This window comes from Deinococcus metalli (genome assembly GCF_014201805.1).
Lineage (GTDB): Bacteria > Deinococcota > Deinococci > Deinococcales > Deinococcaceae > Deinococcus > Deinococcus metalli.
This window is the reverse complement of record NZ_JACHFK010000008.1, coordinates 1-112,978: the sequence shown is the minus strand read 5'-3', so window position 1 is coordinate 112,978 and position 112,978 is coordinate 1. Positions and strand designations below refer to the sequence as shown.

107 protein-coding genes and 1 rRNA gene (1 of these 108 cut by a window edge) are annotated in these 112,978 nt (G+C 71.4%); 46 read left to right on the top strand and 62 right to left on the bottom strand.

Going from position 1 to position 112,978, the window contains the following annotated elements; genetic code table 11:
• From HNQ07_RS15715 to HNQ07_RS15705, 3 genes are all read left to right on the top strand, one after another.
• Positions 1 to 128, top strand: partial view of an RNA-binding S4 domain-containing protein gene (locus HNQ07_RS15715; protein WP_184113487.1) — the 3' portion only. 76 nt of this gene lie to the left of the window's left edge; only the last 128 of its 204 coding nucleotides appear in the window; the start codon falls outside the window, past its left edge; it ends in the stop codon at positions 126 to 128.
• Positions 122 to 667, top strand: coding sequence for a DUF1684 domain-containing protein (locus HNQ07_RS15710; RefSeq protein WP_184113656.1), 546 nt, complete (start codon positions 122 to 124; stop codon positions 665 to 667). Before HNQ07_RS15715 ends, HNQ07_RS15710 begins: the two co-directional genes overlap by 7 nt.
• Before the next feature lie 173 nt (positions 668 to 840).
• The gene (locus HNQ07_RS15705; protein WP_184113486.1) at positions 841 to 1,920 is read left to right on the top strand and encodes a PP2C family protein-serine/threonine phosphatase; all 1,080 of its coding nucleotides are present in this window, start codon (positions 841 to 843) and stop codon (positions 1,918 to 1,920) included.
• Between the two features lie 12 nt (positions 1,921 to 1,932).
• On the opposite strand, the gene HNQ07_RS15700 is transcribed toward HNQ07_RS15705, so the two are convergent.
• From HNQ07_RS15700 to HNQ07_RS15660, 9 genes are all read right to left on the bottom strand, one after another.
• Positions 1,933 to 3,246: an ammonium transporter gene (locus HNQ07_RS15700; RefSeq protein ID WP_184113485.1), complete on the bottom strand. Its 1,314-nt coding sequence runs from the start codon at positions 3,244 to 3,246 to the stop codon at positions 1,933 to 1,935.
• Positions 3,243 to 3,620: a P-II family nitrogen regulator gene (locus tag HNQ07_RS15695; protein ID WP_184113484.1), complete on the bottom strand. Its 378-nt coding sequence runs from the start codon at positions 3,618 to 3,620 to the stop codon at positions 3,243 to 3,245. Before HNQ07_RS15695 ends, HNQ07_RS15700 begins: the two co-directional genes overlap by 4 nt.
• Before the next feature lie 228 nt (positions 3,621 to 3,848).
• The gene (locus HNQ07_RS15690) at positions 3,849 to 5,168 is read right to left on the bottom strand and encodes an ammonium transporter (RefSeq protein ID WP_184113655.1); all 1,320 of its coding nucleotides are present in this window, start codon (positions 5,166 to 5,168) and stop codon (positions 3,849 to 3,851) included.
• Between the two features lie 26 nt (positions 5,169 to 5,194).
• Entirely contained in the window at positions 5,195 to 5,566 is a 372-nt protein-coding gene (locus HNQ07_RS15685) for a P-II family nitrogen regulator (protein ID WP_184113482.1), read from the bottom strand.
• Between the two features lie 268 nt (positions 5,567 to 5,834).
• A complete protein-coding gene (locus HNQ07_RS15680; protein ID WP_184113480.1) occupies positions 5,835 to 6,395 on the bottom strand; it encodes a DUF4126 domain-containing protein in 561 nt (186 codons plus the stop codon).
• Positions 6,396 to 6,470: 75 nt separating this feature from the next.
• Complete coding sequence (locus HNQ07_RS15675; RefSeq protein ID WP_229832083.1) at positions 6,471 to 7,526, bottom strand: M42 family metallopeptidase; 1,056 nt, start codon at positions 7,524 to 7,526, stop codon at positions 6,471 to 6,473.
• A gap of 5 nt (positions 7,527 to 7,531) precedes the next feature.
• Positions 7,532 to 8,185 (bottom strand): aminoacyl-tRNA hydrolase, encoded by a 654-nt coding sequence (gene pth, locus HNQ07_RS15670; protein ID WP_184113478.1) that lies wholly within the window; start codon positions 8,183 to 8,185, stop codon positions 7,532 to 7,534.
• A complete protein-coding gene (locus HNQ07_RS15665; RefSeq protein ID WP_184113476.1) occupies positions 8,186 to 8,593 on the bottom strand; it encodes a hypothetical protein in 408 nt (135 codons plus the stop codon).
• Between the two features lie 54 nt (positions 8,594 to 8,647).
• A complete protein-coding gene (locus tag HNQ07_RS15660) occupies positions 8,648 to 9,151 on the bottom strand; it encodes a DUF427 domain-containing protein (RefSeq protein WP_184113474.1) in 504 nt (167 codons plus the stop codon).
• Positions 9,152 to 9,278: 127 nt separating this feature from the next.
• Between HNQ07_RS15660 and HNQ07_RS15655 the strand changes: the two genes are divergently transcribed.
• Together HNQ07_RS15655 and HNQ07_RS15650 are read left to right on the top strand one after the other, a co-directional pair.
• A complete protein-coding gene (locus HNQ07_RS15655; RefSeq protein WP_184113472.1) occupies positions 9,279 to 9,512 on the top strand; it encodes a ferredoxin family protein in 234 nt (77 codons plus the stop codon).
• Between the two features lie 35 nt (positions 9,513 to 9,547).
• Positions 9,548 to 10,219, top strand: coding sequence for a Crp/Fnr family transcriptional regulator (locus HNQ07_RS15650; protein ID WP_184113470.1), 672 nt, complete (start codon positions 9,548 to 9,550; stop codon positions 10,217 to 10,219).
• Here the strand turns inward: HNQ07_RS15650 and HNQ07_RS15645 are convergent.
• Positions 10,206 to 10,571 (bottom strand): VOC family protein, encoded by a 366-nt coding sequence (locus HNQ07_RS15645; RefSeq protein ID WP_184113468.1) that lies wholly within the window; start codon positions 10,569 to 10,571, stop codon positions 10,206 to 10,208. The two genes, HNQ07_RS15650 and HNQ07_RS15645, sit on opposite strands and share 14 nt — an antisense overlap.
• A gap of 9 nt (positions 10,572 to 10,580) precedes the next feature.
• Positions 10,581 to 11,483 (bottom strand): aminoglycoside phosphotransferase family protein, encoded by a 903-nt coding sequence (locus HNQ07_RS15640; protein ID WP_221275113.1) that lies wholly within the window; start codon positions 11,481 to 11,483, stop codon positions 10,581 to 10,583.
• Between the two features lie 88 nt (positions 11,484 to 11,571).
• On the opposite strand from HNQ07_RS15640, the gene HNQ07_RS15635 reads away from it, so the two are divergent.
• On the top strand, positions 11,572 to 12,045 hold the full coding sequence (locus HNQ07_RS15635; protein WP_184113466.1) for a GNAT family N-acetyltransferase: 474 nt from the start codon (positions 11,572 to 11,574) through the stop codon (positions 12,043 to 12,045).
• Here HNQ07_RS15635 and HNQ07_RS15630 read toward each other — a convergent pair.
• From HNQ07_RS15630 to carA, 5 genes are all read right to left on the bottom strand, one after another.
• Positions 12,023 to 12,547, bottom strand: a complete 525-nt coding sequence (locus HNQ07_RS15630) for a hypothetical protein (protein ID WP_184113464.1) — start codon at positions 12,545 to 12,547, stop codon at positions 12,023 to 12,025. The two genes, HNQ07_RS15635 and HNQ07_RS15630, sit on opposite strands and share 23 nt — an antisense overlap.
• Before the next feature lie 28 nt (positions 12,548 to 12,575).
• A complete protein-coding gene (locus HNQ07_RS15625) occupies positions 12,576 to 13,613 on the bottom strand; it encodes a DNA topoisomerase IB (protein ID WP_184113462.1) in 1,038 nt (345 codons plus the stop codon).
• Positions 13,610 to 15,883, bottom strand: a complete 2,274-nt coding sequence (gene ung, locus HNQ07_RS15620) for a uracil-DNA glycosylase (protein ID WP_229832073.1) — start codon at positions 15,881 to 15,883, stop codon at positions 13,610 to 13,612. The genes HNQ07_RS15625 and ung overlap by 4 nt, the downstream gene beginning before the upstream one ends.
• A 73-nt stretch (positions 15,884 to 15,956) precedes the next feature.
• Positions 15,957 to 16,493, bottom strand: coding sequence for a hypothetical protein (locus HNQ07_RS15615; protein WP_184113460.1), 537 nt, complete (start codon positions 16,491 to 16,493; stop codon positions 15,957 to 15,959).
• 76 nt (positions 16,494 to 16,569) lie between these two features.
• Entirely contained in the window at positions 16,570 to 17,754 is a 1,185-nt protein-coding gene (gene carA / locus HNQ07_RS15610; RefSeq protein ID WP_184113458.1) for a glutamine-hydrolyzing carbamoyl-phosphate synthase small subunit, read from the bottom strand.
• 458 nt (positions 17,755 to 18,212) lie between these two features.
• On the opposite strand from carA, the gene HNQ07_RS15605 reads away from it, so the two are divergent.
• Positions 18,213 to 19,148 (top strand): homocysteine S-methyltransferase family protein, encoded by a 936-nt coding sequence (locus HNQ07_RS15605; RefSeq protein WP_184113456.1) that lies wholly within the window; start codon positions 18,213 to 18,215, stop codon positions 19,146 to 19,148.
• Positions 19,149 to 19,296: 148 nt separating this feature from the next.
• Here the strand turns inward: HNQ07_RS15605 and HNQ07_RS15600 are convergent, their stop codons facing one another.
• Positions 19,297 to 21,066: a hypothetical protein gene (locus HNQ07_RS15600; protein WP_229832071.1), complete on the bottom strand. Its 1,770-nt coding sequence runs from the start codon at positions 21,064 to 21,066 to the stop codon at positions 19,297 to 19,299.
• A gap of 23 nt (positions 21,067 to 21,089) precedes the next feature.
• Positions 21,090 to 21,731: a nucleotidyltransferase family protein gene (locus HNQ07_RS15595; protein ID WP_229832069.1), complete on the bottom strand. Its 642-nt coding sequence runs from the start codon at positions 21,729 to 21,731 to the stop codon at positions 21,090 to 21,092.
• A gap of 119 nt (positions 21,732 to 21,850) precedes the next feature.
• Here HNQ07_RS15595 and HNQ07_RS15590 point away from each other — a divergent pair, with 119 nt between their 5' ends.
• The gene (locus HNQ07_RS15590) at positions 21,851 to 22,315 is read left to right on the top strand and encodes an SRPBCC family protein (RefSeq protein WP_184113454.1); all 465 of its coding nucleotides are present in this window, start codon (positions 21,851 to 21,853) and stop codon (positions 22,313 to 22,315) included.
• Between the two features lie 26 nt (positions 22,316 to 22,341).
• Here HNQ07_RS15590 and HNQ07_RS15585 read toward each other — a convergent pair whose 3' ends face one another.
• Positions 22,342 to 22,956, bottom strand: coding sequence for a hypothetical protein (locus HNQ07_RS15585; protein ID WP_184113452.1), 615 nt, complete (start codon positions 22,954 to 22,956; stop codon positions 22,342 to 22,344).
• Positions 22,957 to 23,084: 128 nt separating this feature from the next.
• Positions 23,085 to 23,402: a hypothetical protein gene (locus HNQ07_RS15580; protein ID WP_184113450.1), complete on the bottom strand. Its 318-nt coding sequence runs from the start codon at positions 23,400 to 23,402 to the stop codon at positions 23,085 to 23,087.
• Positions 23,403 to 23,627: 225 nt separating this feature from the next.
• Between HNQ07_RS15580 and HNQ07_RS15575 the strand changes: the two genes are divergently transcribed.
• The 3 genes from HNQ07_RS15575 to HNQ07_RS15565 all read left to right on the top strand — a co-directional run bounded on the left by HNQ07_RS15575 (position 23,628) and on the right by HNQ07_RS15565 (position 26,531).
• Complete coding sequence (locus HNQ07_RS15575) at positions 23,628 to 24,533, top strand: AAA family ATPase (RefSeq protein ID WP_229832067.1); 906 nt, start codon at positions 23,628 to 23,630, stop codon at positions 24,531 to 24,533.
• Positions 24,530 to 25,792 (top strand): vWA domain-containing protein, encoded by a 1,263-nt coding sequence (locus HNQ07_RS15570; protein ID WP_184113448.1) that lies wholly within the window; start codon positions 24,530 to 24,532, stop codon positions 25,790 to 25,792. The genes HNQ07_RS15575 and HNQ07_RS15570 overlap by 4 nt, the downstream gene beginning before the upstream one ends.
• Positions 25,793 to 26,132: 340 nt before the next feature.
• The gene (locus HNQ07_RS15565; protein WP_184113446.1) at positions 26,133 to 26,531 is read left to right on the top strand and encodes a DUF4260 domain-containing protein; all 399 of its coding nucleotides are present in this window, start codon (positions 26,133 to 26,135) and stop codon (positions 26,529 to 26,531) included.
• A gap of 36 nt (positions 26,532 to 26,567) precedes the next feature.
• Here the strand turns inward: HNQ07_RS15565 and HNQ07_RS15560 are convergent, their stop codons facing one another.
• The 11 genes from HNQ07_RS15560 to HNQ07_RS15510 all read right to left on the bottom strand — a co-directional run bounded on the left by HNQ07_RS15560 (position 26,568) and on the right by HNQ07_RS15510 (position 35,556).
• The gene (locus HNQ07_RS15560) at positions 26,568 to 27,440 is read right to left on the bottom strand and encodes an ABC transporter permease subunit (protein WP_184113444.1); all 873 of its coding nucleotides are present in this window, start codon (positions 27,438 to 27,440) and stop codon (positions 26,568 to 26,570) included.
• The gene (locus HNQ07_RS15555; protein ID WP_184113442.1) at positions 27,433 to 28,407 is read right to left on the bottom strand and encodes an ABC transporter ATP-binding protein; all 975 of its coding nucleotides are present in this window, start codon (positions 28,405 to 28,407) and stop codon (positions 27,433 to 27,435) included. Before HNQ07_RS15555 ends, HNQ07_RS15560 begins: the two co-directional genes overlap by 8 nt.
• A 120-nt stretch (positions 28,408 to 28,527) precedes the next feature.
• Positions 28,528 to 29,475, bottom strand: a complete 948-nt coding sequence (locus HNQ07_RS15550; RefSeq protein ID WP_184113440.1) for an aldo/keto reductase family protein — start codon at positions 29,473 to 29,475, stop codon at positions 28,528 to 28,530.
• A gap of 53 nt (positions 29,476 to 29,528) precedes the next feature.
• Positions 29,529 to 30,311 (bottom strand): DUF429 domain-containing protein, encoded by a 783-nt coding sequence (locus tag HNQ07_RS15545; RefSeq protein WP_184113438.1) that lies wholly within the window; start codon positions 30,309 to 30,311, stop codon positions 29,529 to 29,531.
• A gap of 3 nt (positions 30,312 to 30,314) precedes the next feature.
• Positions 30,315 to 30,737, bottom strand: a complete 423-nt coding sequence (locus tag HNQ07_RS15540; protein WP_184113436.1) for a cupin domain-containing protein — start codon at positions 30,735 to 30,737, stop codon at positions 30,315 to 30,317.
• Positions 30,734 to 31,330 (bottom strand): YdeI/OmpD-associated family protein, encoded by a 597-nt coding sequence (locus tag HNQ07_RS15535; RefSeq protein WP_184113434.1) that lies wholly within the window; start codon positions 31,328 to 31,330, stop codon positions 30,734 to 30,736. The genes HNQ07_RS15540 and HNQ07_RS15535 overlap by 4 nt, the downstream gene beginning before the upstream one ends.
• 19 nt (positions 31,331 to 31,349) lie before the next feature.
• Positions 31,350 to 31,904, bottom strand: a complete 555-nt coding sequence (locus tag HNQ07_RS15530) for a dihydrofolate reductase family protein (RefSeq protein ID WP_184113432.1) — start codon at positions 31,902 to 31,904, stop codon at positions 31,350 to 31,352.
• A 108-nt stretch (positions 31,905 to 32,012) separates the two neighbouring features.
• Positions 32,013 to 33,080 carry an FtsW/RodA/SpoVE family cell cycle protein gene (locus HNQ07_RS15525; RefSeq protein ID WP_184113430.1) on the bottom strand — a complete coding sequence of 356 codons (1,068 nt, stop codon included), beginning with the start codon at positions 33,078 to 33,080 and terminating at the stop codon, positions 32,013 to 32,015.
• 76 nt (positions 33,081 to 33,156) lie between these two features.
• The gene (minE, locus tag HNQ07_RS15520; RefSeq protein ID WP_184113428.1) at positions 33,157 to 33,408 is read right to left on the bottom strand and encodes a cell division topological specificity factor MinE; all 252 of its coding nucleotides are present in this window, start codon (positions 33,406 to 33,408) and stop codon (positions 33,157 to 33,159) included.
• Position 33,409: 1 nt separating this feature from the next.
• Positions 33,410 to 34,210, bottom strand: a complete 801-nt coding sequence (gene minD / locus HNQ07_RS15515; RefSeq protein WP_184113427.1) for a septum site-determining protein MinD — start codon at positions 34,208 to 34,210, stop codon at positions 33,410 to 33,412.
• 47 nt (positions 34,211 to 34,257) lie between these two features.
• Entirely contained in the window at positions 34,258 to 35,556 is a 1,299-nt protein-coding gene (locus HNQ07_RS15510; protein WP_184113426.1) for a hemolysin family protein, read from the bottom strand.
• 78 nt (positions 35,557 to 35,634) lie between these two features.
• On the opposite strand from HNQ07_RS15510, the gene HNQ07_RS15505 reads away from it, so the two are divergent.
• The 3 genes from HNQ07_RS15505 (at position 35,635) to HNQ07_RS15495 (ending at position 39,038) form a co-directional block, all read left to right on the top strand.
• The gene (locus HNQ07_RS15505) at positions 35,635 to 35,856 is read left to right on the top strand and encodes a hypothetical protein (protein WP_184113425.1); all 222 of its coding nucleotides are present in this window, start codon (positions 35,635 to 35,637) and stop codon (positions 35,854 to 35,856) included.
• A 99-nt stretch (positions 35,857 to 35,955) separates the two neighbouring features.
• Positions 35,956 to 37,437 carry a 30S ribosomal protein S12 methylthiotransferase RimO gene (rimO, locus tag HNQ07_RS15500; RefSeq protein ID WP_184113424.1) on the top strand — a complete coding sequence of 494 codons (1,482 nt, stop codon included), beginning with the start codon at positions 35,956 to 35,958 and terminating at the stop codon, positions 37,435 to 37,437.
• A gap of 446 nt (positions 37,438 to 37,883) precedes the next feature.
• The gene (locus HNQ07_RS15495; protein ID WP_184113423.1) at positions 37,884 to 39,038 is read left to right on the top strand and encodes a prepilin peptidase; all 1,155 of its coding nucleotides are present in this window, start codon (positions 37,884 to 37,886) and stop codon (positions 39,036 to 39,038) included.
• A 63-nt stretch (positions 39,039 to 39,101) separates the two neighbouring features.
• On the opposite strand, the gene HNQ07_RS15490 is transcribed toward HNQ07_RS15495, so the two are convergent.
• On the bottom strand, positions 39,102 to 39,551 hold the full coding sequence (locus HNQ07_RS15490) for a superoxide dismutase (RefSeq protein ID WP_184113422.1): 450 nt from the start codon (positions 39,549 to 39,551) through the stop codon (positions 39,102 to 39,104).
• Positions 39,552 to 39,791: 240 nt separating this feature from the next.
• On the opposite strand from HNQ07_RS15490, the gene mobA reads away from it, so the two are divergent.
• Complete coding sequence (mobA, locus tag HNQ07_RS15485; protein ID WP_184113420.1) at positions 39,792 to 40,364, top strand: molybdenum cofactor guanylyltransferase; 573 nt, start codon at positions 39,792 to 39,794, stop codon at positions 40,362 to 40,364.
• 48 nt (positions 40,365 to 40,412) lie between these two features.
• Positions 40,413 to 40,835 carry a hypothetical protein gene (locus tag HNQ07_RS15480; RefSeq protein ID WP_184113418.1) on the top strand — a complete coding sequence of 141 codons (423 nt, stop codon included), beginning with the start codon at positions 40,413 to 40,415 and terminating at the stop codon, positions 40,833 to 40,835.
• A 13-nt stretch (positions 40,836 to 40,848) separates the two neighbouring features.
• Here the strand turns inward: HNQ07_RS15480 and HNQ07_RS15475 are convergent, their stop codons facing one another.
• Positions 40,849 to 42,687, bottom strand: coding sequence for a menaquinone biosynthesis decarboxylase (locus HNQ07_RS15475; protein WP_184113417.1), 1,839 nt, complete (start codon positions 42,685 to 42,687; stop codon positions 40,849 to 40,851).
• Positions 42,688 to 42,902: 215 nt separating this feature from the next.
• Here HNQ07_RS15475 and HNQ07_RS15470 point away from each other — a divergent pair, with 215 nt between their 5' ends.
• The 3 genes from HNQ07_RS15470 (at position 42,903) to HNQ07_RS15460 (ending at position 45,792) form a co-directional block, all read left to right on the top strand.
• Positions 42,903 to 44,177 (top strand): cation:proton antiporter, encoded by a 1,275-nt coding sequence (locus HNQ07_RS15470; RefSeq protein ID WP_184113416.1) that lies wholly within the window; start codon positions 42,903 to 42,905, stop codon positions 44,175 to 44,177.
• Positions 44,178 to 44,281: 104 nt separating this feature from the next.
• Complete coding sequence (locus HNQ07_RS15465; protein ID WP_184113415.1) at positions 44,282 to 45,043, top strand: transporter substrate-binding domain-containing protein; 762 nt, start codon at positions 44,282 to 44,284, stop codon at positions 45,041 to 45,043.
• A 77-nt stretch (positions 45,044 to 45,120) separates the two neighbouring features.
• Entirely contained in the window at positions 45,121 to 45,792 is a 672-nt protein-coding gene (locus HNQ07_RS15460) for an amino acid ABC transporter permease (RefSeq protein ID WP_184113414.1), read from the top strand.
• Positions 45,793 to 45,854: 62 nt separating this feature from the next.
• Here the strand turns inward: HNQ07_RS15460 and HNQ07_RS15455 are convergent, their stop codons facing one another.
• Entirely contained in the window at positions 45,855 to 47,684 is a 1,830-nt protein-coding gene (locus HNQ07_RS15455; RefSeq protein WP_184113413.1) for an asparagine synthase-related protein, read from the bottom strand.
• A 271-nt stretch (positions 47,685 to 47,955) separates the two neighbouring features.
• Here HNQ07_RS15455 and HNQ07_RS15450 point away from each other — a divergent pair, with 271 nt between their 5' ends.
• From HNQ07_RS15450 to HNQ07_RS15440, 3 genes are all read left to right on the top strand, one after another.
• Positions 47,956 to 49,206: a M24 family metallopeptidase gene (locus HNQ07_RS15450; RefSeq protein ID WP_184113412.1), complete on the top strand. Its 1,251-nt coding sequence runs from the start codon at positions 47,956 to 47,958 to the stop codon at positions 49,204 to 49,206.
• A gap of 26 nt (positions 49,207 to 49,232) precedes the next feature.
• Positions 49,233 to 49,916, top strand: a complete 684-nt coding sequence (locus HNQ07_RS15445; protein ID WP_184113410.1) for an SDR family oxidoreductase — start codon at positions 49,233 to 49,235, stop codon at positions 49,914 to 49,916.
• A gap of 73 nt (positions 49,917 to 49,989) precedes the next feature.
• Positions 49,990 to 50,619 (top strand): LysE family translocator, encoded by a 630-nt coding sequence (locus HNQ07_RS15440; RefSeq protein WP_184113408.1) that lies wholly within the window; start codon positions 49,990 to 49,992, stop codon positions 50,617 to 50,619.
• 3 nt (positions 50,620 to 50,622) lie between these two features.
• On the opposite strand, the gene ttcA is transcribed toward HNQ07_RS15440, so the two are convergent.
• From ttcA to HNQ07_RS15425, 3 genes are all read right to left on the bottom strand, one after another.
• Complete coding sequence (gene ttcA / locus HNQ07_RS15435) at positions 50,623 to 51,483, bottom strand: tRNA 2-thiocytidine(32) synthetase TtcA (RefSeq protein WP_184113406.1); 861 nt, start codon at positions 51,481 to 51,483, stop codon at positions 50,623 to 50,625.
• A 126-nt stretch (positions 51,484 to 51,609) separates the two neighbouring features.
• The gene (locus tag HNQ07_RS15430; RefSeq protein ID WP_184113404.1) at positions 51,610 to 53,745 is read right to left on the bottom strand and encodes an MDR family MFS transporter; all 2,136 of its coding nucleotides are present in this window, start codon (positions 53,743 to 53,745) and stop codon (positions 51,610 to 51,612) included.
• The gene (locus tag HNQ07_RS15425; protein WP_184113402.1) at positions 53,742 to 54,272 is read right to left on the bottom strand and encodes a MarR family winged helix-turn-helix transcriptional regulator; all 531 of its coding nucleotides are present in this window, start codon (positions 54,270 to 54,272) and stop codon (positions 53,742 to 53,744) included. The genes HNQ07_RS15430 and HNQ07_RS15425 overlap by 4 nt, the downstream gene beginning before the upstream one ends.
• Before the next feature lie 203 nt (positions 54,273 to 54,475).
• Between HNQ07_RS15425 and HNQ07_RS15420 the strand changes: the two genes are divergently transcribed.
• The 6 genes from HNQ07_RS15420 (at position 54,476) to HNQ07_RS15395 (ending at position 74,378) form a co-directional block, all read left to right on the top strand.
• The gene (locus tag HNQ07_RS15420) at positions 54,476 to 56,968 is read left to right on the top strand and encodes a transglycosylase domain-containing protein (protein ID WP_184113400.1); all 2,493 of its coding nucleotides are present in this window, start codon (positions 54,476 to 54,478) and stop codon (positions 56,966 to 56,968) included.
• A 316-nt stretch (positions 56,969 to 57,284) separates the two neighbouring features.
• The gene (locus tag HNQ07_RS15415; protein WP_184113398.1) at positions 57,285 to 57,782 is read left to right on the top strand and encodes a hypothetical protein; all 498 of its coding nucleotides are present in this window, start codon (positions 57,285 to 57,287) and stop codon (positions 57,780 to 57,782) included.
• Positions 57,783 to 57,854: 72 nt separating this feature from the next.
• Positions 57,855 to 60,191: a hypothetical protein gene (locus HNQ07_RS15410; protein WP_221275111.1), complete on the top strand. Its 2,337-nt coding sequence runs from the start codon at positions 57,855 to 57,857 to the stop codon at positions 60,189 to 60,191.
• Between the two features lie 144 nt (positions 60,192 to 60,335).
• Positions 60,336 to 63,125, top strand: coding sequence for a DUF11 domain-containing protein (locus HNQ07_RS15405; protein WP_308430882.1), 2,790 nt, complete (start codon positions 60,336 to 60,338; stop codon positions 63,123 to 63,125).
• Between the two features lies 1 nt (position 63,126).
• Positions 63,127 to 67,902 (top strand): DUF11 domain-containing protein, encoded by a 4,776-nt coding sequence (locus HNQ07_RS15400; RefSeq protein WP_229832064.1) that lies wholly within the window; start codon positions 63,127 to 63,129, stop codon positions 67,900 to 67,902.
• The gene (locus HNQ07_RS15395) at positions 67,899 to 74,378 is read left to right on the top strand and encodes an Ig-like domain-containing protein (RefSeq protein ID WP_184113396.1); all 6,480 of its coding nucleotides are present in this window, start codon (positions 67,899 to 67,901) and stop codon (positions 74,376 to 74,378) included. Before HNQ07_RS15400 ends, HNQ07_RS15395 begins: the two co-directional genes overlap by 4 nt.
• A gap of 60 nt (positions 74,379 to 74,438) precedes the next feature.
• On the opposite strand, the gene pnp is transcribed toward HNQ07_RS15395, so the two are convergent.
• A complete protein-coding gene (gene pnp, locus HNQ07_RS15390; protein ID WP_184113394.1) occupies positions 74,439 to 76,604 on the bottom strand; it encodes a polyribonucleotide nucleotidyltransferase in 2,166 nt (721 codons plus the stop codon).
• A gap of 143 nt (positions 76,605 to 76,747) precedes the next feature.
• Between pnp and dkgB the strand changes: the two genes are divergently transcribed.
• The 4 genes from dkgB (at position 76,748) to HNQ07_RS15370 (ending at position 80,030) form a co-directional block, all read left to right on the top strand.
• The gene (gene dkgB / locus HNQ07_RS15385; RefSeq protein WP_184113392.1) at positions 76,748 to 77,557 is read left to right on the top strand and encodes a 2,5-didehydrogluconate reductase DkgB; all 810 of its coding nucleotides are present in this window, start codon (positions 76,748 to 76,750) and stop codon (positions 77,555 to 77,557) included.
• 127 nt (positions 77,558 to 77,684) lie between these two features.
• Positions 77,685 to 77,966, top strand: coding sequence for a DUF1905 domain-containing protein (locus tag HNQ07_RS15380; RefSeq protein WP_184113390.1), 282 nt, complete (start codon positions 77,685 to 77,687; stop codon positions 77,964 to 77,966).
• Positions 77,967 to 78,117: 151 nt separating this feature from the next.
• Complete coding sequence (locus HNQ07_RS15375; RefSeq protein ID WP_184113388.1) at positions 78,118 to 79,182, top strand: M36 family metallopeptidase; 1,065 nt, start codon at positions 78,118 to 78,120, stop codon at positions 79,180 to 79,182.
• Positions 79,183 to 79,319: 137 nt separating this feature from the next.
• On the top strand, positions 79,320 to 80,030 hold the full coding sequence (locus HNQ07_RS15370) for a phosphotransferase family protein (RefSeq protein ID WP_184113386.1): 711 nt from the start codon (positions 79,320 to 79,322) through the stop codon (positions 80,028 to 80,030).
• A 43-nt stretch (positions 80,031 to 80,073) separates the two neighbouring features.
• On the opposite strand, the gene HNQ07_RS15365 is transcribed toward HNQ07_RS15370, so the two are convergent.
• On the bottom strand, positions 80,074 to 80,673 hold the full coding sequence (locus tag HNQ07_RS15365) for a GrpB family protein (RefSeq protein ID WP_184113384.1): 600 nt from the start codon (positions 80,671 to 80,673) through the stop codon (positions 80,074 to 80,076).
• A gap of 82 nt (positions 80,674 to 80,755) precedes the next feature.
• On the bottom strand, positions 80,756 to 81,622 hold the full coding sequence (locus HNQ07_RS15360; protein WP_184113382.1) for a peptidase associated/transthyretin-like domain-containing protein: 867 nt from the start codon (positions 81,620 to 81,622) through the stop codon (positions 80,756 to 80,758).
• 216 nt (positions 81,623 to 81,838) lie between these two features.
• Between HNQ07_RS15360 and HNQ07_RS15355 the strand changes: the two genes are divergently transcribed.
• From HNQ07_RS15355 to HNQ07_RS15340, 5 genes are all read left to right on the top strand, one after another.
• Positions 81,839 to 83,209, top strand: a complete 1,371-nt coding sequence (locus HNQ07_RS15355; RefSeq protein WP_229832062.1) for a DUF4403 family protein — start codon at positions 81,839 to 81,841, stop codon at positions 83,207 to 83,209.
• A gap of 9 nt (positions 83,210 to 83,218) precedes the next feature.
• The gene (locus tag HNQ07_RS15350) at positions 83,219 to 83,833 is read left to right on the top strand and encodes an NUDIX domain-containing protein (RefSeq protein ID WP_184113380.1); all 615 of its coding nucleotides are present in this window, start codon (positions 83,219 to 83,221) and stop codon (positions 83,831 to 83,833) included.
• A 22-nt stretch (positions 83,834 to 83,855) separates the two neighbouring features.
• Positions 83,856 to 84,161: a YigZ family protein gene (locus tag HNQ07_RS24410; protein ID WP_308430881.1), complete on the top strand. Its 306-nt coding sequence runs from the start codon at positions 83,856 to 83,858 to the stop codon at positions 84,159 to 84,161.
• 6 nt (positions 84,162 to 84,167) lie between these two features.
• On the top strand, positions 84,168 to 84,476 hold the full coding sequence (locus HNQ07_RS24405) for an IMPACT family protein (protein WP_308430880.1): 309 nt from the start codon (positions 84,168 to 84,170) through the stop codon (positions 84,474 to 84,476).
• Between the two features lie 67 nt (positions 84,477 to 84,543).
• On the top strand, positions 84,544 to 87,360 hold the full coding sequence (locus tag HNQ07_RS15340; protein ID WP_184113378.1) for an ATP-binding protein: 2,817 nt from the start codon (positions 84,544 to 84,546) through the stop codon (positions 87,358 to 87,360).
• A gap of 3 nt (positions 87,361 to 87,363) precedes the next feature.
• Here the strand turns inward: HNQ07_RS15340 and HNQ07_RS15335 are convergent, their stop codons facing one another.
• The 3 genes from HNQ07_RS15335 to HNQ07_RS24400 are packed head-to-tail and all read right to left on the bottom strand — an operon-like array spanning position 87,364 to position 89,216.
• Positions 87,364 to 87,876, bottom strand: a complete 513-nt coding sequence (locus tag HNQ07_RS15335; protein ID WP_184113376.1) for a hypothetical protein — start codon at positions 87,874 to 87,876, stop codon at positions 87,364 to 87,366.
• A gap of 45 nt (positions 87,877 to 87,921) precedes the next feature.
• A complete protein-coding gene (locus HNQ07_RS15330; RefSeq protein ID WP_184113374.1) occupies positions 87,922 to 88,362 on the bottom strand; it encodes a COG4315 family predicted lipoprotein in 441 nt (146 codons plus the stop codon).
• Positions 88,363 to 88,421: 59 nt separating this feature from the next.
• On the bottom strand, positions 88,422 to 89,216 hold the full coding sequence (locus HNQ07_RS24400) for a GGDEF domain-containing protein (protein WP_184113371.1): 795 nt from the start codon (positions 89,214 to 89,216) through the stop codon (positions 88,422 to 88,424).
• 131 nt (positions 89,217 to 89,347) lie between these two features.
• Between HNQ07_RS24400 and ispF the strand changes: the two genes are divergently transcribed.
• The 3 genes from ispF to HNQ07_RS15310 are packed head-to-tail and all read left to right on the top strand — an operon-like array spanning position 89,348 to position 91,019.
• Positions 89,348 to 89,842 carry a 2-C-methyl-D-erythritol 2,4-cyclodiphosphate synthase gene (gene ispF, locus HNQ07_RS15320; protein ID WP_184113363.1) on the top strand — a complete coding sequence of 165 codons (495 nt, stop codon included), beginning with the start codon at positions 89,348 to 89,350 and terminating at the stop codon, positions 89,840 to 89,842.
• Entirely contained in the window at positions 89,839 to 90,561 is a 723-nt protein-coding gene (locus HNQ07_RS15315; RefSeq protein WP_184113361.1) for a metallophosphoesterase, read from the top strand. Before ispF ends, HNQ07_RS15315 begins: the two co-directional genes overlap by 4 nt.
• Positions 90,558 to 91,019 carry a tRNA (cytidine(34)-2'-O)-methyltransferase gene (locus HNQ07_RS15310; RefSeq protein WP_184113359.1) on the top strand — a complete coding sequence of 154 codons (462 nt, stop codon included), beginning with the start codon at positions 90,558 to 90,560 and terminating at the stop codon, positions 91,017 to 91,019. Before HNQ07_RS15315 ends, HNQ07_RS15310 begins: the two co-directional genes overlap by 4 nt.
• Positions 91,020 to 91,035: 16 nt before the next feature.
• Here HNQ07_RS15310 and HNQ07_RS15305 read toward each other — a convergent pair whose 3' ends face one another.
• The 6 genes from HNQ07_RS15305 to HNQ07_RS15280 form a co-directional block, all read right to left on the bottom strand.
• The gene (locus HNQ07_RS15305; RefSeq protein ID WP_184113357.1) at positions 91,036 to 91,590 is read right to left on the bottom strand and encodes a VUT family protein; all 555 of its coding nucleotides are present in this window, start codon (positions 91,588 to 91,590) and stop codon (positions 91,036 to 91,038) included.
• 91 nt (positions 91,591 to 91,681) lie between these two features.
• On the bottom strand, positions 91,682 to 92,197 hold the full coding sequence (locus tag HNQ07_RS15300; protein WP_229832060.1) for a hypothetical protein: 516 nt from the start codon (positions 92,195 to 92,197) through the stop codon (positions 91,682 to 91,684).
• A gap of 33 nt (positions 92,198 to 92,230) precedes the next feature.
• Positions 92,231 to 92,950 (bottom strand): arginase, encoded by a 720-nt coding sequence (locus HNQ07_RS15295; protein ID WP_184113355.1) that lies wholly within the window; start codon positions 92,948 to 92,950, stop codon positions 92,231 to 92,233.
• Position 92,951: 1 nt separating this feature from the next.
• Positions 92,952 to 93,908, bottom strand: a complete 957-nt coding sequence (locus HNQ07_RS15290) for a GNAT family N-acetyltransferase (protein WP_184113353.1) — start codon at positions 93,906 to 93,908, stop codon at positions 92,952 to 92,954.
• Complete coding sequence (locus HNQ07_RS15285) at positions 93,905 to 94,873, bottom strand: GNAT family N-acetyltransferase (protein ID WP_229832059.1); 969 nt, start codon at positions 94,871 to 94,873, stop codon at positions 93,905 to 93,907. Before HNQ07_RS15285 ends, HNQ07_RS15290 begins: the two co-directional genes overlap by 4 nt.
• Positions 94,870 to 95,880 (bottom strand): GNAT family N-acetyltransferase, encoded by a 1,011-nt coding sequence (locus tag HNQ07_RS15280; protein WP_184113351.1) that lies wholly within the window; start codon positions 95,878 to 95,880, stop codon positions 94,870 to 94,872. The genes HNQ07_RS15285 and HNQ07_RS15280 overlap by 4 nt, the downstream gene beginning before the upstream one ends.
• A gap of 92 nt (positions 95,881 to 95,972) precedes the next feature.
• On the opposite strand from HNQ07_RS15280, the gene HNQ07_RS15275 reads away from it, so the two are divergent.
• A complete protein-coding gene (locus HNQ07_RS15275) occupies positions 95,973 to 96,659 on the top strand; it encodes a PIG-L deacetylase family protein (RefSeq protein WP_184113349.1) in 687 nt (228 codons plus the stop codon).
• A 20-nt stretch (positions 96,660 to 96,679) separates the two neighbouring features.
• Here HNQ07_RS15275 and HNQ07_RS15270 read toward each other — a convergent pair whose 3' ends face one another.
• The 3 genes from HNQ07_RS15270 to HNQ07_RS15260 form a co-directional block, all read right to left on the bottom strand.
• A complete protein-coding gene (locus HNQ07_RS15270; RefSeq protein WP_184113348.1) occupies positions 96,680 to 96,979 on the bottom strand; it encodes a hypothetical protein in 300 nt (99 codons plus the stop codon).
• A gap of 156 nt (positions 96,980 to 97,135) precedes the next feature.
• On the bottom strand, positions 97,136 to 98,152 hold the full coding sequence (locus HNQ07_RS15265) for an aldo/keto reductase (protein WP_184113347.1): 1,017 nt from the start codon (positions 98,150 to 98,152) through the stop codon (positions 97,136 to 97,138).
• A 94-nt stretch (positions 98,153 to 98,246) separates the two neighbouring features.
• Positions 98,247 to 98,909: an HAD family hydrolase gene (locus HNQ07_RS15260; protein WP_184113346.1), complete on the bottom strand. Its 663-nt coding sequence runs from the start codon at positions 98,907 to 98,909 to the stop codon at positions 98,247 to 98,249.
• 90 nt (positions 98,910 to 98,999) lie between these two features.
• Here HNQ07_RS15260 and HNQ07_RS15255 point away from each other — a divergent pair, with 90 nt between their 5' ends.
• Entirely contained in the window at positions 99,000 to 99,617 is a 618-nt protein-coding gene (locus HNQ07_RS15255) for a DedA family protein (RefSeq protein WP_184113345.1), read from the top strand.
• Between the two features lie 10 nt (positions 99,618 to 99,627).
• Here HNQ07_RS15255 and HNQ07_RS15250 read toward each other — a convergent pair whose 3' ends face one another.
• Positions 99,628 to 101,970, bottom strand: a complete 2,343-nt coding sequence (locus HNQ07_RS15250) for an MMPL family transporter (RefSeq protein WP_184113344.1) — start codon at positions 101,968 to 101,970, stop codon at positions 99,628 to 99,630.
• 144 nt (positions 101,971 to 102,114) lie between these two features.
• Positions 102,115 to 102,894, bottom strand: a complete 780-nt coding sequence (locus HNQ07_RS15245; RefSeq protein WP_229832057.1) for an APH(3') family aminoglycoside O-phosphotransferase — start codon at positions 102,892 to 102,894, stop codon at positions 102,115 to 102,117.
• Between the two features lie 70 nt (positions 102,895 to 102,964).
• On the opposite strand from HNQ07_RS15245, the gene HNQ07_RS15240 reads away from it, so the two are divergent.
• From HNQ07_RS15240 to HNQ07_RS15225, 4 genes are read left to right on the top strand one after another with little or no spacing between them, the layout of a single operon-like run.
• Positions 102,965 to 103,639, top strand: a complete 675-nt coding sequence (locus HNQ07_RS15240) for a YqhA family protein (RefSeq protein ID WP_184113342.1) — start codon at positions 102,965 to 102,967, stop codon at positions 103,637 to 103,639.
• 37 nt (positions 103,640 to 103,676) lie between these two features.
• Positions 103,677 to 104,558, top strand: a complete 882-nt coding sequence (locus HNQ07_RS15235; RefSeq protein ID WP_184113341.1) for a hypothetical protein — start codon at positions 103,677 to 103,679, stop codon at positions 104,556 to 104,558.
• Positions 104,555 to 104,917, top strand: coding sequence for a hypothetical protein (locus tag HNQ07_RS15230; RefSeq protein WP_184113339.1), 363 nt, complete (start codon positions 104,555 to 104,557; stop codon positions 104,915 to 104,917). Before HNQ07_RS15235 ends, HNQ07_RS15230 begins: the two co-directional genes overlap by 4 nt.
• Before the next feature lie 59 nt (positions 104,918 to 104,976).
• A complete protein-coding gene (locus tag HNQ07_RS15225; protein ID WP_229832055.1) occupies positions 104,977 to 105,735 on the top strand; it encodes a CDP-alcohol phosphatidyltransferase family protein in 759 nt (252 codons plus the stop codon).
• On the opposite strand, the gene HNQ07_RS15220 is transcribed toward HNQ07_RS15225, so the two are convergent.
• From HNQ07_RS15220 to HNQ07_RS23855, 8 genes are all read right to left on the bottom strand, one after another.
• Complete coding sequence (locus HNQ07_RS15220; RefSeq protein ID WP_184113337.1) at positions 105,714 to 106,388, bottom strand: DUF2270 domain-containing protein; 675 nt, start codon at positions 106,386 to 106,388, stop codon at positions 105,714 to 105,716. The two genes, HNQ07_RS15225 and HNQ07_RS15220, sit on opposite strands and share 22 nt — an antisense overlap.
• Before the next feature lie 86 nt (positions 106,389 to 106,474).
• Complete coding sequence (locus HNQ07_RS15215) at positions 106,475 to 107,119, bottom strand: MBL fold metallo-hydrolase (RefSeq protein WP_184113335.1); 645 nt, start codon at positions 107,117 to 107,119, stop codon at positions 106,475 to 106,477.
• Between the two features lie 34 nt (positions 107,120 to 107,153).
• Positions 107,154 to 107,474, bottom strand: a complete 321-nt coding sequence (locus tag HNQ07_RS15210; protein ID WP_184113333.1) for a YegP family protein — start codon at positions 107,472 to 107,474, stop codon at positions 107,154 to 107,156.
• 54 nt (positions 107,475 to 107,528) lie between these two features.
• A complete protein-coding gene (locus HNQ07_RS15205; RefSeq protein WP_184113331.1) occupies positions 107,529 to 108,347 on the bottom strand; it encodes a shikimate 5-dehydrogenase in 819 nt (272 codons plus the stop codon).
• Positions 108,344 to 109,267, bottom strand: a complete 924-nt coding sequence (gene argC, locus HNQ07_RS15200; protein ID WP_184113321.1) for an N-acetyl-gamma-glutamyl-phosphate reductase — start codon at positions 109,265 to 109,267, stop codon at positions 108,344 to 108,346. Before argC ends, HNQ07_RS15205 begins: the two co-directional genes overlap by 4 nt.
• Before the next feature lie 110 nt (positions 109,268 to 109,377).
• Complete coding sequence (locus HNQ07_RS15195; protein WP_184113319.1) at positions 109,378 to 111,363, bottom strand: hypothetical protein; 1,986 nt, start codon at positions 111,361 to 111,363, stop codon at positions 109,378 to 109,380.
• A 200-nt stretch (positions 111,364 to 111,563) separates the two neighbouring features.
• Positions 111,564 to 112,601, bottom strand: coding sequence for an ornithine carbamoyltransferase (gene argF / locus HNQ07_RS15190; protein WP_229832052.1), 1,038 nt, complete (start codon positions 112,599 to 112,601; stop codon positions 111,564 to 111,566).
• Positions 112,602 to 112,889: 288 nt separating this feature from the next.
• Positions 112,890 to 112,978, bottom strand: a 16S ribosomal RNA gene (locus HNQ07_RS23855); the annotation flags it as partial.

The following is a 112,978-nucleotide window of genomic DNA, read 5'->3' as shown; positions in this document are numbered from 1 at the left end:
AGGCGAAGTTCCGCGTGCAGGGCGGCGAGGTGCGGCTGAACGGCGAGGTCGAGACGCGGCGGCGGCGCAAGCTGCACCGGGGCGACATCGTGGAGTACGCGGGGCAGCGCGTCACGGTGGACTGGTGAGTGCCGCATACGACGAGGCCGTGCTGGACTTCCGGCGGCGCAAGGACGAGCACTTCGCGGCGGGGCGCGGCCCGGTGCGGCCCGAGACCTTCACCGGCCTGACCTACTACCCGCCGGACGAGGCGTGGGCGTTCCGGGTCCCGCTGCACCCGGCGCCGGACGGCGGCGCGCCGTTCACGCTGGACACAAACACCGGCCAGCCGCGCACCATGAGCGCCCTCGGCACGGTCACGCTGCCCCTGCCCGGCGGCGAGCGCACGCTGACGGTGTACGCCCCACTGGGCGAGGAGCGCCCGCAGCGGGTGTTCATCCCGTTCCGGGACGCGACCAGCGGCGAGGAGACCTACGGCGCCGGCCGCTACCTGGACGCCCCCCTGGCGGACGACGGCGAGCTGTGGGTGGACGTGGATTTCAACATGGCGTACCACCCGTACTGCGCGTACGGGGACGGGTGGACGTGCCCGCTGCCGCCGGCGTCCAATCGCCTGCCCGACGCCGTGCGGGCCGGCGAGCGTCTGGCCCCGCCCAGCGCGCCCTGACACGCCGGCCCACAGCTCGCGCTGGCGCCGCGGCGCCGTGATGACCGGTCACCCAGCAGCGCTCTCCTGACGACCATTGATCCTCCCCGGCGTGCGGCGCGGTGAAAACCCTCTGCCGCAGGGCGCGCAGGGAGTGTGGGGAGCTGTAAGAATGCGTGACTTATATTGGCTTCATGCGCGCTTCCGCGACGCCATCCATGTCGTCAGGTCTCCTGACGGACGTGGGTCGTCAGCGGCAGGGCGGGGTGAACCAGGACGCCGCCCTGGCCCTCGACCTGCCGCGTGGCGGGCTGTACGCCGTGGCGGACGGCATGGGCGGGCACGCGGCGGGTGAACTCGCGGCGAACCTCGCGCTGGACGCGCTGAGCCAGCACTACCTCGAGACCCGCAGTTCCCCGCCGATCCGGCTGGCCGAGGCCGTGCAGGCCGCCAACCTGGCGGTGCTGCGCCACGCGGTCGGGGAATACGTGGGTATGGGCACCACGCTGCTGGCGGCGCTGGTGGACCGCGGAGCCGTCACGGTCGCGCATGTCGGGGATTCCCGTGCGTACCTGCTGCGCGGCGGGGAACTGTACCGTCTGACGGAGGATCACTCGTGGGTGGCGGAGCAGGTGCGGCTGGGCCACATGACCGAGCAGGAGGCCCGCGACCACCAGTGGCGTTCGGTGGTGAGCAACGCCCTGGGCGGCGAGGAGCGCGTGCGCCTGGAACTGTTCGCGTTCCCCGTGCAGCCCGGCGACCGGCTGCTGCTGTGCAGCGACGGCCTGAGCGGCGTGGTGCTCGACCGTCAGCTGCTGGAACTGCTGGCGCGGCCGCTGGAGCCCGAGGACACCGCCCGGACGCTGGTGAACGCCGCCAACGACGCGGGCGGTCCGGACAACATCACGGCCGTGGTGGTCGACGTGCACCGCAACCAGCGCCTGCCGGCCTATCCGCTGCCGCAGCGCATGGAGGACGGCCCCACCTACGTGGACGTGCTGCTCAGCGCGCAGCGCGGCAACAGCCTGATCACGTACCTGCTGCTGATGATCGCGTACTTCACGCTGCTGGGCGTGATGCTGGTCCCGGAACACCGCGTGCTGCTGGGCCTGACCGGCACGACCCTGCTGGTGATCGTCCTGATCGGGCAGCGCATCTGGACGGCGAAACGGACCGGGACGGTGCTGAACCGCCCCACCGCGTCGCTGAAACGCCCGGACGTTCCGGCCGTCGCGGCCGGGCCAGGCCACCGCACGCCGGACTCCAGAACCTGAGCGGCGCCGGGCTCAGTCGCCGCCGACGAACACCGGCGCCGCCAGCGGGCTCTCGGCTTCCTGGTAGCCCTCTTCCTGGTGGGCGGTCAGGTCGATGCCCTGGCTTTCCTGGCGCTCGGTCATGCGCAGCGGCGTGATCAGCGCGGTGACTTTGAGCAGGACGAAGGTGCCGCCCCCGGCGAGCGCCGCGGCCGCCAGCACGCCCACCAGCTGAATGCCCACCTGGGCGGCGTGGCCGGCGAGCAGGCCGGCGCCGGCCGGGTTCACGACCGGGCTGGCGAGGACGCCGGTGAGCAGTGTGCCCACGATCCCGGCGGTGCCGTGGCACGCGAAGACGTCCAGCGCGTCGTCGGGCAGCAGCCGGTGCTTGTGGGCGACCACCACGTAGCTGACGCTGCTGGCGACCGCGCCGATCAGCAGGGCACCCAGCGGCGTGACAAAGCCGCACGCGGGCGTGATGGCGACCAGCCCGACCACGGCGCCGGTGGCCGCGCCGACCGCGGTGGGCCGCCCCCCGCGCCGGCTGTCCCACAGCATCCACGTGAGCAGGGCGGCGGCGGCGGCGCTGTTCGTGTTCAGCAGGGCGTAGGCGGCGGTGGTGCCGGCCGCCAGCGCGGAGCCGGCGTTGAAGCCCAGCCACCCGAACCACAGCAGACCGGTGCCCAGCAGCACGAACGGCACGTTGTGCGGGATGCTCGCGAAACGCGGATAGCCCAGGCGCGGGCCGAGCATCGCGGCGGCCACCAGACCGCTGACGCCGCTGGTCACCTCGACGACCGTGCCGCCGGCGAAGTCGAGCACGCCCAGGCGCGCCAGCCAGCCGTCCGGACTCCACACCCAGTGGGCCAGGGGCGCGTACACCACGAGAATCCACAGCAGGCCGAACACCACGAAGGCGGGAAAGCGCATGCGCTCCACGACGCTGCCGCTCACGACGGCCAGGGTGATCGCCGCGAAGAGAATCTGGAAGATCGCGTAGAGCGGCGTGGGAATGGTGCCGGTCAGGGTGCCGGCCATGTGGCCGAGCCCGAGCTGCGACAGGCCGCCGATCACGGCGTTCCCGCCAGGGCCGAAGGCCAGCGTGTACCCCACGGCGACCCACGCGACCGACGCCACGCCCAGCGCCGCGAAGCTCATCATCATGGTGTTCAGGACGCTGCCGGCGCGCACCAGGCCGCCGTAGAACAGGGCGAGGCCCGGCGTCATCAGCAGCACCAGCGCGGCGCACAGCAGCACGAAGGCGGTGTCGGCGCCGTTCGGGCCGGCCGGGGCCTGGGCGAAGGCGCTGCCGCCCACAAGCGCCAGCGTGGCCCACACGCGCTTCACGGTTGGTCCGGGGTGAGTTTGGTCTCGTTGACAGGCGTCAGGGCGGCGTTGTCCTCCTCGCCCGTGCGGATACGCACCACGCGCTCGAGGCTCTGCACGAGCACCTTGCCGTCGCCGACCTCGCCGGTGCGCGCGCCGCGCATGATCGCGTCGACGGCGGCCTGCTCGAAGGGGTCGCTGACCGCGATCATGAATTCGACCTTGTCGTGGAACTCGACCATCACGTGGGTGCCGCGGTAGTGCTCGACCACGATCTGCTCGCCGCCATGCCCGCTGACGCGCGACAGGGTCATGCCGCTGATGCCCGCCTGGAACAGCGCCTGCTTCACGTGCTGAACCCGCTCGGGCCGGACGACCGCCGTGATGAGCTTCATGAAGTCAGAGTAGCGAGCCGTCGGTCATCGGGAGCACATTTGTCCAGAACCCACCGGACAAGGAGCAGGTTTTCACGGCGGAGCGCGCAGGAACGACCCTCTGGCCGGCAGGATGCACGGCCAGACACACACAACATGAACAGCCTGCCCCCGGGGATGCAGTCGGGGGCAGGTGGACGTGGAAGTTCTGGGTTACGGGTGGTGCGTGAACTCAGTTGGAGCGTGAACTCAGTCGCCGCCGACGAAGACGGGAGCGCCCAGGCCGGTTTCGCTGTCGGAGTAGCCCTGCTCGGAGTGGGCGCTGACGTCGATCCCCACGATCTCCTGGTTGGCCGGCACGCGCAGCGGCATGACCAGTCCCACCAGTTTCAGGAGGACGAAGGTGCCCACGCCGGTCCACACGACGCTGGCGAGCACGCCGGCGATCTGGATGAGCATCTGCTCGCCCCAGGGCTTGCCGCTGCCGGTCGTGAAGGCCAGCGCGCCGGTCAGGAGGGCGCCGACGATCCCGGCGACCCCGTGGCACGCGAACACGTCCAGCGCGTCGTCGGCCTTCATGGCGGCCTTGTACTGCACGGCGGCGAAGCTCGCGGCGGCGCCCAGCGCACCCACCAGCACCGAGGCCATCGGGCTGACGAAGGCGCACGCCGGGGTGATGGCGACCAGGCCGACGACCAGGCCGGTGGCGGCGCCGACGGCGGTGGGCTTGCCGGAGCGGACGCTCTCCAGGCCCAGCCACGTGAGCATCGCGGCGGCGGGAGCGATCAGGGTGGTCATGAAGGCCAGCGCGGCGGTCTGGTTGGCGGCCAGCGCGGAGCCGGCGTTAAAGCCCATCCAGCCGAACCACAGCAGGCCGGCGCCGAGCAGCACGAAGGGCACGTTGTGCGGCACGTGGGCGGTCTTGGGGAAGCCGATGCGGCTGCCGAGCACCGAGGCGGCGACCAGGCCCGACACCCCGGCGGCGATGTGAATCACGGTGCCGCCTGCGAAGTCCAGGGCGCCCAGCTTGAACAGCCAGCCGTCCGCGTTCCACACCCAGTGGGCCAGCGGCGAGTAGATCAGCAGGCTCCACAGCCCACCGAACAGCACGAAGGCCCCGAAGCGCATGCGCTCGATGACCGCGCCGCTGATCAGCGCCAGGGCGATGATCGCGAACATCGCCTGGAAGGCCGCGAACACGTACGACGGAATGGTGCCGCTCAGCTGGTCCTTCATGCCCGCGAAGCCCGCGTTCGCCAGCCCGCCGAAGAAGGCGTTGCCGCCAGCGCTGAAGGCGATCGAGTAGCCGCCCAGCATCCACAGGACGCCGACCAGCCCGATCGACACGACGCTCATCATCATGGTGTTCAGGACGCTCTGCGTGCGGCTCAGGCCGCCGTAGAAGAAGGCCAGGCCGGGCGTCATCAGGAGGACCAGGGCGGACGCGACGATCATCCACGCGGTGTCGCCGGTGTCCATCTTGGGCGCGGTGCCCTGGGCGAAGGCCACGCCGCCGAGCAGCAGGGCCAGGGGGAGGAGGGTACGGCCGGAGGGGAATCGGGGGATCATCAGGGTCACGGCTCCTTTCTCGGCCCTCACGCGGGCGTGAGACGCGTCTCGGTGACGGGGGTGAGGGCGGCATTGTCCTGCTCGCCGGTCCGGATACGCACCACGCGGTCGAGGTTCTGCACGAAGATCTTGCCGTCGCCGACCTCGCCGGTGCGCGCGCCGCGCACGATCGCGTCGATGGCGGCCTGCACGAAGGGTTCCGAGACCGCCATGCGGACCTCGACCTTGTCGTGGAACTCGACCATCACGCGGGTGCCGCGGTAATGCTCGACGACTTCCTGCTCGCCGCCGTGGCCGCTGACGCGCGACAGGGTGATGCCGCTGATGCCTGCCTGGAACAGCGCCTCTTTCACCTGTTGGACGCGTTCGGGCCTGATGACTGCCGTGATGAGTTTCATGGCGTCTCCTTTAGTTCGTTCAATTTGCAGTGGTTGCATCCCTGCATGCTCCGAGCTTAGGGACGAATGAGCGGGATGTCAAAATTCTGACAGCAATTTGGCTAGATTCTCGTGTACAGATTGCAGCGTTCACTCATCAGGGAACGGAGTGTCACGCGCAACGGCGACGCCTGTCCAGTCGGAGCCGGACGCCCTGCACGGCGGCAGCACAAAGGGGGTGGGGAGGAGTCCAGCGCCTCCTCCCCACCCCGTGGATGTCCTGAACCGTCTACAGCGCCCGTCGCCGCCCGCCCAGCCGCGACCACAGCCGGTAGCCGACCACCGCGATCACCGCCAGCAGCAGCACGGCGAGCACCGGGGCGAACACGGCCAGCACGCTCATCAGCAGGCTGGTGCCGTCCTCGACGGTGCTCACCACCGGATTGCCCAGGCCGGCGGTCGTGGCGGTCGCCACTGGCCGCACGGCCGTGCGCGCTCCGTGCACGCCGCCCGCCACGATCACGCCCAGCACCAGCGCCAGCGAGGGCGGCACGTCCGCCACGCCCGCGTGCGACGCGAACAGCACCGCCCCGGCCGCCGCGTTCACCACGCCGCCGACCACGTGCAGCGCGTGGTCCACGCCGGGAATCTTGTCGCCCACGAAGTCCAGCGCGCCCAGCACCGCCACGCCCAGCAGCACCCACGGGTTCATCAGCAGGTCGAAGGGCGCCGACAGGTGCATCACGCCCGCGCGCGACAGCAGGCCCACCAGCAGCAGCGGAATATACGCGTTCAGGCCCGCCGCGCCCGACAGGCCCAGCGAGGACAGCAGACCGGTGAGCAGTTCCATATGCTCATGAGTACGCCGCCGGCGCGCCCAGCGTTGCTCCCGCGCCTTGGGTGAACCTTTAGCGCGCCGCGCGCGTCAGCGCAGGTACGCGCACAGCAGGTCCACACCCGCGCGCAGGTCGTCCACGTGTACGGCCTCCACGACGGTATGGATGTAGCGCGTGGGCACGCTGAGGGTCACGCTGGGCACGCCGGCCCGCGAGCGCTGGATGGCCGCGCCGTCCGTGCCCCCCTGGGCGAGCACCTCCAGCTGCGCCGGAATGCCCTGCGCCTCGGCCAGATCCGCGAAGTGGTCCACCAGCCAGCGGGTCGAGATCATGCTCGAGTCGAACACCTTGATGCCGATGCCCCCGCCCACCCGCGTGACTGCCTCGTCGGGCCGCGCCCCCGGCGTGTCCACCGCCAGCGTCACGTCCAGCCCGATCCCGATGGTCGGCTGCGCGCCGTACGCCGCGACGCCCGCGCCGCGCAACCCCACCTCCTCCTGCACCGAGAACACGGCGAGGATGTCGTGGCGGGGCCGCTGCTCCGCGAACTGGCGCAGGGTTTCGAGCAGCACGAAGACCGACGCCCGGTCGTCCATGGCCTTGCCGCACACCAGCGCGCCCACCTGCCGCGCCGCCTGGTCGAGCGTGACCATGTCCCCGACCCGCACGCGGCGGCGGACCTCGGCCACGTCCAGGCCGAGGTCCACCACGAAGTCGCGCACCTCGGGAATCGCCTTGCGTTCCTCGGGCGTGGAGACGTGCACCGGTCGCCCCCCCGGCGTGAGGATGCCGGGCAGCGTACCGCCCCGCGCATGCACGGTCACGGTGCGCGCGAAGAGGTTGCGCGGATCGAAGCCGCCCAGCGCCTGCACGCGCAGATAGCCCTGCTCGTCGATGTAGCGCACCAGGAAGCCGATCTCGTCCATGTGCGCACTCACCATCACGCGCTCGACGGTCTCCCCCGCCGCGGCCTCGCGCGCCGCCCGCCGGGCGATCACGTTCCCCAGGGCGTCCACGCGCACCTCGTCCACCAGACCGTCCAGTTCCCCCAGCACGAAGTCGCGCACTGCGTCCTCCTGACCGGGCACCCCCGGCAGGTTCGAGAGGTGCATCAGGACGTCCAGGCGCAGATCGGTTGTGGGCATGCCGGTCAGGATACGGGCTTGTCCCCGCCCGCTGCTGACCCGGCATCCAGCCCGTCGGCTGGAGTGGACGTCGGTGTGGACGGCTTGGGCCGCAGGTCCGTGCCGTTGAACTGAAGCTGCGCCTCGGCCAGGCCCGACGACGCCCACACCGCCACGGCGTCCGCGCCCAGCCGCACGAGCTGCGCGAGCGTGGCCGCCTCCTCTGGCCGCCAGCGGCTGAGCACCCAGTCCGCCGGGTCCCACCCCGTCGGGGGACGCGAGATGCCGAGCTTCAGGCGCGGAAAGGCCTCGTGGCCCAGCAGCCGGATGATGTCGCGGACGCCGTTCTGACCGCCGTGCCGCCCCGAGGGCCGCAGGCGCAGCAGGCCGAAGGGACTGTCCAGGTCGTCCTGGACGGCCAGCAGGTCACGGCCTTCGAGCTTGTAGAACGACACGAAGGGCGCGACCGCCCGGCCGGAGGTGTTCATGAACGTCTGCGGCTTGACCAGCAGCACCTTCTCGCTGCCCACGCGCACCTCCGCGACCTCGGCGTCCTTGCCTTCCTTGCGCCACGTGGCCCCGGCGCGGCGGGCGACCTCGTCCACGACCAGCCAGCCCACGTTGTGCCGGGTGTGGACGTACTGCGTGCCGGGGTTGCCCAGGCCCACCACCAGCTTCATCTACGCTTCCAGGCTGCCGGACAGCACGTCGCGCCACTGCGCCTCGGTCTCGCGCACCCGGGCGTCGCCGCGCGCCCGCGCGTACCCGGCGCGGAACTCTGCGAAGCGCGTGTCGGTCTCCGCGAACAGCAGGCCCAGCGCGCCCCGCACGTCCGTCACGTTCTGCTCGCTCAGGGTCGTGCCCTTCGCGTCCAGCACCTCGTCCAGGGTCGCCATGATGCCGGACAGCGGCCGCAGCCACTGGAACGCGGGATCGTTCATCACCAGCGAGTACAGGGCGTACGGGCCCTTCACCGGGCCGTGCAGGAACTCGTATTCCTCCTTCGCGAAGTCCAGCAGCGCCGAGTGGAAGTGCCGGAGCGCCGGCACCAGGGCCGTGAGTTTCGAGCGGACCGCTGCGTCAGTCATGCGAGCAGGGTAGCAAGGGCCGCGCAGTTTCCCTGGAAGCCCGCACCCGGCGCGTCACCAGCCCAGCGTGCCCGGCTCACCCTTGAACGGCCCCACCACATCCGAGGTGATCCACCCGCCGTAGAAGCCGCCGGGCTGCGGCGTGACCACCTCACCGTCCACCCGGCATTCGTCCATGCGGCCCGCGTACACGGCCACGTGCCCGGCCAGGTCGCGGAAGGCCGGCGTGGGCCGCTCGTAGCTCCAGCCCGCCGCCTCCGCGACCCGGCCACCCGCCGAGAGTGTCCAGTACGTCGCCGGGCCCTTCCACTCGCACACGCTGCGGCCCGGCGCGGGGCTCAGCACGCCCGGCAGGAAGGCGTCTTTGGGCAGGTAGTACGTGGGCGGGTGGCTGGTCTCCAGCACGCGGAAGGCGGCGGTCGTGTCAGCGACCGTCACGCCGCCCAGCACGATCTCGATGCGCCGGGCCGTGCGCTCCAGCCGGGGCGGACGCGGATAGGCCCACACGCTCTCCTGCCCGGGGCCGGGCGTGAGGGGCTGCGGAACAGGTCTGGACATGCGCCAGTGTCCGGCCGGGGCAGGACGGGCGCCGTGCCATCGGGTACGGTCGGCGGAGGACCGCCAGCCCGGACGAGCCTTGACCGAAGTCATGGCGCGCCGCAGGCCACGCCGTCACGCTGGACGCATGGCATACGTGATCACCAGCGGCTGCGCGGGCGTGAAGGACGCCGCCTGCACCCAGGTCTGCCCCCAGGACTGCATCCACGACGCGGGCAACCAGTTCGTGATCGACCCGGACGAGTGCATCGACTGCGGCGCGTGCGTGCCCGCGTGCCCAGTGGGCGCGGTCTATCCCGAGGAGGACGTGCCCCACGATCAGCGCGCGTCCATCGCCCGGAACCGCGACTTCTTCCTCTGAGCACCGCACCGGTGGGGGCGTGGCAGCATGACGCCGTGTCCTTCCCCGACGCCGTGGCCCTGCTGGCCCTGACCCCGCTGTTCCAGGGAGCGGGACGGGAGCAGTTGACCGCGCTGGCGGGGCGGGCGCGCTTCCGAAGGTATGACACACACGACGCCGTGTTCCGCGCAGGCGACGCCGCCGACACGCTGTCCGTCGTCGCACGGGGCAGCGTCCGCGTGTACCGCGCTGGGCCGGGCGGGCGGGAATTCACGCTGGGCATCGAAGGCCCCCGGCAGATGCTGGACCTTGCCGCCGTTCTGGACAGTGCGGGCCGCCACACGGCCCATGCCCACGCGCTTGGCGAACCCACGCAACTGCTGTCCGTGCCCGCCGACCTCGCGCGGCACATCATCCTGCACACGCCCGCTCTGGCCGGCGCGGTGATCACTCACCTCGCGCGGCGTGAGGCAGACGGTCAGCGCCGCCTGGACGCGCTGGTCTTCAGTGGCGTGGGCGCACGCCTCGCCGCGTACCTACTCGACCACGCCGGCGCCCCCCACGCGCTGCCGAGGAACAGCGAGCTGGCCGCGCTGCTCGGCACGGTGCCGGAGATCGTCAGCCGCAAGCTGGGCGAGTTCTACCGCTTGGGCTGGATCGACCTCGCGCGCCGCACCGTGACGGTCATGAACCCGGCGGAACTCCAGCGGGTGGTCACGGGCGACTGACGCCGTCCGCGCCCTTGTCGATCACGCAGAAGCGGTTGCCGTCCGGATCGGCCAGCACCACGTAATCGGCGTCCGGCGGGTAGCGCCACTCGACGCGGGTGGCCCCCAGCGCGAGCAGCCGCTCGACCTCGGCCACCTGATCCTGCGCGTACAGGTCGAGGTGGTGGCGCCGCGCCCGCTCGGAGCCCACGCGGGCCAGTGCGATCTGTACGCCGCTGCCGTCATTGGGCACCAGCACGGCCCACGTCTCGTCGGGCTCCTCGCGCGGGCGGTAGTTCAGGGCGGCTGTCCAGAACCGCACCGCGCGCGCGACGTCCTGCACGCCCCACACGACCGAACCGATCCTCAGCATAGGCGCAGTTTAGCCGTCCAGCACGGCGCGGATGGTGCGTCGGGAGACGGCCGCGAGGTCCGGGTTGCTGTGCCGGTAGTACGGCCACGCGATCAGCGCGATGGACAGCGCCCACCCGCGGCCACGCGCCCACGTGGCATCGTCCACGTCCAGCGCGGCGCGGAACGCCGGCCGGGTGGCCGCGTCCAGCAGGTTCCACGCGGGCTGGAGGTCGACCGCCGGGTCGCCCAGCGTCAGGCCGCCCCAGTCGATCACGGCGCTCACGCGGCCCCGGTGCGCCAGGAGGTTGCCGGGTTTCAGGTCGGCGTGCAGCCACGCGGGTTCGCCGCTCCACGCCGGTGCCCGCAGCGCGGCCTCCCACGCGGCCAGGACCGGCGCGGGGTCGAGAAGGCCCAGCTGCGCGCTCTCCGCGATGGCCTCGCGGGTGTCCTCGTCACGGTCGACGAGCGTGCCGCCGCGCGAGCCCTGCGGCGCGTCCCCGGCCGGGCGCGGCACCCGGCGCAGCGCCGCGACGAATCCGGCGAGGTCGCGGGCGAACTCGGGCGCGTCCCGCACGGTGTCCAGCCCTGCGTCCACGCCGTCCAGCCAGGAGTACACCGCCCACGGAAACGGAAAGCCCTCGCCGGGACTGCCGACGAACAGCGGGTCGGGCACCGCCAGCGGCAGGTGCGGGGCCAGCCGGGGCAGCCACGTCGCCTCCTTGGCGATGTCGTCCACCGCCCACGAGCGGCGCGGCAGGCGCACCACGCGCGCCTCGCCCAGGGTGTACATGGCGTTGTCGGTGCCGGACGACACGACCCGGGCGATGGGCAGCCCCACCCACTGCGGGCACTGCGCCGCGACCAGCCGCGCCACGAGCGCCGCGTCGGTCGTCACCTCATCCACGTGCATCCGGACCGGAACGTCATCCATTGCCCGCCACCGTACCCGGCCTGGCCCGCCGGCGCATGGGCCGAAGGGCCTATCGCTCCGTCAACCACACCGCGCCTACACTGCCGGCATGATCGAACTGCGCCCGATGGACGCGGCCGCCTTCGAGCGCTTCGTCGCCCACGCCGCCCCGCAGTACGCCGCCGAGAAGATCCGCAGCGGCGAGTGGACGCCGGAGGAAGCCATGCAGCGCGCCGACCGCGAGTTCCGCCAGCTGCTGCCGCAGGGGCCGGACACGCCGGACAACGTGCTGTACCACCTGCACGATCCGCACGAGGGGGCCGACGTGGGCGTGCTGTGGTACGCCCTCCAGACGCGCGGCGGAACCCGCACCGCCTTCGTGTACGAGGTCGAGGTGTACGACCCCTACCGCCGGCGCGGGTACGCCTCGCAGGCCTTCGCGCTGCTGGAGCGGGACGCCGCCGCGCGCGGGGCCACGAACATCCAGCTCCACGTGTTCGGCCACAACACCAGCGCCCGCGCGCTGTACGAGGGCCTGGGCTTCCAGACGACGAACGTGATCATGCGCAAGGAGCTGGGCTGAGAAGCTGCGATGAGTCATGGACGGTCAATGTCCTGATGCCGCCGAGAACCCTAAATCTGTCCTCAAATTCCAGCGTCAGGCGTTGGCATGTTTCATCGGCATCAAAATTGAGCAGCAGCCCAGATGGCGACTGAAACACGTGCAGCCCAAGCGTTCCATCCTCGTAAGTCAGGGTACGGAACGGTCTTGCACTGCTCTGGAATAAGGCCAGAACCTCAGCATAAGGCCGTCGCCACAGCACCTCCAGCCATTGAAGTTGCAGCAGGGTATAAGCGCGGTGGGCTGCTTGGGGCCCATCAAACCGGATCACCACGCGCTCCAGCTGCTGACCATCGAAAAGCCACTCGGTGCTGTCCAGATAGGAGTAGCCGGCGATGGTTCCCTCCTCCAACTCGGGCAGGAGGCTGAGCAAGGTCGCCTTCTGGGTCTGAGGTCGCAGGATGCCGATTTTGCCGTTCTTGACCGCAGTCAGAAAGTTGGCTCTGGGATCGTTCGTGTTCACAGAATCCTCGGCACTCCCGACAAACGACTCACGCCGCCCTCTTCCCCCGCACCCTGAGCGACTTCTCGCTCTCCAGCAGGCGTTTCAGGGCCGCCTCGCTGCGGGTCAGGCCGTCCAGATCACCCTCGCCGCGGCCGGCGCGGGGTTCGTAGTCGTCGAGCACCTTGCCGTCCAGGTAGCGGTCGAAGATCACCGGGCAGATGTACGAGCTGCGCGTGACGGCGGGCGTGTTGCCCAGATCGGCGGCGACGTACTTCACGCAGTCCACCAGGGTCTGGCGGGCCCGCTTCTCGGTGTCCGCCACCCCCACCTCCGCGAGGTACTCGGCGGCCAGCAGGGTGCCGCCCCACGTGCGGAAGTCCTTGGCGCTGAAGGGGCCGATGACTTCTTTCAAGTACGCGTTGAGTTCCCCGGCGCGGACACGTCGGCGGGCGCCGTCGGCATCCGCCGTCTGGAACAGCCACGGGCCGGGCAATTCCAGCAGCCGGCCGATGTTGGCGGCGAGCGTGCGGTCCGTGGTCGCCTTGTGCTGCGTGATGCCGTGCTTGCCCTTGAAGTGGAAGGTGACGGTGGTGCCCTGCACGCGCACGTGCTTCTGCCGCAGGGTGCTCAGGCCGTAGGTCTGGTGCTGCTTCTCGTAGATATCGCTGCCCACCCGGAAGCGCGCGACGTGCAGCAGCCGGGTCATCAGGGCGGCGACCTTGCGGGGCGGCAGGCCGGGGGCGCGCAGGTCCGCGGCGGTCGTGGTCCGCAGCGTGCCGAGCACGCCGGCGAAGCGCGTCAGGCGCTGCCATTTCTTCAGCGCGCCGGCCTGCACGAAGTCCGGGTGGTAGCGGTACTGGAGGCGCCCGGCGGCGTCCCGCCCGAAGGCCTGGAGTTCCGCGTCCGGGTCCGGCGACACGTACACGTCCTCGTAGGCGGGCGGCACGGCCAGCCTGGCGATGCGGTCAACGCCGGCCCGGTCGCGGTACGGCCGGCCGTCCGGCCAGAAGTACTTGAACGCCTTGGGGTCGTGGCCCTCGCGGCGCAGGTACTCTCCGGCAAGGGCCTCGGTGCGGGTGGTCATTCCTCGGCCTTCGCGGGCAGTTGCCACTCGATGGGGCCGCGCCCAGCCTGTTCCAGCGCGGCGTTGACCTGAGAAAAGGGGCGGCTGCCGAAGAACTTCGCCTCGCTCAGGGGACTGGGATGCGCGGACTCGATGACCACGTGCTGCGGCCCGGTGATCAGCTTGCGCTTCTTGCGGGCGTACGCGCCCCACAGCACGAACACCACGCGCTCGGGCTTGCCATTCACCGCCCGGATCACAGCGTCCGTGAAGTGCTCCCAGCCCTTGTTCGCGTGGCTGTTGGCCTGCCCCTCGCGCACCGTCAGCACGGCGTTGAGCAGCAGGATGCCCTGATCGGCCCACGCTCTCAGGTACCCGTGGCGGGGCGGCACGAAGCCGGGGAGATCCGCCTGAAGTTCCTTGTAGATGTTGCGCAGGCTGGGCGGAATGGTCACGCCTGGCCGCACGCTGAAGCTCAGGCCATGCGCCTGACCGGGCCGGTGGTACGGGTCCTGGCCCAGGATCAGCACCTTCACGTCCTCCAGCGGCGTGAAGCGCAGGGCGTTGAACACGTCCGGCGCCGGCGGAAAGATGGTGTGCCCACGCCGCTCCTCCACCAGAAAGTCCTTGAGCTCGTGGAAGTACGGCGCGGCGAATTCCGGCCCCAGCGCCCGCTGCCAGCTGTCGGGCAGCCCGGCGGGCATGATCGCCTTGGGCGGTTCGGGGGTCAGGCCGAAGAGGTCGGGCTGGTCAGACATGGCTGGTCTCCTTGTTTCCGCAGTGTGGCGGGTGGGGCGCGGGCGTGGCTCCGGCAGGCCCTGAGCTTTTCTTTCGGCGCGCATGACGGCCTTCTTGCGGCTGCCGTGCCGCTCGTAGATGCGCCGGGCCTCGGCCCCGAACTGCGGGGTCGCGCGGGCGGCGGTCATCCGGGCGCGGGCGGCGCGGCCGGCGGCCAGCTCGTCCACGATGGGCGGCGGATAGGTCAGCCGGGACGCGCCGCTCCATACCCACGGCGTGTGAATGAAGTCGCCGGGCACGTCCGCGAGTTCCGGCAGCCACGCGCGGATGAACGTGCCGTCCGGGTCCTGCTCGCGGGCCTGCCGCGTGGGCGAGTAGATCCGCAGGCGGTTGATGCCGACCGTACCGCTCTGCATCTGCATCTGCGACCAGTGGATGCCGGGCTCGTTGTCCAGCCACTCGCGCGCCAGCACCAAGCCCGGCCGGCGCCAGTGCAGCCACAGGTGCTGGGTGGCGAAACTGACCAGCAGGGCGCGCATGCGGAAGTTCAGCCAGCCCGTCGCGCGCAGCGACCGCATACACGCGTCGACCATGGGATAGCCGGTCTGCCCCGCCCGCCAGCGCTCGAAGTGCTCCGCGTTCCACGCGTCTTCGCGCAGGCCGTCCAGCGCGCGGTTCAGGGACCGGAACTCCATCTGCGGCTCGCTCTCCAGGCGCTGGATGAAGTGGCAGTGCCAGTGCAGCCGCGACTCGAAGGAGCGCAGCGAGCGCACCCAGCGCGGGTCCGCGTGGAGATCGCCCCGGACCTGCGCCAGCCGCTGCCGGGTGGCCTGCACGACCTCCCTGAGCGAGACCGTGCCGAACGCCAGGGGCGCGCTCAGCCGCGAGCAGCTGTCGGCGGCGGTGATGGGGCTGCTCATCTCGCGCATGTAGTTCACGCCCCGGTGTGCGAGAAACGACGCCAGGACCGCGTGCGCCTCGGCCTCTCCGCCGGGCGGGATGATCCGGTCGTCGGCGGGCACGCCCAGGTCCGCGTGGAGGAGCACCCGGCCGGCATATGCGGCCGTGCCGTCCAGCCGCGCGGGCACGGGCACGACGGGCGCGGCCATGCGTTCCTCCCACGTAGCGGCCCAGCCGTCGCGGCTTCGCATGCGGCGGATCACGCCGTGCGGCGGCAGCTCCGTGAAGGGCAGGCCGCGGCCCCGCGCCCACGCCCGTACCCGCCGGTCCCGCTGGTAGCCCACGCCGTTGCCCGTCTCCTCGTGCGCCCATACCGCCTGCACATCGTGCTCAGCGCGCAACTCATCGAGCACGGCCACGGCCTCGCCGTGCCGGATGACCAGCGGCGCGCCCAGGTCGGCCAGCCGTTCTCTCAGTTCCGTCAGGCAGGTGTTGAGGTGCGTCAGGTGGTGCCCGGCGAATTCCGGGTGCTCCAGCTGTTCGGGCTCGTAGATGAACACGGGCAGCACGGGGCCGCGCCGCGCCGCCTCGGCCAGCGGGGCGTGGTCCCGGACACGCAGGTCTTTCTTGAACCACACCAGCTGCACGGCCACGGGGCCGAGTGTGGCCCGGTCACGCGCCCCGGACGGTGGGAAGTCACGCCCACTCAAGAAACGGTGAACGGTTTCAGTTCACGCTGACGCGGTACGTGAGTTTCAACGTCTCGCCGGCCTTCACGTCGCGGACGTTCCAGCGGACGTTCGTGACCTCGCCCATGGGCGCGGCGGATTTCTGCAGCACCGTCTTGCCGTTCTGGGTGACGCTGCTGATGTGCTGTGGGGTGGGCGTGAAGTTGCGTCCACCGTCCGTGCTGTACGCCAGCGTGATGCGCCCGCTGGCGGCCGTGGCCTGCCCGGTGAAGGACGTGCCGTTCGGCATGGGCATGGTGACGGTTACCTGTGGCAGCGTCTGGCGGCCGACGTTCTGCACCGTGACTTCCTCGACCAGCACGTCGCCGCGCACCACGGTCAGGGGGCTGGCGACCAGGGTTTCGGTGCGCTTGCCGCCGTCGGTGGTCACCTTCACGAGTTTCTGCACCGCCGTGTACTTCACGTTCTGCTTCACGGCCGAGGTGGGCGCGGTCTGGGCCGAGCCGGGCTGCGCGAGCACCATGAAGGCCAGCGGGAAGGCCAGAAGCAGGGCGGTCGGCAGGGCGCGCGTCATGGCAGGAACGTAGCGCAGGGCGGCCCGGCGGGGCAAATCCCCACCTCTACCGTGGGGGCCGCCCGGCACCCGCGGGTCAGATGCCCAGGCGGCCGGTCACGGCCTTCTGCACCGGGGAGCCGGTGCCGCCATCGAAGGCGTCGATCTCCTCGATGAAGCGGTCGAAGAGGTAGCGGCTGTCGTGGGGGCCGGGGCTCGCTTCCGGGTGGTACTGCACGGAGAACACCGGGTAGCGGCTGTGCGCCATGCCCTCCAGGGTGCCGTCGTTCAGGTTGACGTGCGTGGCGACAAAAGAGCCGTTGGGAATCGAGTCGAGGTCCACCGCGTAGCCGTGGTTCTGCGCCGTGATCTCCACGTTGCCGGTGAGCAGGTTCTTGACCGGCTGGTTGCCGCCGCGGTGCCCGAACTTCATCTTGAAGGTCGAGCCGCCCGCCGCCAGGCCCAGGATCTGGTGGCCCAGGCAGATGCCGAAGGTGGGCAGCAGGCCCATCATCTCCCACGCGGTCTTGTGCGCGTACTCCAGCGGGGCGGGGTCGCCGGGGCCGTTACTCAGGAACAGGCCGTGCGGTTGCAGGGCCATGATCTGCGCCGGGGTGGTCTGGGCCGGCACCACGATGGGCTCAATCCCGACCTCCGCGAGGCGCTCGATGATGGTGTGCTTGATCCCGAAGTCCATCAGGACCACGCGCTTGCCGTGGCGCAGGGTCGGGAAGGCGTAGGGCAGCGGGGTGGTGACCTCGCGGGTCATGTCGTGCCCGTCGATGTCCTGGTGGTCACGGGCGCGCTGCACGTACACCTGCTCCTCGGCGGGCGTGAACTCGCCGTACGCGTCGCTCGGGTGGGTGTACGAGCGGTGCGCGATCACGCCCTTGACGACGCCGCCCTCGCGCAGGCGCCGCACCAGCGCGCGGGTATCGATGCCCTGGATGGACACCACACCGTACTGCTGCATGAACGCCTCGAGCGACTGCTGGGCGCGGTGGTTGGAGTATTCGCCGCTGAACTCGCGCGAGATGAAACCGCGCACGTACGGCTTGTTGGATTCCATGTCGTAGATCGCCACGCCGTAGTTGCCGACGTGCGGATACGTGATGGTCACGATCTGCCCGTTGTAGCTGGGGTCCGTCATGATCTCCTGGTAGCCGGTCATGGACGTGTTGAACACGACCTCCCCGACCGTCTCGCCGCGCTGCCCGAAGGCGTAGCCGCGGTACACCGTGCCGTCTTCCAGCGCCAGGATCGCGCGTTCCTTGCGAATCATGCAAACCTCCGCCGAGTCGAAGACGAGGCCGAGCGAAGCGAGTACGAGTAACTTGCCGGACTGGAACGATGGAAATCTATGCCGATCTTTCCACGGCATAGAGTGGAATCGTTGTGGTTCGGGAACATATTCAACCTCCCGCCATGCGCGCCTCACGGGACGCCCTTGATGGCCTGCCGGCCGCCCGCGTGCGGCGGACGCCTGGAGCCCACCATAGCGGACCCGGAGGCCCGGCACGGTGAGGTCGTCCGCGCAGGTGGTCCGGGCGGCCCGGGACTGCATGATTATGCGTGGCAATGAATAGCTATACGGCTGCCCGCCTCTGCTTTGGTCAGGTCGGCACTGGCCGCCTGGGCCCGGCGCCGGGCCTCCCCGACGGGTCCGGCCCTGGCTGCGGATGGTACGCTGAGCGGCGCACATCGTCGCGTTGCTCGGCCCACGTCCCCCGGGAGGCCCACATGACAGGACAGACGTCTCAGTTCACGCGCTTCATGCTGACCGACGGCGGGCTGGAGACCGATCTGCTCTACAACCGGGGCATCGACCTGCCGTGTTTCGCGTCGGTCGTGCTGCTGCGCACTCCGGCGGGTCGGGCGGCCCTCGAGGCGTATTACCGCCCCTATCTGGACCTGGCGCGGGAACTCGGCGCGGGTTTCATCCTGGAGAGCGCCACGTGGCGCGCCAGCCCCGACTGGGCAGCGCCGCTCGGACTCGATCTGGCGGAACTTGACCGGCTGAATGTCGCGGCCATCGACGTGATACGCCGCCTGCGCGCCGAGTATGCGGACGACGTGCCCGAAATCGTGCTCAGCGGCTGTATCGGGCCTCGCGGCGACGGCTACGTTCCGGGCGAACTCATGGACGTCGCGGAGGCGACCGCGTACCACGCCCACCAGGCGCGGGTGCTCGCCTCGGCGGGCGTCGACATGATCTCGGCCCTGACCATGACGAACGTGAACGAGGCGATCGGCATCGCACGGGCCGCGCAGGCGGTCGGGGTGCCGGTGGTGATCTCCTTCACCGTGGAGACGGACGGACGGCTGCCGACGGGGGACACGCTGATGGACGCCGTGCTGGCGGTGGACGCCGCGACCGAAGCCTCCGTGTCGTACTTCATGATCAACTGCGCCCACCCCGACCACTTCGCCGCGCTGCTGGGCCAGCAGGCCCCGTGGACCCAGCGCATCCTCGGGATCCGCGCCAACGCCTCGCGCTGCAGCCACGAGGAACTGAACGCCATGACCGAACTCGACGACGGCGACCCCACCGAACTCGGACAGCTCTACCGCGCGCTCCTTGAAACCCAGCCGCAGATCACGGTGCTCGGCGGCTGCTGCGGCACCGATCTGCGCCACGTGACCGCCGTCGCGCGGGCCTGTCTGTCACCGGCGTGACCGGCCCCGGCCTCCGTGGTCAGGGGTATTCACCGCTGAACTCCAGATAGATCTTCCCTGTGATCAGCGGAGCGGACACGGCCGGTGAGGACGCCATGGCCGTTCCATGCCGCGGGCGACGCACGGTCTCCGGCGTCCGGAACGGTGCCTATTCCCAGCGGTACCTGACGCTGGCCTTGCCCAGGATGACGTTGCCCTGCACGCGGCTCTGGGCACTCATACCGTCGTAGCGGTTGATCACGTCCGTCATCGGGTCGGCCACGCTGCCCAGCAGATCGGCCCCCGCGGACAGGCCCGGACCGGACCGTGCTCCCAGCTTGTCGATGGCGGCCTGCATGGCGGCCTCCTCCTCGGTCAGGTCGTCCTGGGCGTCCTCCATGTCGTCGGTGGCCGGGCCGCCGGCGCGCTTCACGGCGTCCTCCATCGCGGCGCGCAGGTCGTCGGCAGCCAGCTCCGGCTGGTCCGGCTGGTACGACCATGCGGCGCCGCTCATGGGCAGCGCGGCCGCCTGGAAGGCCGCGTCCTGCGCCAGCGGCGTGGCCGACCCGTCCAGCGCGGTCTTCAGGGCGGCGTCACTCCACGCGGTGATCAGGTAGTCGCCGCGGAAGGCGTACACCAGTTTCAGGCCGCCCAGCAGCGTCCGCACCTGCTTGGCGCTGCCCTCCAGTGCGGCCCCGCCCATCCCGGCCGCGCTGCCCAGTCCGCCCGGCAGGGCCTTCGAGAAGGGCGCAGTCCCGCGCTCCAGCAGCGGGAGCAGGGCGTCCGCCGCGCCGGCGATGGCGGCGTTCACGCTCGCGGCGTACTCGGGCATGTGGGCGCGGGCGGCGTCCAGGTCGCGGATGCGCCGGTACGACACGCTGTACGGCAGGCTGGCCAGGGGATCGCTCACGTCCAGCGCGGACTTCATCCCGCCCGCGAGCATCACCTGCGCGCACTCGTCGCCCACGTACCCGCCGGCGCGTTCCAGGTGGCTGGCGAGCTGCGAGTCGGTCAGGAAGCCCAGCGGATCGAGCAGGTCCACACGGGTCAGCCAGCGGCCCAGGTACGCGCCGTCCTCGGGTGCGCACGCGCGGGCCGACACGCGCTCGGCGTCGGCGGGAATGATGTCCTGCACGTGAAAGTCGGTGGTGTGCGTGAGCAGCCGGTACAGCGGCCGGTCCTTGCCCTGCGCGTTCGCCACGTGCGCCGACGCGGCTGTCAGGCCCTGCGACGTGGTCGTGAGACCCGACGAGTACTGCCCGAGCGTGTCGATGGCGTCCACCACCGGCGCGAGCACGCGGGGCAGCGCCACGGTGCCCAGGTACCCGCGCACCACCTTCGCCGCCGCCGAGAAGTTCACGTACAGCGCGAGTTCCTGCGCGCCCACCGGCCGCCGCGCCGCCGTGTACGCGCCGGACCCCAGCAGCGTCGGGGCGGCCTTGCCGCTCAGGCGGCCCAGGTAGCCCATCAGCAGGGCCTTGTCGCTGGAGACATACACCAGTCCGCCCGCCATGCCCGCGTACACGGTGCCCTGGCGCGCGAAGGTGTACACGCCCACCCGAGCGCCAGCCTTCTTCTTCAGCAGGCTGCCGAAGAACTCCCTGGACAGGTCGTCCACGCGCGACACGGCCAGCACCTCCGGCGAGTACGTCCCGCCGGGGCGGCCGACCGTGAACACGCCCACCGCCGCTTCCCGGCCGACCGAGCCCTTCAGCAGTTCCTGCATGCCGTTCATGGACTGCGTCATGCCGTCGTCCGCGCCGGCCACCGTGTCCATGACATTCCCCAGCAGGCCCGACACCCGGCCGATCACGCCGGACGCGTCGCGCGTTTCCAGGGTCATGAGCGCCCCGGCGGGCAACAGGTCGGTCAGCGAGGCCGCGTGCGCGGTGGACCCCAGGGCCACACAGCCCAGACCGGTCAGCAGTTGACGTTTCACTCCCGGATCATACGGGGCACACGTCAGGACTCAGGGCGCAGATCGCGCATCTCCCCCGCCGCGCCGTCCAGCGCAGCCGGCGTGTCCACGTCGAGCAGCAGCGCGGCCGGAAAGCGGAGGGTCACGGCCTGCGCGCGGTGCGCCCCGATCACGGCGCGCGGCCCGTGGTCGGCGTCCGGCAGGTCCTGCACGGCGCGCAGCAGGTCCGTGCGGAACACGTGCGGCGGGGCGCGCACGGCGTCCGGGCCGTCGCCGTACTCGGCCAGCACCACGGGCGCGCCGCTGTCGTGGAAGGCTGCGAGCAGCGCGCGGTGCACGTCCGCGGTCACCAGCGGCATATCCCCCAGCGCGAAGTTCGCGCCCGCCAGCCCCGGCGGCAGGGCACGCACCGCCGTCCGGAACGACGATGCCAGCCCGCGCGCGGGCTCGGGATTCACGGCGAACGCGAAGTCCAGCCCGGCCAGCGCCGCGCGGATGCCGTCGCCCACGTCGCCCGGCGGGATCACGGCCAGCAGGTGGGTGTGCCCGGCGCCGGCCAGGGCATCCGCGGCGTAGGTACACAGGGGGCGGCCGCGCAGCGGGGCGAGCTGCTTGGGCCGCCCCATGCGCGTACTGAGCCCGGCGGCGAGCAGCACGCCCGCGACCGGAAAGGCGGCAGTGGTCACGCCCGCATGGTAAAGCAGCGTGCGGGGCGTGAGGATCGCCGCGCACCGCCCAATCTTTCCCAAACCCCCCGCACCTACAATGAAGGGCGTCCTGAACCCAGCGTTCCCGAGGTGACCGTATGAAACTGAACTATTCCGGCCAGGAGAAGGTGCAGGCCCCGCCCGCCGTCGTGTGGGCCTTCGTGCAGGACCCGGAGCGCGTGGCCCGCTGCCTGCCCGACGTGCAGGAGGTGACGGTGCACGACCAGACACACATGGACGCGACCGTGCAGGTGGGCGTGGGCATGGTGCGCGGCAAGTTCAAGTTCAAGATCGAGGTGCTGCCGGACGAGGCGGCCGGGCGCGTGAACGTGAACGTGCAGGGCGGCGGACTCGGCAGCGTGGTGGACCTGACGGCCGGCGCGAATGTGGTGGACAACGGCGACGGCACGACCATGCTCGACTGGACCGGCGAGGCGAACATGCGCGGCCCGGTGGCGACAGTGGGCGGGCGGCTGCTGGACGCGCAGGCACAGAAACTGATCTCGAAGACCTTCGAGAACATGAGCGCGAATATCGGCGCGTCGTCCGGCACGCTGGCCTGAGTGTGAACTCCGGGCCGCGCGGGCCTTCAGGTGCCGGGCAGCGCGTCCGGGCCGGCGTTCACCGTGGGCACCGCCGTGATCGCGCCGTGCGGCGACACGGCCAGCACCCGGCGCTCGGCGAGCGTCCACAGGGCGCGGTGCACGGCCATCTCGGCCGCTGCGCTGCCCCCGGGCGCCAGCTCGTCGAGGAGTTGCGTGTAGCGCAGCGCCTCGTGCTGCCCCCCCGCCCAGGGCGTGCTGGCCGCCACGCGCGTCAGGATGGCGCGCTGCTCGGATGTGTCACCCCGGGCGAGCAGCTGTGCGCGGGCCTGGGCGCGCTGGAGCTGCTCGTCGCGTTCCTGGCGGCGCTGGGCCAGCAGCCGCGTCACGTCGTCCGGCGGGGTCTGGCCGCGCCGCGCGCGGGCGTCCCCGATCAGGGTCTCCAGGCGTTCGTCCGCGCGGGCGGCGGCCTGGGCGCGCAGTTCCTGCACATGCGCCAGGGTGTCCTGCACGCGGGCGCTGCCCAGCGCGCGGGTGCGCAGGCGCCGGGCGGCCTCGCCCACGCCGCTTCCGGGCTCGGGGTCCGGTTCCCGCAGCGCCCGGCCGACGCGGATCAGGGTGCTGAGGGTACGGGCCGTCTTGTCGGACTTGTCGGGTGGCATGCGGGCATCTCCTCTGCCGTTCTTATACCGGGCCGGCATGTGCGCCGTCATCCTACGGAAGTGAAGGGCCCGTTATGGACAGTGCCGCCCAGCCACGAGGACTGGGCGGCACCGGACGTGGAACAGCGTCAGGCGGCGTGGGCGGGCGTCAGCGCGGCCTCGGTCTGGGCGGGCACCTCGGCGGCGACGGGGGCGGGGTGGCTGGGCAGCAGCGCTCCCAGGCCCAGGCCGGCCATGCTGGCGGTCGCGACGATCATCCACAGCAGGTTGCCGTCGGTGGTGTCCAGCAGCACACTCAGCACCATCAGCGCGGCCGAGACGGCCATGTGCGCCAGCGCGGGGATCACCATGTTGCCCCCCTGGAGGTGCGCCCTCAGGAAGCCGCGTCCGGCGTGCAGGCCGGAGACCAGGGCGATCAGGATGCATAGCAGGAGGGGGACGTTCATGGGCTTCACCCTACGCAGCCCCCTCTCACGACGCCCTCACAGCTCCGGGCGCGTTCAGGACATGAAGACCCGCCCGTCCCACCGCGGGACGAACCCGGAAAGTGCGGCCAGGAGGGCAGTTTGAATGGTTTGTAAGACTACGATCGCGGACCGCGCCCGGCGCGGATACTGGACGCGTATGCCGACCTTCCCCCCCGCCGGGTCACGCGCGCTGCGGGCGGCGCCGTGACCGCCCCGGTGCCGACCCCCGCCGACATCCAGACCCTGTTCCGCGCGCGCGGATACGTGGCCGGCGAGGCGCTTGCCACCGCGCTGCGGCTGGTCGTGGCGCTGGACAAGCCGCTGCTGCTCGAGGGTCCCGCCGGCGTGGGCAAGACCGAGGCCGCCAAGACCCTCGCGCTGGCGCTGGACACGCGGCTGATCCGGCTCCAGTGCTATGAGGGTCTGGACGCCCAGGCCGCGCTGTACGAGTGGAACTACGCGCGGCAACTGCTGCACCTGCGCGCCGCCGAACTGAGCGGCGCCCGCGTCGGCGACGACGAGCTGTACGGCGAGACGTTCCTGCTGGCCCGCCCGCTGCTCCAGGCGATCCGCGAGGAGCGCGCTCCGGTGCTGCTGATCGACGAGGTCGACCGCGCCGACGACGCCTTCGAGGCCTTCTTGCTGGAACTGCTGGCCGAGTGGCAGGTGACCGTGCCGGAACTCGGCACCCTGCACGCGCGCAGCCGCCCGCACGTGATCCTGACCAGCAACCGCTCGCGCGAGTTGAGCGACGCCCTGCGCCGCCGCTGCCTGTACCACTGGGTCGAGTACCCCACCGCCCGCCAGGAACTGGAGATCGTGCACGCGCGGCTGCCCGGCGTGAACGCGCGGCTGGCCCGGCAGGTCACGGACGCCATCCACACGCTGCGCGCCCTGCCGCTGGGCAAACCGCCCGGCGTGGCCGAGACGCTCGACTGGGCCGCCGCCCTGGCCAGCCTGCACCGCGACCACCTGGACGCCGCGTCCATTGAGGCCACGCTGGGCGCGGTGCTGAAGCTGCGCGAGGACCAGCTGCTCGCCGCGCCCACCCTGCGGCAGCTGGCCGCCAAGGCCGCCGAGCCGGCCGCCCCGGTGGCCGACGGCCCATGACCGCGCCAGCCGCCGAGGTCAGCGCCGACCTCGCCGCGCGCGTCAGCGCCTTCGTGGCGCGGCTGCGCGGGGTGCACGGCTTCCTGCTGGGCCCCGGCGAGGCCGCCGACGCCCTGCGCGCCCTGGGCGCCGTGGACGTGCTGCGCAAACCCGAGGTCCGCGACGCCCTGCGCTGCGTGCTGACTGCCAGCCCCGAGCAGCGCCGCATCTTCGACCAGGAGTTCAACGCCTTCTTCCGGCGTGACGGCGGCCCGCCCCCCCCGACGCTGCCGCCCCTGCTGCCGCAGACGGACGCGCCGGGCGCGGAGCCGCCCGAGCAGGACCAAACGGCGGGAACGGACGAGGGCGGCGACGAGCAGAAGCCTGCTCCCCCGCCCCCCGACGCTGGAGACGGCGACGAGGGTGACGACGCGGCCAGCATGCAGGCCCAGCCTCTCGGGGAATCCGGGGAGGGGCCGGACGACCCCGACGAGCCCGCGCAGACGATCCGCACGAAGCTCAGTCCGAACGCCTCGGGCGGGGGGGCCTTCGACGCCGCGGAAGGCGATCTGCCAGAGTTGCTGCGCGCCGCGTCCGCGCTGGTGCGCGCCGTGGAACTCGGCCGCTCGCGGCGCGTGAAGCCGATGCCGCGTGGCCGCAAACTCGACGCCCGCCGCACCCTGCGCGCCGCTGCCCGCACCGCCGGCGACCCCACCGAACTGCGCTGGCTGGGACGCCCCCGCCGCGCCCCGCGCTTTCTGCTGGTGCTGGACGGCAGCCGCAGCATGGGCAAGGACGCCACGCTGCTGCTGCGCTTCGCGCACGCCCTGCACCTGCGCTCGCGCCGGGTGGAGGTCTACGCCTTCTCGACCGGCCTGACCCGTCTGACGCCGCTGCTGCGCGGCGCTCCCCCCGGCGGCGCGCTGCACCTGCCGGACCTGGGTGAGGCGTGGGGCGGCGGCACCCGCATCGGCGAGAACCTGCTGAGGCTGGCGCGCCACGAGCGGGAACGCGTGAATCGCGACACGCTGGTGTTCATCCTCAGCGACGGCCTGGACACCGGCCCGGTCGAGGATCTGGAACGCGCCATGCGCGAACTGCACCACCGTTCGGCCGGCGTGGTGTGGCTCTCGCCCCTGGCGGGCATGCCGGGCTACCAGCCGGTGCAGCGCGCGGTCAAGGCCGCCCTGCCGTACCTGGACGCCCTGCTCCCGGCGGGCGGCATGGACGATCTGCACGCGCTGGCCGGACGATTGAAGCGGGGCGGGGCGCTGAACTAGGAAGGATTTGTCGTCCTGATAGGACAGGCAGGGACCGCAGCCCGGCGAATAGCGCACCGTGGCCGTTGCTTCAGCGCTCGCCAGACACGGCCCATGATCCACGGGCGCCCGCTGGGTACGCGCCGCACACCTCAGCGTGCAGCGGTCTCTGGACGCGACGACACACTGGGGACCGTTTCATGGGCTGGCTGGGCCGGACCAGTGGCAGTCCCGGCATGGAATCTCAGACAGCGCTCGGCCCCACCACAAGGCGAACGCCGTATGCCTTGACAGCCCTCTCCACAAGGCGTACAGTGTTCGCATTCAAGGGAAACACCGTACGCCTTGAAAGGAGACGCCCATGACGAACGCCGCTGCCCGCCCCTCCCGCCATGTCCCTGCCCGGCTGTCCCTGCAGCATCCGCTGGGCCTGCTCCGCGTGGAGGGCCTGGCCCTGTGCATCCTGAGTGCCGCAGCGTTCCTGCATGAGGGCGGCCACTGGGGTTACCTGTTCCTGGGGTTCCTGGCCGACCTGACGTTTGTCGGCTACGTGGCCGGTCCACGGGTCGGGGCCGCGCTGTACAACGCTGTCCACAGCACCGTCCTGCCCATCGCGCTGACCGCGGCCGGCCTGCTCCTGAACCAACCCCTGGCCACCCTGAGCGGCCTGGTCATGCTGGCGCACATCGGATTCGACCGCGCGGCGGGCTACGGTCTGAAATTTCCCGACGCCTTCGGGCACACGCACTTGGACGCCTGACACGGACGGCCGCGCCCTCACGGCGCGGCCCCTCCGCTACAAGTCGCGCCGGCTGAACCGCCACATCGCGCCGCCCACGGCGAGGACGGTCAGCGCGCACGCCCACACGACCAGTCCGGCGGCAATCGGCGTGGAGGACGTGAAGGGATTGGCGCCGCGCGCCATGTCGCTCACCTGGAGCATGAACGCGGGTTGCAGGTGGTAGCTGGCCCCCAGCCACAGGGCGTTGCTGGGCATCACGGCGTTGGCGACCTTGCCCAGCGTGACCAGGGTGGGCGTGTCCGCGATGCGGCCGATGGCACCCAGAATCCCGCCGGTGAAGCCCACGCCGTACAGCACGAACACGCCGATGCCGTTGGCGAGCGTGGTGAACAGGGTGCTGCCCAGCACGGTCAGGGCGGTGAGCATCAGCACCGCCAGCAGGATCAGCGCCAGCGCGGCGGCCGGGGCGGGCGGCAGGTACCCGGTGATGGCGTACACGCCGCCCAGCAGCGCCGCGCCCAGCAGCGCCACGTACGCCACGTTTACGGCCCCGAAGCCCAGGAAGCGGCCCAGCACGACCTGGGCGCGGCTGATGGGCCTCGCGATCACGCTCTGCATCACGCCGTTCTCGATATCCGCGCTGACCGCCCCGACGGTGGACAGCACCGCCATCAGCGAGCCCAGGAAGTAGACCAGATACATCCCGAACAGCGCCGAGGAGATCACGGGGATGTTGCCCGCGCCGGTCGTGCTGCGCCCCTCCAGGCCCGCGTCGAGGGCACGCTGGTCGAGCGCCTGCTCCAGCCGCACCACGCCGTACAGGAAAAACCCGATGAACAGCACGCTGAGCACCACCAGCACGCTCACCAGGCGCTTGCGGAAGGCTTCCCGCAGCGACAGTTCCGCGATCAGCAGGGCGTTACGCACGTGCGGCCTGCCCATTCTGCAGCTGGGGCCGGCGGCTCGCTTCCGGCGTGTCCTCGATCAGGTCGAGGAACATCGTCTCCAGATCGGGGCGGCGCGGCGTCAGGGCGTAGAGCTGCGCGCCGCTGTCCAGCACGGCCCGCGCGATGGCCGGGATGGCGTCCTCGCGCTGGAGCCACAGTTCCACGCTGGCGCGGCCGGGCGTGTTCGTGTCGGTGTGCCGCAGTTCTCCCAGGCGCGACAGGGTGTCCAGCAGGCCCGGCGGCAGGGTGTCCACCCGCACGTCCAGCGGCAGCACGCCGCCCATCAGCTCGCGCATGGTGCCCTGGCGCAGCACCCGCCCCGCCTTCACGAAGGCCACCCGGTCGCACACCTGCTCGACCTCACTGAGCAGGTGCGAGTTCAGGAACACCGCCACGCCCTGAGAACGCAGCCGCTCGATGATCTCGCGCACCTCCACCCGCCCGATGGGATCGAGCGCGCTGGTCGGTTCGTCCAGAAAGACGAGCTGCGGCCGGGCCAGGATCGCTCCGGCCAGCCCGGCACGCTGCAACATGCCCTTGGAGTACCCGCCCAGCACCTCGTGCCCGCGCCCACCCAGCCCGACGACCTCCAGCACCTCGGGGATGCGGGTGCGGAGTTCCCCGGCGTTCAGGCCTGCCAGTCGGCCGTGGAAGCGCAGGAACTCCTGCCCGGTCATCCACGTCTGGAAGCGGAACTGCTCCGGCAGGAAGCCCAGCCGGGCGCGCACCGCCGGGTTCGCCGGCGAGCCGCCCAGCACGCGCACCGTGCCGGCGGTGGGCAGCACCAGGCCCAGCAGCATCTTTACCGTGGTGCTCTTGCCCGCGCCGTTGGGCCCCAGGAAGCCGAAGACCTCGCCGGGCTGCACCACCAGGGTCAGGCCGTCCACGACCGCGCGGCCCCGGTACTCCTTGCGCAGGTCGTGCGTCTCGATGGCGGGTGCGTCCATCCGGGCAGCATAGCCGCGCGCGGATGGGGGCACGTGCGCCGAAAGTTGCAAAGGAGCGGCGGACCCTGGGCTCTGAGAAGCTCCCAGATTGCCCAGAGCCCACGTCCCGGAACCGGGTGGTCACACCGGGTTCAGGATCTCCTCGATACGCTGCACCGCCCCCGCGTCCAGGCGCACGCCGGCGGCCTTCACGGTGTCCGAGATCTGCTGCGGCTTGGTGGCGCCCGTGATGACGCTGCTCACGCCCTTCTGGCGCAGCAGCCACGCCACGGCGAGCTGCGCGCGCGTGATGCCCAGGCCGTCCGCGATGGGCCTGAGGTCGCGCACCTTCTGGATGTTCTCCTCGGTCAGGAAGTCGCGCGCGAAGCCCTCGTGTTCGCTCAGGCGGGCGCCCTCGGGCCGGCCGGCGTCGTACTTGCCGGTCAGCAGGCCCATCGCCAGCGGGCTCCACACGACCAGGCCCACGCCGGCCTTCTCGGTGTACGGCAGGATGTCCTTTTCCACGCGGTCGCGGTGGATCATGGAGTACTCGGGCTGCTCGGTCACAGGGCCGTGCAGGCCGTGCGCGCGGGCGAATTCCACGGCCTCGGCGATGCGCGCGGCGGGCCACATGCTGGTGCCCCAGTACAGCGCCCGGCCCGAGCGGATCACCTGATCGAAGGCCATCACGATCTCGTCCATGGGCACGGTTTCGTCGTAGCGGTGGGCGAAGTAGATGTCCAGGTAATCGGTGCCCAGGCGTTTCAGCGACTTGTCGATGCTCTCCAGGACGTGCTTGCGGCTCAGGCCCTGGTCGTTCACGTCGTCGCTCATGGGCCAGTACACCTTGCTGGAGATCACCAGGGTGTGCCGGGGAAAGTCGCGCAGCGCGGCGCCCATCAGTTCCTCGCTGCGGCCGCGGGCATACACGTCGGCCTGGTCGAAGAAGTTCACGCCCTCGTCGTACGCGGCCTTCACGATGTCCTGCACCATGGCCTCGTCGTTGACGCTGCGCCCGTAGGTCTCCCAGCCGCCCAGGGCCACCTCGCTGACTTTCAGGCCGCTGCGGCCCAGATTCCGGAATTCCATGAGGGGTACTTTAACTCTTAAAGCGCTTGCTGGGCGTCACGCTGAAGTGCGCCTCAAGATGCGGCCGTCCTGGCGCCGGGCCAGCGCTCCGGCAGCGTGGGCGTCAGGATCGAGCCGCCCTCCAGGGTGCCGAAGACCTCCGTGCGCGCCGCGCCCCACCACCACGCGTAGAGGGCGATGTACGCGCAGACCACGGCGTCGACGCGGTCCTCGTGATCCTTCAGCGCCCGCCCGCGCAGGGTGGTGGGGTCGGTCGCCAGCAGCGCGTCCAGGCCACGCAGCGCCGGCTCGGCGGTCTCCAGGGCGCGCAGGTGGCCGTACAGCTCGGCCCAGGCGGCGTCCAGCAGCGCCCTTCCCTGCCCCTTGTTCTTGTACTTCAGGGTGCGGCTCAGGCCGAACAGCGACACCATCGCCGGGTGCGGGTAGACCTCCACGACCCGCCGGACCTCGGCGCGGGCGTGTAGCCACGGATCGTGCACGAAGCCGCGCTCCGCCAGCGCCGCGACCACGCGCTCACCGCGCACGCTGCCCGCCGCGTCGGCCACGCGGGCACGGTTGGTGGGGTGCGCGCCCGCGTGAAAGCGGGCGAACACCGTGCCGAGCGCCGCCTCGGCGGGCCGCCGACCGGCCGCGTTCGGCACGGCCAGCGGCGCGTCCACCGCCACGAGGCACCCGCCCGATGCCCCGACGTGCCGGTCGAGGAACGCCATGACGTCCGCGTCGTCGCCCAGCAGCGCCGACGCCGTGAGGTCCCCGGCCGCGCCGTCCAGCCGCACCACCGCGCCGCCCGAAGGGTTACGCACGGACCACGCCAGATCGAGACCGACGAACTGCACCCGTCAGCCCGCGTCCGGTGCCCAGCCCGGCGGGGCCAGTTCGAAGCCCCCAAAATGGAAGCCCGGCGCGACCACGCAGCCCACCAGCGTCCACTCGCCCAGACTGCGGGCCGACTGCCACGCGTGGGCCGGCACGATGCCCTGCGGCCGCTCGCCGTGCAGGACGTCCGGCCCCAGGCGCACGCGCCGCATGGCCCCGCCGTCCCAGATGGACAGCTCCAGCGGCGCCCCCGCGTGGTACGCCCACACTTCCGTGGCGTCCACGCGGTGCCAGTGCGAGACCTCGCCGGCCCGCAGCAGGAAGTAGATGCTGGTGCACACGGGCCGGCCGTCCACCGCCACCGCATCCTCGTGAATCTGGACGTAGTGGCCGCCCTCCGGGTGCGGAGTCAGGTTCAGTTCGCGGATGAGCTGCTCGGGCGTCATGGCGCCTTCCGCGTCCACTGGTTGGCACGCTCCCCCCGCGCGGCCTTGTCGGCGGCCTCCGCGACCCGCTTGCGGCGCGTGGCTTCGGTCTTCGCCTGCGCGATCCACTCCAGCACGGCGCGCTTCGCACTGCGCGGGAAGGCGTCCCAGTGCGTGGCCGCGCCGGGATGCGCGTCCAGGGCGGCGCGCAGGTCGGCGGGCAGCTCCAGCCGTTCGACGGCGTCCAGCTTTGCCCATGTGCCGTCCTGCACGGCCGCGTCGATGCGGGCCTGCCCGGCGGGTGCCATCAGACCCGCTGCCTGCATCCGGGCAATGCGTTCCTTGTTCACGGCGCTCCAGCCGCTGCCGGACTTGCGCGGCGTCACCTGGATCACCCAGCGGTGCGCGTCCAGCGCGCGGGCCGTCGAGTCGATCCACCCGAAGCACAGGGCCTCTTCCACCGCGTCCGGTACGCTCAGGTTCGGGGTGGGCGAGGTCTTCTTGTGGATCACTAGGCGCACGCCGGGACTGGCCGCGTGGTGCCCCTCCAGCCACGTCCGCCACTCGGCGCGGGACGCGGGTTCGAGCAGATCGAGTGCGGCGGCGGGAGCCATGCCCCAGAATGCCACCGGATCAGCTGGAGCGGATGGGGGCGTAGGTACTCTGCACGAAGCCGCTCGGGAACGCCTGCGTGTCCACGTGTCGCAGGAGCACGTCGGCGTCCAGCGCCCCGAACAGCGGCCGGCCCGCGCCCAGCAGCACCGGAATGCGCGTGACGATCAGTTCGTCCAGCAGCCCGGCGCGCAGGAAGGCCTGGATGGTCTGCCCGCCGTCCACGTACACGCCCCGCGCACCGGCCAGGGCCGCCGCCAGCGCGTCCACCGGGCCGGGGTGAACGCTGACCTGCCCCGCCAGATCACGCGGCAGGTCAGCGGGCGTCAGGGTGCGGCTCAGGACGACCAGGCGCTTGCCCGCGTACGGCCACGGCCGGTACTCGCGCACGGTGTCGAAGGTACTCCGCCCCATGACCACGGTGTCCACGCGCGCCATGAAGGCCTCGTAGCCGTGGTCCTCGCCGGTGGGCATGGGCGGACTGCCCTGCTGCGCGCCCGGCAGCCAGTCCAGCGAGCCGTCCGGCCGGGCGATGAAGCCGTCCACGCTCGCGGCGATGTAGACGAGAAAGGGCATGAGGAAGTCTAAGGGGCCAGACGAAGGGTCGGCAGCCGAACGGATCGGCCGAGGAGATGAACGGGCCGATCCGGTTGGACCGCTCGGTCCTCAACCGGCCCGCCGGGCCTAGATGCTGCCCAGGAAGCGGTCACGGTGCACCACGTACGCCAGCCCGAGGGTGGATAGGGTGCTCACGAGGCTGCTCAGACCGTAGCTGATCAGCGGCAGGGTAATCCCGGTCAGCGGCAGGACGCTCAGGGCCGCGCCGATGTTCTCGATCACCTGAAAGCCGATCTGGCCGAGCACGCCTGCGAACAGGATCTGGTCCTGCAACCTGGGCGATTCCATCGCCATGCCGGCCAGCCCCCAGAACAGCGCGCCGTACAGCAGTAGTACCGCGAGCGCGCCCACGAAGCCCTGCTCCTCGGCCCACGTGCTGAACGCGAAATCGGTGTGCGCTTCCGGCAGGAAGCCGTTGTGTGACTGGCTGCCCTGCTTGTACCCCTTGCCCTGGAGTCCCCCGGACCCGACCGCGATGGTGCTCTGGATGACCTGATAGCCCGCGCCGCGCGGGTCCTGATAGGGATTGAGGAAGATGGTCAGGCGCTTTTGCTGATACGGCTCCAGGTGCGGGTACAGCACCGTGGGCACCGCCGCGCCGACCAGCACCACGGCCAGCAGCGCGTGCCACCACGGAATGCGGGCGGCGAGCATCATCACGCCGAACATCACGCTCAGGACCATCGCCCCGCCGAAATCGGCCTTGACCACCAGGCCCACGGCCGGCAGGAACACCGCGAGGGCCCGCATGTACGTGCTCATGCCCTTGTAGCCGTTCTGGAGGGCCACGGCCAGCATCAGGATCAGCGCGAACTTCAGCACCTCCAGCGGCTGGATCTGCACGGGGCCCAGCACGATCCAGTTCTTCTGCCCGTTGATCTCCCGGCCGATCACGAAGGTGCTGGCCTGCAGCAGCAGCGCGAAGCCGTAGATGTACGGCGCAAACCGGTACACGCGGTCGCGCCCGGCCCACAGCAGCGCCGCGATCGGCGCGGCCGCCAGCGCCACCCCCAGCAGCTGCTTGGGGAAGATACCCGGCGTGGCCTTGGGCGCCAGCGCCGCCGTGCTGACGGTCATCAGGCCCACCACCAGCAGCGCGGCCAGGATGACCGGAAAGCGCAGGTCGTACTTCATGTGGGGCACCGCGGCGGGAGAACAGTCACCCGCCAAGGCTAGAGCGCGGGCGGGTGAAAAGGGTAGGAGGGGACGCTCAGCGCGGCCGGGTCGGCGTGCCCTGCTCGTCCAGCGGGATGTTCGCCATCAGCACGACCATGTCGCCGCGCTGCTCGATCTCCACGGAGCTGTTGCCGGTCGGGAAGTAGCGCTTCACCACTTCCAGCAGGTCGTTGCGCAGCGCGTCCACCTTGCCGGGCGGAATCTGCGCGCGGTCGTAGGCGAGCACCAGTTCCAGGCGGTCTTTCAGGGTCTCCTTGGTGCGGCCCCGCTTCATCCACGAGAACATCTCAGGCGCCCCCGAACCAGCGGCGCAGGGTGGCCATGAAGCCGCCGTCCTCGTCGAACTTGGGGTACGGCACGTCCTCGCCCTTCAGGCGCCGGGCGGTGTCCAGGAAGGCCTGCCCGGCGCGGGTCTTGCCCAGCACGGCGGGCTCGCCTACGTTCGTCGAGACGATGATGCCCTCGTCCTCCGGGATGATCCCGATGGGTTTGACGCCCAGGATGTCGAGGATGTCGCCCTCTGAGAGCATGTTCCCGCTTGCCACCATCTTGGGCCGCAACCGGTTGATGACCAGCTTGATCTCGCTGACCTGCTGCGCCTCGAGCAGTCCGATGATGCGGTCGGCGTCGCGCACGCTGGAGACCTCGGGGTTCACGACGACCAGCGCGCCCTCGGCGGGCGCGGCGGCGGTGCGGAAGCCCGACTCGATGCCGGCTGGCGAGTCGATCAGGATGCGGTCGAAGCCCTCCGTGGCGACCAGATCACGCACCACGCCCTTGAAGACCTCTGGGTCCAGGGCGTCCTTGTCGCGGGTCTGGGACGCGGGCAGCAGGTACAGGTTCTCGACGCGCTTGTCGCGGATCAGCGCCTGGTTCATGCGGCACTTGCCCTCCAGCACGTCCACCAGGTCGAACACCACGCGGGATTCGAGGCCCATCACGACGTCGAGGTTGCGCAGGCCCACGTCCACGTCGATGACCGCGACCTTCTCGCCCAGCTTGGCGAGGGCCGCCCCGATATTCGCGGTGGTCGTGGTCTTCCCCACACCCCCCTTGCCCGACGTGACGACAATCACCTTCGCGTTCATGATGCTGGGCAGTGTACCGCGTCCGTGGCGCCGGGAGCCGCGCCGACCTACGCCTGGGGGGCCGCCGCCGGCTGGGACGCGTCCGGGGGCCGCAACAGCAGCCGGTCGATGCGCGGGCCGTCCATGTCCACGACCTCCAGCGTCCAGCCGTCCACGGCCAGCACGGTGCCCACCTGCGGGAAGTCGCCCAGCGCGGCCAGCACGTAGCCGGCCAGGGTGCTGAAGTCCTCGCGGGGCAGCACGGGCAGCGCCAGCACGCCGCGCAGGTCGTGCATGGGCAGCGCGCCGTCGGCGAGGTACGACCCGTCCTCGCGGCGGATCAGGCTGTCGTCGTCCGGAGCGGGCGCGTCCCCGCCCGCGAGTTCCGAGAGCAGGTCGGTCAGGCTGAGCAGACCGCTGAACTCGCCGTACTCGTCCACCACCACCGCCAGGCGCACGCCGCCGCGCTCCAGGCGCGTCAGGGCGTCCTCGGCCCACGCGCCCTCCGGCAGGTACAGGGCCGGGCGGACCAGCGCGGCGAGGTGCTGCCCGCCCTGCACCGCGCGCAGCACGTCCAGCACGGTCAGCAGGCCCGTGATCTCGCCCGCGTCGTCGCGCACCGGGTAGGTGTCGTGTCCGGCGGCGAGCACCTGCGCGGCCACGTCGGCCGGCGACGCATGCAGGGATACGGTCACGGCCAGGTGCCGGGGGGTCATCAGGTCGCGCACCCGGCGGTCATTGAAGCGCAGCACCGAGGCGATGCGCGCCTGCTCGGTCTGCTCCAGCGACCCGCTCTGCGCGGCCTGCGACACGACCGCCCGCACGTCCTCCTCGGTGATCACCTCCGGGGGCTGGCCCCGGACGCCCAGCAGCGCCAGCAGGCCGCGGGTGGTGACGTCCAGCAGCCACACGATGGGCCGCGCCACGCGGCTGAGGCCCGCGAAGAATGGCGCGACCCGCGCCGCCAGCCCCTCGGGGTCGCGTAGCGCGATGTTCTTCGGCGCGAGTTCGCCCAGCACCAGCGACAGGAACGTGACCAGCAGCACGACCGCCACGCTGGCCGCGGCGGGGGCCGAGTCGCCCAGCAGCGGTCGCAGCAGCCCCTCCATGTAGCTCGTGAGCGTGCCGCCCGCGAACACCGCGCTCACCGTGCCGATCAGGGTGATCCCGATCTGCACCGTCGCCAGGAACGCGCCCGGCTCCTGGCCCAGCGCCGCGGCCGCGGCCGCTCCCCGCTCGCCGCGCGCCGCGGCCGCCTCCAGCCGCGTTCTGCGCGCCGACACGACCCCCAGTTCCGACGCCGAGAAAAAGCCGTTCAGGATCAGGAGCAGGACGAGAATGCCGAATTCCAGCAGAGGATTCCCCACGCCCAGGAGTGTACGGGCTGGGGGCTGGCCGATCTGAGGAGCGGGTCAGGATCGGCGGGCCGCCTTTTACACTGGAGCATGCCGACCGCCCTCCGGATCGTCTTGCTCGTCGCCGCCGTGGTGGTGGCCTTCACCGCCCTGGGCGTGATCGCCGTGGGCCTGTGGGCGCTGGCGGAGACCGGGCAGGCCCAGGGCGCGCTCGGGACAGGCGTCACGCTGATCGGCGTGGGGGTGGCCGGGCTGGTCGGCAGCGGACTGCTCGTGTGGGCCGCCGTGCGGGGAGGGCGCCGGCGGCCGTGAGCGCCGAATGTGACCGGGCGGCCTCGACGCCACCGCGCACCTGCTAGACTGACCGGCTGAACGTGCCGTGCCCGCTCCCGGGCGGGGCGGGGAGTGTGCATGACGGAAGCAAAACAGCAGGCCGCCCGGCGGGTGGGGTTCATCTCGCTGGGCTGCCCGAAGGCGCTGGTGGACAGCGAGCGGATCCTGACCCAGCTGCGCTTCGAGGGCTACGAGGTCGCGCCCAGCTATGAGGATGCCGACGCCGTGATCGTGAACACCTGCGGGTTCATCACGCCGGCGGTCGAGGAGAGCCTCAACGCCATCGGCGAGGCGCTGGACGCCACCGGCAAGGTGATCGTGACCGGCTGCCTGGGCGAGCGCCCCGAGAAGATCATGGAGCGCCACCCCAAAGTGGCCGCCATTACCGGCTCCGAGGCCGTAGACGACGTGATGGGCCACGTGCGCGCGCTGCTGCCCATCGAGCAGGACGCCTTCACCGGGCTGCTGCCGGTGGCGGCCCCCGGCACGCGCGCGGACGCTGCACAGCCCCAGCGCGAGGCCACCCGCCACGGCGACGTGTTCGCGCCCAGCGTGAAGCTCACGCCCCGGCACTACGCCTACGTCAAGATCGCCGAGGGCTGCAACCACACCTGCTCGTTCTGCATCATCCCCAAGCTGCGCGGCCGTCAGGTGTCGCGCGACGCGGGCGCGGTGCTGTACGAGGCCTACCGCCTGATCGCGGGCGGCACCAAGGAACTCATGATCATCTCGCAGGACACCTCGGCCTATGGGGTGGACGTGCGCTACCGCGAGTCCGAGTTCCAGGGCGGGCAGGTCAGGGCGCACCTGACCGACCTGGCCGTCAAGCTCGGCGAGATGGGCGCGTGGGTGCGGATGCACTACGTCTACCCCTACCCGCACGTCGAGAAAATCGTGGAGCTGATGGCCCAGGGCAAGATCCTGCCGTACCTGGACGTGCCCCTCCAGCACGCCAGCCCCCGGATTCTGAAGTTGATGCGGCGGCCCGGCGCGGGCAAACAACTGGAGACCATCCGCCGCTGGCGCGAGATCTGCCCCGAACTCGTCATCCGCTCGACCTTCATCGTGGGCTTCCCCGGCGAGACCGAGGAAGATTTTGGGCTGCTGCTGGACTTTCTGGAGGACGCGCAGCTCGACCGCGTGGGAGCCTTCACGTACAGCGACGTGGACGAGGCCGACGCCAACGCCCTGCCGGACGCCGTGCCACAGGAGGTCAAGGAGGAGCGCCTCGCCCGCTTCATGGAGGTCGCCCAGCGCATCAGCGCCGCGCGGCTGGCCGCCAAGGTCGGCACGGTCATGGACGTGATCGTGGACGAGTTCAACGACGATGAGGACGACGCGCCCGGCACGAAGCTGATCGGGCGCACCAAGGGCGACGCGCCGGGCATCGACGGGCAGGTGTACCTGAGCGCGGGCGACTTCGCCGGGCAGGTCAAGATCGGGGACATCGTCCGCGCGCGCATCGAGGACAGCGACGAGTACGACCTCTACGGCGAGGTCGTGGAGCGTGCCGCGTGGCGGCCGAACGTGCCGCAGCTCGGCCACTTCGGCGGGCACTGAGCACCGAGACCACCAGCGCGCCCCGACCCATTGTGGTCGGGGCGCTCTCTTATGCAGATCAGCCGCGCCGGAGGTACAGGGGGCGGGGGTGGCCGGGCGGTCGGCGGGGGGCAGGCGGGCGCGGCCGGAACGGACGGGCCGGCGCGGGCGCGGCGGGAGCGAGCTGGGCAGATCGGTCGGTCACGGTTCACCTCGGCAAAGCGGGGAATGGGGCCAGGTCTGGCCTGTGCGCCGAGTGTGCCCGTGCCCTGTGACTCCCCGGTGACCGGGTATGTGAGGTTTTCCGCGAGGGGCCGCCGCCCCCGCCGGGGGTGGCCAGCGGTCAGGCACCGGGGCCTGTCACACAGCGTCATACTCCGGGGAGGTGGCGGGACATACGCCGCTCCCCGAACGCGTCCGGCGGTCACGCAAGCTCCCTGTAAGGCGCGCGGGCCTACACTCCGGCGGTGACCCCCGACGTCCTGATCGTGATCTTCGCCGGCGTGCTGGGCCTGCTGGTGGGCTCGTTCTCGAACGTGCTGATCTGGCGCCTGCCGCGCCACGAGAGCATCGCCTTCCCGCCCAGCCACTGCCCCACCTGCGACCACCGGCTGGGTGTGCCAGATCTCGTGCCGGTGGTCTCGTGGCTGTCGCTCGGCGGCAAGTGCCGGTACTGCCGCGCGCCGATCAAGGCCCGCTACCCGGTCGTGGAAGTCCTCACAGGGCTGGGCTATGCGGTGATCGCCCTGCTGTTTCCGCCGCTCACGGTGGGGTGGGGCGCGCTGGGCCTGATGGTGCTGTTCACGCTGCTGCTGGTGGGCAGCGCCATCGACCTGGACACCTTCACCATCCCGGACGAGCTGACCCTGCCGGGCGTGGCAGTGGGCCTGCTGTTCGGGTTCCTGAATGGCCGCGCGGGCGTGGGCACCCTGCCGGACCTCGCGGGCGCGGTGCAGGGCGCGCTGCTGGGGGCGGGCGTGCTGGTCGCCATCAACCAGTTCGGGTCGTGGGTGCTGCGCCGCTTCCGGGAGCGCTCGTACCCGGAGCAGCCCATCGGCTACCAGCAGATCAGCGTGGGCCTGCTGGCGGGCGCGTGGCTGGGGCCGTGGTGGGGCATCGGCGTGGGCGTGCTGTCCGCGCTGGTAAACGTCGCGGCGCGGCGGGTCGTGCGGGTGCCGGAATTCCTCACGCTGGGCGGCCTGCTGCTGAGCCTGGTGCTGGGCAGCGCCGGCACCGGCCCCGGCATGATCCTGATGGTGCAGGGCGCTCTGGCCGCCGCCGGGGGCGTGTCGCTGGTGGCCGGCGTGTACTGGTGGCTGCGGCGCGAACCCGAGGCGGAGGCGGACGGCGTGGACGCCGCAGAAGACCCCTATGACGCCTCGGCCATGGGCTTCGGGGACGTGAAGCTCGCGGCCGTGATCGGCGCGTTCCTGGGCTGGGAGCGGCTGCTGGTGGCGCTGGTCGTCGCGGTGTTCGCCGGCGCGGTGCTGGGGCTGCTCCAGCTCGCCATGAAGCGCGAGAACCGCGTGAAGTTCGGTCCGTATCTGGCGCTGGGCGCCGTGATCGCGCTGATCTGGGGCCAGGGGTGGGTGCAGGGCTACCGCAGCATGCTGGGGCTGTAGCGCACCGCACCACAAACAGCGGAGGCCAGTCATCGCCTGGCCTCCGCTGCGCTGTTCCGGTCCTTACATCATCTTGCCGATGGCCGTACAGCTCACGCCGGCGTCCGCCGGGGTGCCCGCCGCGTCGCTGGCGGTGTGGATGTTGAAGTACGTGGCGCTCATGACGTCCGCCGCGGCCACGCTGCCCGTCAGGGTCACCATCCCGCTCGCGTCGCTCATGCCGACGATCTTGCTGGACATGATCGGCGCGCCGCCGCTGGCGCAGGCGTCGGTGCTCGCAGCGCCCTGCACGTGGTAGTGCGCGACGTAGTACGTGTTCGGGGCGAGGCCCATCACCTTGGCGGTGGTCATGACCATGTCACTGCTGCGTGTGATCGAGACGGTACCGCTGGAACTCAGGGCATTGCCGGCCGGCTGCTTGGCCAGCGTGTAATCCATCGGCTTGGCCATCATGGACATGGAGCACGCGCTCAGGGCCAGGGCCAGCGTGGGGAGAGCCAGGACTTTCAACATAAAGTACCTCCAGGAAGGTGGAAATGGTGACGTCTGGCAGTGTCGGCCCGACCTCGGCAGCAAAGTGTTGGTGAGGTTGCATTGTGACGGGTTGCTGAATGTTGTGTGCGGGAGTGAACACCTCCGGTGGAGCGTGTGGACCGGCCCGGCGCCGGGCCGCGCGTGGCCGCGTAATCGGTCTGACTGGCCTTGGCGGAGTGACTGCGTCACCCAGGAATCCACGTGAGCAGGACCCCGGTCATGACGGCCCCCGACTTCGCCGCGGCCATCACCGCTGGCGGCCGGTCCAGCCGCTACGGCTCGGACAAGGCGCTCGCCGTGCTGGACGGCCGCACGCTGCTGGCGCACGTCGCCGCCAGCCTGGAGCCCTGCGCGGTGAAGCTGCTGGTCGCGCCGCCCGGCCGCTACGCCCTGGCCGGCTGGCATGCCGTGCCCGACACCCGTCCCGGGGAGGGTCCCCTGGCAGGCTTGGAGGCCGCGCTGGGCGCCGCGCCGCCCGGCTGGGTGGCCTTTGCGGGCGTGGACATGCCCGCCCTGACCCCCGCGTACTGGCACGCGCTGACCGCCGCCCGCACACCCGGCACCCTGGCGGTCCTCGCGCTGGATGGTGAGGGCCGACCGCAGCCGCTCGCGGCGCTGTACCACACGGCATTGCGGCCGCACGTCACGGCCCTGCTGGACGCCGGGGAGCGGCGGCTGCGGCTGGCTGTGCCGGACGGACACGCGACCGTGGTGGCCGGCCTGGACGCCCGGTTCTTCCGGAACGTGAACCGGCCGGGCGATCTGGAGGGCGAAGACCCGTCCACGCGCTGAAGTGAGCGTGTGCGCTGCCCAGCCGACCCCTACACTCCGTTCATCCCCGTGCCGGAGGTCGTTGTGAAACCCACCCTGCCCCTGGTGCTCAGCGCGGCCCTGCTCCTCTTCTCCTGTGCGCCGGCCACGGTACAGACGACATCGGGGCCACAGACAGTCACGGTCCTCGCCGGGGTAGGCCTGACCCTGTCGAACCGCGTGCCGGTGGAGGCCCTGACGGGTCAGACGCCGGACGACGCGGCCATCATCTTCACAGCCTGCCAGGGTGGGGGCGTCTCCGCGGCGGACGTGCGCCGGGTCGGGGCCGAGGTGGCCCTGAGGGCGTGTCAGCAGGCCATTCAGCGCTCGGCGGACATCCAGAGCAGCCTGCCCCTGGTCATGCTGCCCGTGACCATCGTCGTCGGCTATTTCGCCGTCAAGGTGTTCGGGTGTCTGTTCTCGTTCAATCTGAACTCTCCGAGCTGCAAGTAACGGCCGCCAGCCCTCAGCGCCACTGTTCCGGCAGGCCGTATACGTGCCACAGGGCGTCCACACGGCCGACGATCTCGGGGCTCATGGTGATCTTGGGAGGCCACTCGCGCACGAAGCCCTCCTCGGGCAGCTTGCGGGCGCCGTCCCACGCGAGCAGATCGCCCTGCACCCACACGTCGCGCTCGGCGTCGATGTTGTTCAGGATCGTCCACCACACGTCCTGAAGGTCGTGGACGTCGGTGAGGTCATCCGCGATCAGCAGGTGGCGGATGCCGCGCGCGGCGGGGTGCGCGGCGAAGGCGGCGGCGAGGTTGCGCGCCTGACCGGGGCGGGTCTTGTCCAGCGCCACCAGCCAGTACCCGTCGGGCGTCTGGTGCTGGGCCAGCACGCCCTCAAAGGTGGGCAGATCGGTGCCGGCATGCGGCGTGAACGTCTCGGGGGCGAGGTCGCCGGCCTGCTCGTCCCGGGAACTGGCGGCGCTCCCGACTTCCTCGGGCCGCTTGGTGGTCGCGTCGATGATGAGTTTGCCACCGTAGCCCCAGCCGCGGCTGGAGTGGTCGAGCACATCGATGGGGCCGCGGGTGACCAGGGTGTCGCGGCCCGGCACGGCCCGGCGCGTGACCTCGCGCCACACGGCCTCGAAATCCGTGACCGGCACGTGCTCGTCCACCACGACGATCACCTTGGCGAACATCATCTGGCCCAGACCGAACAGCCCGTTGGCGACCTTGTACGCCTGCCCCGGGTAGGTCTTCTTGATACTCACGACCACGAGGTTGTGCGCGACCCCGGCGGGCGGCATGTGGTAGTCCGCGATCTCCGGAATGATGAGCTGCGCGGCCGGGAGGAACAGGCGTTCGGACGCCTCGATCAGGTACGCGTCCTCCATGGGTGGTCGGCCCACGATGGTCGCCGGGTACACCGGCTCGCGGCGCATGGTGACCGCCGTGACGTGAAAGCGCGGGTACAGGTCCGGCAGCGTGTAGAAGCCGGTGTGGTCGCCGAACGGCCCCTCGACCGCCCAGTCCTCGGCGGGATCGACGTAGCCCTCCAGCACGAACTCCGCGTTGGCGGGCACGTCCAGATCGACCGTGACGCCCCGCACCACGGGGTACCGCTGGCCGCGCAGGTACCCGGCGAGCGCGAACTCGTCCAGGCCGGGCACGGGTGGCAGCGGCGCGGTCGCGGCATAGATCAGGGCCGGGTCGCCGCCAATGGCCACCGCGACCTCCAGCCGCCGCCCGAGCTTCTTGGCCTTCTCCAGGTGCCGCGTGCCGGTCTTGTGGCGCTGCCAGTGCATCCCGGTCGTGTTGCGGTCCATGACCTGCACGCGGTACATGCCCATATTCCGCTCGTCGGTCTCGGGGTCCTTGGTGATCACCAGGGGCAGCGTGACGAAGGGGCCGCCGTCCAGCGGCCAGCATTTCAGCACCGGAATGCGCGACAGGTCGACCTCGTCGCCGCGCCACACGACCTCCTGCACCGGCGCGCGGGTCACGCGGCGCGGGGGCAGGTGCATGGCGTCCCGCAGTTTCGTGACGTTACTCAGCAGGCCGAGCTTGCTGCCGCCGCCCGACAGATCGATCAGGCCACGCACCTTCGCGGCGAGGTCGTCCAGATCCTTCACGCCCAGCGCCAGCGCCACCCGCTCCTTCGTGCCCAGCAGGCCGATGGCGACCGGGTACGCGCTGCCGGTCACGTTCTCGAACAGCAGGGCCGGACCGCCCTTTTTCACCATGCGGTCGGCGATCTCGGTGATCTCCAAGTCGCGGCTGACCGGCACGGTGATGCGCAGCAGTTCGCCCCGGTCTTCGAGAAGGCGCATGAACGATCGGAGGTCCGGGAAGGCCATGCCCGGAGTGTAGGGGCGCCGGGGCGGGTCAACCGTACCCGCGGCGCAGATCGGCGTGCTCCGGTAGACTGTCCGCGGAAGTGCGCCTGTGCGGCGGGTTCCGGCGACCATACGCCGACCTGGTGGAGTCTGCTCGGGGGCAGCCTTCTTTTTTTGCACCCCGGGCAACGCGCCCCGCTCCGTGATCCGCTCGACCTGCCCTGGAGGTGTTCCGCATGCCCCTGCTCGACTCGATGGCCCTGCTCGCCGGCGTGATCGCCGTGCTCGCCCTGGTGAACGCCCGGTATCTGAAGCTCCCCTCCTCCATCGGCGTGACGGTGGGCGGCCTGCTCCTGAGCCTGGGGCTGATCGCGCTGAACGCCCTAGAGGTGCCGCTGGCGCGGCAGGCGGTGGCGGCGCTGCGGATCGACTTCAACACCTTCGTGTTCCAGGGCGTGCTCTCGTTCCTGCTGTTCGCCGGCGCGCTGGGCGTGAACTCACACGCGCTGTGGAGCCTGCGCTGGCCGGTGGCGACCCTGGCGCTGCTGTCCACGGCCGTGTCCACGGCGCTGGTGGGCGGGCTGGTGTACGGTCTGCTGCGCGTGTTCGGTATGGACGTCCCGTTCGTGTTCTGCCTGCTGTTCGGCGCGCTGATCAGTCCGACCGACCCGGTGGCGGTGCTGGGCATGCTCAAACAGGCGAAGGTGCCGCGCCGGATCGAGACGCTGGTGGCCGGCGAAAGCCTGTTCAACGACGGGATCGGCGTGGTGGCCTTCGCGGTGCTGGCCGGCATCGCCGCAGGCGGCGCAGGACACGGAGCGGGAACGGGCGCGCTGGACGTGCTGCTGTACTTCGTGCAGGAGGCAGCGGGCGGCCTGCTGCTGGGCGCGGCGCTCGGCGCAGTCGGGTACGTGGCCCTGAAGTCCGTGAATGACTTCGTGACCGAGATGCTGGTATCGCTGGGGCTGGTGCTGGGGCTAACCGCGCTGGCGTTCCACCTGCACACCTCCGCGCCGCTGGCGGCCGTGGCGGCGGGCCTGCTGGTGGGCGCGCTGACGGACCGGGTGCCGGGCGCGCTGTCCAGCCGCGAGGAGTTCGAGCACGTGTGGCACCTGATCGACGAGGTGCTGAACGTGTGCCTGTTCGCGCTGCTGGCTGTGCAGATCGTGGCGGTGCCCTTCAGCGGCACGGCGCTGCTCCTGGGGGTCATCGCCACCGCCGTGGTGCTGCTGTCGCGCGCGCTCAGCGTTCAGGTGTCGGTCACGCTGCTGCGGCGCGTCACGGCCTTCGCGCCGTTCACGCGGCGGCTGCTGGTGTGGGGCGGGCTGCGCGGCGCGATCAGTGTGGCACTCGCGTTCACGCTGCCGGCCGGGCCGGAGCGGGACGTCTTCCTGGTCATGACCTACGTGGTGGTGGTGTTCAGCATCATCGTGCAGGGCCTGACGGTGGGACGGCTGGCGGCGCGGGCCGGCGCGGCGCTGCCGGCAGAGCGGCCCACGCCCGAGCGGTGAGACCGGGGATGTACCCACACCGGACGGCCAGGCAACTCATCAGTTGACAGATTTGGTACACTAATGAGCTGTGGGGCGCACGGCCCCTCGCCACAAGGAGTGCCATGAAACACCTGATCCTGCTGTCCACCGCGGCCCTGGCCGCCAGCGCGTCCGCCGCCACGGCTCCCACGACCCTCACCAAGGGCGTCCTGAAGATCGGCATGGAGGGCACCTACGCGCCCTTCACCTACAAAGACGATAAGGGCCAGCTCACCGGCTTTGACGTCGACATCGCCAAGGCCGTGGCCGCCAAGCTGGGCCTGAAGGCCGAGTTCGTGCTGACCGAGTGGAGCGGCATCCTGGCCGGGCTCCAGGCGAACAAGTACGACGTGATCGTCAACCAGGTGGGCATCACTGCCGAGCGGCAGAAGACCATCGGCTTCAGCGCGCCCTACGCGTACTCCAGCCCGCAGATCATCGTGAAGAAGGCCGGCACCTTCTCGCCCAAGACGCTGGCCGACCTCAGCGGCAAGCGCGTCGGCGTGGGCCTGGGCAGCAACTTCGAGAAGCAGCTGCGTGACGCCGGCGGCATCAACGTCGTGACCTATCCCGGCGCGCCCGAGTACCTCGCGGACCTCGCGGCCGGGCGTCTGGACGCCGCGTACAACGACCGCCTGCTGGTCGGCTACCTGATCAAGTCGCAGAACCTGCCCGTGCGCGGTGCGGGCGTGATCGGCAGCCCGGAAGCCGTCGGTATCGCCATGAAGAAGAGCAACACGGCCCTGAAGGTGGCCGTGGACAAGGCCCTGCTGCAGCTCAAGGCCGACGGCACCTACGCCAAGATCAGCCGCCAGTGGTTCGGGCAGGACGTCAGCAAACCCTGAACCCCGGCTCAAGGTGAACGCCATGCCCCTCCCCGCACACTGGGGAGGGGTTCGACCTGCCCTGGAGGCCCGCGCCCATGAACACCGAGCAACTGCACCTCGTGGTGAACAGCGCCGTCCAGTCGCTGCCAACGCTGCTGGCCGCCACGCCCATCACGCTGGGCTTCGCGCTGGCGGCCATGCTGCTGGGGTTGCCGCTGGGCTTCCTGGTGGCGCTGGCACGCCTCTCGCGCTTCTCGCTGCTGCGGGGCGTGAGCAGCGTGTTCGTGTCGTTCATCCGCGGCACGCCGCTGCTGGTGCAGATCTTCGTCATCTACTACGGTCTGCCCAGCCTGGGCATCACCCTGAACCCGGTCGCGGGCGGCACCATCGCCTTGACCCTGAACGCCGCCGCGTACCTCTCCGAGACGATCCGCGCCGCTATCCTGAGTATTCCCAGGGGGCAGCGGGAGGCCGCGACCAGCCTGGGCCTGAGCCCGTCGCAGACCATGCGGCTGATCATCCTGCCGCAGGCCGCGCGGGTGGCGCTGCCCAGCCTGAGCAACACCCTGATCGGCCTGGTCAAGGACACTTCACTGGTCTCGGTGATCACGGTCGTGGAACTGCTGCGCAGCGCCCAGCTGGTCATCGCGCGCACCTTCGAGCCCTTTGGACCGTACCTGGCCGCCGCGCTGATCTACTGGGCCATCAGCAGCGCGCTGGAACTCGTGCAGCGCGCCCTGGAACGCCGCTTCGCGCGCGGCAGCTGACTGCGCGCCCGCGCGAAGTCACTGGACGGCCGCCGCGCCCGCGCCCGGCGGCCGTCCCCGGTTCAGTCTGTGAGAACGGGGGGCAGCAGGTCCGGACGTTCCTCCCGCAACAGGTCGCCGGAGGGAATGGGAGCCGCCAGGCTGAAGCCCGCCAGATCCACCGACTCGAACATGTCGGCCCGCTCCTGGGCGCGGTCAGCGGTGCCGGCCAGGACGTCCCGCAGCACCAGTGCGCGGCGCAGGAAGGTCGCGGCGTCCACGGCCCGGACCCGGTTGACCGCTGGACCCAACAGCCGGGTTGCCAGCGGCTGGCGCCGCAGCTGTCCGACAGCCTGGCGCGCCATACCGCGCCACGTCGCACCGGCCGAGACCGGGGTCAGCCCGTACAGCACGCCGCGGAGCACTTCGGGACTCACCACGGCGTCCAGGGGACTGGCCTTCGCCGTCACGCCCGCCCACACGGCGTCCCGCTGCGTGATGAACTCGCGCTTCCAGTCCGCCTTGTACCCCGGCGTGCGGGCCAGTGGCACCCGCAGAAGTTCGGGGTCGAGCACTTTCAGCGCCTGAATGAACACGGCCTTGCCGGCCAGCAGGTTCAGCGGAACGCGTCCCACGAAATCCAGGATCTTCGAGTCCAGGTAGGGCTGGTGCACGCTCCCCAGCTGAGCGGCGTAGCGGTCCCGCCACGGCAACAGGGCCCCCGGCAGGTTCTCGTTCAACATCAGCGTCAGTTCCTGATCGCGTGGATCGGCCACGCCACGCGTCTGATCGGCGACGCGCTCGAACACCGCGTTCCAGGCGTCACGCATGCTGCCGTAAGACGATGCGGGCATGATGGCCGAGAGCCACGACAGCGTCTCGAAGGACCCCAGGCGCTGGTGTTGCAGTTGATCGGCCAGGTTCGTGCGCGGGGGATTGCTGAGTTCGAACACCTGCTCCCCGACAAACACTTCGGCCCGGCCGCCCCGGGCCAGCTCATCCCACGCGTCGGCCTCGTCGCTGAACGGCGCCGCTCCATGGCCCCAGCGCACGTTGCGGTCAAGCGTGGCCCGCAGGTCACCGCGGTACGCGCGCACCTCCCGATGCTCCATGCCGTACTGGGCGGCGAGCCGGGCCGCAATCGCGGCGTCTGTGCCGGCCGACGCGCCAGGCAACGCGTACGAGAACGTGCGCACCTCGCGCCCCGTCTCGGCCAGCAGCCGCAGCAGGCCGCGCGAATCGTAACCTCCACTGAGGGACAGCACCAGCGGCCCGGCGCTGGCCTGTACCCGCTGCGCCACGCTGCTGCGCAGCAGACCGGCCAGTTCCATGGACAAGTCTGCCGAAGAGCCCACCGCGGCGTGGTTCAACACGAGCGACCAGTACTCCGTGGAGTGAAGGTCCCTTGCTCCCACCTCGTGAACGCTGGCGCGGCGCAGGGGGTACACGCCCTCGTACAGGGCCGTGCCGCCCTGGAGTCCCCCCGTGACCAGCACGCTGCCGATCCCCGCCAGGCTGAGCGGGCGATCACGAAACCCGGTCCAGTCCGGGCGGCTGGCGATCAGCACCCGGTCGCCGTCGTGCGCCGCGTACAGGGTGTGTGAACCCACCCGGTCGGTGACCGCGAACACCCGCCCAGCCCGCTGATCGAGCACCACCATGGCATAGGAGCCCTCGACATACCGGGGAAAGTCCTGTCCGTGGCGCCGGTACATGGCCAGCAGACCGGCAGGCCCGAGGTCGTACAGCTGACCTTTCATCACGACGAGCAGCCCCTCGTCCAGCCACACGGTCACGGCCGGGCGCGCCGTCTCGATCTCCACGCTCCATGGCCCCACCTTGACGGGCTCGGCGGCAAAGGCGAGGCGCGAGTGGGCAGTCCGGTCGAGGGTTACGGCGAAGTCAGCGCTCATTCAGGTCACCAGGGACGGGAGGAAGGGGCGTGCGTGCGGCGCCGACGGTTTGGCACCCGGAAAACGACTGGCACTCCATGTGCTGTGCCAGTCCCTGTAACGCTTCAAGTGTCCAGGTATCTCAAAGCCTAGCAAAGGGCAGCTCAACAGGAGTACACATGTGTGTCTCCCCCGCGGGGGGGCATGACCCGACGCGGCACGTCCGCCCCGCAGCCCCTTCAGCGACCGTCCGTCCGACTGAGCACCGCGGCCGGGCGCTACCCTGCGTGCCATGACGTCACCGATTGACCGTATGCAGGCGGCGCTGGCCGCCACCGACCTGGACGGCTGGCTGGTCTACGACTTCCGGGGCCTGAACGCGCACGCGGCGACGGTGCTGGGCCTGCCCGCCGGGGCCTTCCTGACACGGCGCTACTTCGTGTGGGTGCCGCGCGAGGGACAGGCCGTCGTGCTGCACAACCACATCGAGGGCGGCACGTGGCGCGCCATCACCCAGGAGTGGGGGGCAGAGCTGCGGCCCTTCGGCGCGCACGCGGAACTCGACGCGGCCCTGTCGGGCGTGGTGGCCGGGAAGCGCGTGGCGATGGAATACTCGCCGAACGGCGAGGTGCCGTACGTGAGCCGCGTCGACGCCGGAACGCTGGAGCGCGTTCGGGGCGCGGGCGCGGCCGAGGTGGTCAGCAGCGCGGACCTGCTCCAGGCCTTCCTGACGTGGTCGCCGGAGGACCTCGCCGCACACCGCCGCGCGGTGGACGTGCTGATGGACGCCAAGGACGCGGCCTTCGAGCTGATCCACGACCGCCTGAGTGCCAGGCAGCCCGTGACGGAGCTGGACGCACAGGCGGTGATCATGGAGCGCATCGCGGCGGCGGGCATGGACGCGGGGCATCCCGTGAACGTGAGTTTCGGCGTGAACGCCGCCGACAGCCATTACGAGCCCAGCCCCGAGCGGCACGCGACCCTGAATCCGGGCGAGTGCGTGCTGATCGACCTGTGGGCACAGGAGCCGGGGCGGCCCTTCGCCGACGTGACGTGGGTGGGCCACGCGGACGAGCCGGGCGCGGAGTACGCGGACGCGTGGGCGGCCGTGGCCGCTGCGCGGGACGCCGCGCTGGACCTGATCCGCGGCGCCTACGCGCAGGGCGGCTGGGGCCGCGTGCAGGGCTGGATGGCCGACCGCGCCGCCCGGGACGCGATGGGCCGCACGTGGGCGCCGCACTTCCTGCACCGCACCGGGCACGACCTGGGCGTCACCATCCACGGGTCGGGCGCGAACCTCGACGATTACGAGACGCACGACACGCGCGCCCTCACGCCGGGGCTGGGCGTGACCGTGGAACCCGGCACGTACCCGGCCGCGCGGGGCTTCGGCATCCGGTCTGAGGTGAACGTGTACCTCGCGCCGGACGGACCTGAGGTCACCACGCCCGTCCAGCACGCGCCCTTTGTGCTGGGCCGGGGCGCGTGGGCGGACGTGCGGGCGGCCGCGCTGGACAGCTCTAGCCTCATGAAGGCTCCCTGAAGCCGGAGGGCGGCTACGCTGTAGGCATGGCGAACCTCGGCTCCTCCACTGTCATGCTCACCGGCGCCGGCGGTGCCCTGGCAACCGCCATCGCGCAGGAACTCGAAGATGCCGGCGCCCAGATGGTGCTCGTCGGGCGCGGTGACGCGCTTGAGCGCGCGGCCGACCGCTTTCCCGCCACCGAGGTGATCGACGTCGACCTCACGCAGGAGAGCAGCGTCGAGGACCTCCGCAAGGTCAAGGTGGACATACTGGTCCACACGGTCGGCACCTTCGCCATGCAGGACGCGCAGAAGGCCACCACCGAGGACTACCGCCGGATGTTCGATGCCAACATGCTCTCGCTGTTCCACGCTGTGCAGGGCGTGCTGCCGCACATGCTGCGGCAGAAAGACGGCCTGATCCTGGGCGTCAGCGCCGGGCAGGCCGCCCGCATGAGCGGCCCCAAGGCGGCCCTGTACACCGCCAGCAAGGCCGCCCTGAGCGCGTACGTGCTCAGCCTGCACGACGAACTCAAGGCCAAGGGCGTGCGCGGCATGGTGCTGTACCCCATGGGCGCCATCGACACGCCCGCCAACCGCGACGACGGCCTGAAGTGGGAGACCATGATCGACCCGCGCGGCCTCGCCAAGAGCGTGGCCCACGCCCTGACGAGACCCGACCGGGCGCACGTCACGGAACTCAAGGTCTACCCGGACGAGGAGAAGTAGAGAGCGGTGATGGAAAAAAGAGACGCTCCATCCCACCGCCCATGCTCCATTCCCGCCGCTGGAGGCGGCCCCCATGCCTGACCTGCCCACCCTCCTGACCTTCGCGGTCGCCGCGCTGGCGCTGCTGCTGATCCCGGGGCCGAGCGTGCTGTACATCGTGGCGCGGTCCATGCAGCAGGGCCGCCGGGCGGGGCTGGTGTCGGCGCTGGGAGTGCAGACGGGCGGGCTGGTGCATGTCGTGGCCGCCACGGTGGGCGTGTCGGCGCTGGTGCTGTCGTCGGCGCTGCTGTTCAGCGTCCTGAAGTTCGTGGGAGCCGCGTACCTGATCTATCTGGGCGTCCGCACGCTGCTGTCGCGCGAGGAGGTGGCCGATGTGGCCCTGCCGCCCACGCAACCGCTGGCGCGCATCTTCTGGCAGGGCGCGACCGTCAACGCCCTGAACCCCAAGACGGCGATCTTCTTCCTGGCGTTCCTGCCGCAGTTCGTGCACCCGGGACACGGTCCGGTGTGGGGGCAGACCCTGCTGCTGGGGCTGGAATTCCTGGCGCTGGCCACCGTCAGCGACTCCACGTATGCGCTGCTGGCAGGGAGCGTGGGCCGGAAGCTGCGCGGCAACCAGGTCTTCGCCCGGCGGCAGAAGTACGTCACGGGCAGCGTGTACGTGGCACTGGGCGTGGGCACGGCGACGGTCGGGCACAGCTGACGGTCAGTCCAGCATCGGCAGTTCCTGCACACCGGCCAGAACCCCCATGTCGTCCCCGTCGAAGGCCGTGTCGCCCTGCGCTGGAGCGGTGCCCAGGCCCGCGAAGTCGAACAGCGCGCGGTCGAGCAGGTGGCTGGCATCAACGGTCGCCAGCGCCCGCAGCACGGTGTTCAGGCGGCCGGGGTGCTCCCGCTCCCAGGCCTGGAGCATCTGGCCCACGACCTCGCGCTGGAGGTTCGGCTGCGCGCCGCACAGGTCGCAGGGAATGATCGGGAACGCGCGGGCGCGGGCGTACGCGGCGATGTCCGCCTCCGGCACGTACGCCAGCGGCCGGATCACGACGTTCGTGCCGTCGTCACTCTGGAGTTTGGGCGGCATGGCCTTTAGGCGCGCGCCGTGGAAGAGGTTCATCAAGAACGTCTCCAGGATGTCCTCGCGGTGGTGCCCCAGGGCGATCTTCGTGGCCCCGATACGGCGGGCGTGGGCGTACAGCGCGCCCCGGCGCAGGCGGCTGCACAGCGCGCAGGTGGTTCTGCCCGCCGGCACCTTCGCCCTGACCACCGAGTACGTGTCCTGACGGATCACATCGTGCGCCACGCCCAGCGCCGACAGGTAGCGCGGCAGCACCCCGGTGGGAAAGCCCGGCTGGCCCTGGTCGAGGTTCACGGCGGTCACCCGGAAGTCGATGGGCGCGGCGCGCTGGAAGTGCAGCAGCGCGTCCAGCAGCGTGTAGCTGTCCTTGCCGCCCGACACGCAGACCATCACGTGGTCACCCGCTCCGATCATGGCGTAGTCGGTGATCGCCCGCCCCGTCAGGCGGAGGATGGGCCGGAAGAGGGTGTCGGTGGCGGCTGGCGTGGTCATGGAGTCCGGGACATGCTACGGAGTTTGCGCTGCGCCGTGGCCCACACGGCCACACCACGCGGACATACAGACGGCGGCTGACCCGGAGGAGCACCCCCAGGTCAGCCGGGACCGGCAGTGCGGCTCTTACTCTGCCACGGGCATGGGGCCGGCGCGGCGGCGCAGCGGCACCTGCGGAAGGATCAGGGTGGCCAGGAACCCCAGCACGACGGCGATCAGGCCGACCCGGAACACCACACTCACGGCGTCGGTCAGGGCAAGCTTGAAGCCGGTGCCGAACACGTCGATGGCGTGCAGAATGCTGGTTCTGCTGCTCTCGATGGCGGAGACGGCGGCGTCCACGGCCTTCGTCTTGGCCTGGGTGGCCGCGCTGGCCTGCGCGGCGTTCAGGCCGGCGCTAATGCGGGCCAGCACGGCGTCCTGCCCCTGGGTGGTGGTGATCGCCTGCGGCGGAATCTGAGTGAGCTGGGCACGCAGGGCGGCCGGCACCTGGGGGTTGGCGGCCAGGGCCCCGAGTGCGCCGGGCTGGCCGCTGCGGACGGCGGCCGTGATGCCCGCGAGCACGCCGTCGAAGCCGGCCTTCACCTGCGCGTCGATGCCTCCGGCGGCCAGCACGGTTTTCAGCTGTTCGGGAGTGTTCGGGTCGGCCAGCAGGGCCTTCACGCTGGCCGGGTCGTTGTCGCGCAGGGCGCGGGTGATCCGCTGCTCCTGGGTGTCCAGCTTGGCGCTGACCGTGGTCTTGATGGTGGTCACGTTGAAGTTGCTCGCGCCGCTGCCCTCGCCCTGACCGATGGTGCCGAACTGTGCGCGGGCCTCGGCGGGCAGCAGGGCCTGCGCCTGCGCCTGGGCGGTGGTCAGTTCGCTGCTCAGGGTGTTGGCGAACAGCGTGCCCAGGATCGCCACACCCACGACCTGACCCAGGTTGCGGAAGAAGGTGACGGCCGACGTGACCTGCCCGGTCAGGCGCGGGTCTGAGGCGTTCTGGATGGCCAGGGTGTACAGCGGGATGGACGGCCCGAGGCCCAGGCCGATCAGGATCATCTTCCAGGTGACGGACGCCTGGGTGGCGTCCGGGTGCAGGGTCACGCCCATGACCAAGAAGGCGGCCATCAGCAGCACCAGGCTGGCGACCATGATGCCCTTGTACTTGCCAATCCGGGTCACCAGTTGCCCGCTGAGGATGTTGCCGGCTACCAGGCCCAGCACCAGCGGCGTCAGGGTCAGACCGGAATTGGTGGCGCTCAGGCCCACCACGTTCACCATGAACAGCGGCAGGAAGATGATCGGCCCCAGAAACGCCATGCCCAGCAGGAAGGTGGCGACCGTGCCCACCGAGAACACCCGGTTGCGGAACAGGTCCAGGCTCATGAGGGGATCGTGCGCGCGGCGCTCGGTGAGCAGGAACAGCGCCGTGCCCACAGCCGCCACCGCGAACATGGACAGGATCTGCCACGAGCCCCACAGGAACCCGGTCTCCCCGGGCGTCAGGGTGGACTTGCCCAGGGACAGCGCGAGCAGCAGCGGCACCACGGCGACCACCAGCCACAGCGCCCCCAGCAGGTCCAGGCGCGGTTTTTCCTCGGCCCGGCCGTACAGGTGCTTGAGGGCCGGCATGCGCGTGAGGATGAACGCGATGGCGATCAGGCCGATGGGCAGGTTCACGTAGAAGACCCAGTGCCAGCTCAGGTGATCGGTCAGGAAGCCGCCGATCAGCGGCCCGAGCACGCTGGAGATGCCAAAGACCGCGCCGAACAGCCCGGTATAGCGGCCGCGTTCGGCCGGCGCGAACAGGTCGGAGACCACCGCGAAGGCCGTGGTGAACAGCGCGGCGCTGCCGAAGCCCTGGATGGCGCGGAAGGCGATGAGCTGCCCGGTGCCGCCGCCCAGGATGTTCCCCAGGAACGGCTCGCCGGACAGGCCGCACAGCAGCGACCCGATCAGGAACGAGACGATCCCGAACATCAGGATGCGCCGGCGACCATACAGATCGGACAGTTTGCCGTAGATGGGCACCATGACGGTGGACGCCACGAGGTACGAGGTCGTGATCCAGGTGTACAGGCTGGGGTCGATCCGCAGGTCTTTCTGGATCTGCGGCCCGGCGGTCGAGACGATGGTCTGGTCGAGCGCCGCGAGGAGCATACCGAGCAGCGTGCCGATCATGGTGAACAGCTTTTCCTGGCGGGTGAAGGTGGGTCCGGCGTGCGCTTCAGGCGGGGTGTCCGTGGCGGCCGGCGAAACGGGCGTGCTGGATGTGGTCATGGCTGGTCGGCCTCCGGAGCGGGGTGGGGGGTCGGTTCGGTCGGGGCGTCCACCTGGTGGAAGGTGGTGCCCAGTTGCCGCAGAACCTGCGCGAAGGCCAGCACCTGCGCTTCGGGCAGGCCGCTCAGGCCACGCTGCAGCACGGCGTGCATGGTCTGCCGTGTGGCCCTCAGCACGTCTTCCCCGGCGGGCGTGAGGTGCAGCTGCACGCGGCGGGAATCGGCGTCGTCCAGCCGCCGCACGATCAGGCCGCCCTTCACGAGATCGTCGATCACGCGGGACACGGTGCTGGGCGTCATGGTCAGGCGGCCACAGATCAGGCCGGGGTAGTTGGCGCCGGATTCGATGGCGCTCAGGGCAACGAAGTCCTTGAACTCTAGGCCGTGTTCGCGCGCCAGCATCGGCGCCACGTGGCGCTTCATGGCCTGGGTGGCCGCCCACCACGCGGACATCAGTTCGGTCACGGCCGCCTCGGAGGCCGCGGAGGGGGTGTCGGCAGGACGTTGGTCGGCGTCAGGTAGTTCCATTTCGCAACTATCCTAACATCATACTATCCAGGTCTGGCAATAGTTCAGGCACTGAAGGAGCTGACCGGGCTCATGCTTAGGGTGGACGATTCCGTGGCCGGCGGCGCGCACACTTGGAGCGTGGGGTTCCGTGCAACACGCCAGTTTCCCGAGCGTAAGCTCCGCCCGGTCGGCTCACATCCCGGCCCGGTAGAGTGGTCTGGATGAAGTGGCTGACCGGTCTGGGGGCCGCGCTGATGGTCGTGGTGGGCGGCGTGGGCGGCATGTGGTACGCCTGGGGCCGCGACCTGCCCAGCGTGTCGGATCTGGACGTGCTGGAGTTCAGCGGCCAGACCCGCGTATACGACCGCGCCGGCACGCTGGTCGGCACGCTGACGCCCAGCCTGGACTCGTCGGGCGGCGTGAACCGCAACCTGCTGCCGCTCTCGCAGATCGCCGCGCCGCTCCAGAAGGCGGTGGTGACCAGCGAGGACCGGCGCTTCTACGAGCACCACGGCGTGGACTACATCGGGATCGCGCGCGGGCTGCTCAAGGGCCTGCTGAAAAACGACCTGGAGGGCGGCAGCTCGATCACGCAGCAGGTGGTCAAGAACACCCTGCTCTCGGACCTGCACGCGGCCCGCACGCCCGAGCGCAAGTTCAAGGAGGCGGTCCTGGCGTACCAGCTCGACCGCAACTTCGACAAGCAGAAGATCCTGAACGCGTACCTGAACATCGTGTACTGGGGCGACGGCGGGCGCAGCGACATCGTCGGGGCGGGCACGGCCGCGCACGCGTACTTCCGCAAGGACGCCTCGGAGCTGAACCTCGCCGAGAGCGTGTACCTGGCGACCATCATTCCCGCCCCGAACCGCCGCTACAAGGACTTCAAGGCCTACCGCCCGCTGATGAAGGACCTGCTGTCGCGCATGGTCGAGGACGGCCGGGTCACGCAGGCGCAGGCGAACGAGGCGTGGAAGACGCCCATCTATCCGGCCGGGTGGCGCATCGGCTGGAACGAGAACGGCACGGTGCGCTCGGCGGTGCTGGAACGTCCCGGGAGACTGCAGGAGAACATCACGGCCTTCGAGTCGCAGGACGCCCCGAAAGACGCGTACCAGCATTACCTCCAGGCGGTGGAAAAAGAGCTGCTGCCGATCATCGGGCGCAAGGCGCTGTACGGCGGCGGGCGCATCTACACCGGCATGAGCGTGGCCGCGCAGCAGGCCGCCGAGCAGGCCAGCCGCAGCGCCGAACTGCCGGACGGCGCGACCCTGGGCATCGCGCTGGTGAGCCCCGTGAACGGCGAGGTCATGGCGCTGGTGGGGCAGAAACTCACGGGCGGGCGCGCCAGCGACTGGAACAACGCCACCCAGGCGCGCCGGCAGGTCGGCAGTTCCATCAAGCCGCTGCTGTACACGCTGGCGCTCCAGAAGGGCTGGAAGCAGAGCGACACCGTGCTGGACTCGCCCCTGAACGGCGACTACCAGCCGCAGAACTACGACGGGCGCTGGACCGGGCGCTACGTGACCATGCGTTACGCCCTGGACCACTCGCTGAACCTGCCCACCGTGCGGATCGGGCAGGAGATCGGCGTGCCGACCTTCGAGGCGAAGCTGCGCGACCTGGGCCTGACCCCACCGGCCGAGGGCGGCCTGTCGCTCACCATCGGCACGCTGGAGGCCAGCCCGCTCCAGATGGCCGAGGCGTACGCCACCTTCGCCAACGGCGGGCTGTACTACGCCCCGACCATGGTGCGGCGGGCCGAGGACGCGCGCGGCCAGGTGCTGTACTCGCGCCCGGCGCCCACCCCGCACCGCGTGTGGGACGCCCAGACGGCGTTCCTGGGCCTGGACATGCTGCGTGGGGTGGTCAATGACCTGAGCGAGTCACAGGGCGGCCTGGCGACCCGGGCGCAGATCGCCGGATGGCCGGTCGGCGGCAAGACCGGCACCACCAACGACGTGAAGGACCTGTGGTTCGCAGGTGTCACGCCCACCGTCGCGGGCGCGGTGTGGGTCGGAAAGCAGGACGGCGGCGCGCTGCCCGGCTGGGCGTACAGCGGCGAGGTGCCCACGCCGGTGTGGCAGCAGGCGGTGGCGGGCGCCCTCCAGGGCCAGTCGCCCGCCACCTTTCAGGAACCGGGGGGCATCACGTACCGCACCGTGCGGCAGGTGGAGATGGCCTTCCGCACGGCCGAGGCCGACCAGGAACCGGTCGCGCGTGACGGCAGCGGCGCGCAGGGCGGCGGCTTCTTCACGCGCCGCACGCGGCCCCCGGCGCCGGACCCCGCCCCGGCAGTGATCCCGGACCCCGAGCTGGGCCCTGTCCAAGACCCGGCCCCCGCAGCGCAGGACACCCCCGCGGACGTGGCTCCGGCCGCTCCGGACGGCACGACGCCGGACCCCGCGCCCGCCGACACCGGGGCCGATCTGGTGGACAGCGCGCCCCCGGCCGACAGCGTGACGCCCACGCCGGACGCTGCCCCCAGCGATGCCGGCGTGGTGGACGCCGCGCCGCCCGAGGCGGTGCCCGCCGAGCCCGACGCCCTGCCGGCGGACGGCGCCGCCACGCCGGACGGCGGGGCGCCGGACACCACGGGTCCGGGCGCCGTGGTCTCCGGCGATCCGCTGCAAGACCCCCTGCCCCCGGAAGCGGCGCCCGCCCCGGACCAGACGCCGGTGCAGCCGGACAACGAGATTCCGCCCCTGAACTGAGGCCGGGCCGACTGCCCCCGGCGTGCGCCGCGTCCCTGCGGCCGGCACCGGGGGCTTGACGCGTGGCGAGTCAACGTGGACGGCCCGGATCGGGACGGCCAGCCCCGACGGCCGCGCTGTACCCCGTGATGGGTGCCGGCCGCAATCGATTGCATGGGCGGGAGATGCGGGCAAAACGGCACTTTTGCTCAAAAAATGAAGGGGAAGTAAGCAATAGGTAAGACGGCGCTCCTTACCGTGATTTCGATTCTGGCAAGACCGACCCAGGACCGGAAGACCGCCGTCGTCCACAGCAACGCCCCCGAAGGAGACCGTTATGAAACCCCTCACGCCCTTTCTGCTCGCCATCCTCGGGGTCGGGACCGCTCTGGCCCAGGCGGCCACCCCGGTCGTCCTGAACCTCGCGCTGTTCGCCGTGCACACCGTGAAGGCCGACGGCAAGACCACCGAGCAGCTCGTGCCGAGCCCCGGCAACGTGCTGCCGGGCGACGTGCTGAGCCAGATCGTCACTGTGAAGAACACCGGCAGCAAGGCCGTCCTGAACTTCCCGGTCACGCTGCCCGTGCCGAAGAACACGGTGTACCTGGCGCCCGAGTCCGGCCTGGCCTCGCTGCGCACCGAGTACTCGGTCGACGGCGGCAAGACCTTCGCGCCGGCCCCGCTGATGAAGACCGTGACGGTCACCGAGAACGGCAAGAGCGTCTCTAAGCAGGTCGAGGTCAAGCCCAGCGAGTACACGGCCGTGCGCTGGTACGTCACCGAACTCGCCGCGCAGAGCGCCCTGAAGCTCGGCTACCGCATCCAGGTCAAGTAACCCCGGCCCTCCCGCTTCCGGCCGCCGGAAGTCCATCCACCGACCCCCACCGCTCCCGCCCTGGAGGAAGTCATGCAAAAAGCCCCCGCCCTACTCGCCCTGATCGCCGCGCTGGCCGCCGGATCTGCCAGCGCCGCCGGCACGCTGGCCGGCACCACCATCACGAACACCGCCAGCGCCGAGTTCCCGGACCCCAACAACCCCACGGACCCCACCAAGAACATCAGCAGCCCGTCGAACACCGTGTCCACGGTGGTGCTGCCCAAGCCTGCCTTCGACGTCACGTACTCCGACGGCACCACCGACGGCGGCACGCAGAACGCCCTGAACACCACCACGGTGGTCGTCACGGGCGCGGTGCCCGGCCAGAAGGTTCCCACCAACTACTCGCTGGTGAATAACGGCAACGTCGCGCTGAGCATCGCGCTGGCCGCCGACACCAGCGGCAGCGCCGGCGGCGAGGTCGTGAAGTACTACTACGCCAACGCAGACGGCAGCCAGGGCGCCGAGATCACCAGCGGCAGCGTGACCGTGAACCCGCAGCGCGCCGACGACCCGGCCACCACCGGGGTCGACGAGAGCTTCAGCGGGATCATCAAGATCATCCAGGTGGTCACGCTGCCGACCGACCCGGCGCAGATCGACTCCAGCAAGGTGTTCGGCGCGAGCCCGGTGGGCACCGTGACCGGCACGCAGGGCGCCGACCCGCTGGTCACGCCCGGCAACGGCTACGCCAGCGGCACCACCGTGAACGAGGACGGCAAGGCCGCCGCCACGGACCGCCAGTTCGTGCGCGTGACCGTGTACACGCCCTCGCTGGACAACAACCCCAACACCAGCGCCACCAACCCCGTCGACAGCGGCGGCCAGCCCATCACCAACCCGGCGCTGATCCCGCCGGTCACCAGCGTGGACGCGCCCACCGAGACGACCGGCAAGCCGAACGACAACACCCCGGTCGTGGCCGCGCCCGGCTACGTCACGCCCGGCGCGCCCGCGTCGGACCCCACACCCGGCGGCACGCCCATCACGACCAACCTGGCCACCGACGAGCAGATCGCGTACCCCAAGGCCGACACCAACGCCACCCCCGACACGGTCGTGTTCACGAACACCATCAAGAACACCGGCACGGCCACGGACGTCGTGCAGCTGTACCCGGTGCTGGCCGACGGCACCGCGGACCCCGCGTACACCTACGACGACACCACCGGCGTGTTCACCAACAGCACGACCGGCGTGAAGGTCAGCTTCCTGGATCCCGTCACGGGCGCCGTGATCAAGAAGTCCACGGACCCCGCCAACCCGACCGCCGCGCTGTACCCGACCGTGACCGTGCCGAGCGGCAGCACCGGCGTGTACCGCGTGCAGGTGACCTTCCCGGACCCCAGCGACACCGATTTCGTCAGCGCGGTCAGCGTGCTGATCGGCGCGGACTCGCTCAAGGACGCGGACGTCGTGTCGAACTCCGCGACCCGCAACACCATCCTGCCGCCCGCCGCGCAGTTCGGTGACGCCACCACCGCGCAGGGCACCGACACCACGCCGGTCGCCGTGCAGACCGTCGACCCCAGCGGCGCGACCGGCGGCCCGACCAGCCCGGACGGCGGCGTGGGTGGCGACCGCACGGCCGCGTTCCCGATGGACGTCGCGAACACCGGCCAGTACAACGACTCCTACACCCTGAGCGGCAGCGTGACCTTCACGGACGCCGTGAGCGGCGCCCCCACCGTGGTGCCGGTGCTGTACTACGCGCCCGACGGCACCCTGCTGCCGCGCGTCAGCACCGATCCTGCCAGCGCCGACTACAACAAGTTCATCACGCCGGTCATCGCGCCCGGCACCGAGTACAAGCCCGTCGCGGTCGTGCAGACGCCCGCCGGCACCAAGACCGGGGACTACACGGTCAGCCAGACGGCCACCGGCAACTACAGCACCGTCAGCATCACGGACAGCAACGACATCGTGCGCGTGTCGGCCGCCGGCAGCGTGCCGGTCGCGAAGTTCGTTGCGAAGTCCGGCGTGGCCGCCGGCAGCGATCCGATGAAGGGCATCCCGAACCCGGCCGGCTACACCGCCACCGGCGCGAACGGCGCGAAGCCCGGCGACCAGATCAGCTACCGCATCACCGCGAAGAACAACTACAACACCGCCGTGACCAAGTTCTTCCTGCGCGACACGGTGCCGGCCAACACCGAACTGTCCAGCGTGGCCCTGTTCCCCACCGCTACCAAGACCATCTACCGCGTGGGCGGCAACTCCGGCACGTGGTCGGCCACCGCGCCCGCCAACGGTCTGGCCGCCGGCACGGTCATCGACACCGCGCTCGACGTGAACAGCGACCTGATTCCCGATGACCTCGCGCCCGGCGCGACGTTCAGCGTGGACTTCGTCGTCACCGTCAAGTAAGCCTTCCCTGCCCGGCACGCTTCACCGCGCGTGCCGGGCTCCTCAACACCAGAAACGTCTTTTCGGCTCGACCCTTTTGCTCGTGCGGCCTCCCCTGCCTGTGTCCCGGCGCCCACCCTCTGACCCGATGTCCAGGAGCTTCCCGTGAACAGCGTTGCCTCGTCTCTCTTCCGCTCCGCCATGCTCGGCCTGCTCACGCTGGTCAGCGTGGCGGGCGCGGTCGGTACGCCGGCCGGCACCGTCATCCGCAACCAGGCCTCGGCCGTGTTCGGCACCCCGGACCTGCCCGACGCGCAGAACGCCGACTCGAACACCGTGAGCACCACGGTGCAGGCGGTGTGCTCGGTCAGCGTGACCCCGGACGGCACGCCCGCGCAGCCGGCCCGCAGCGCCACGCTGCTGCCCGGCGAACGCGCCGTGTTCCCGTACGCGGTGGTGAACACTGGCAACGCCACGCAGACCCTGCCGGTGCAGGTGACACTGGACGCCAGCAGCACCATCAGCCCCACCGCGCGCGTGTTCCTGGACGCGAACGGCAACGGGCAGCTGGACGCCGCCGAGACCGAGGTGAGCAGCGTGACCCTGGACGCCGACGCGCAGGCGCCGCTGCTGCTGGTCGTGGACACCGGCAACGCCCAGGGCGACGCCTACGTGAACGTGGTGGCGGGCTGCGCAGGCGGCATGCAGGACGCGAACAATGTGAGCCGCGTGCGCGTGGGGCCGCCCCCGGTGCTGGGCGTGACCAAGACCTTCACGCCCGCCGTGGTGCGCCCCGGCCGCGAGACCACCGTGACGCTCACCGTGACCAACAGCGGGCAGGGGGGCAGCCGCTCGGTGCTGCTGACGGACGCGCTGGACGCGCAGGCCGCGCAGGGGCTGACCTTCGTGCCCGGCAGCGCCCAGGCCAGCGCGGGCACCCTGGAGTACACCAGCGACGGCACCACGTGGAGCGCCACCGAGACGCCGCCGGTGCGCGGCGTGCGGGTGGGCGTGCCCAGCCTCGCGCCGGACGACACCGTGACCGTGACCTTCCGCATGCTGGCCGGCGCGGCGGCCGAGAACCACGTGATCCAGAACATCGCCACCGCGGAGAGCGGGGGCGCCACCGTGAGCGCCAGCGCCAGCGCGGACGTGCGCTACTCGCCGGACGTGGCCCTCGGCCCGGTCGGGATGCCACAGGCGCCCGAGGGCAGCGCGGCCGACTCGCAGGGCGTGCCCTTCGCGGTGGCCGGGCAGGCGGTGTGCTTCGACCACACCCTGCTGAACACCGGCGACGTGCGCGACGACTTCACGCTCGCGGTCACGTACCCGCAGGGCGCGGCCACCGCCACGCTGCTCACGGCCGCCGGCACGCCGCTGCCCCAGCCCGTGACGCTCGACCCCGGCCAGAGCACGGTGGTGCGCGTGTGCTACGACGCGCAGCGCGGACCGCTCGACGCCGTGGTCACCGCGAAGGGCACGCGCGGCGAGTCGAACACCACCCACGACACCGTGGCGGCCGTCGAGACCGGCCTGCCGGAACTGACCAAGGCGTACACGGCAACCACCACGGCCGCCGACGGCCAGCGTGTGGCGGTGCCGGCCGGGAACACTGTCGCGGTCGGGGATCACGTCACGTACACCCTGACGGTGCGCAACCCCTACACGCACCCCCTCTCGGACGCCGTGGTGAGCGACCCGGTGCCGGCACACGTGGACGTGGTATCCGCGTCGGCGGGCGGCGTGACCAGCGGCCAGCCCGGCGCGCAGACCGTCACGTGGACGCTGGGCACGCTCGCCCCTGGCGAGACCCGCACGCTGGAGATCGCCACGACCGTCAGCGCCCGTGCGGTGGACGGCGAGGCGCTGCGCAACACCTTCACCCTGACCACGCGCGAAGTGGCCCGGCCGCTGCCCAGCAACGAGGTCAGCACGCCGGTGTGGAGCGCGCAGCTGCAGATCACGAAGACCGTCAGCGCCAAGGAGGCCACCTTCGGGGATCTCCTGACGTACACCCTGACCATCACCAACACCTCCGCCACGACCGCCATCGTGGACGCCGACGTGACCGATACGCCGGCCCGTGGCCTGGCGTACGTGCCGGGCAGCAGCGTCCTGAACGGGCAGCCCGTGGGCGACCCGGCGATCACGAACGGCGCGCTGCACTGGACGCTGGCGTCGCTGCCCGCCGGGCAGGCCGTGACCCTCGCGTACCAGACGCGCGTGACGCCTGAGGCGGCCGGCGACCTGGTGAACTCCGTGGTGGTCAGCGGGACCGGGGCGGGCGGCGTGGCCCGCGCGGTCGCCAGCAACCGCGCCACGGCCGTGATCAAGCTCCGCGCGCTGCTGTTCGCGCCTGTGGCGGACATCGTGGGCGTGGTCTACGTGGACCGCAACCGCGACGGCCGCTTCGATCCGGGCCTCGACACGCCGGTGCCGCGCGCCCGCGTGCTGCTCGCCGGGGGCCGCCAGGCCCTGACCGACGACCACGGCCGCTACTCGTTCCCGAATGTGCCCCAGGGCGCTCAGGCGCTGCGCCTGGACCCCGGCACCACGCCGTACCCGCCGCTGCGCCTCCCGCAGGACGGCGGCCTGAGCGGCACCCGCAGCGTGCAGCTCCGCGGCCTGACCAGCGTGGACTTCCCGCTCGCCCCGCTGGGCGGAGACATCGACGTGCTGCGCAGCACGACGCTGCTGATCGGGGACGTCACGCTGGACAAGACCGTCGCCATGGTCCCGGACGGCTACGTGGTGACGCTGCGCGTGAGCACGCCCCGGACGCTGGAGGACGTGCAGCTGACGGACGCGCTGCCGGACGGCGCCACTTTGAAAGACGGACGCAATACCTACATCGGTACCCTCCAATCGGGTGAATTCACGCTCACCTACCGCTTCTCGTGGGCGGGCGAGCCCCGGGCCGCCACCACGGATCCGGTGCTGAGCTGGAGGTACTAACGTGAAGCCGAACGCCAACCGACTCGTCCTTGCCCTGACGGCCCTGCTGATGGCGGGCGCCGCAGCCGGCGCCGCCGCGCCGGATCAGGACACCAGTCTGCCCCTGACCTCGGTCGGTGACCGCCTGATGTGGACGGTCGGCGACCAGAACCTCACGCTGGACGTGCCCACGACCGGCCGCGTGCGCCTGGAACTGTACTCGCCGCGTGTGGATCAGGGCGACTACCGCAGCGACACCTACTACGGCGACGAGCAGTACGACGGGAACCGCAGCGCCGTGACCACCACCTTCACCCTGCTGCGCCCCGACGGCAGCGTGCTGCTGGCGCGCACCTTCACGCCCGGCGCGCACGGCTGGGAGACCCTGGTCGACCAGGACCTGCCGGCCGGGTCGTACCGGGTCGTGGCCGCCACGCAGGGCAACGGCAAGAACACCTTCGCGGTGCGGCTGGCCGGCGTGAGCGCCATGATCAGCACGGACCGCCTGCGCGTGAATGTCCATTCGCGCGCGTGGGTGCCGGCCGTGAAGGTCACCACCGACGGCCAGCCGCACGTGCTGCGCATGTACGACGGCGACGGCCCCACCGAACTCGAGGCGCAGCTGCGAGACGCCGATGGCAACGTGAGTCCCCTGACGGTCAGCGCGGACCTCGCGTTCAGCGACATCACGCTGCCCGCCGCCGCGGGGACCTACACCGTGGAGCTGCGCCAGCCGGCCGCGGCGCGGCAGTTCAGCAACACCGTGGGCTTCAGCCTGACGCGCGCCGGCAGCGCGACGCCCATCGTGGTGAGCCGCGTGGACCACACCGGCACGCTGCGCGTGACGGCCGAGCTGCTGCTGCCAGGCGGCGCGCAGCCCACCACCGCCGACGTCACGGTGGGTGACACGCCCGTGACGGTGAACGGCACCGCCGAGCGCACGGTCGAGGCCGGCACGTACACCGTGGTGCCGGTACCGGTGCCCGGCGCCGAGGTCGCGGTGGACACCAGCCGCGTGACGGTGCTCCAGGGCAGCGGCGCCGGCGCGCGCGTGCAGATCCGCCCGCAGGTCAAACTCAGCCTGCAGGCCGACAAGACCGAGGTCTGCGTGGGCGACACCGTCACGCTGACCGCCCGTGCCAGCACGGATTTCGGCGGCGAGCTGCCCATGCGCCTCAGCGTGGACGCGCCGGGCCTGGAGATCACGGGCACGCGGACGCTGGACGGCACCCTGAGCGCCCTGCGCCCGGGCGAGCTGCGCGTGACCGGCACCGCCACCACCCCCGGACCGCTGAACGTGACCGCCCGCCTGGCCCCGTGGGAGCAGGAGCAGACGCTGGCGCTGGACGTGCAGCCGGACGTGACGAGCCTGCAGCTCAGCCGCGACGCGATAGGAGACGCCGCGCCGGGCAGCGAGCTGACGGTGGGCCTGCGCGTCACGAACACCGCCGCCCGCCCGGTGCTGTACGACCTGACCGACACCGCCGACGGGAACCTGACGCAGCTGGACAGCCCCCACTTCACGGGCCGGCTGGCCCCCGGCGAGACCCGCGTCCTGAGCTACCGCGCCCGCGTGGGCATGAGCGGGCCGGTGCAGCTGCGCGCGCAGCTGAGCACGCCGGACTGCGCCGCCACCCAGACCTCGGCCGCGACCGTGACCGTGCAGCGGCCTGCCCCGACCCCCACCCCGGTGGCCGCGGCGGCGCCGGCGCAGCGCCGAGTGAGCCGGGTGCTGCTGCCCTACGACGCGCCGGTGCAGGCGACCGAAGTGGTGATCGCGCACACCGTGCCGGACGGCGCCACCTACGTGCCCGGCAGCTCCCGCTCGGGCGACACGGCGCTGCCGGACCCGCTGCGCGGCCCGGGCGGCACGCTGTACTGGGCGCTGCCCGGTACCGGCGCCCGCAGCGGCACGGCCATGCGCGGCACCGTCACGTACTCGCTGGCGCATACGGGCGCGCTGGGCGCGTTGCCACGGCCCGCGCTGCTCGCCCGCTACACCGGTGACCGCAGCGAGGTGCTGGAGGGCCGGATCGACGCGGCAGACCTGGCGGCCGCCCGGCCGCTGAGCACGCCGGCCCCCACGCAGAACGCGGGCCGGATCGCCCTGCCGCTGGACGGCAGCCTGATCCGCGTGCGCGACCGCATCAGCGTGACGGTGCAGGTGCCGGCCGGGCAGGACGCCGCCCTGAGCGTGAACGGCCAGGCCGTCAAGGACGACCAGATCGGCGAGATCACCACCGCCGCCGACGGCGCGCGGCGCGTCACGTACGTGGGCGTGCTCCTCGCGCCGGGGCGCAACACCCTGAGCTCCGGCCCCGACACCGTCCACGTGCAGCTGGTGGGCGCCACCGCACGCACCGAGGTCACGCCCGTCCGCCTGGTCGCGGACGGCAGCAGCCCGCTGCGCGTGAAGATCCGTACCCTGGACGCCCAGGGCAACCTGACGGACCAGCCCAGCGTGACCGTCAACAGCTCGCTCGAACCGCTCGCGGCCGACGCGGAACCCGGCACGTCCGGCTACCAGGTGCGGCTGGACGGCGGCGAGGGCGAACTCGTGCTGCAGCCGCAGGCGACGCCCACCACCCTGCACCTCGCCGTGCAGCAGGGCACCGACGTGCGCCGCTACACCTTCGAGGTCACGCCGGACCAGAGCCGCGTGGGCGTCGGGATGGTCAGCGCCACGCTGGGCCTGGACGGCAACCTGGGCCTCGACGACCTGCGTGTGCAGGCGCGCGCGTCCCTGGAAACCCCACTCGCCGGCGGCAAGCTGTACCTCTCGGCCGACACCGACGGCCTGCCCACGGACCGCGACACCCTCAAGCGTTACGCCGCGTACGGCGACAGCTCGGTGCAGAGCGTGCCGCTGCAGGGCATCGACCCGGTCGCGCTGACCTACGACCACCCGGACTTCCGCGTCGCGTACCGCCGCACGGCGCTGCCGGTGGACGTGCTGCACGTCGGCGAGGAGCTCACGGCCCTGACCGCGTCCAGCAAGGGCGACGTGCAGGTCTCGGGCTTCGCCGCGCTGGTGCCCGAGGACCGCGTGAGCGCCCAGAAGCTGATTCCGGAAGGCACCCGGCTGCTGCGCCTGGGCCGGGGCGACATCGCGGGCGGCAGCGACACCCTGGAGATCGTGACGCTGGAACGCGGCACCGGCAAGGAGCTGCGCCGCGTCCGGCTGACCCGCAACGCGGACTACCTGCTCGACCTGAAGACCGGCATCATCACGCTGGCACGCGCGCTCGACGCGGTGGACGCAGACCTGAACGACGTGGTGGTGCTCGCCAGCTACCGCCTGAGCGATCCCCTGGCGCAGCGCGGCGCCGCCTTCGGCGCGCAGGTCAAGGTCCGGGGCGAGCACGCCAGCGTGGGCGTGGCGGTCGTGAGCCTGGACGACACCGTCACGACCGGCGCGCGCGCCACCTACGACGACGGCACCGTGCGTGCCGACGGCCTGGTCGCGTACTCCGGCGGCCTCCAGGCCAGCCTGGACGCGGGCGCCGCCGTGGGGGCCAACGCGACCGTCGCGGCCCGCGTGCGGTATCAGGACAGCACCTACGCGGGCCTGTCGCCCATGACGCCGGGCCTGAGCGCGGGCGTGGACGCGGCGGCCAAACTCACGCCGGCGCTGGGAATCAGCGCGCAGGCCGAGTACCACGACAGCGGCAGCGGCGCCGCGCGCGCCCAGGGCGGCAGCGTGACCGCCCGCGCCGACTACCAGCTCGCGCCCTTCACGGTCGGGGCGGGCCTGCGCGCCGGACTGGGCGACACCGCCGGCGTGGGCGCGGTGATCGGCTTCGGGTACCACCGCGCGCCCGTGGACGTGGACGTCACGCACGTGCAGCCGCTGGGCGACGCGGGCGGCACCCTCGATCCCACCACGACCTTCAACGTCCGCTACGCCCTGAGCGACACCCTGAGCGTGGGCCTGCACGACGAGCTGAACTGGAAGACCGGCCAGCGCGCCGCCCTGACGCTGGACAGCCGCGTGGGCGCCACCACCTACCAGCTCGCCTACGACCTGCCGGGCAGCGGTGGGCAGGGCAACCGCGCGCGCTTCGGCGTGACCACCGCCCTGCCCCTGAGTGACCGCGTGAACGTGGGCCTGCGCGCCAGCGCCCTGTACGACGTGGTCAGCAACCGCACCGAACTCGGGGCCGGCGCCGACGTGAACTACAAGACCGACCGCGTGAGCGCCACGCTGGGCGCCGACGTGACGTCCCGCGCCGAGGGCTTCGGCGTGGTGCTGCGCTCGGGCGTGAGCGGGCAGCTCAGCGACCAGCTGACCCTCACCGCCGACGGCCTGGCCGAGTTCGGCGCCGGGAAGAGCGGTGTGCGCGCCGCCGTGGGCTACGCGTACCGCGGCCGCACCGTGACCTCGCTGGGCACCGCGCGCTACGTGACCGGCACCCTCGCGGGCGGCGCCCCGGAATTCAGCACGAACCTCGCCGCCGAATACCGCCAGCCCACCTACGCCGTGCGCGCTGGCGTTGACACCCGCACGCTGCTCAGCGACCCGGACTCCTTCACGGCGCAGCTCGGCCTGGGCGGCACGTACTACTTCGGGGACCGCTTCGGCGTGGGCGCGTGGGGCCGCATGATCACGCAGCCCGGCAGTGGCAGCACCCAGTACGGCTACGGCGTGGAGGGCAGCGTGCGGGTGCTACCCGGCACGTGGCTCACCGCCGGCTACAACCCGGTCGGCTTCGAGGGCCTGGGCACCACCTACACCAAGCAGGGCGCGTATCTGCGCCTCGACCTGACCATCGACGAGACCCTGGGGGACCAGCCGTGAAGCGCACTTTCCTGAGCCACCTGTACCGCCACCCGGCGCTGCTCCTGGCGGCGCTGCTCAGCCCGTCCGCCGCGGCCCTCACGTGTCCTGCTCCCGGCAAGGACGGCGTGGGCACCGGCATCACGGGCGTGGTGAACACCTACTATCCCGGCGCGGCCAGCGCGGCGGCGGGCGCCACCACCCTGAGCCTGGGCACGTCGGCCGGCGCCAGCACCTCCATCACCCCGGGCGACCTGCTGCTCGTGATCCAGATGCAGGACGCCACGCTGAACACCACCAACAACAACACCTACGGCACGGTCAGCGCCGTGGGCGCCGGCAAGTACGAGTACGTCGTGGCGACCTCCTCGAGCAGCGGTGGCGGCAGCGTCAGCATCAAGGGCGACGGCACCGGCGGCGGCCTGATCAACACTTACACCGACAGCGCGTACACGACCACCAGCGGAGCCAAGCGCTTCCAGGTGATCCGCGTGCCGCAGTACAGCAGCGCCACCCTGGGCTCCGCGCTGAGCGCGCCCGCGTGGAACGGCACGACTGGCGGCGTGGTTGCCATCGACGTGGCCGGCTCGCTGGGCCTGAACTCGGGCTCCATCACCGTGAGCGGCCTGGGCTTCCGGGGCGGCGGCGGCCGGGCACTGGGCGGGGCCACCGGCGGCAGCAATGCGGATTACCGCAGTCCGGCGACCAACGCCTACCACGCCCAGAAGGGTGGAGGCATTGCCGGGACGCCGCGGTACGTGAATCAGCCCACGATGGACGCGACCGGCACGGAAACGGGCGGAACGCTGCTGGACACCGGCGTGGAGGGCTACCCGAACGGCAGCTCGGCCCAGGGCGCGCCGGGCAACGCGGGCGGGGGCGGCAACGACGGCAACCCCGCCGCGAACGACCAGAACAGCGGCGGCGGCGGCGGGGCGGGCGCCGGGGCCGGCGGCAAGGGCGGGCGCACGTGGAGCGGCCAGCTGGACATCGGCGGGCGCGGCGGGGCGGGGGTCACACCGACCGCCACGGCGCTGGTCATGGGCGGTGGCGGCGGGGCCGGCACCACCAACAACTCCACCGGCACGCCCGGCGCCGGTCTCGCCAGCAGCGGCGCGGCCGGCGGCGGTCTGGTGCTGGTGCGCGCGGGAAGCGTCAGCGGCACGGGCAGCATCTCCGCCAACGGCAACAACGCCAACAACTCCGTCCTGAACGACGGTTCCGGGGGCGGTGGCGGCGGCGGCAGCGTGCTGGTCACGTCCAGCTCCGCCCTGCCCTCGACGCTGTCCATCTACGCCAACGGCGGAAGCGGCGGCACGAACACCGGGGGCGGCTCGCCCCACGGTCCGGGCGGCGGCGGCGGCGGCGGCGCGATCGTGCTGTCCGGCACCGGCCCGGCCACCCTGCAGCGCAACGGTGGGGCCGCCGGCACCACGGCGGCGGGCGGCACGGACGGCGCGACCTTCGGCGCCGTCGCCGGGTCGGTCGGCGCGCTGATCACCACTGCCACACCTGCAGCCATTCCCGGCGCGACCGGCACCAGCACGTGCTTCCCGGCGCTGACGGTCACGAAGACCACCAGCACGCCCACCCGCGTGCAGAGCGTCGACACCACCGCCACGTACACCGTGACGGTCAGCAACAGCGGCGGCGGCGCGGCCGGCGTGGCCGTCACTGACGTCCTGCCCAGCCCGCTGGCATACGCGGGCGCGGCCGTCACCCCGACCTACAGCGGCGGCGCGAGTGGGCCGGCCAGCGTGACGGGCAGCGGCACGACCACGGCGGTCTTCGGCACAGCGGGCGGCAGCAGCACCACCAGCTTCTTCATTCCGAACGGGGGCAGCGTGGCGCTGACCTTCCCCGTGAACCTGAACTCGGCCACGCCCGGCACGTACCAGAACCCCGCGACGGTCGCCTTCAGCGATCCCACGCGCACCGGCACCCAGACGGTCTCGCCGGGCGGCACCTACACCGCCGGCGGCACGGCCGGGGGCAGCAACTACGCGTCCGGCAGCAGCACGGCCGAGGACGTGACGGTCACGCCCGCCGCCGACCTGGCCGTGACGAAGACCGACGGGGTAACGAGCGTGAACGCCGGCGGCAGCACCACCTACACCGTCCGTGTGACGAACACCGGCCCCAGCAGCGTCAGCGGTGCCGTCCTGACCGATCCGGCCGCGACTGGTCTCTCCAAGACCGCTGTTGCGTGCTCCGGGACGCCCGGCCAGTGCACCACCGGGACCACGCCCAGCATCGCCCAGCTCCAGGCCGGTTATGCCCTGCCCACGCTCGCCAGCGGCCAGTTCTACGAATTGACCGTGACAGCCTCCGTCACCGCGACCAGCGGATCGGTCGCCAACACCGCGACGGTCGCTGCGCCCAGCGGCACCACCGACCCGAGCACCGGCAACAACTCCGCCACCGACACCGATACCGTCACGCCGGCGACCATCAGCGTCCAGAAGGCGCTCGCCAGCGCAGGCGGTGGGCGCGTGAGCGGCACGGATCAGTTCACCGTGACCGCCGGTTCCGCCAGCGTGACCACGACCGGCACCGGCAGCAGCGTGACCAGCGCGGCCGCCACCCTGAACCCGGCGACCGTCGGCACGGCGTACACCGTGTCCGAGACGGCGGCGGGCAGCACGTCGCTCGCCAACTACACCACCACCTACGCGTGCACGAACACCCTCTCGGGCGGCCAGACGCCCAGCGGCAGCGGCACCAGCTTCACGGTGACGCCCGCTCCCGGCGACGCGCTGAGCTGCACCTTCACCAACACCCGCAAGAGCGCGACGCTGGCCCTGCGCAAGACCTGGGCGGCGAACAGCCTGTCGGGCAACGCCATGACGGTCACGACCACCGGGGCGATCAACAACGCCAGCGTGACCTCCACCGCCACGGCCGCGGGCAACACCACCACCGGCACGGCCGTGACCGTGTACGTGGGCGAGGCCATCACGCTGCCCGCCGAGACATTCACGACCGGCAACGCGGCGAACTACACCGCAGCCGTGGCGTGCACCGGCACCTCCGGTCTGAGCGGCAGCACCCTGACGGTCGGCGCCGCCGACACCACCGTCGTCTGCACGTACACCAACACCCGCAAGAGCGCGACGCTGACGCTGCGCAAGACCTGGGCGGCGAACAGCCTGTCGGGCAACAGCGTGACGCTCTCCAGCAGCGGCCTGACGAACAACGCCAGCACCCCGGTCTCGACCGTGGCGGGCTCCGCCACCCAGACCGACACCGGCACGGCCGTGACCGTGTACGCCGGCGACTCCGGCACCCTGAGCGAGACCTTCACGACCGGCACGGCGGGCAACTACACCACCGGCATCGCGTGCACCGGCACGTCCGGGCTGAGCGGCAGCACCCTGACGGTCGGCGGGGCGGACACCGCCATCGTCTGCACGTTCACGAACACCCTCAAGCCGGACCTGACGATCACCAAGACGCACACCGGCACGTGGTCGCAGGGCGACACCGGCAAGACCTACACCCTGAGCGTCTCGAACGTCGGCGGCGCCGCCAGCAGCGGCACGGTCACGGTCACGGACACGCTGCCGAGCGGCCTGAGCGCCACCGCGATCAGCGGCACCGGCTGGACCTGCACCCTGGGCACCCTGACCTGCACCCGCAGCGACGCGCTCGCCGTGGGCAGCAGCTACCCGGCCATCACGGTGACCGTGACCGTCAGCAGCACGGCGGCCAGCACCGTCACGAACACGGCCACGGTGAGCGGCGGCGGCCAGAACAACACGGCCAACGATACGGCCAGCGACCCCACCGCCATCACGCCTGTCGCGGACCTCGCGGTGACCAAGACCGACGGCGTTTCCAGCGTGAACGCCGGCGGCAGCACCACGTACACCATCCGCGTCACGAACAACGGGGCCAACAGCGTCACCGGCGCCGTCCTGACCGATCCCGCCGCCACCGGCCTGTCCAAGACCGCCGTCGCGTGCTCCGGGACGCCCGGTCAGTGCACCACCGGCACCACGCCCAGCATTGCCCAACTCCAGGCCGGCTACGCCCTGCCGGCGCTCGCCAGCGGCGAGTTCTACGAGCTGACCGTCACGGCGACCGTCACCGCCGCCAGCGGCAGCGTGGCGAACACCGCCACCGTCGCCACCCCCAGCGGCACCACCGACCCCACCTCCGGCAACAACAGCGCGACCGACACCGATACCGTCAGCCCGGTCGCCGACCTGAGCCTCACGAAGACGGACGGCGTGACCAGCGTGACGCCGGGCAGCACGACCACCTACACCATCACCCTGACAAACAACGGCCCCAGCAGCGCGAACAACACGGTGCTCACCGATCCTGCGGCAACTGGCCTGACCAAGACCAGCGTGAGCTGCGCCGCGGCCGGCGGCGCCGCGTGCCCGCTCGTCACGGTCCTCACGCTCGAGACGACCGGCGTGACCATCGCCACGCTGCCGGCAGGCGGGTCGATCACGCTGACCGTGGTCGCCAACGTCACCGCCAACAGCGGCAGCGTCACGAACAGCGTGACCGCCACCCTGCCCAACGGCACCACCGACCCCACGCCCACCGGCACGGTGTCCGACACCGACACCGTCAACCTCGTCGCCGACCTGGCCGTCACCAAGACCGACGGCGTTTCCAGCGTGAACGCGGGCGGCAGCACCACGTACACCATCCGCGTGACGAACACCGGCCCCAGCAGCGTCACCGGCGCCGTCCTGACCGATCCCGCCGCCACCGGCCTGTCCAAGACGGCCGTCGCGTGCTCCGGTACCCCCGGCCAGTGCACCACCGGGACCACGCCCAGCATCGCCCAGCTCCAGGCCGGTTATGCCCTGCCCACGCTCGCCAGCGGCCAGTTCTACGAATTGACCGTGACAGCCTCCGTCACCGCGACCAGCGGATCGGTCGCCAACACCGCGACGGTCGCTGCGCCCAGCGGCACCACCGACCCGAGCACCGGCAACAACTCGGCCACCGACACCGATACCGTCACGCCGGTCGCCGATCTGAGCATCACCAAGACGGACGGCGTCAGCACCTTCCGCGTGGGCAGCGTCCTGACATACACGGTCGTGGTCAGCAACGCCGGGCCGTCCACCGCGACCGGCGCCACCGTGAGCGATCCCCTGCCCAGCGGGATTGCCGCGGCGAACATGACCTACTCCGCCAGCGCCAGCAGCGGCGCGACCACCACCGTGACCGGCACCAAGACCGGGGCCCTGAGCGACACCGTGACCCTCGCCCCCGGCGCCACCGTGACGTACACGGTCACGATCATGGTGCCCAGCGGGTACGCCTCCGGCAGCCTGACCAACACGGCCACGGTCACGGCGCCCTCCGGCATCACCGACCCGAACTCGGCCAACAACACCGCAAGCGACACCGACACCCGCGAGCCCCCGGTCGCCAACAACGACGCGGCCGGCACCAACCCGCTCGTGCCCGTGACCTTCAGCGTCACGAACAACGACACCGGCCCGGTCGATCCCTCCACCGTCGACCTCGACCCCTCCACGGCGGGCACGCAGACCACCTTCACGGACACTGGCAAGGGCACGTACACCGTGGACTCCAGCGGCAACGTGACGTTCACGCCCGCGGCCGGGTTCACCAGCGGCACGAGCAGCATTCCGTACACCGTGAAGGACTACCTGGGGGTCAGCAGCAACGTCGCCACCATCAGTGTCACCGTGCCGGCGGGCGCCGACCTGAGCGTGAGCAAGAGTGGCCCCGCGTACGCCGCCCCCGGCGACACCCTGGCCTACACCATCACGGTCACGAACACCACAGCCATCCCGGCCACCGCCTCCACCGTGACCGACACGCTCGCCAGCACCCTGACCTTCGTGAGCGCCAGCAACGGCGGCACCTACGACAGCAGCACCCGCACCGTGACGTGGAACCTGACGGCGCTGGCCGCCAACGCGCAGCAGGTGCTGACCCTGAACGCCACCGCCCCCAGCGCCGCGCAGGTGCGCAGCGGCGCCACCAGCGTGCAGAACACCGCGACCATCACGCTGCCGGGCGATCCCAACAGCGCGAACAACACCTCCGCGCCCGTGACCACCCGCATGATCCTGAACGAGATCACCAAGAGCGTGCGCAACGTCACGGCCGACAACCGGGAGAACGGCGGCACGGCCCGCTTCGGCACGACCGGCGGCGGGAAACCCGGCGAGGTGCTGGAGTACTGCCTGGCCGCGCGCAACCTGGGCGGCGTGGACCTGGGTACGGCGCTCAGCGGCTACACCGTGCGCGACGCCCTGCCGGCCAACGTGCAGGCCCTGACCACCGCCTACGACACGGCGTCGGGCAGCAGCGGCTCCGGCATCCGGGTGGTGCGCGGCAGCACCACGGCGTACTTCACGAGCGCCTCGGACGGCGACGCGGGCACCCTGAGCAGCTCGGGCGGCACCTCCGGCAGCGGCAGCCTGACTGTGAACCTGGGCATCGTCACCGCCGGGGAAACCGTCACCACCTGCTTCCAGGCCACCATCCGCTAAAGCCCCGTGACGCAGAGCGGGCCGCCCAACCTGGGCGGCCCGCTCCCGTTGAGACGACGCTCAGTCGCGGCGCGGCGGGCGCCCACCACGGTCGCCGCCGGGACGCGGGCCGCGCGGTTCACGGGGCGCGATCTTGCCTTCGAGTTCCGGGCGGATCAGGTCGATCTTGCCGCGGTCGTCGATGCCGGCGATCTTCACGCGCAGTTTGTCGCCCACGTTCAGGACATCCTCGACGGCGTTCACACGCTGCTCGCTCATCTGCGAGATATGCAGCATGCCGTCCTGACCGGGGTACAGGTTCACGAAAGCGCCGAAGGGCGTGGTCTTCACGACGGTACCGTCGAACTCCTCGCCGGCCTTCGCCTCGCGGGTCAGGCTCTCGATCTTGGCGCGCACGGCGTCCGCACTGGCGGCCTGCGCGCTGAAGATGCGCACCGTGCCGTCCTCCTCCACCGTGATCTGGGCGCCCATGGCCTCCAGCTCGCGGATCTGCTTGCCGCCGGGCCCGATCACCTTGCCGATGAGCTCCGGGTTGATCTTGACGCTCACAATGCGCGGCGCCGTGGGCGACAGTTCCGGGCGCGGCGCCGCGAGCACCTCGGCCATCTTGCCCAGGATGTGCAGCCGGCCCTCGCGCGCCTGCGACAGCGCCTCACGCATGATCTGCGGGGTGATGCCGCCTACCTTGATGTCCATCTGGAGGGCCGTGACGCCCTCGGCGGTGCCGCACACCTTGAAGTCCATGTCGCCCAGCGCGTCCTCGGAGCCCAGGATGTCGGTCAGGACGCGGTAGCGCTCGCCCTCCATCACCAGGCCCATCGCCACGCCGGCCACCGGGGCCCTGATCGGCACGCCCGCGTCCATCAGGGCCAGGGTGCCGGCGCACACGGTCGCCATGCTGCTGGACCCGTTGGATTCCAGCACCTCGCCCACCACGCGGATCACGTACGGGAAGGACTCGAAGTCCGGCAGCACCGCCCGGATCGCGCGCTTGGCGAGGTTGCCGTGCCCGACCTCGCGCCGGGACTGCCCTCCCATGCGCTTGACCTCGCCGGTGGAGTACGGCGGGAAGTTGTAGTGCAGCAGGAAGCGGTCATTGTCCTCGGTGGTCAGGTCGTCCACCAGCAGCTCGTCGCGCTCGGTGCCCAGCGTGGCCACGCCCAGCACCTGCGTCTCGCCGCGCGTGAAGATCGCGCTGCCGTGCGCGCGTGGCAGCGGCCGGGCCTCGATCCAGATGGGCCGCACCGTGCGCGAGTTGCGCCCGTCCGCGCGCAGGTCGTCCTCGATGATCAGGCGCCGGAGTTCCTGCTTCTCGACCTTGTAGAAGGCGTTCTTGAGCGCCGTGATGCGCTCCTTGGCGCCCTCGGCATCGGGATCGGGCTCATAGCCCGCGATGATGCCGTCACGCAGGGCCTTGGTGCGGACGCCGCGTTCCTTCTTACCGGCGGTCAGCAGCGCGTCGCGCAGGCCGGCCGCGCGCGCCTTCTCGGCGAGTTCCGGCACGATGTCCGTGCTCAGGTCGCCCTCGGCCAGGAAGTTGAACTTCTCGCGGCCCAGTTCGGCCTTCATCTGCTCGATCAGCGAGATCACGCCCTGCATGCCCTCGTGCGCGAACTCGATGGCGCCGACCAGCGCGTCCTCGGACACGCTGTGCGCGCCGGCCTCCACCATCATCACGGCGTCCCGCGTGCCTGCCACCACCAGGTCCATGGTGCTGCGCGACAGCTGATCCACCGTCGGGTTGATCACGTAGTCGCCGTCGATCTGGCCCACCCGCACGCACGCGGTCGGCCCCTCCCACGGGATGTCCGAGATGCTCAGCGCCGCCGAGGCCCCGATCGGCCCCAGCACGTCCGGCAGGTGCTGCTGGTCTGCGCTGATCACCGTGATGATCACCTGCGTCTCCTGCCGGTAACCCTTGGGGAACAGCGGCCGGATCTGCCGGTCCGTGATGCGCGCCGAGAGGATCGCCTTCTCGCCGGGCCGGCCCTCGCGGCGGTGGAAGCTGCCGGGAATCTTGCCGACCGCGTAGTGCCGCTCCTCGAACTCCACGGTCAGCGGCAGGAAGTCGAGCGTGCTGCGCTCCTCTCGCGCCTGGGCGGTCACCAGCAGCATGGTGTCGCCGTAGCGCACGGTCACGCTGCCGCTCACCAGCTTGGCGAGCCTGCCCGTCTCGATGCTCAGTTCGCGCCCGCCCAGCATCGTCGTGTACGTTTTTCCAATCATGCAGGAAGTCTATCCCGCTCAGCGAACAGCAACCGGGAGCGCCGCCGCACCCGCCGGGGCTGATGAAAAGCTTCATGCTGAGCGCCCGCGCCTTGAGTTCGTTCGGCCCGGCGGCGCATGATGCCCCCGCACGGAGGTTCAAGATGACGGTTCCGAATTTTGGTGTGGGCACGTTCCGCCTGAAAGACGACGTGGTGAAGGAGTCGGTGCGCAGCGCACTGGACCTGGGCTACCGCGCCATCGACACGGCGCAGGGTTACGGCAACGAGGGCGAGATCGGCGAGGTGATCGCGCAGAGCGGCATTGCGCGCAGTGACCTGTACCTCACCACGAAGATCAAGCCCGACAACTACAGCAAGGACTTGCTGGTTGCCAGCTTGCGCGAGAGCGTGCAGAAGCTGGGCGTGGATCAGGTGGACCTGACGCTGATCCACTGGCCCGCGCCCCGTGGCCCCGTGCCAGCCGAGGAGTACCTGACCGCCCTGGCCGACGCGCAGCAGCAGGGCCTGACGAAGGAAATCGGCGTGTCGAACTTCACCGTCGCGCTGCTGGAGAACGCGAAGAAGATCCTGGGCGACACGCCCATCGCCACGAACCAGGTGGAGATCCACCCGTACCTGCAAAACCGCACGCTGGCCGCGTACGCCCGGGCCGAGGGCCTGCACCTGACGTCGTACATGACGCTCGCGGTGGGCAAGGTGCTGGGCGACCCGGTGATCCAGGCGATTGCCCAGAAGCACGGCGCGACGCCCGCGCAGGTGGCCCTCGCGTGGGCGCTGCAACAGGGGTACTCGGTGATTCCGTCCAGCACCAAGCGGGAGAACCTGGAGAGCAACCTGGGCGCGCTCAAGCTGATCCTCTCGGACGAGGACATGGCGCAGATCGCCACGCTGGACAAGGGCAATGCCGAACGCATCGCCAACCCGGCCGCAGTCGCTCCTGACTGGGACTGAAGCTTCGCTGTGTGTGTAGTCGGCGTCCGGTTCGATCTGGACGCCGATTCGTAGTATCGGAGGACCGGTCTCTGTCAGGTGTGAACGTAGATCCCCCCTCAATTCGTCCACGGACGTATAGTGGGGCATGGAGTTCAGCGGCCCACTGTGGTACTGGCGCGGGCCGGCCCCGCATTACTTCGTGACCGTGCCGGACGAGGAGGCGGCCGAGCTGAAGGCCGCGTCCCGCTTCGTGACCTACGGCTGGGGCATGATTCCGGTGTACGTGACCATCGGCACCACGCGCTGGCCGACATCGCTGTTTCCCAAGGACGGCCGGTACATCGTGCCGGTCCGCGCGAACGTCCGGCAGAAGGAAGGGCTGACGGAGGGACAGGACGTGACCGTGACGCTGGAGCTGAGAACCTGAGCCGTGGGTCCGGCAAGGAACTTGGCAGGTGACAGGGAATGGAGCCGACTGCTTTCGGCACACCAGCTCTGCGACACCCCACTCTTTCCGGTTGACCGGCGTGTGCGGACCGGCTGTGCAACACGTCTGCGACGGCCTATAGTGCGCGCACATGAAAACCAGCAGCCGGATGGCCCTGACCGCAGTCCTCAGCGTGTCCCTGCTCGCCGCGTGCGGGCGGTCGCCGTCGGTCACGCTGGCCGCACAGGGGGGGAACGGCAAACCCGCGACCGGGCAGACCGCCGCCGCCGCGCGGGCCTTCCTGCCCAACCCCGTGCAGACGACCGGCGACGAGTCTCTGACGGACCAGAAGGACGCGGCCGCCGCCGTGCCCGCCAGCGCGTACTACAACGTCACCCTGACGAATCTGGACGGCAGCGGGTACCTCAGCGGCGATTACGCACGGGTGGTCAGCGAGACGGGCACGCCGGTGTACGGCAGCGGGCCATTCAACTTCACGCGTGACCAGGATCAGTTCGAGCAGGTCATGGCGTACTACTGGGTCACGGAGGCGCAGAAGTACCTCCAGTCGCTGGGCTTCGGCACGGAACTGCCGGCGGTGCACAGGGAACAGCAGCAGATCAAGGTCAGCCAGTACGGCATCGACAACTCGTACCAGAATGACCACCCGGACATCATCCGTTACGGCAAGGGTGGCGTGGACGATGCCGAGGACGGCGAGGTGATCGTGCACGAGTACGGGCATGCCGTCCACAACGCGCAGGTCCCCGGCTTCGGCACCAGCCTGGAGGCCGGCAGCATCGGCGAGGCCTTCGGGGACTACCTGGCCCTGACGGTCGCGGACGCCGTGGCGCGGGCGAACGGCGCGCCCGTGAAGACGCCACTGCCGTGCCTGATGGACTGGGACAGCACGTCGTACACGCGCACGGTGCCGCACTGCATCCGCCGCACGGACACCGACAAGCACTACCCGCAGGACGTGGTGGGCGAGGTGCACGCCGACGGCGAGATCTGGTCGCGTGCCCTGTGGGATATCCGCGTGGCGCTGGGGGCGCGCGTGGCCGACCGGATCATCGTGAACGCCCAGTTCCGCTTTGCGCCGGACACCACTTTCGCCGCGGCCGCCCAGGCGACCGTGGACACTGCCCAGGCGATGTACGGCAAGGCGGTCGCCGCCACGGTGAAGAAGGCCTTCGCGGACCGCGGCATCCTGTAAGTCCGGCGGTGTGAAGCTCCCGCACGACCTCATCCGGCGCGCCCTGCCCGGCGAGGTCGTGACGTCCGCGCGGCCCCTGACAGGCGGCGTGTCCGCACGGGTCACGGCCCTCACGCTGCGACGGGCCGGAGCGGCGCGTGGTGCTGCGCGAGTACGGCCCGCGCGACCTGAGCGCGAACCCGGACATAGCCGCCCACGAGTTCGCGCTGCTGGGCACGCTGCACGGTCACGGGCTGCCGGTGGCGGAACCGCTGGGGCACGCGCCGGGCGCGCTCCTCCAGGGCTTCATGGCCGGGGACAGCGGCGCGGAGGTGGGCGTTGATCCCGCAGCGCTCGCCGGGTTCCTGGCCCGTCTGCACGCGCTGAGCACGGAGGGCCTGCCGCTGCGGCCGCTGCCGGCCGTTCCTCCGCCCGCCGGCCCGCCGGACGACTCGCTGGCCGAGACCCGCATCCGGTCGGCGCTGGCGGCCCACCCGCCGCCGACCGGCCGGCAGGTGCTGCTGCACGGCGACCTGTGGCCCGGCAACACCCTGTGGCTTCACGGCACGCTGAGCGCCGTGCTCGACTGGGAGGACGCCGCGCTGGGCGATCCGCATGCCGACGTGGGCAACACGCGGCTGGAACTGCTGTTCGCCGCCGGCCCGGATGCCATGCAGACCTTTACGCGGGCGTACGCCGACGCGGCCCGGGCCGACCTGTCGGCGCTCCCGGTGTGGGATCTGCGTGCCGCGCTGCGTCCCTGCGGCCGGCTCCACACCTGGGGCCTGGACTCCGCGCAGGAGCGGACAATGCGCGAGCGGCACGCCCAGTTCGTGCAAGCCGCGCTGGATGCTATTCAGGGCCGCTGACCGCGGTGACTCATCGCACGTCAGGTCTCTCCCCTCGCCTGATCTATGAACCGCTCTGGGCCGCGACCGCCCGCGCGTAGATCTCGCGGATCAGGGTGGCCTTGTCGTTGTTGTACTCGTGCATGAACGTGTACGGGCGTGTGGCGAGGTCGCGCTTGAGCGCTCCGTACGCGTCGCGGTCGGCCGGGTGCGCGCGCAGCCACTCGCGGAAGACCACGTGCCGGATCGCCTCGGGGCTGCCGGGCGACCACACGTGCAGGTTGATGTCCGTGCCCGGCCCCTTGAACATGCGGTGCTCGTGCCACTCGGGTTCGCGGATAGTCAGGCGGTACCCGGCGGCCTCCAGGGCGGGCACGTACGCGGGCTCGTCGGCCGAATCGGGCACGGTCACGTCGAGGTCAATGATGGGTTTGGCGTGCAGGCCGGGCACCGACGTGGAACCCACGTGCTCGATGGCCAGGACGCGGTCGCCCAGCACGCCCCGCAGGCGCCGGACTTCCCGCGCGTACAGGGCGGGCCACTGCGGGTCGTACGGCACGACCGGGATGGGGCTGGTCAGGGGACCCGGCGTCACCACGGAGGCCGCGCGCATCTCGGCCTCCGTCAGGGGCGCGTCCGTCGGCACCGGGGGCAATTCAGGCATGGTGCGGCCAGTATCGCCTCCGTTCAGGCCCGGAGGCATCGGCCAGATGCCGGAGGACGCCGCCCGGGATCCAGCCGTGCCCTTACCGCGCCAGGCCCACCGTGAGGTTCGCCGTGTACCCCGCGCTGACGCTGCCGCTCATGGTGGGCGTCTGGGTGCCCACGCCGTCGCCGAACACGTTGTCCGTGGCCAGGCTGACGCGCGACAGGTTGCTGACGCTGGCCGAGTAACCGCTGGTGGCGTACACCGCGTCGCACGTCGCCCTGGGCAGCGCCAGCTGCGAGGTCTGGATCTTGCCGGGCGCGCTGGTGGCCGACGCCAGGGTCGGGTAGATCTCGAAGTGTATGTGCGGCCAGCGGCCCGAGTAGCACGCCGGGAAGATGGTCTGGAAGGTCACGGTGCCGTCTGCGCCGCTCTCCTGCACGCCGCGCAGGTAGTCCTCGCCGACCACGGCGCTGCTGTACATCGAGTACTCGCCGCTCTGGGTGCAGTGCCACAGGTACACGGCATACCCGCTCAGCGCCGCGCAGCTCGAGTTCGTGTTCACCAGTTTGAGGATCACCGTCAGCGGCACGCCGGCGGCGGTGTGGCCGGTGCTCAGGCTGGTGCGCAGGTCGCTGCGGACGATGCCGCTGCGGGTCAGCACGTTCAGCGACTGCCCGGACGCCACGCTGCCGTCGGCGGGGTACGGCCCGGCCGTCTCGCTGGGAATGGCGGCGGGGCAGTCGGCGGTGCCGGTCGTGCCGCCGCCGCTCCCGGTGCCGGGCGTGGTCGCGGACGCGCCGCAGCCCACCAGCAGCCCGATGCCCAGCAGGCCCAGCGACAGCACCCTGCGGCGGTCCACGGCAGAGCGCGCGAGCATGGCCGAGTCGGCCTGCAGGCCCAGGTTGTTCACGTCGTCGTGGTGGTCGTGGTCATCGGCGGGGTAGGGCGTGATGATGCGTGTCATGGGGAAACCTCCGGTGAGTGAAAGCGCGGTCGTCGCTCCGTGCCGAGGGTGGTGTACCGCCCGGGTGTTCAGAACCCGTGTAGCCGCGCTGGGACGGGCTGCGCGTCTCACCGGGCTCTCAGGCGGCGGCCGCGGCGCGTCTCACCGTCACGCTCTACGCTGCGCGGGATGCTGCCCCGCCTGCGCGCTCTCATGCCGGTCGTGTTGACTGCGGTCATGTCCGCGTCCGCCCAGGTTCCGCCCCCGGCTCCCTCCACGCTGAGCGTGCCGGTCACGGTGCCGCTCGCGGGCGTACAGGTCGCCGCGAACGCGCAGGTGCCCGCCGAGTTCGCGCGGCTGGACGAGACGCGCTCGTACCTGGGCGGCCTGCTGAGCGTGACGCTCACGGGCACCGTCACGCGCGCGGGGCACGTCCGCGTCACGCCCTCGGCGGACGGCTCGGCGCTGGTCGTGAGCGTGCCCATCCGCGCGGCGTTCCGGGCCGGGCCGGGCGGCCGGGGAGCGGTGCTCGCGCGGGATTTCGGCGGCGAGGCGACGGTGCGCCTGACCGTCACGCCCACCGTGACGCCGGGGTGGGACGCGGGCGTGACCGTGACCGGCGAGGCCGAGTGGACCGACCCGCTGGCCGTGGACCTCGCGCCGGGCGTGCGGATCAGCGTGCAGTCGCTGGTGGACACCCAGGTGCAGGCGCAGCTGAACCGGGTCGCGGCCGAGGTCGAGCGCGCGGTGCGCTCGGGCGCGCGGCTACACGAGCGGGCGCAGGCGCTATGGGCGCGCGGCCAGCAGCCGTGGGCACTGCCCACCCCCGAGCGCGCGACGGCGACCCTCACGGGGCGCACGCTGGCGGTCACGCCGCTGCGCGTCACGCCGGACGCCCTGAAGCTCACGCTGGGCGCGACTTTCGACCTGGACGTGCACCTGGGACGGGCGGCGCCGCTGGACACGCCGGTTCCGCTGCCGCCGCTGCGCGTCGGGCCGGTCACCCAGAGCGGCGTGCACCTGAGCGTGCCGGCGCGGCTGGCGTGGCGGGACCTGTCCCGGCTGGCGACCACGTACGCCTCGGCGCGGTCGCTGCCGCTGCCGGTGCCCACCCACCCGACCCTGCGCGTGCTGGACGTGGACCTGCACCCGGCCGGCGAACGGATCACGGCGGCGGTGCGCGTGGAGGTGCGCGGGCCGCTGGGCCTGACGGTGCGCGCGACGGCCGACGTGAGCGGCACACCGGACCTCGACCCGACCGGGCGCGTCCTGACGCTGCGGGACGCCACGGTCGTCACGCGCCGCGAGGGCCTGACCGGACGCGTGATCGGCTGGCTGGCCGATGCCCGCGCCCAGACGTACCTGCACCAGGCCGCGCGGGTGGAGCTGGCCCCGCTGCTGGAGCGTGCCCGCGAGCGCGCGCAGGCCCGGTTGCCGTTCACACCCGTGCCGGGCGTCGAGCTGTCCGGCACGGTGGGCGCGCTGCGCCTGAGCGCCCTGACGGTCACGCCCGCCGCGCTGGTGGTGGTCGCGCAGGCGTCCGGCGTGCTGGCCGCGCGGGTGGATGCGGGCGGGCTGGTTCCGGCCGCGCCGGGGCCTGCGCGCTAGCCTGTGGCCATGAGCGACCGACCCGAGTCCGAGCCGCCGGCGGCACACGCGAACTGGTCCGCGCTGGTCGAGGACGCCGCGCAGCCCTGGGACACGCTCTCCACGCGCGTGCTGTTCGAGGGACGCCGCGCCCTGACCGAAGACCGGGTGCGGCTGCCCAGCGGCGTGGAGACCACGTACCAGTACCGCCGGCGCGGGCCGCGCGCGGTGTTCGCGCTGCCGGTCACGGCCAGCGGCGACGCGGTGCTGATCCGCCAGTACCGCTACCCGCTGCGCGCCACCATCACCGAGGTCGTGGCGGGCGGCATCGAGCCCGGCGAGTCCGTCCTGGCCGCCGCGCAGCGCGAGGTGGCCGAGGAGGTCGGCGGGCGCGGCGGCGAGTGGGTGGCGCTGCCGGGCTTCTACCCGCAGCCGAGCATCAGCGGCGTGGTGTTCTACCCCTTCGTGGCGCTGGGCGTGACGCTGGGCGACATGGCGCACGAGGACACCGAGACCATCGAGCGCGTGGTCGTGCCGCTGCCCGAGGCGTACCGGATGCTGGAGGCCGGCGAGATCCACGACGGGCCGAGCAGCCTGACCCTCTTTCATGCGCGCCGGCTGCTGGCAAGCCGGGGCCTGCTCTGAGCGGGCCGCGCGTCACCCCGCCGTGAGCGACCTGCCGCCCCCCTTCACCACGCTGGACCGCCCCCACCACCTGGGCGAGGTGGTGGGCGGGTCGCAGTTCCTAGCGTTCGCCGAGCGCGCCGACACGCCACAGGACGCCCTCTCGCAGCTCGCGGCCGTGAAGGCCCGGTACCCGGACGCCACACACCACGCGTGGGCGTACCGGATCGGCCCGGCCACCCGCTTCAGCGACGACGGCGAGCCGGGCGGCACGGCGGGCGCGCCGATATTGCGCGCCATCCACGGGCAGGACCTCGATCACGTGATAGTCGTGGTCGTGCGCTACTAAGGCGGCGTGAACCTGGGCACCGGCGGGCTGGTGCGGGCCTACGGCGGTACGGCCGCCGCGTGCCTGAGCGCCGCGCCCCGCACGCTGGTGCGGCCCCGGCAGACCCTCACGGTCAGCGTGCCCTTCGAGCACGTGGGCGCCCTGTACCACCTGCTCGGCACCCTGGACACCGTGCGCGGCGAGGAAACGTACGGCGCGCACGGCGTGACGCTGGGCGCGCAGCTCTACCCGGAGGACGCCGGCGCCTTCACCCGCCACCTGCTGGACGCAACGCGCGGCGCGGCCGTTATCGAACACGGGCGCGGTGGGGCGTGAGGGCCGCAGGGGTCTATCCACCGGTCCACGCACGCGGGCGGCCGGGGCGTAGACTCGCCGGACGCCGATGACCCAGGGCATTCCCACCGACGAGCTCTGCACCCTGGGCGACCTGCGCCTGGGCAGGTTCCGCAAGGTCAAGAGCCTGCTGATGCTGACGTATGTGGCGCTGGAAGGCCCCACGCCCCGCCGCGACCTGCGCACGCTGCTGTGGCCGAACGCGCGGCAGCCGGAATCCAGCCTGCGCGTCGCGCTGTACGTGCTGCGCGAGGCCGTACCCGGCGCCCTGGACGGCGAGGAGCGCCTGGAGACGGCCATGCCCTGCGACGCCGTGACGCTCCTGACGCTGCGCGGGCTGGACGCGCTGGACGCCTACACCGGCCCCTTCCTGGGCGGCGTGACGCTGGGCGACGTGTCCGGCGAACTGGAGGACTGGATCGAGGGCTGGCGCACCCGCCTGGCCCGGCACGTGCAGGGCGAGGCGCTCACCGTGGCCGAGACCGCGGACCCCGCCCGCGCCGAGGCCCTCGCGGAGCGCGCGTACCGCCTGCCGGGCGCGCCGCCGGCCGAGCCGGACCTGCTGCGCCGCCTGCTGGCCCTGACCCTGCCGGGCAGCGCCCTGGAGGGAGAGCTGCGCACCGAACTACACGGCCTGACCGGCCCGGACGACGTGCCCGCGCCCGGCGCGGCCCGCACCGGCCGCATGCTGGGCCGCGCCGCGCCGCTGGACGCCCTGCTGGCCTGGGCCGCGAGGCCGGGCGGCGCGGTCGCGGCGGTGAGCGGCCCCGGCGGGATCGGCAAGAGCACCCTGAGCCGTGAGCTGCTCCGAGAGCTGACCCGCAGCGGCCGCAATGCCGTGCTGGTGGACGCCGAGGGGGCACGCAGCAGCGCCGACCTGCTGCCCCGTCTGGCCGCCGCCCGCGCGCCCGGCCAGGCCGTGCAGGGCACCTGGGCGGGCCTGGCCCCGCTGCTGGGTGACGCGCCCGTGGTGCTGCTCGACGGCGTGGACGACCTCGACGACCTGGGAACGCTGCTGCTCACGCTGCGGCGCGACCTGCCGGACGTGCGCTGGGTGCTCAGCGGCCGCCGGCGCCGCCTGGGGCAACTCGGCCAGGCCGACACGGTGGACACCCTGGCCCTGACGCTCAGCGGCCTGGACGTGCCCCCGCCCGACGCGGACCTGCCGGAGATCGCCGCGAGCAGCGCCGTGGCCCTGTTCCTGCGCGAGGCCGGCCGCGTGCGCCGGGACTTCGCCCTGACACCCGGCAACGCGGGCGTGATCGGCAGCCTGACCCGCCGCCTGCTGGGCCACCCGCTGGCCCTGACGCTGGCCGCGTCGTGGCTGCGCGTGGAGGCGCTGGACGACGTGTATGCCCGCGTGCTGGCCGAGGCCGCGACCCTCAGCAGTCCCGGCGGCGACCACGACGGCCGCCGGGGCCTGATGCTGGTCGCCCAGCGTTCGTGGGACCTGCTGAGCGCGGGCGAGCGTGACGCCGCCCTGCGCGTGGGCGTATGCCCCGACTTCGATCCGGCCGATGCCCCCGCCCTGGGGGTGTCGGGGACCGACCTGGACGCCCTGCTGACCCACTCGTTCCTGGAAACGTACCGGCCAGGCAGCGAGCGTCTGCGCGTGTACCCCGCCCTGACGGGACTGCTCAACGCCCAGGCCCACGCGCACCCGGACCTGACCCGCGCTGCCCGACAGGCCCACGCCGCGCATTACCTCACGTGGTTCGCCGCGCAGGCTCCGGAAAGCCCACCGGTGGACGAGGAGCGCGGCAACCTGCGCGTGGCCATGTCCACCGCCCTGGAGGGCGGCACCCTGAAGACCAGCACGGTGGATCACCTGCTCGCGCACTACGACCGGCGCGGCCTGCTGGGCAGCGGCACCGACGTCTTCGCCGCCCTGGCCGACGAGGCCGAGGACGCCGGGGCGACCGCCGATGTGCAGGCCGCCACACAGATCGCGTGCATGTGGCTGGCGTACCGCGCCGGCCGGCTGCTGGACGCGCAGACGCTGGCCGCGCGTTTTCTCCAGGGACCGCTGGCGGGCGACCCGGCCAGCCGCATGAAGGTGCTGAATACGCTGGGGAGCGTGCGAGCCCAGCAGGGCCAGTACCAGGCATCTGTGGACCTCAGCCGGCAGGCGTTGGCGTTGGCGGAGCAACTGGATGACCGCATGCGGGTGGCGGGCTACCGGATGAACGTGTTGACCTATCTGAGCTATCTGGGGAATGTTGCGGAGATTGAGCAGGGTATTGCTGCTCTCGAAGCGGATCTTGCAGGAATGCCGTTTGTCTGGGCTTTGAACATACGGCGAATGATGTTGGATGTCCGCTTGTACCTGCCGGAGGAAGATCTGTACAACCTACACCGGGAAACTGCCGATCTGCTGGCCGCCAGTACACGAGCGAGAGATACGAAGCTCGCTGTCGGGCTGTTGATCGGCCAGGCGCGAATCGAACTCCGTCTGGGGCAACTTCGTGATGCCCAGGCGACCCTGGCACAACTCGACGAAATCCTCACACATTCGGAGGGTGTCGAGGGTGAGACCGAACGGCTGCTGATCCAGACGGAGCTGCTCTATGCCAGAGGCCGAACGCCACAGGCACGCCGTACAGCGACCGTAGCGCTCCAGTCCAGCATTCAGAAAGGCAATCCCTGGGACATTATCGAACTCTTCCTGATCGTCGCCGGTGATCTCCGAGGCCAGGCACCAGCGCATGTCGTTGTCACACTCAACACCATCGCACACGACGGAAATGTCCACTTCGATCAGCGGCGGCGGGCGCAGCTGGCGGGCGGCAGCAATTCTGGCCCGGGCTCGTTGCTCAGCGTCAGCTCACTCCAGGCTTGGCTTCAGGAGCAGCTTGACCGTCTGTAGGTATTACGGTCCCATCCCCGGAGGCGGGAAGGTCGGCATTGATGGTCGCTGGAGCGGCGGAAGGTCTTCATTCACCGTGTCGAACAAGGCAGGGAGCTTGACCTTGGCCTTCTCGTTCCCGCCGTCTGCCAAATAATAAAGGGGGTGAAAACCAAAGGTCACCTGTTCGCCCTGTATTGTACCGTCTCTTTTCTGCCGGCCGATCTTGGACAGGATAGAGGACTCTATTTCGAGGTCTTCGTTGGACAGGACAGGTAGATACTGTTCGACAAATCTCAGAAGGTAATTCGGCCACTGCGCTGAGCCGTATGGATTCGACTGGGCGCCGTAGAATGGTGGTATGAAACCGTTACTACCTTCCTGATGATCGATGTTGTCCTGTAATGGAGTGTAGTAATAGAGCTGAAATTCCTGGCCATCTGCCGCCGTTCCTACGATCATCGTCCCGCTGGGATCGATCTTGATCTCGGAGAAAACGACCGTGTCCTGTGAATCCCTATAGCGACTGTCCGTCATGCTTCCTCCCTGAATTGGTTTGTGACGACGCCTTAATCTTCGTGGTCATGGTCCCTGGCTTCTGGTTTCCTCCTCCTCGAACACCTGCACGTCCACGCGCAGCTGTTCGAACTGGCTGTCGATGATGCCGGCGGGGCGCGCGCCGGGGCGATCGAGGGTGCACACGTACACCGGCCAGCCCTGGTACGTCAGCTGATCCCACGGACGCAGGCCACCCGCGTCGCGCGGCCGCGTACCGAAACGGCCCAGCAGCGACGGGGGCAGGGGGCCGGGAACCAGGGCCGGCACGGGCGAGTAGCGGTACACGAACAGTTTCAGGTGCTCGGGCCACTGCGCGGCGAAGGGAATGACCTGCCCGGTCAGCACCGCGCCCTGCAACGGAGCGTAGCGGTACAGCGCCAGCGGGCCGCGCGCGGTGGTGCCCATGACGCACTCACCGCTGACGTGCACGCCCGTGAGTTCCGGCAGGGTAGGCAAGTGCCGCATGCGCCCTCCAGGCGGGGTGGACCGGGCCGCGGCGGACCGCAGGGGAACGGCCGGGACGTTCATGACCCGGCCCAGCCACGCGGGCGGCGCGCCGGGTGTGGCGTGACCTCGGGCTCGGCCGGGCCCAGGAAGCGGGCCGCGCCGTCCGGGCGCTCCGGGGCGTCCTCGCTGATCGCGGCGTCGGCGTGCAGGATCAGGTGGTGGAGGGTGTTGCCGTGCTGCGGAGCATGCGCCGTGCCGGTGAAGACGTGGGCGCTGCGGACCCCCAGCCGGCACGCAGCCCGCTGGAAGCGGCCCTGGAGGTGGTCCAGCCGCTCCGCCGGCACCGGCCGCGGCGTGTGCAGCACGAACACGTCGCCGCCCAGCCGGTAGGCCTGACCGCGCCCGGCGTCGGCGGCCGCGGCCAGCAGCGTGGCGAGCGCCCGCAGCAGGTCGTCCCCGGCGGCGTGGCCGAGGGTGTGATTGACCCCCCCGAGGCCCTCGATACCGAGCAGCACGACGCTGCCGGGCGTCTCGGACAGGATGTCGTGCTGCAGCGCGCGCCGGTCGAGCAGGCCGGTCAGGGGGTCGGTGTGGTACTCGTGCACGTCCTCGATCAGGGCCAGACGGGCCGCGCCGGGCAGGGTCGCCACGTGCACGCGGCAGAAGCGCAGGTCGCCCCCGTGGGTGGGCAGGCGGCGCACGTGCACGCCGTCCGGCCACGTGCGCGCGGTGTCCGGCAGCGCTGCGGCGGGGTGGCGCTGGTCGTACGCGGCGTTGCGCCGGGGCGCCGACGTGATGCCGGGGGGACCTGACCACAGCAGGGCCGCGTGGGGCAGGTGCTCGAAGAGGGGGTCGGGCGGGGTGGGGGTCACGTCTTGTTCTCCCTCGGGCCGCTGGAAATCGGCGCCGCTTGATCTGCGCGCAGCGTGACAGGGGGGGCATTAGTGAGGCGTTAACATCCGGTCGCAGGGTGCGGCCGCGGGGGGTGCCCTATGCTCGCGGCATGACTTCTCCCCTTCCCTACCGCATCGGGTACGGCGAGGACGCCCACCGCCTGGAGGCGGGGCGGTCCCTGGTCCTGGGCGGCGTGACCGTTCCAGACGCGCCGCACGGCGCGGTGGCGCACAGCGACGGCGACGCGGTGCTGCACGCGGTCGCGGACGCCCTGCTGGCGGGACTGGCGCTGGGCGACATCGGGCAGTACTTCCCGGACACCGCCGCCGAGTGGCGCGGCCTGGACTCGCGGGTGATCGTGGCGCGCGCCCTGGAACTCGTGCGCGAGCGGGGCTACGCGCCGGTGAACGTGGCGCTGGTGGTCACGCTCGACCGCCCCAAGCTGGGGCCGCTGCGGACAGACATTGCGCGCAGCGTGGCGGCGCTGCTGGCCCTGCCGGAGGCCGAGGTCGGCGTGAGCTTCAAGACCTCCGAGGGGCTCGCGCCGGCGCACGTGCAGGTGCGTGTGAGCGCGCTGCTGGCCCGGGTGGAGCCCGCAGAGTGAGCCCGGCGGGCCTCGACGTGATCGGGGACGTGCACGGCTGCCACACGGAACTCGTGGCCCTGCTGGACGCGCTGGGCTACGCGTGGAACGGCGGGGCGCTGGTGCCGCCGCCGGGCCGCCGGGCGGTGTTCGTGGGCGATCTGGTCGACCGCGGGCCGGACGTGGTGGAGGTCGTGCGGCTGGTCCGCCGGGCGGTGCAGGGCGGCGCGGCGCTGAGCGTGCGCGGCAACCATGACGAGCGCCTGGCCCGCGCGCTGGGCGGGGACAGCGTGGAGGCCACGCGGTCGCTGCACGTGTCGCTGGCGCAGCTCTCGGCCGTGGACGCGGCCGAGCGGGACGCCGTCTGGCACTTCCTGGCGGCGCTGCCCGCGCGGCTGGAGCTGGACGGTGGCCGCCTGCTGGTCGTGCACGCGGGCGAACTGGACACGGACGACCCGGCCACCCGCGAGCGTTTCAACGTGTGGGGCACCGCGCCGGGCGTACCGCCGGAGCTGGACTGGGCGGGCCGCTACACCGGGTCGGCGCTGGTCGCCTCCGGGCACACGTCGGTGCTGTCCCCGAAGTGGCGGGGGCGCACGGTGAACCTCGACACCGGCTGCGTGTTCGGCGGGCAGCTCACGGCCCTGCGCTACCCGGAACTGGACGTGGTGGCCGTGCCCGCGCGCCGGGCGTATGCGTCCACCGCGCACTGGCGCGCCCTGACCGGGGTGGGCGCGTGACTGGGCCGCTGCTGCACGTGGTGCTGTTCGAGCCGGAGAAGGCCGGGAACGTGGGCAACGTGGCGCGCACCTGCGCGGTGCTGGGCGCGGACCTGCACCTGATCCGCCCCTTCGGCTTCCACCTGCACGACCGCGAGTTCCGGCGCGCCGTGATGGACTACCTGCAGGGCGTCACGCTGCACGAGCACGCCAACTGGACGGCCTTCCAGGGCACGCTGGGGCCGGGCGCGCGGGTGTGGGCCTTCAGCACGCACGCGACCGTGCTGCACACGCGGGCGGGCTTTGCGCGCGGCGATTACCTGCTGTTCGGCCCCGAGTCGCGCGGCCTGCCAGAGTGGCTGCGCGGCGCCCTGCCGGCCCTGAAACTCCCGCAGCCGGGCGGGGGCCGCAGCCTGAACCTGTCGGTGGCGGCGGGCGTCGCGGCCTTCGAGGCGGGGCGGCAGATCGAGGGCTGGTAGCGCGGGCGCGTCCCGGCTACGCGGCGCGGCGCGTCACGTGCCGCACCCGCAGGGCAAACAGTGCGGCGATCACGTACTTCGCCACGATGTCCGCGTAGATGATCTGCGCGATCTGGCTGCCGGGCATGTCGCCGCCGAAGGCCAGCAGGTTGAACAGCACGCTGTCCAGCGGGACGCTCACGGCGTTGCTGGCGAGCACCCGCGTCCACCACGAGCGCCGGGTCAGCCGCTGGTACACGGCCGTGTCCGCGAGTTCCCCGACCAGGATCGCCAGGAAGCTCGCGCCGATGAAGCGCCACGGCGTGCCGGTCAGGACGGTGGCGACCGTATTCACGATCAGGGCCGCAGCGATGGCGATGTACACCGCCCGCAGGCCGCCCGCGCGGTGAATGCGGTCGCGCAGCGTGAACACCGCCGCGAAGAACACCGTGCCAACGCTCAGCAGGCCGTACACCGGCAGCGGAATGAACTTGTTGAGCAGGATGTTGGCGAGCAGGATGCTCAGCGCGTACAGGCCGATCAGGACGAGGGGCAGCGGGGCCGGGCGCCCCCGGGCGGGCAGGGTGGTCATGGAGTCCTCCGGGCCGGGGCGAGCGCAGGGGTCGCGGGGCCCGGAGGAGAGTACCAGACGCCCGCCCGCGGCACCGGGCCGGGCGCGGCCGTCAGCCCTGGCGGCGGCGGAAGAACGACGGGAGGGGCATGCCGGGGGTGCGGGCGGTGGGCGGCACGGTCACGGTCTCGAACTCGCGGATGGCGCCCTGCAGCCACTCCGGCGCGCCGCTGTATTCCCCGAACTCGTGGCTGGGCAGCCACTCGGCGCCCGAGAGCACGTCCGGCTGGGGATTGAGGATGCCCGAGCAGTACTGCGTGCCGAAGATCAGGTTCAGTCGGGCGTCGCCCCGGCCGCTCTGCACGCCCCGGCCGGCGTGCGAGCCGACCAGCCGCAGGTCGCTGACCGCGAGGCCCACCTGTGACAGCAGCGCGCGGCGCAGGTGCAGCTCGATGATGTTGTTCCCGGCCGGCACGTCCAGGATCAGGCCCGGCAGGCTCTGGGTGCCGCCGGGCAGCAGGGGCTGGTGGTGGCGCACGATCAGGTACGAGCCCTGGTGCTGGACGAGCGCGAAGACACCCACCTGGAAGGCGACGGGGGTCGAGTGGGTGTCGCTGGTGCTGGTCACGTCGGGGTCTCCTGGGCGGAATCGGTGGGCTGGTCAGCTCCGATTGTAAGACGTGGCATGACCCACGGTATACGGCACGTGACGTTCGAGGGGTTCAGAGATCGGGGTGGCTCCCACCCCCCGCACCACATCCGTGAAGGTGTCGTCGTGCGCGGGACTCGTCCACGCCGGCGACTGCACCAGCAGCACGGACGTGACCTGCGCCGCGTCCGGCCAGCCCGCGTCTGGATGCAGCTGCCGGCGCAGGGCGGCGCGCTCCAGCACGTCCGGCGCGAGCAGCGGCCCCACTTCCGCGCGGGTGCGCGCCAGGTCGAAGCCCTCCGCGACGGGCAGGTGCGCGTGCCACGCCGGGTACACGCAGGTGTAGTGGCGGATCAGGCCCGCGTGCAGTCCCAGGCCCGCCCAGTTGCCGGGCCGCACGCGCCGCGGATCGCCGCTGAAACTCGCCAGGTCGTGGTGCGAATCGACGTTCAGGACGTCCTGACCGGGGTAGCGTTCCAGCCACGCCCACGCGTCGGCGTGGCTCAGGGCCACGAACGCCGGCACCCCGGCGTAGCGGCCGAGCGCCTCCCAGCCGGGGTACAGGGGGTAATCGCCTTCCAGCGCGGCCCAGGACGTGCCGCCGCGCCGGAGCACCCGTGTCCACCACGCGTCGGTGCGGTCGTGGGGGCGGTCGCGGGTACCCCAGATGGGCGCGTCGAACACGAGTTCCCGGGTCCCCGAGAACGCGTCCCAGTCGACGCTGAGCAGCATGTCAGAAGACCTTGAGGTACGACACGCTGGCCGGATCGCGAACGAAACCCAGCTTCCCATTGACCGCCAGCATGGGCGCGTTGTCGCTGGCGTTGTCGGTGCGGATGGTGGGCGCGCCGCGGTCCCGGGCCACCCGGGCGGCCGCGACCTTCAGCGCGGTCGCCACGCCCCGGCCGCGCCACGCGGCGCTCACGCCGGTCAGCCCGGTGAACAGCAGGTCGCTGACCTCCGACGCGAACAGCGCCGTCTGCCCGATGAAGTCCTCGCCGTACACCGCGACCAGGTAGGCGTCCGGCAGCAGGCCCGGATCGCCCAGCACCGCCTCCGTGAACACCTGGAAGGACAGCGGCGTGGCGGGTTCGCTGCGCGGCACGTCCGTGCGCACGTCGCTCATCAGGGCGTGCAGGCGCGCGTCCAGGTCCGGCGTACCGGCGGCGCGCAATTCGCTCAGGCTGCGGATCTCCACGCCCTGTGCCGTCACGGCCGCCAGGGTGCCCGCGAAGGGCGCCGGGTCGAAGGCCGCCACGTCCAGCGCGCTGGTGAAGTAGCGCTTGTCGCCCACGAAGCCGCGCCGCGCCAGGAAACCCGGCGCCACCGGATGGTCCTCGCGCGCCAGCACGCGGACGGACTCGGCGTCTCGGGCGCGCAGGGCGGCCTCGACGGCGGCCCACAGCGCGGCGCCCGCCCCCTGCCCCTGCCGCTCGGGGAGCACACCAAGGTCAAGAGTGTAGCGGCGCGGGTGGTACGACCCGGGATTCTGGAAGTACGCGCCCACGCCCACGATCTCGGGGCCGGCTGCGGCGGCCAGGGTCGCGGCGCCGTAGCCCCAGTCCTCCTGCTCGCGCTGGCGTTTGTGCAGGTCCGCGCCGCTCAGCGGTTCGTGCGGGTGCGCGGCCGAGTACGCGCGGGCAGCGGCGTCCCACTCGTGCTCCTGTACCGGGCGGACGTCCAGCGTCACACGCCCCCCCACTTCATCTCGATGAAGGCCGGGCGCGGCCGGAAGCCCAGGCGCTCGTTGATGGCGAGCATGGGCGCGTTGGTGGTGGCGTTACCGGTCCAGATCTCGGCGGCGCCGTGCGCGAGGGCCACACGGATCGCCGCGAGTTTCAGCGCCAGCGCCAGGCCCCGGCGGCGCCACGCGCGGCGCGTGCCGGTCAGGCCGGTGTCCAGCCGCCGGGGATCGCTGGTCCAGCGCCACAGCTCCGAGACCGCCACGACCTCACCGGCGTCCGTGACGGCCAGCAGCATGCCCTCCGGGAACATCGCGGGGTTGTCGAAGCGCTGGCGGAAGTCGTCCAGGGTCAGCTCGGTCGCGTCACCGGTGCGGGGCACGTCCGCGCGGGCCTCGTGGAAGCCGTCGTAATAGGCGCGCAGCGCGGCGTCCGGCCCGAGTTCCGCCTCCAGCTGCGCGTACGAGAGCACGCGCACCCCGGCGGGCAGCGCGCCCTGCCCGGTCCATGCGGCCGGATCGAAGCCCTGCAGGTCGAGGACGTTGTCCCACACGCGCATGGCCTCGGTGAAGCCGCGCGTGGTCAGGAACGCCAGCGCGTGCGGCTGGTCCTCGTACGCGCCGGCCAGCACCTCGCGGGCTCCGCGCGCCCGCAGGTGGGCGTCCAGCGTGGCCGCGAGCGCCGTGCCGATGCCGCGGCGCTCCGCGGCGGGCCGCACCATCACCTCCGCGTGGTAGCGGTCCGGGTGGTACATCCCGGCGAACTGCAGGGCGGCGGCCGTGGCGACCGGCTGCCCGGCGTCCTCCACGATCCACTGCGCCAGGTGCAGGCCCAGCGGGTGGGTCCGGAGGAAGTGGGTCTCGTGCTCGAGTGTCTGCGGCGTCCACGGACGCGCAGGATTGACCTCGTTCATGATCTCTACCAGGGCCGGGATGTCGGCGTCCGTCGCCTCGCGGATCACCCCGGCAGTCACGCGGAGTCACCGTCCAGGCGCTTCTCGTAGCGGTAGCGGGTGGCGGTGCGCACGAAACCCAGGGCCGCGTTCATGCCCAGCATGGCCGTGTTCGGCGGGTCGTTGAAGGTCTTGATGACCCCGCCCCCCTGCGCCTGCAGGGCGCGCATGGCCGCGACCTTCAGCGCCTTGGCGATCCCCCGGCCGCGCCCGGAGCGCAGCACGCCGGTCATGCCGATGTAGTACTGGCCGGGCTCGCTACGCCCCAGCGTGGAGTAGCCCACGTAGTCGCCCGTCAGCGGATCGTCCGCACCCGGGCGCACGGCCACGAAGGACAGCTCCGGCGCGAGGTGCGGGTCGCCCAGTTCCTCCGTCACCCACTGCTCCATGGCCTTTTTCGTGAACACGGTGCCCATCGGGATGTCCTGAAACAGCAGCCAGTCGAGTTCCCACAGTTTGCGGTCACGCTCCGGGTCGCCGGCCAGGTCCGTCAGCGAGCGCAGCTGCACGCCCTGCGCCTCCACCTGCGCCAGCACGCCGTCCAGGGACGCGAGGTCCAGCGTGCGGGTGTCGATCCGCGATTCGTAGCGCTCCCACGCGGGCGCGAAGCCCCGCCTTTCCAGGAAGGCGCGGCCCGGCGCGTCGTGTGGGCGGTCGCTGCTGCCGGTCCGCAGTTCCCGCGCGCCGCGCGCCGTGAGGCGCCGCAGCAGCTCGTCATACAGCGCCGAGCCGATGCCCTGGCCGCGCGCGTCCGGGTGCACGTTCACCCCGCCCCAGTAGCGCCACTCCTCGAAGGAGCGGTCGTCGTGCCCGGCGCCGCCCACCCCGACGATCCGGCCGTCCTGCTCCGCCACCACGCGCGTCTGGTACAGCGCCGGGTCACGCGTGCGGTCCTCGCGCTCCAGGTCCTCGGGCGTGACCGGCCAGTCCGGCTGGCACACCCGCAGAACGGCGGCCATCGGCCCGTAGTCGTCCGGCACTCGGGGGTCGCGGAGCACGAAGGTCGCGGGCGGCGTGGGAGCACTCATGGCGTCATGGTGACCCGGCCGGCGCGGGGACGCATCGGCCAGTGGGCTTAGCACAGGGCGCTCCCTGCGCCGGGCGCACTATCCTCCGGGACATGACCGACACGCGCCTGAAGCTGCTGCTGATCGTGCCGCATCCCGACGACGAGGTCTACGGCGCGTCCGGCACCCTGATGCGCCATCTGGAGGCCGGGGACGCCTGCGGGCTGGTGACCCTCACGCGCGGCGAGGCGGGCCGGACGCTGGGCCTGTGCGACACGCCCGAGGAGCTGGCGCGGCTGCGCGAGGTGGAACTGGGCGCCGCGCTGGACGTGATCGGCCTGACCCGGCCAGAGGCCGTCCACGCGGGCAGCGTGTTCGAGCACCACCACTTCCCGGACAAGTCCCTCAGGGATCAGCCGTTCGAGACGCTGGTCGACGTGGCGTGGCGCGCCCTGAGCACGTACCGCCCGGAGATCCTGCTGACCTTTCCGCCCAACGGCAGCAACGGCCACCCGGACCACGTGACCACCCACCGGCTGGCGAAGGCCGCGTGGGACCGCCTGCCAGAGGGCGAGCGGCCCCGGCTGTGGTACTACGCCAGCGACACCCCGCCCGAGAACGAGGAGCTGCGCGCGCTGTGGCTGCGGCCCAACACGCGCCACGACGTCACGCCGTACATCACGCGCAAGTTGCAGGCCATCGCGTGCCACCGCTCGCAGGCGCTGAGCACCGTGGACTTCATCCGCAAGTTCCCGGAACGCATCACGACCGAGACCTTCCACGAGGTCGGACTGAACTGAACGCCCTGGACTGAGCCTCCTCAGTCCTCCCACTCGGCCACGGGGATGAAGTCCACGTTCTCGCCGTCCGTCCCGGTCACGGTGTAGTTGCGGTCGAAGTGCACGGTCAGTTCGCCCTTGTCGAAGTGCCGGGGCGACACCACCGGCTTGCGGAAGATGTGGTTGCCGTCGTCGTCGATGCCGATGTGCGCACTCTTCGTGAAGCGGAACTCGACCACGTCGCCGTGCGGGCGGGTCCGCACCCGCACGCGGAAGGTCTGCTGGTCGTCCTGCTTCACGTACGGATTGGCGGGGGCTTTCTTACGGAACAGGCTGAACATGGAAGACCTCGGGCCGGGCAGGGTGGGCGGAAGGACAGGTCCGCATTCTACCGGCCCGGCTGGTCCGTTCCGTCCGGAGCACCTTCTCAGTCTTGACACGCAGCAAAGAGAACCGGCCGGGTCGTCCCCGGCCAGTCCCCGACACGCGCTCTGCCCTCAGTTCTCGCGTTCGGTGCGGGCGCGCTCCCAGTCGCTGGCAGTGTTGATCTCGGCCACGTCCTCCGGGGTCAGCGTCAGGGTCAGGGTGCCGAGCAGGTCGTCGAGCTGCGCCACCGAGTTCGCGCCGATGATGGGCGCGGTCATGGCGGGCGTCTGGAGCAGCCACGCCAGCGCCACCTGCGCGGGCTTGGCCCCGTGGCGCGCGGCCACCGTCTCCAGCGTGCCGATGATGGCGTCGTTCTGCTCGGTCAGACGGTGGCCGGCCTCGCCCGCCCGCACCGAGTCCGGCAGCGGCTGGCCGCGGCGGTACTTGCCGGTCAGCAGGCCGCCGCCCAGCGGGCTCCACGGCACCACGCCCAGACCGTACTCCACGCACACCCGCTGGAGTTCGCGCTCGAAGTTCGCGCGGGTGGGCGACAGCAGCGAGTACTCCGGCTGGATGCTCACGAAGCGCTCCAGGTGCCGCGTGTCGCTGACCCACAGGGCCTGCATGAGCCGCCACGCGCTGTAGTTGCTGCACCCCAGGTAGCGCACGTAGCCGCGGCGCACCAGGTCCGTCAGGGCCGACAGCGTTTCCTCGATGGGCACCAGTGCATCGATCCAGTGCACCTGATACAGGTCGATGTGGTCGGTCTGGAGCCGGCGCAGGCTGTCCTCGCAGGCCTTCAGGATCCAGCGGCGCGACAGGCCCTCACGCTGCTTGATGGTCGAGCGGCCTTCCTTGCCGAACTCGCCCATCGCGCCGCGCACCTTGGTGGCGATCACGAGGTCGTCACGGTTCCCGCGGTCCTTCATCCAGCGGCCGATGATCTCCTCGGAGATGCCGCCGGGGTTGCCGGCCGTCCACATGGTGTAGATGTCGGCGGTGTCGATGAAGTTGCCGCCCGCGCCGACGTAGTGGTCGAGGATACTCTGCGACGCGGCCTCGTCGGCGGACCAGCCGAACTGCATGGTGCCCAGACCCAGCGGGAACAGGTGCAGGCCGCTGCGGCCCAGTTGACGGTAGGTGGTCATGGTGTGTGCCTCCAGGGAACCGAGATTGTGAACGTTTCGCATGATGCCACATCCGGGCTCCCGGCTGTCCAGCGCCGCAGAACGCCGCCGCGCGTCAGTCCGCGTGCGCGGCGCGCAGCAGGCCGTCCAGGCCGTCCACATAGCCGTCGTCCAGGCGCGCCCACTCGGGCGGGAAGGGCTGGGTGCGCGTCACGTCGTTCGGCACCACGACCACCCGCATCCCGGCCGCGACGGCGGCGGTCGCGCCGTTGAACGAGTCCTCCACGGCGACGCACTCGGCGGCCGGTACGCCCAGACGCTCGGCGGCCAGCACGTACAGTTCCGGGTCGGGTTTCACGCGGCGCACGTCGTCGCGGGTCGCCAGCGCGCCGAACAGGTCCAGCAGCGCGTGCTGCGACAGCCAGCGGGTCACCCACGCGCGGTCAGAACTGGTCGCCAGGCCCAGCGCCAGCCCGCGCGCCTTCACGTCCTCCAGCACGGCGCGCACGCCGGGCCGCACGTCCTGCGCGGCAATGTCCGCGTGCAGCGTGTCGCGCAGGCGGGCGTGCACGGCCTCGCGGTCGGCCTGCACGGCCTCGGGCAGCCCCGCCCACGGATCGAAGGCGCCCCATGTGCCGATACCGCGCTGCCACTCGCTCAGGGCGAGTTCGCGGCCGTGCTCGCGGTACAGCTGTTGCCAGTGCAGGAATTCCCGGCTCTCGGTGTCCAGGATGGTGCCGTCGAAGTCGAAGATCACGGCGCGCGGGGAAAACGTCATGCCGGCAGTCTAGAGTGGGCCTGCGCCGTCAGAAGGCCACGTGAACGTCCGCAGGACGTCCCGCCCGGGCTGGCCCGGTAGCCTGGACACATGGTCGAGTGGGTGCAGGGCCTCATGGACAGCCTGGGTTACGCGGGCATTCTGCTGCTGATGGTGCTGGAGAACCTCTTCCCGCCCATTCCGAGCGAGCTGATCATGCCGTCGGCGGGCTTCGCGGCGTCGCGCGGGGAACTCAGCCTGGTGCTGGTGATCGTGATGGGCACACTGGGCAGCGTCCTGGGCACGCTGCCGCTGTACTACGTCGGCCGCGTGTTCAGCGAGGAGCGGCTGGTCGCGTGGGCCGACAAGCACGGCAAGTGGCTCACCATCAGCGGCAAGGACGTCCGGCGCGCCGACGAGTGGTTCGACCGGCACGGCCCCAAGGCGGTGCTGTTCGGCCGGATGGTGCCGGGCATCCGCAGTCTGCTGAGCCTCCCGGCGGGCATGTCGGACATGCCGCTCCCGACATTCCTGCTGTACTCCGCCATCGGCTCGGGGCTGTGGGCCTCGGCCCTGGCGGGCGCCGGCTACGCGCTGGGCGAGAACTACGACCGGGTCGAGGAGTACATCGGCCCGGCCAGCCAGATCATCGTGGGCGTGGCGGCCGTGGCCCTCATCGTGTGGTTCGTCCGGCGCCGGCGCGAGCAGGGAACGGCGAAGCGCTCCTAGAACCAGCCTCTCAGTGCTCCAGCTGCACATGCGGCAGCCGGCGGTCCATCCACGCGGGCAGCCACCAGTTCCACTTGCCCGCAAGTTTCAGGAAGCTGGGCACCAGGATCAGGCGCACCAGCGTGGCGTCGAGGATCACGGCCACGGCGAGGCCCAGGCCGATGCTCATGCTGGCGACCACCCGCCCGAAGATGAACGCGGCGAAGACGATGAACATGATCACCGCCGCCGACGTGATGATCCGCGCGGTGTGCCCGACCGCCTGCACGATCGCCTCGTCGTTGTCGCGCCGCTTGAGGTACTCCTCCTGCACGCGTGAGAGCAGGAAGATCTCGTAGTCCATGCTCAGGCCGAACATCACCGCGAACAGCAGCACCGGCAGCGTGGCGTCCAGCACGCCGACGTCCTGCGGAAAGCCCAGGACGCGGGCCAGGAAACCGTCCTGCACGACCAGCGTGACCACGCCCACCGCCGCTCCGACAGTCAGGGCGTTCATCAGGATGCTCTTGAGCGGGATCAGCAGCGAGCGGAACGCGACCATCAGCAGCAGGAAGGTGCCGATGAACACGGCCGCGATCACGGTGGGCAGGGTGCCGGTGATGGCGCGGCTCCACTCCTGCCCGCCGATGGGCGCGCCGCCCAGCAGATACCGGTACCCGCTGGCGTCCAGCACACCGCGCAGCCGCTCCTCGAAGGCCGGGATCTGCTCGGCCTTCAGGGTGTCGTCGGGCACGACGGTGACGCGCAGGTACGTGCGGTCGGCGCTGAAGGAGCGCCGCGTCAGGGTGCTCAGGGCGGCGATCCCGTCCGAGCTGCTGCCGCCGGCGCCCGCGAGGTCCTCGCGCGTCACGAAGGGGCTCAGGACGCCCTTCACGCCGGGCAGGGCCCGCAGGTCACCCACGGTCGTCTGGAAGGTGGCACGCTGCGACGGCGTATACCGCTGCCCATGGAGGTCGAGGATCACCTCGAACTGGCTCAGCAGGCCGCCGGCGCCGAGCGTCCGCACGTCGGCCAGGGCGTCACGGCTCTCCAGACCGGGTGTCAGGCCCCAGGCGCCCGCGTAGCCGGTGCGCATGCCGAACGCCGGAATGGCGAGCAGCAGCAGCGTGGCCGCGCCGCCGATCAGCCCCAGCCACGGGCGGGCCGTGACGCGGCGCGCGAAGGCCGTCCAGCCCTCGCTGGCCCCGCCGCCCTGTGCCCAGCCGATCTTCAACACGCGCGGAGAATTCACGCGCTCGCCCAGCACCGTGAACAGCGCCGGCAGGGCCGTGACGCTCGCCAGCACGGTCAGCAGCACGGCCAGCACCCCGCCGATGCCCAGCGAGCGGATCACGTCCACCGGCGGCACGATCAATCCGGCCATGGCGATGGCGACGGTCGAGCCGCTGAACAGCACGCTGCGCCCGGCCGTGAGTACCGTGCGGGACGCGGCGGCCGCGCTGTCCGCTCTGGCCGCAGCGGTCGTGGGCGCGGCGCTCCGCTCCGACGATGACGGGACACCACCGTCATCGTCTGCGCTCCGGCCACGCCTGCTGTCGGAGACTCGCTCTGCTCGGTCGGCGACGCCGACGCCCGTCTTCAGCTCCTCGCGGAAGCGGTTGACCATCAGCAGCGCGTAGTCGATGCCCGCGCCCAGGCCGAGCATGGTGATCACGCTCTGGGCAAAGGTGCTGACCTCGGTCACGCGGGTCAGGCCGTACAGGCCCGCCATGGCGACCGTGATGCTCAGCACGCCCACGACCAGCGGCAGGCCGGTGGCGACCAGCGCGCCGAACACCACCACGAGCAGCAGCGCGATCAGCGGCAGCGCGGCGAACTCGCTGCGTTTGGTGTCGGACTCGGCGTACTGCGTGAAATCGTCCGCGATGGCCTGCCCGCCGGTCACGCGGATGTCCAGCGCGGCGCTATCTGCGGTCTTCACGTACGCGCGCACGCGGCTCAGGGTCTCGGTCGCGCCCTCCAGCAGCGGAATCTGCGCCAGCGTGAGGGCCTGCGTGCCGTCCGCCGTGCGGGTCGAGAGCGCTCCGCCGGCCTGGGCGCTCACCACGCGCGTCACGCCCGGCACCTTCTCCAGGCCGCTCACGAAGGCGTCGTAGGCGGCCTGACCCTGCGGGGTGTTCAGGGAGGGCGAACTGCGCGTCAGCAGCAGCACCGTGTTCGTGTCGGCCTCCCCGAACTCGTCCTTGAGAATCCGGGTCACGCGGGCGCTCTCGGTGTCGGTCAGGGTGCTGGGGCCGGCGCTCAGGGCGCCGGGCGCGCGGGCGGCGAAGGGAATGCTGAGCAGCGCGGCGAGCGCCCACACCAGCAGCGTCGCCCAGGGATGGCGGGTCACGACTCGGGCCAGGAAGTGCACGCCCGCGATGCTAGAGCACGGCCGGGAAAAGACCGTAAGGAGCACCCAGGAGCGGGCTGGACGGATGCTGCGTGCAGCCACGCACCACCCCGACCAGACCCCGAGCAGTGAAGCCGCGTCCGGTCGTCCGCGGCCCCCGCAGGGTCAGAACAGCTCGTCCAGCACGCAGTAGTACGCGATCTTGTCCATGTCCACGGCGCCCCGGCCGTACGCGTCGAGCAGGCGCTCGCCCCACTCCGCGCCCAGGTTGAACCGCGCGCTGTGCCACGCCAGGGCGAGGTCCGCGTGACGGTCCGCGATGCCGGCGCGGCCCACGTCGATCACGCCCTCGATCAGGCCGCCGTTCAGGATGAAGTTGGGCAGGCACGCGTCGCCGTGCGTGACGACCAGATCCTCGGCGGCGGGCCGGGTGCGCACCAGTTCGTTGAAGACGCTGGTCGCCGTCCGGCCCAGGCGCTCCTCGTCGAAGTCCGATTCGTCCACCACGCCGGCCTCGACGTGTTCGCGGCCCAGACGCAGGGTCACGTCCAGGGTCATGCGGAACGGGCACTCGCGGATGGGCAGGGCGTGCAGTTCGCGCAGCGCGCGGGCCAGCAGGTCCACCACCCGCTCGGGGTGCAGCGTGGCGTCCGGGTCGCTCAGGGGAATGCCGGGCAGCCGGGTCATGGCGAGGTACTCGTGCTCCGGCGTGACCTCGAAGCCCACGACCTGCGGCGCGGGCACGCGGCCCGCCAGCCAGCGCAGGCGCTCGCGTTCCTGCTGCAGGGTGGCGACGGGGTGGGCGCCGCGCGCCTGCACCTTCACCACGTACTTGGTGCTGCGCCACACGCCCGCGCCGCTCTGGCCCAGCGTGACGCGCTCCCAGCGGGCGGCGGGCAGCACGCGGCGCAGCGCCTCGGGCAGGATCAGCGTGTCGGGCAGCACGGAGTGAGCATAGGGCGACGCTAACCCTGCGTGAAGACGCCCGCGCCGCGCTCCCCGGCATGATGGGCGCATGTCCTCTCCCCCGACCGGCGGCTCCGGCAAGCGCGAGTGGTTCAGCGAGGTCATCGGCCGCACGCGCTTCGTCGTGCTGATCGCGGTGGTGGCGGTGCTGCTGGTGTCGTTCAGCCTCTTCCTGCAGGGCACGCTGCTGGCGCTGGACGCCGTGTGGAACTCGTGGCGCGACATCTACCGCGAGGGCCTCTCGGCGCAGCGGGGCGACCTCGCCGTGGAGTTCCTAGAGGTCGTGAGCACCATGCTCAAGGCCGTGGTGTTCTACCTGATCGGCGTGGGGCTGTACTCGCTGTTCATCACGCCGCTGAACCTCACCTCGGCGCTGGGCGTCGAGAGCCTGGCGGACCTGGAGCAGAAGGTCGTGTCGGTGATCATCGTGATCCTGGGCGTGACCTTCCTGGAGCACTTCGTGCGCTGGGAAAAGCCGCTGGACACGCTGCAGTTCGCCGGCGCGCTGGCGCTGGCAGGCGGCGCGCTCGTGTTCTTCCAGCGGGTGCACCGCGGTGCGGGCGGCGACCTGCAGCAGCCGGAGTCCAAGCTGCGCGCCCGGCGCGACCTGTTCGAGAACGAGCACGAGCAGCGGCACATCGACGAGCGCGACGTCATGCAGGCCGAACAGGCCACCCGCGCGAAGGCGGCCGGCACCGTGGACGCCGACGACGGCAGCGGCTGAGGGTGCGCGGGGGCGGGGCCGGGCTACACTACACGGGATGAAGGTCGGACTGCTCGAATCGCATGCCGCGCGCTCCAGCGCGTACTGGGCGGCGCTGCTCAAGGAACTGGGGGTGGAGGTCGCCGCGCCGGTGCTCGCCGACGGGGAAGCGCTGGAGATCGGCCGCGAGAGCCTGCCGGGCGAGGCGCTGGGGGTGCAGCTCGCGCTGGGCCGCATCCTGGCGCTGGGCCGCGTGGACGCCGTGCTGGTGCCGCGCCTGCCGGCCGTGAACGCGGACGCGTGGGGCGAGGCGTTCACGGAGTTGCTGCCCCGCCGGATCAGCGGCCTGCCCACCCTGATTGACGTGCCGGACGGCGGCCCGGAGCTGGAGAGCGCCGCCGCCGAGGTCGGGCTGCGCCTGACGCAGAATGGCGGCACGGTGCGCCGCGCCCTGGACCGCAGCCGGCTCCTGGCGGGCGGCCCGCGCGCCGACATGCCGATGCTCACCCGCGCGTCGCGCGTGACGGTCGCCGTGATCGGCCCGCGCGCCCTGCTGGCCGAACCCGTGCTGGCCGGCGGCCTGCGGCCCGCGCTGGAGGCGCTGGGCCTGCACCCGGTGTTCAGCCACGACCTGCCGCTGGCCGACGTGCTCAAACGCGCCGAGCGCATGGAGAATGCAGAGAAGGCCGCAGACGGCGAGCGCGAGCTGTTCGGCGCGGCGTCGCTGCTGTCGGGCAAGAGCGCCGTGCGCGGCCTGCTCCTGGCCGCGCCCGCGCGGGACGGCGCGGCGGGGGCGGCCCTGCACCGCGTCGCGCAGCGCATGCACAAGCCCACCCTCAGCATGACCGTTGAGGCCGGGCAGACCGAGTTCCCGGAGCTGGAGGCATTCCGAGACCGCGTCACGCTGGGGCAGGGCCAGCCCGCCGGGGAGGGCGCATGAACCTCTGGCGCTGGCTGATCACCCCGGACCCCGCGCCGGGCCTGACGCGCACCAAGCTGCTGAAACTGGTCGCGCGCGTCGTGCTGTTCGCGGTGGTGGCGACGCTGCTCAGCTCGCTGCTGAGCCTCACGCCACTGAGGCCCTACCTGAATACGTGGTGGGGCAGCCTGATCTTCATCCTGATCCTGTACGTGCCCCTGGCGCGCTACATGACGCTGGACACCATACCCCGCACGCGCGGCGCGGCCCCGGCCGGCAAGACCACTCCGGCCGCGGGCACCAGCGCGCAGCGCCGCCGGGAACGCAACCGCTACGCGGGCGTCCGTAAGGGCCCGCCCAAGTACGGGGGGCGCCGATAGCCTCCGGGCTGGAACGCTCGCGCAAGAAACGCCCGGCGGACGAGTGGGCCAGCGAGCGGGTGTTCCGGCCGCTGGCGCAGACGCTGGTGCCGCCGCTGGCCCGCGCCAACGTGAACCCGGCGCACGTGGTGCTGCTGCACACGGTCATCGGCCTGGACGCCGCCGCCCGCATCCGCCGGGGCGAGCGGCTGGCGCCGGCCCTGCTGCTGCAACTCAAGACGGTGCTCGACGGTCTGGACGGTCAGCTGGCCCGCGCGACCGGCCGCACCACAGAGACCGGCCGCTACCTCGACACCGAGATGGACCTCGTGGTGAACGCCGCGCTGAACGTGGCGATCGAGGGCGTGCCGGCCGGGCTGGCGCTGACCGTGCTGCAGAGCGTCATCCTGACCGTCGATTACCTGTGGGAGCGCGAGCACCGCGAGGCGCGCGGCGAGGTCTTCCGCGACCCGCCCGCCCAGGCCGGAGACGACCCGCGCGTGCTGGCGGCGCTGCGGGCGGTGTACGCCGCGTACTTCGTGCCGCAGGAGCGGGTGCTGGGCCGCGTCTTCGCGGCGCGGCTGCGGCGTGTGGCCGGCGGCGCGCCCAGCGCACGGCAGCGTCAGGCGTACACGCCGCTGGCCGCCGCCACCGTCACCGCGAACCTGGGCCTCAGTACGCAGTTCCTGGCGCTGGGGCTGGCGGTGCTGACCGGCCGGCCGCAGCTGTATACGCGCTCCCTGCCGCTCCAGGCGGCGCTGCTGCTGGGCACGCAGCTGTGGCGGGAAGCGCGGGTGCGCGCCGCCACCGCCGGCCCTCAGCCCTCTTCCAGCGGGTAGGTGCGCGCGGCGCGGTACGCCAGACCGATCAGGTACGCGTAGAACACCGCCACCGCCAGAAAGACCAGCCAGCCGGGGAAGCTGCCGATGTCGGCCAGCGACAGCGCGTCCGGGAACTCCAGCACCCAGCCCTTGGGCTGGTCGAGGTCGAGTTTGGCGAGCCACGCGAGCAGCACTGCCGCGTAGATCCACAGGTAGTTGCGGCTCAGGCGCCAGCCCATCGCGTCGCTGCGGCTCATGGGGCTGCGCGGGCGGGCCAGTTCCGCCAGCAGCAGCTGGTGCCACCCGGGATCGACGTTCTCGCCCAGCATCGCCGGGTAGAAGAAGCGCTCCATGATCCGCACGCGGTGGTGCGCGATCTCGTACGAGCGGAAGCGCCGGGCTTCCAGGCGCAGGAAGAAGAAATTCATGAACATCGCGAACAGGAACGTGGCGTGCGAGTTGTTCACGTCACCCAGCGCGAAACTCGCCAGGCCGGCGGTGGTCACGACGGACCAGTTGGTGGTCATGTCCAGCCGCTGCCGGTAGGAGGTCATCTTGCCGACCTCCGCGCGGTACAGGTGGATCAGGGCGTTGGCGCTGTTGGTGCTGTAACTGACCTCCGTCAGGCCGCCCGGCAGCACGGCCCCGACTCCGCCGCCCGTGCCCGGCATCAGTCCCGCCACTCCCGCTGCATGCCGCGTCGCATGCTCCCAGCGTAGCGCCTGTCGCGTCACCCCTGCGTGAAGCGCCGCCCCCCTCAGCGCAGGTAGGGATTGCCGCGGCGCTCGGCGCCGACCGTGGTGGGGGCGCCGTGGCCGGGATACACGGCCGTGTCGTCGGGCAGGGTCAGCAACTCGCGCCGCAGGCCGTCGATCAGCTGCGGATGGTTCCCGCCGGGCAGATCCGTGCGCCCGATGCTGCCCTGGAACAGCGTGTCGCCGGCCAGCACGAAGCCGTCCCCGACAAAGACCACGTGGCCAGGCGCGTGGCCGGGCAGGTCGCGCGCGCGCACGCTCAGGTCGCCGGCCGTGAAGACCTGATCCTGCGCGATCTCGTGTTCCGGGTCGTCCGGCTGCACGAAGGGCAGGTTCCAGCGCGCGGCCGACGTGGCCCCGTTCCGGTACAGCGGCAGGTCCGCCGGGTGCAGCCACACCGGCACGCCCAGCGCTTCCCTCACCGCCTGCACCGCGCCGATGTGGTCGAAGTGCGCGTGCGTGAGCAGGACGCCGCGCACGGTCACGCCGGCCTCCTGCACCAGTGCCAGGACGCGCTCGGCATCGTCCCCGGGATCGATCAGGAAGCCCTGGCCGTCCGCGCCGGCGATCAGCACCGCATTTTCCTGAAGGGGACCGGTAGACAGCGACCAGACGCGCACGGAACCGTGATGGTGGGGAGCAGCCATGCCCGGAGTGTAGCGGGGCGCGCGAGCAGGAGAATCAGGTCTGGTCGTCGACCAGCGCCTCGGCGGCGGCGCGCTTGACCGCCTGGGTGCCGTCACGCGCGGCGGCGGCGCTGGAGTACGTCTCGCTGGTGCCGATGACCTGCCCGTTGGCGGCCTTCAGGCTGAAGCGCAGGCCGTCTTCGCTCATGTCGTAGCGGGTGTCGCTGGCAGCGTTCTGCTTGACCGAGGCGATGCCGCCCGTCGCGCCGGCCTTGCTGGTGTAGCGCTCACTGGTCAGGACGACCTGACCGTTGCCCGCGTGCAGGTTGAACATGAACTGGTCACCGGATGCCTTCAGGACGAATTTCGACGCCATACTGAACCTCCAGGGGTGAATTGTGGGTCAGTTGACGTTATACACCCTGGCAGCTCAACCGCGCGCGAACGCCACCGCCGCCGCCACCTGCTCGCCGGTGGGGCGCACGCCGGTGTACAGCACGAACTGCTCCAGCGCCTGCAGGGCGACGACCTCCAGGCCGGTCACCACCGCCTTGCCCTGCCGCCGCGCCTCCGCGATCAGGGGCGTCTCGCTGGGCAGGGCCACCACGTCGAACACCGTGGCGGCCGCCGCGACGTGCTGCGGCGTGAAGGCCAGCGCGTGCTCCTCCGGGCCGCCCGCCATGCCGATGGGCGTGACGTTCACCAGCAGGTCGCCCGGCTGAGCGTCCGGCACGTCCGGCTGCCACGTCCATCCGCAGCGGTCGGCCAGTACGCGGCCAGCCCCCTCGTTGCGCGCCACCAGCACACCGTGCGTGAAGCCCGCGTCGCGCAGGGCACTCGCCACCGCCTTGCCCATGCCGCCGCTGCCGCGCAGCACCACCCGCGCCGCCGGGTCCAGGGCGTGACGGCCGGTCAGGAGCTGCGCCGCCGTGTAATCGGTGTTGTACGCCTTCAGGTGCCCGGCCGTGTTCACGATGGTGTTCACCGAACCGATGGCCGCGGCAGAGGGGTCCAGCTCGTCCAGCAGCGGAATCACGGCCTCCTTGAAGGGCATGCTGACGGCGCAGCCCCGGATGCCCAGCGCGCGGATGCCGCGCACCGCGCCCTCCAGGTCCTCCGTGGTGAAGGCCTTGTACACGAAGTTCAGGTCCAGCGCCGCGTACAGGTGGTTGTGGAAGCGCGTGCCGAAGTTGCCCGGCCGGCTGGCCAGGCTCATGCACAGCTGCGTGTCCCGGTCGAGGACCCTCACGCCTCCAGCCCCAGCATCAGGGTCAGGTTCTGCACGGCCGCGCCTCCCGCCCCCTTGCCGAGGTTGTCCAGCCGCGCGGCCAGCAGCGCCCGCTCGCCGTCCGCCGAGGCGTACACGAAGATTTCCAGGTCGTTCGTGCCGTTCAGCGCCTGCGGATCGACGATCTCCGGGGTGGCCGCGCGGTCCACCACCCGCACGTGGCGCTGCCCGGCGTAGTGGGCGCTCAGCGCGGCGCGCAGCGCGTCCGGCGTGGTGCCCAGCTCGCGCAGGTGCAGCGGGATGGTCACGGTCATGCCCTGCGCCCACGCCCCCACGTTCGGCGTGAAGATCGGCGTGCGCGTCAGGCCGCCGTAGCGCATGGTCTCGGGGATGTGCTTGTGGTTCAGGCCCAGCCCGTAGCTCAGGAACTCGCCGCGCATCGGGTGCGCGAGATCCTGCTCGTGCGCGTCCACCAGCGCCCGCCCGCCGCCCGTGTACCCGCTGTATCCCTGAATGCTGACCGGGAAGTCGGCCGGCAGCAGGCCCGCCCCGGTCAGCGGGGCCAGCAGCGAGATCGCGCCCGTGCTGTAACAGCCGGGATTCGCCACGTAGCGCGCCGCGCGGATGCGGCCGGGCTGCTCCGGGCCGAGTTCCGGAAAGCCGAACACCCACGCCGGATTCACGCGGTGCGCCGTGCTGGCGTCCAGCAGGCGCGACGCCGGATTGGTCGTAAGGGCGACCGCCTCGCGCGCCGCGTCGTCGTGCAGGCACAGGATGCTCACGTCCGCCGCGTTCAGCAGGTCGGCCCGCGCGCCGCTGTCCTTGCGCCGCGCCGGGTCGATGCTCAGCAGTTCGATGTCCGTGCGGCCCGACAGGCGCGACCGGATCTGCAGTCCCGTCGTGCCCGCCTCGCCGTCGATGAATACCCGTGGCCTCGCCATACCGTCACCTTAACGCCTGCGCCCGCCCGCTGTCCGGCGTGTCCAGAACAGCCCCGCCGCCTCACCGGGGGCGGCGGGGATCGTCCGGACTATTCAGCAGCCCCGTGGGCTCAGGGCGTGCCGAGCTGCGTGATGCGGGTGCCCCAGTTGGCGAGCGCGGTGCGGGTGGCGCCGCAGGAACCGATGGGCGCGGTGGCGTACTGCGTCAGGGTGCAGGTCTGCGCGATGTACTCGTTGGCGAGCCACAGGCTGGTGCCGTCCGTGGCGGCGGCGCCGTAGTCGCCCCAGCGGGGGCGCAGCGGCGTGCCGAAGGCCTTGTAGCCGCTGAACCCGTCCTGGGGGCCGGCGCCCTCGGCCGCGACCTGCACCGGGCCCGCGCCGGACGTGCTCAGGCCGAAGTACGCGGCGCTGGGGTGGTGGTCGGCACCGACCAGGGTCGCCCCGACGGCGGCCTGTCCGGCGGTCGTGACGGCCACGGTGGGGTACAGCAGGTTGTTGCCGGGCACGCTCACCACACCCTGGTTCACGACCTGGGCGTCGGCCTTGTTCTTGTTCGACTGGGGACGCAGCACGAACCACGCGGCGCCGACCCGGTCCACGCCGTTGTCGCTGACGGCGGTGCCGAGCGTCGTCCACAGCTTGCCGCCGGTGTACATGACCTGCTGCACGCGGCTGTCCCCGCTGTCGATGGTCGAGAGCACCTCGGTGTGCGCTGGCTCGGCGTTGAAAAGGTAGCGCCAGCAGCCGCGGCCCAGAGACGTGACGAGCGTGGTGTCATTGATGCACTGACCCAGCGGGAAGTTGCCGGATTTCTGCGTGGCGGCGGGCGGCACGGCGTACGACATGACGGGCACGCTGCCGACGTTGAGCGTCAGGTCTGGCTGGGCGCTGTCCAGCGAGGCGGTGTTCGTCAGGCCCCACACGGCCAGCCGGTCGCTCACGCCGCTGTCCTCGAAGACGGCCAGCGAACTCACGAAGTACTCGGTACCGCGCGTGCCCTTGTCGAAGTCGCCGCCGGGCGAAATGGACGGCATCAGGGTAAACGCGGGCTGCGGGCTGACGCCGTCCTTGAGGTAGAAGCTGACGACGTTCAGGGTGCCCGCTCCCGCGACCAGGGCGGCCTTGGGCAGCGCGTAGATGTTCACGCCGTTGTAGCCGTCCACAAGCAGCGGGAACTCGTTGGTGGTGATGTACACGCCGTTGGCGTCCACGCCCAGGTGCGGATAGTCGCCCAGGCACGGGCAGTTGCCGTGGTTGGGCGTGCCGTCCGTGCCGTCGTTGTGGACCGGCAGGCGGTAGACCGTCCACTCGCCGGCGGGGTCGCTGGTACGGCTGACGGCCAGGTCCAGCGTGTTCTTGCCGGTCAGATTGCCGTTCGGGGCGACGCCCAGCGTGTCGGTCAGGTGGAACCAGCGGCCGCTGGCGTTGTCGTAGTGGCAGCTGGGGTCGAACAGGCTGGGGCCGTACACGCCGGTGGTGCGGTTGATGGCCGCCGGGTAGCCGTTGAAGGTGTTCAGGTCCACCGGGGACGTGCGGGGCGTGCCGCCCGTGCTGTACACGCGCAACACGGAGTTCACGGTCTCCAGCACCGAGCCGTTGCCCACGCACAGGCCCTGGTCCGGCGGCTCGTTGCTGAACTGGTTACCACCGTTGGCAAGGCGGGTATCGCGGTGGTTCAGGCCGTTGAAGCTCCGGAGCAGTGTGGGGGCGGCCGTGACCTTCTGCGCGCCCAGGGCCGTGCCGCTCACGCCGCGCCCGGTGCGGGTGCCGGGCAGCCGGCGGTTTACCCCGACGCCCGCGGCGCTGCGGCCAGCCGGGAGTCCCACCCGCTGGGCGTCGAGCGCCGCGCCCTCGGGGCCGTCGGCGATGCCGGGCTCCGGACCGAATTCCGGAAACTGCACCGCGTCGCTGCCGAGCCCGCCGGACCGCAGCGACGCGGTGCCGGCCGCGCTGATGGTGCGGACCGCGCCGGGCACGGCCACCGCCTGAGACGTCACGTCCGGCGTACTCGCCGCCGTGTCGCGGGCCGCGCTGCCGCACGCCACCAGGCCGACGCCCAGCGTGGCCCCCACCACCCACTTCCAGGGTCTGTGCATACGTTGTTCCCTCCGGTCATTGCACCTTGAACGGACTGGGCTGGCGAACGCGGTCGCGGCGCGGTCTGCTCGATGCCCGGATCAAGGCGGAGGGACGGTGGTGCACGTGCGGCGCCTGGGGTCCGGACAGGTAAACGCCTTCACTGTACGCCCGGACGCGGAGCGTGGCGAGAGGGGCGGGCCGGCGTCCCGGGACGCGCCTACCAGCGCGGCGTCATGGCGCCCATCACGTGGTACATCAGGGCCTTCTGGGCGTGCAGGCGGTTCTCGGCCTGGTCGAACACGCGGCTCTTGGGATGCTCGGTCGCCTCGGGCACCGTCTCCTCGCCGTAGTGCGCGGGCAGGCAGTGCAGGAAGATGCCGTGCGGTGCCAGGGTGTCCAGCATCTCTGGCGTGACCTGATACCCGCGGAAGGCCCGGCGACGGATGTCGGCCTCGGCTTCCTGGCCCATGCTGATCCACACGTCGGTGTACAGCACGTCCGCGCCCGCGATGGCAGACAGGTCGTGCGTGAGGGTGATGTCGGTGCCGTGCTTCACGGCGTCCATCAGCACGCCCGCGTTGGGCTCGTACCCGACGGGCGTGACGATGGTGACCTGCGCGCCGGTCAGGATCGCCATGTGGATGTGGCTGTTGGCGAGGTTGTTGCCGTCCCCGATGTACACCACGCGGCGCCCGCGCAGGTCCGTGCCGAACTCGTCCTCGATGGTCTGGTAGTCGGCGAGGAGCTGCGCGGGGTGCAGCATGTCCGACAGGCCGTTGATCACCGGGATGGTGGCATGCTGCGCGAGTTCGTTCAGGGTCTGCTGGAGGTACACGCGGCCCATCACGGCGTCCACCCAGCGCTCCAGATTGCGCGCCACGTCCGACACGCGCTCGCGGGTGCCCAGGCCGATCTCGGTGTTCGACAGCGTGATGGCGTGCCCGCCCAGCTGGTACATGCCGACGTCGAAGGTGGTGCGCGTGCGCAGCGACGCCTTCTCGAAGACCAGCGCGATCGACAGGCCGGCCAGGGGCTTCACGCCGCGCCACTCGCCGCGTTTCATGCTGTGCGCGGTGTCGAGCACCGCGCGCAGCTCAGCGGGGCTCATGTCGAGGTTGCTCAGGAAGTCACGGCCTGCCATCACCGGCGCGGGCAGCGTATCCGGCGTAAGAGCGGCGGCTTTATTCATGCCCGTGCCATCTTGCCGGGGCGCGGGGCGGGAGGACTTCTTCGCTCTGGCGGCAGCCTTCGTCATAAGGTGCCAGTATACGCAGTTCGGCCGGAACGGTGGTCAGCTGTGCAAGCTTATTCAGTTTTACGAGTAAACATGCACTCCACAAGCTGGGCAACTCGGGCCAAGGCAGCTGGATAAACGCCAGAGACGTCAACAAGCGGAGTATGCGGGGAGCCACCTCGGCACTCATGGGTGAGCGACACCCGACTGATCCAACCTCACACCTATACCGACCAAAAAGAAAGCGCTCCTGATCCGGAGATCAGGAGCGCTCATCGATGCATCTGGTATCAGTGACGTGACCTGTAGAAAGGAGGTGATCCAACCGCACCTTCCGGTACAGTTACCTTGTTACGACTTCACCCCAGTCATGCGCCACAGCCTAGACGCCTGCCGCG

Coding starts and splice junctions, on each gene's coding strand:
- HNQ07_RS15705 (WP_184113486.1), top strand. CDS start 841: ATGCGCGCTTCCGCGACGCCATCCATGTCGTCAGGTCTCCTGACGGAC.
- HNQ07_RS15695 (WP_184113484.1), bottom strand. CDS start 3,620: ATGAAGCTCATCACGGCGGTCGTCCGGCCCGAGCGGGTTCAGCACGTG.
- HNQ07_RS15690 (WP_184113655.1), bottom strand. CDS start 5,168: ATGATCCCCCGATTCCCCTCCGGCCGTACCCTCCTCCCCCTGGCCCTG.
- HNQ07_RS15685 (WP_184113482.1), bottom strand. CDS start 5,566: ATGAAACTCATCACGGCAGTCATCAGGCCCGAACGCGTCCAACAGGTG.
- HNQ07_RS15680 (WP_184113480.1), bottom strand. CDS start 6,395: ATGGAACTGCTCACCGGTCTGCTGTCCTCGCTGGGCCTGTCGGGCGCG.
- HNQ07_RS15675 (WP_229832083.1), bottom strand. CDS start 7,526: ATGCCCACAACCGATCTGCGCCTGGACGTCCTGATGCACCTCTCGAAC.
- pth (WP_184113478.1), bottom strand. CDS start 8,185: ATGAAGCTGGTGGTGGGCCTGGGCAACCCCGGCACGCAGTACGTCCAC.
- HNQ07_RS15665 (WP_184113476.1), bottom strand. CDS start 8,593: ATGACTGACGCAGCGGTCCGCTCGAAACTCACGGCCCTGGTGCCGGCG.
- HNQ07_RS15660 (WP_184113474.1), bottom strand. CDS start 9,151: ATGTCCAGACCTGTTCCGCAGCCCCTCACGCCCGGCCCCGGGCAGGAG.
- HNQ07_RS15655 (WP_184113472.1), top strand. CDS start 9,279: ATGGCATACGTGATCACCAGCGGCTGCGCGGGCGTGAAGGACGCCGCC.
- HNQ07_RS15645 (WP_184113468.1), bottom strand. CDS start 10,571: ATGCTGAGGATCGGTTCGGTCGTGTGGGGCGTGCAGGACGTCGCGCGC.
- HNQ07_RS15640 (WP_221275113.1), bottom strand. CDS start 11,483: ATGGATGACGTTCCGGTCCGGATGCACGTGGATGAGGTGACGACCGAC.
- HNQ07_RS15635 (WP_184113466.1), top strand. CDS start 11,572: ATGATCGAACTGCGCCCGATGGACGCGGCCGCCTTCGAGCGCTTCGTC.
- HNQ07_RS15625 (WP_184113462.1), bottom strand. CDS start 13,613: ATGACCACCCGCACCGAGGCCCTTGCCGGAGAGTACCTGCGCCGCGAG.
- HNQ07_RS15615 (WP_184113460.1), bottom strand. CDS start 16,493: ATGACGCGCGCCCTGCCGACCGCCCTGCTTCTGGCCTTCCCGCTGGCC.
- carA (WP_184113458.1), bottom strand. CDS start 17,754: ATGATTCGCAAGGAACGCGCGATCCTGGCGCTGGAAGACGGCACGGTG.
- HNQ07_RS15605 (WP_184113456.1), top strand. CDS start 18,213: ATGACAGGACAGACGTCTCAGTTCACGCGCTTCATGCTGACCGACGGC.
- HNQ07_RS15590 (WP_184113454.1), top strand. CDS start 21,851: ATGAAACTGAACTATTCCGGCCAGGAGAAGGTGCAGGCCCCGCCCGCC.
- HNQ07_RS15585 (WP_184113452.1), bottom strand. CDS start 22,956: ATGCCACCCGACAAGTCCGACAAGACGGCCCGTACCCTCAGCACCCTG.
- HNQ07_RS15580 (WP_184113450.1), bottom strand. CDS start 23,402: ATGAACGTCCCCCTCCTGCTATGCATCCTGATCGCCCTGGTCTCCGGC.
- HNQ07_RS15570 (WP_184113448.1), top strand. CDS start 24,530: ATGACCGCGCCAGCCGCCGAGGTCAGCGCCGACCTCGCCGCGCGCGTC.
- HNQ07_RS15565 (WP_184113446.1), top strand. CDS start 26,133: ATGACGAACGCCGCTGCCCGCCCCTCCCGCCATGTCCCTGCCCGGCTG.
- HNQ07_RS15555 (WP_184113442.1), bottom strand. CDS start 28,407: ATGGACGCACCCGCCATCGAGACGCACGACCTGCGCAAGGAGTACCGG.
- HNQ07_RS15550 (WP_184113440.1), bottom strand. CDS start 29,475: ATGGAATTCCGGAATCTGGGCCGCAGCGGCCTGAAAGTCAGCGAGGTG.
- HNQ07_RS15540 (WP_184113436.1), bottom strand. CDS start 30,737: ATGACGCCCGAGCAGCTCATCCGCGAACTGAACCTGACTCCGCACCCG.
- HNQ07_RS15535 (WP_184113434.1), bottom strand. CDS start 31,330: ATGGCTCCCGCCGCCGCACTCGATCTGCTCGAACCCGCGTCCCGCGCC.
- HNQ07_RS15530 (WP_184113432.1), bottom strand. CDS start 31,904: ATGCCCTTTCTCGTCTACATCGCCGCGAGCGTGGACGGCTTCATCGCC.
- HNQ07_RS15525 (WP_184113430.1), bottom strand. CDS start 33,080: ATGAAGTACGACCTGCGCTTTCCGGTCATCCTGGCCGCGCTGCTGGTG.
- minE (WP_184113428.1), bottom strand. CDS start 33,408: ATGTTCTCGTGGATGAAGCGGGGCCGCACCAAGGAGACCCTGAAAGAC.
- minD (WP_184113427.1), bottom strand. CDS start 34,210: ATGAACGCGAAGGTGATTGTCGTCACGTCGGGCAAGGGGGGTGTGGGG.
- HNQ07_RS15505 (WP_184113425.1), top strand. CDS start 35,635: ATGCCGACCGCCCTCCGGATCGTCTTGCTCGTCGCCGCCGTGGTGGTG.
- rimO (WP_184113424.1), top strand. CDS start 35,956: ATGACGGAAGCAAAACAGCAGGCCGCCCGGCGGGTGGGGTTCATCTCG.
- HNQ07_RS15490 (WP_184113422.1), bottom strand. CDS start 39,551: ATGTTGAAAGTCCTGGCTCTCCCCACGCTGGCCCTGGCCCTGAGCGCG.
- mobA (WP_184113420.1), top strand. CDS start 39,792: ATGACGGCCCCCGACTTCGCCGCGGCCATCACCGCTGGCGGCCGGTCC.
- HNQ07_RS15475 (WP_184113417.1), bottom strand. CDS start 42,687: ATGGCCTTCCCGGACCTCCGATCGTTCATGCGCCTTCTCGAAGACCGG.
- HNQ07_RS15470 (WP_184113416.1), top strand. CDS start 42,903: ATGCCCCTGCTCGACTCGATGGCCCTGCTCGCCGGCGTGATCGCCGTG.
- HNQ07_RS15465 (WP_184113415.1), top strand. CDS start 44,282: ATGAAACACCTGATCCTGCTGTCCACCGCGGCCCTGGCCGCCAGCGCG.
- HNQ07_RS15460 (WP_184113414.1), top strand. CDS start 45,121: ATGAACACCGAGCAACTGCACCTCGTGGTGAACAGCGCCGTCCAGTCG.
- HNQ07_RS15455 (WP_184113413.1), bottom strand. CDS start 47,684: ATGAGCGCTGACTTCGCCGTAACCCTCGACCGGACTGCCCACTCGCGC.
- HNQ07_RS15450 (WP_184113412.1), top strand. CDS start 47,956: ATGACGTCACCGATTGACCGTATGCAGGCGGCGCTGGCCGCCACCGAC.
- HNQ07_RS15445 (WP_184113410.1), top strand. CDS start 49,233: ATGGCGAACCTCGGCTCCTCCACTGTCATGCTCACCGGCGCCGGCGGT.
- HNQ07_RS15440 (WP_184113408.1), top strand. CDS start 49,990: ATGCCTGACCTGCCCACCCTCCTGACCTTCGCGGTCGCCGCGCTGGCG.
- ttcA (WP_184113406.1), bottom strand. CDS start 51,483: ATGACCACGCCAGCCGCCACCGACACCCTCTTCCGGCCCATCCTCCGC.
- HNQ07_RS15430 (WP_184113404.1), bottom strand. CDS start 53,745: ATGACCACATCCAGCACGCCCGTTTCGCCGGCCGCCACGGACACCCCG.
- HNQ07_RS15425 (WP_184113402.1), bottom strand. CDS start 54,272: ATGGAACTACCTGACGCCGACCAACGTCCTGCCGACACCCCCTCCGCG.
- HNQ07_RS15420 (WP_184113400.1), top strand. CDS start 54,476: ATGAAGTGGCTGACCGGTCTGGGGGCCGCGCTGATGGTCGTGGTGGGC.
- HNQ07_RS15415 (WP_184113398.1), top strand. CDS start 57,285: ATGAAACCCCTCACGCCCTTTCTGCTCGCCATCCTCGGGGTCGGGACC.
- HNQ07_RS15410 (WP_221275111.1), top strand. CDS start 57,855: ATGCAAAAAGCCCCCGCCCTACTCGCCCTGATCGCCGCGCTGGCCGCC.
- pnp (WP_184113394.1), bottom strand. CDS start 76,604: ATGATTGGAAAAACGTACACGACGATGCTGGGCGGGCGCGAACTGAGC.
- dkgB (WP_184113392.1), top strand. CDS start 76,748: ATGACGGTTCCGAATTTTGGTGTGGGCACGTTCCGCCTGAAAGACGAC.
- HNQ07_RS15380 (WP_184113390.1), top strand. CDS start 77,685: ATGGAGTTCAGCGGCCCACTGTGGTACTGGCGCGGGCCGGCCCCGCAT.
- HNQ07_RS15375 (WP_184113388.1), top strand. CDS start 78,118: ATGAAAACCAGCAGCCGGATGGCCCTGACCGCAGTCCTCAGCGTGTCC.
- HNQ07_RS15365 (WP_184113384.1), bottom strand. CDS start 80,673: ATGCCTGAATTGCCCCCGGTGCCGACGGACGCGCCCCTGACGGAGGCC.
- HNQ07_RS15360 (WP_184113382.1), bottom strand. CDS start 81,622: ATGACACGCATCATCACGCCCTACCCCGCCGATGACCACGACCACCAC.
- HNQ07_RS15355 (WP_229832062.1), top strand. CDS start 81,839: ATGTCCGCGTCCGCCCAGGTTCCGCCCCCGGCTCCCTCCACGCTGAGC.
- HNQ07_RS15350 (WP_184113380.1), top strand. CDS start 83,219: ATGAGCGACCGACCCGAGTCCGAGCCGCCGGCGGCACACGCGAACTGG.
- HNQ07_RS15340 (WP_184113378.1), top strand. CDS start 84,544: ATGACCCAGGGCATTCCCACCGACGAGCTCTGCACCCTGGGCGACCTG.
- HNQ07_RS15335 (WP_184113376.1), bottom strand. CDS start 87,876: ATGACGGACAGTCGCTATAGGGATTCACAGGACACGGTCGTTTTCTCC.
- HNQ07_RS15330 (WP_184113374.1), bottom strand. CDS start 88,362: ATGCGGCACTTGCCTACCCTGCCGGAACTCACGGGCGTGCACGTCAGC.
- ispF (WP_184113363.1), top strand. CDS start 89,348: ATGACTTCTCCCCTTCCCTACCGCATCGGGTACGGCGAGGACGCCCAC.
- HNQ07_RS15305 (WP_184113357.1), bottom strand. CDS start 91,590: ATGACCACCCTGCCCGCCCGGGGGCGCCCGGCCCCGCTGCCCCTCGTC.
- HNQ07_RS15295 (WP_184113355.1), bottom strand. CDS start 92,950: ATGCTGCTCAGCGTCGACTGGGACGCGTTCTCGGGGACCCGGGAACTC.
- HNQ07_RS15280 (WP_184113351.1), bottom strand. CDS start 95,880: ATGAGTGCTCCCACGCCGCCCGCGACCTTCGTGCTCCGCGACCCCCGA.
- HNQ07_RS15275 (WP_184113349.1), top strand. CDS start 95,973: ATGACCGACACGCGCCTGAAGCTGCTGCTGATCGTGCCGCATCCCGAC.
- HNQ07_RS15270 (WP_184113348.1), bottom strand. CDS start 96,979: ATGTTCAGCCTGTTCCGTAAGAAAGCCCCCGCCAATCCGTACGTGAAG.
- HNQ07_RS15265 (WP_184113347.1), bottom strand. CDS start 98,152: ATGACCACCTACCGTCAACTGGGCCGCAGCGGCCTGCACCTGTTCCCG.
- HNQ07_RS15260 (WP_184113346.1), bottom strand. CDS start 98,909: ATGACGTTTTCCCCGCGCGCCGTGATCTTCGACTTCGACGGCACCATC.
- HNQ07_RS15255 (WP_184113345.1), top strand. CDS start 99,000: ATGGTCGAGTGGGTGCAGGGCCTCATGGACAGCCTGGGTTACGCGGGC.
- HNQ07_RS15240 (WP_184113342.1), top strand. CDS start 102,965: ATGTCCTCTCCCCCGACCGGCGGCTCCGGCAAGCGCGAGTGGTTCAGC.
- HNQ07_RS15235 (WP_184113341.1), top strand. CDS start 103,677: ATGAAGGTCGGACTGCTCGAATCGCATGCCGCGCGCTCCAGCGCGTAC.
- HNQ07_RS15230 (WP_184113339.1), top strand. CDS start 104,555: ATGAACCTCTGGCGCTGGCTGATCACCCCGGACCCCGCGCCGGGCCTG.
- HNQ07_RS15220 (WP_184113337.1), bottom strand. CDS start 106,388: ATGCCGGGCACGGGCGGCGGAGTCGGGGCCGTGCTGCCGGGCGGCCTG.
- HNQ07_RS15215 (WP_184113335.1), bottom strand. CDS start 107,119: ATGGCTGCTCCCCACCATCACGGTTCCGTGCGCGTCTGGTCGCTGTCT.
- HNQ07_RS15210 (WP_184113333.1), bottom strand. CDS start 107,474: ATGGCGTCGAAATTCGTCCTGAAGGCATCCGGTGACCAGTTCATGTTC.
- argC (WP_184113321.1), bottom strand. CDS start 109,267: ATGGCGAGGCCACGGGTATTCATCGACGGCGAGGCGGGCACGACGGGA.
- HNQ07_RS15195 (WP_184113319.1), bottom strand. CDS start 111,363: ATGCACAGACCCTGGAAGTGGGTGGTGGGGGCCACGCTGGGCGTCGGC.
- argF (WP_229832052.1), bottom strand. CDS start 112,601: ATGACGAAGGCTGCCGCCAGAGCGAAGAAGTCCTCCCGCCCCGCGCCC.